Genomic DNA, 115343 nt, shown 5'->3' on the forward strand with positions numbered 1-115343 from the left:
GGAGTGCATCATTCGCTCGGTCGTGCGCCGCAGCTGCAGCGAGACGGCGCCGCAGGACCTGAAGAGTCGCATCATGGTGCGCATCGACGAGATCCGCGTTGAGGGCTCAAGCCATCAGGGCAGCTCGCACTAACGCCTGGAGTGCGCGGCGCGGCGCGGTTCGCTCGGCGCACCGAGCCGAGCACGGCGCGGTCGCCGCACACAGCAAGAGGCCGGTCATCTTTCCCTCAGGGGGAAGGATGACCGGCCTCTTGCTGTTTAGCTCAACCAGCAGGATCAGGCGTTGGGACGCTTGCCGTGGTTTGCGCCGCCGTGCTTGCGGCTGCGGCGCTTGCGTGCGCGCTTGCTCATGACTGACTCCTCACTTCTCGACGCGGACACTCACCGACAAAGCGGCGAATTCTTGATCCATTCTCTCACGCCGGGGCGGGAGTCCTGGACGGGTCACGAACGCGCAGGCTCGTGACCGGGTAAAAGACGGACTGCAGGCTAGACGGTGCCCGCGTTGGGATCCGCCACGCCGATCCACGGGTACCAGCCGCGGTGCAGCACCAGCCAGGCCATGAGCCCGTGCCCCTGCTGACCGGGGATGCCGTTGTGGGCCGCCAGGTCGGAGCGCCACTGCTCGTGGGCCTCCAGCGGCGTGAAGGTGTCCACGTAGAAGTGGTTGCGGCGGGTGGTCACGTCGCCAAAGGCGGTGCTGAGCTGGGCCAGGCGGCGGTTGCGATCCGCGTCAAGGGTGGGCGGCGGGCCCACCACAAAGGCGTTCAGGCTCAGCTGCGTGGCCGCATCAAGGATGTTGGCCAGGTTCAGGCGCGAACGGGCCGTGGAGAGGCCTGCGCGTTCGTCTGCGCCGGACAGGGCCACGACCAGGCGGTTGTCCCCCTCCAGGTCAAAGCGGCGCTGTGCCTCGCCGAGCCACCTGTCCGCGAGTACCTCGGTGGTCTCGTGGGGGTTGGCCAGCACATAGGGGGAGAGGTCCAGAGAATCCTGGGGGGTCTTCGAGAGGACGCGGCCAAACCAGCCGAGCGCGCGCGGATCACCGTGACCGGCCAGAAGTTCGTCGCCAATGGCGACCAGACGCAGGGAGCGGGTGTCCACGCGGGAAGTCCTTTCGTGTGGGAACGGCCCCACTGTATTGCATATGTACCGCGGATCTTGGGAGCAATCGCGCGCCGCAGGCAAGGTGGCGGGACGCTACTGACACAGTGCCCGACGCCGTGTGGCTGGGCAAGCGCGGATAACGCCGCGGGGGTGGGGCACGCTGTGCGTGCCCCACCCCCGCGGGATGACCTCTACATCAGGCCGAGAAGGCGCTCTCTACGAGTGCCTTGAGCTCCGCGTCGTGACGCTTGTGGGAGCCCGTGGACGTGGCGGCGAGGGCCCGGCGGGAGTGCACGGTGACCTTGCGCTCCAGCGTGGGCAGCAGGTTCAGGGCCATGAACGGCCACGGTCCCTGGTTCTCCGGCTCGTCCTGCACCCAGCGCACATCGGCGTTGGGGTACTTGGCCAGCTCGGCCGCAATCTCCTCTGCGGGCAGCGGGTAGAGCTGCTCGACGCGGACAATGGCGGTCTTGCCGTCCCCACGGGATTCCTGCTCGGCGAGCAGGTCGTAGTAGAGGCGACCGGACACCAAGAGCACGCGCTCCACGGCGTCGCCACTGGGCACTGCGGCGTCGCCGATGACCGGCTGCCACTTGCCCTGCGTGAACGCCTCCACCGGCTGGGCTGCTGCCTTCAGGCGCAGCAACTGCTTGGGCGTCATGACGATCAGCGGCTTGCGCGGGCGCAGGTAGGCCTGGCGGCGCAGAGCGTGGAAGTAGTTGGCGCCATTGGTCGGGTTAATGACGCGCATGTTCTCTTCTGCACACATCTGCAGGTAGCGCTCCAGGCGGGCGGAGGAGTGATCCGGGCCCTGGCCCTCGTAGCCGTGCGGCAGCAGCAGAACCAGCGAGGAACGCTGACCCCACTTCTGCTCACCGGAGGAGATGAACTCGTCGATGATGGTCTGCGCGCCGTCGGCAAAGTCGCCGAACTGGGCCTCCCAGAGCACCAACGCGTCCGTGCGCTCCACGGAGTAGCCGTACTCGAAGCCCATGACCGCGAACTCAGAGAGCGGGGAATCATAGATCAGGAACTTGGCCTGGTCGTCGCTGATCTGGCGGATCGGGGTCCACTCGTCGCCGTTGAGGCGGTCGTGGAACACGGCGTGGCGCTGCACAAAGGTGCCGCGACGCGCGTCCTGTCCGGTGATGCGCACGGGCACGCCCTCGTGAGAGAGCGAGGCGTAGGCGGCCAACTCGGCAAAGCCCCAGTCGATGCCACCCTCGGTGGACATCTTGGCGCGCTTCTCCAAGAGCGCCTTGAGCTTGGGGTGCACCGTGAAGCCCTGCGGAACGTCCGCGTGGGCCTGGCCAACGGCGGCGAGCAGCTCCGCCGAGATGGCGGTCTCTACGCCGCGCGCATCGGTATCAGCGCCGTCCTCGGCCTGGGCGCGGGGCTTGTCAAGTGCGTTGACGGACTGGCCGTCCTCCACCGTGGGGATGGGGGAGGTCTGCGCGGCGTGCGTCTGCACAAACACGCTCTCCAGGCGGGCCTGGTAGTCCTTGACGACCTGGTCAGCCTCTTCCTGCGTGATGTCGCCGCGGCCCACGAGGGCCTCGGTGTACAGCTTGCGGGTGGAGCGCTTGGCCTCGATGAGGTTGTACATCATGGGCTGGGTCATCGAGGGATCGTCTCCCTCGTTGTGACCGCGGCGGCGGTAGCAGATCAGGTCAATGACCACGTCGCCGTTGAAGGCCTGGCGGTACTCGAACGCCAAGGTGGCGGCCTGCACCACTGCCTCGGGGTCATCCCCGTTGACGTGGAAGACCGGCGCCTGAATGAACTTGGACACGTCGGTGGAGTACACCGAGGAGCGTCCGGCGGAGGGCGGGGTGGTGAAGCCGACCTGGTTGTTGACCACCACGTGGATGGTGCCACCGGTCTTGTACCCGCGCAGCTGGGACAGGTTCAGCGTCTCGGGGACCACACCCTGGCCCGCGAACGCGGCGTCGCCGTGGACCAGGATCGGCAGCACCGAGTAGCCCTCGTCGCCACGATCAATCAAGTCCTGCTTGGCGCGCACAATTCCCTCAAGGACCGGGTCAACGGCCTCGAGGTGGGAGGGGTTGGCTGCCAGGTACACCTTGGTGGTGTTCCCTGCCTCTGAGGTGAAGGACCCCTCTGTGCCCAGGTGGTACTTCACGTCGCCGGAGCCTTGGACGCCTGCCGGGTCCTGGATGCCCTCAAACTCGCGGAAGACCTGAGCATAGGTCTTGCCGGCAATGTTGGTCAGGACGTTGAGGCGCCCGCGGTGGCTCATGCCAATCGCGGCCTCGTCCATGCCCGCGTCTGCGGCACCGGAGATGATGGTGTCCAGCAGCGGCAGCAGCGACTCGCCGCCCTCAAGGGAGAAGCGCTTCTGGCCAATGAACTTGGTCTGCAGGAACGTCTCAAAGGCCTCGGCCTGGTTGAGCTTGCCGAGGATGCGCAGCTGCTCTTCGCGGCTGGGCTTGGTGTAGCCGTGTTCCAGGCGCTCCTGGAACCAGAGGCGCTGCTCCGGGTCCTGGATGTGCATGTACTCAATGCCGGTGGTGCGGCAGTAGGCGTTGCGCAGCACCCCAAGAATGTCACGCAGGGGCAGGCGATCCTTGCCGCCAAAGCCGCCGGTGACCCAGGAACGGTCCAGGTCCCAGAGCGTGAGCCCGTAGGTCTGCACGTCAAGGTCGGGGTGGCGACGCTGCACGTAAACCAGCGGGTTCGTGTCCGCCATGAGGTGGCCACGCTCGCGGTAGGCGTGGATGAGCTGCTGGATGCGCGCAACCTTGTTGATCTGCAGATCGGTATCAACCTGGTTGTCCTTGGCCCAGCGAACGGGCTCGTAAGGAATGCGCAGGGCCTCAAAGATCTCGTCCCAGAACTCTTCGCCGAGCAGCAGCGACTCCACGGTCTTCAGGAACTCGCCGGAGCCGGCGCCCTGGATCACGCGGTGATCGTAGGTGGAGGTCAGGGTGATGATCTTGCCGATGCCGTTGTTGGCGATCACCTTGTCTGAGGAGCCGCGGTACTCGGCGGGCACATCCAGTGCGCCGACGCCGATGATGGCGGCCTGGCCCTTGGACAGGCGCGGCACGGAGTGCACGGTGCCGATGCCGCCGGGGTTGGTCAGGGAGACGGTGGTGCCTGCGTAGTCATCCGCGGTGAGCTTGTTGTTGCGACCGCGACCAATCAGCGCCTCGTAGGTGTGCCAGTAGGTCGCGAAGTCCATCTGCTCCGCGGCCTTCAGGTTCGGCACCACCAGGGAGCGTGTGCCGTCCGGCTTGGGGATGTCGATGGCAATGCCAAAGTTCACGTGCGGGTGCTGGACGGCGACGGGCTTGCCGTCGCGGACGTCGTAGCTCACGTTCATGGACGGGAAGAGCTTGATGGCACGGATCACGGCAAAGCCGATCAGGTGCGTGAACGAGATCTTGCCGCCGCGGGCGCGGCGCAGGTGGTTGTTGATGACAATGCGGTTGTCAATGAGCAGCTTGGCCGGGACGGCGCGCACGGTGGTTGCCGTGGGGACCTCAAGCGACATCTCCATGTTCTTGGCGATGGCCTTGGCCGGGCCCTTGAGCACCTGCACGGCCTCCACGTCGGAGGCGGCGGCTGCTGCGGCCTTCTGCGGATCCGCGGGGACCGGCTTGGCCTTCACGTCCGAGGGGCGCACGGACGGCGACTGCGCTGCGCGGGCGGGCTGTGCTGCGCCGGCTGCCGGGGTTGCGGCCTCGGCGGGCGTTGCCTGTGAGCTGGGGCGGCTGGCCGCTGCTACCGGCTGGGCCGGGGCCTTGGGTGCGGCGGGCGAGCTAGCCGTGGTGTTCGACGCCGCGGGGGCGGGTGCCGCTGCCGGTGCCGGGGGAGCTGCGGGGGCGGGCTGCGTAGGGGTTTCCTTTGCGGCGGGTGCGGGGGTGCTGGCGCCCTGCGCCAGGTCCTCAAACACGCTCCACCACTTGGGATCCACCGAGTTCTTATCCGCGAGGTACTGCTGGTACAGCTCCTCGACGAGCCACTCGTTCCCTCCGAACTCCTCTTTTAAGCGGTCGTTCGACAGTTCTGGCACGGTGAATACGCCTCGTTTCACAGGGTGGCTATGCGTCATGAACGTGTCAGCGAACCTCACCAGATCCGGCCACATTCGCGTCCCACTCTAGCCACGATTACGCTTCCGCGCCCAATCTCTGCGGCGATTCTCACCTACCGCTCACTTCGACCGCCTGTAGAAGTTTTGCGCCGCGGGCTGCAAGGGCCGCTCAGCCGGCCTGTCACAGGTGCAAGGGGTGTTGTAAACGCCACTCTGCGCTGGTCTCTGGGGCGTCAAGCCGTAGACTTAACTCACTATGCACTCTCACTCTCAGTGCCGGCCCGCCGCCTTTACGCGACGTGCCGGCGCCCAGCGAATCTGCCAACCCGATCCCCAGCGATCGGAGCCTTCCAGTCCGGGCTTGTGGACTGACCCGCTAGGGTCCTCGAGCACCCTCCGCCGCGAGGTGGTGCTCTGATGGAATGGCTTCTCCTGCTCGTAGGACTGGTCCTGATCCTCGGAACGGCCTTCTTTGTTGCCGTCGAGTTTTCACTTGTAGCCCTGGACGTGCCCAGCGTGAAACGCGCTGTGGACAACGGGGACCGCAAGGCCGAGCCGCTGCTGCGGTGCCTGCGCACCCTGTCAACACAACTCTCCGCCGTGCAACTGGGCATTACGCTCACCACCTTGCTCACCGGCTACGTCATCGAGCCGAGCCTCGGCGCCCTGCTGCGCGCGCCGCTGGAGAGCCTGGGGCTCGGGCCTGTCAGCCAGCCCATCTCCTTGGTCGTGGCGATGGTCCTTGCCACGCTGCTCTCCATGGTGCTGGGTGAGCTCATCCCCAAGAACCTGGCCATCGCGGACCCGTTCCGCCTTGGCCGCATCCTGGCGCGCCCGCAGCTCATGTTCTCTGCGGTGTTCAAGCCCGCCGTCGTGGTGCTCAACGGCTTTGCCAACTGGATCTTGCACCGCTTCGGTTTGGAGGCCAAGGAGGAGATCTCCGGTGCGCGCACCCCGGAAGAGCTCACCAGCCTCATCAATCGCTCCGCCCTGCTCGGCACGGTGGATCAGGGCACCGCACGCTTCCTCTCGCGCACCCTGCACTTCTCTGAGCGCACGGCCTCTGACGTCATGACGCCGCGCATCCGCATGCAGGCAGTGCACGTGAATGACCCGCTTCCGCTGGTCATCGAGACGGCACGTCGCACCGGATACTCGCGCTTTCCCGTCATCGGGGACTCCTCGGACGACGTTCTGGGAGTCGCGCACGTCAAGAAGGCCGTCTCCGTCCCGCGCGATCGCCGCAGCGAACTGGTCGCGGCCAACATCATGAGCGAGATTTCCCAGGTCCCGGAGACGGTGCACCTGGATGACCTCATCGGTGAGCTTCGCGAGGCCAACTTGCAACTCGCCGTCGTGCTGGATGAATACGGCGGCACCGCCGGCATCGTCACGCTCGAGGACCTGGTGGAAGAGATCGTGGGAGACGTGACGGATGAGCACGATCGCACCCAGCCCGGCGCGCTGCAGACCGCGGATGGCCGCTGGTACCTGCCGGGGCTGCTGCGTCCGGATGAGGTGACGGATCAGATTCCGGGCCTCAAGGTGGATGATGAGTCCTCATACGAGACGCTGGGTGGGTATGTGATGGCCTCGCTTGGCCGGGTTCCCGTCCTGGGGGATGAGGTGCCAGCCCACGGCGGCACGCTGAAGGTCTCCAGGATGGACGGAAAGCGCGTGGACCGGCTGCAGTTCACGCCCACCGCGCAGGCCCAGGCAGAGCCGGGACGCAATGAGAAGGGAGCCTCCGCATGAACGACTGGTGGGGAATCTTCTGGCTTGTGGTGCTCCTGTTCGCCAACGCCTTCTTTGTTGCGGCGGAGTTCGCCGTCATGTCCGCCCGGCGCTCGCAGATTGAGCCCAAGGTCCTGGCCGGCAATAAGCGCGCCAAGACCGCGCTGCTGGCGATGGAGCACGTCTCCGTCATGCTTGCCGTGTGTCAGCTGGGCATCACGGTCTGCTCGCTGCTGATCCTGAACGTGGCGGAGCCCGCCATTCACCACCTGTTTGCGGCTCCGTTGGAGGCGTTGCACGTGCCGACAGCGGTGGCGGATCCGGTGGCGTTCATCGTGGCTCTGCTGATCGTCACCTTCCTCCACGTGACGCTGGGCGAGATGGTTCCCAAGAACATCTCCGTCTCCATCGCGGACAAGGCGGTCATGGCCTTGGCCACGCCGCTCGTGTGGATTGCCCGCTTCGTGAAGCCGATTGTTTTTGTCCTGAACTGGATTGCCAACCACGCCGTGCGTGCCCTGGGGCTCGAGCCCAAGGATGAGGTGACCTCCACGTACACCATCGACGAGGTCCAATCCATCGTCGAGGAATCCCGCAGGGAGGGCCTGCTGGAGGACGATGCGGGGCTGCTGACCAGCGCGTTCGAGTTCACCGAGCGCACGGTGGGTGACATCGCAGTGCCGATGGGTCAGGTGGTCACGCTGGATGTGGACACCACGCCTGATGAGTTTGAGCGTGCCGTGGGGCGCACGGGCTTTTCCCGCTTCGTCATGACGGAGCCGGACGGCGAGTTGGCCGGCTACCTGCACCTCAAGGACGTCATGACCATCCCGGAGGAGCGGGCGGAGGCGCCCATTCCCGTCATTCGCCTGCGTTCGCTGGCGAACCTCGACGCGGACGTTGAGGTGGAGGACGCCCTGGCCACCATGCAGCGCACGGGCTCCCATGTGGCGCGAGTGCTGGACCAGGCCGGCGCCACCACGGGCATCCTCTTCTTTGAGGACGTGGTGGAGCAGTTGGTCGGGGAGATCCGGGACGCAACGCAGCAGACCGGTGAGCGCCGATACAACATGTCGGTCGACGACGCGGAGTCGCCTTCCGCATGAGCCTGACGGGCTCGCGGTGGCTGGCTTGGTGTACCCGGGCCCCGCGCCGGCCGCCATGCTTCAGCAGCGAGGGCCGTCCCAGGTGGGGCGGCCCTCGCTGCGCGCGGGGGCACTGAGGACACTGGGTGGCACTGGGTGGCACTGGGGGGCACTGGGGGCACTGGGTGAGTTGTGGGGAGGCGCGGCAACGCAGGGCCGTGGAGGGGGCCCAGGTCGTGGACGGTTCAAAAGTGGTCTACGATGAGAACCGTTCTCATTAAGGACCCGGCGAGAAGCATCCCACCGCCGCGGTCCGGGGAACCCCAGACGTGAAGTACACCCCCCGCACTGCCCCCGCACTGCACCCCCCCGAATCCTTGGAGGATCACCATGATGAGCACCGCACGGCCAGCCCGCCGTTTCGCCAGCCGCACCGCCGCGAAGGCGTCCGCCGCGCTGGTAGTCCTCCTCGCGGCGTCGGGCATCACCTCTTGTTCCGCGCCCGCCCAGGGCTCTGAAGGCGCGCAGGGCGACGCGCTGAAGGTGACCGCCTCCACCAGCGTCTACGGCTCATTGGCCCAAGCCGTGGGCGGGGAGGACGTGGCGGTGGAATCCATCATCTCCTCGCCGTCGCAGGACCCCCACTCCTACGAGGCCACGGCCCGCGACAAACTCACCCTGAGCCACGCCAAGCTGGTGGTCCTCAACGGCGGCGGCTATGACGACTTTGCTGTCCAGATTGTGGATTCACTCTCCTCCAAGCCGGCCGTCATCAAGGCCATGGAGGGGGAGGGGCACTCGCATGAGGGCGAGCATGCGGAGGAGTCCTCAGGGGAAGCCGCGAAGGAATCCGCCCAGGACGACCATGCTCACGAGCACGCCGAGGGCAACGAGCACGTCTGGTATGACCTGCACCAGATGCAGCACCTGGCGACCAAGCTCAAGGACGGCCTCTCTGAGGCGGACCCGGACAATGCCGCCGGGTACTCCGAGCGTGCGGAGCAGCTGACCCAGAAACTCAAGGGCCTGGAGGAGCGCGCCCACGGGCTGGAAACCAAGGCCAAGGGGGCAAGCTACGTGATGACGGAGCCCGTGCCCCAGGCGCTCTTGGACACCGCTGGCCTGAAGAACGTGACCCCGAAGGGCCTAGCGGAGTCCATCGAGGAGGGCAACGAAATTGCGCCGCTGGCCATGAAGTCCGCAACGGAATCGCTGGAGGCAGGCAAGGTGAGTGTCTTCGCGTTCAATTCGCAGACCGCGGATGATCAGACCAATGCCCTCAAGGCCGCCGCCCAGAAGGGCGGGGTTCCGGTCCTGGATGTGACCGAAACCCTGCCGGAGGGGCAGGATTACCTGAGCTGGATGGGCAAGAACATTGACGCACTCGAGGAGGCGCTGGATGCGGCCAAGTAAGGCGGCAGGCACGGTATCGGGTTCCGCCGCGGCGCAGAGCCAGCAGCAGGTGCCCGCCGTGCAATTGCACAACGCGGGAGTGGACTTTGGCGACCGCACCCTCTGGAATGGGCTGGACCTGGACGTGCGTCCGGGGGAGTTCATTGCGGTGCTTGGACCCAACGGTTCTGGCAAGACCACGCTGCTGAAGGTGCTGCTTGGCATGCAGAGGCTGACCTCCGGCACCGCCCAGATCGCGGGCAAGCCCGTGGGTCACGGCAGCCCGGACGTGGGAGTGATTCCGCAGCAGCGCCCGTTGCCTGAGGGAACCCCGCTGCGCGCAAGGGACCTGGTGGCCCAAGGAATCGATGGGCGCCGCTGGGGCCCGCGCTGGCTTGACCCGCAGCGCAGGCAGACCCAGGAACGGGTGGATGCCCTCCTGGAGAAAGTGGGCGCGAGTGATTACGCCGAGCGCCCGGTCTGGATGCTCTCCGGCGGCGAGCAGCAACGCCTGCGAGCCGCCCAAGCCCTGGCCACGGACCCCGCGCTGCTGCTGTGCGATGAGCCGCTGCTCTCGCTGGACGTGGCCCACCAGGAGGACATCACCAACCTGATTGCCTCCCAGGCCAAGCAGGAAAACACCGCCGTGCTCTTTGTGACCCATGAGATCAACCCGGTGCTGCCCCACGTGGACCGGGTGTTGTACCTGGCCGGCGGTCGCTTCCGCATTGGCACCCCGGAGGAGGTCATCACGACCGAATCGCTGAGCGACCTCTTTGGCCGCCCGGTGGATGTGGTCAGGGTGGGTGACCGGGTCGCCATTCTTGGCGGCGAGGATCACGTGCATCACGACCACGACCACGGCCATTCGCACGGAGAGGCGGCCCGATGAACGCGGTGAATGCTGTGATCGGCACGGACCTGTGGGGTCGCGTGTTCTCCTTCCAGGACTACGGAGAGTTGCTTGGCCTGCTGTGGCCCTCCCTCGGGGCCGGAGCCGTGCTTGGTGTGGTGGGCGGCGTGATCGGCGTGGTGGTCATGGCCCGGGATATGGGCTTTGCCGTCCACGGCATCTCCGAGCTCAGCTTCGCCGGTGCCTCCGCGGCGCTCCTGCTGGGGTTCGATGTGGTGACGGGCTCAGTGGTGGGTTCCATCCTGGCTGCCTTGGTGCTGGGGCTACTTGGCAGCGGTGCGCGCGAGCGCAATGCCATCACCGGCGTGCTGATGCCCTTTGGCTTGGGGCTCGGAATCCTGTTCCTCTCACTCTATGAGGGGCGCAGTGCCAACAAGTTTGGGTTGCTCACCGGCCAGATTGTGGCGGTGGATGGCGACAAGGTCGTGACGATGGTGGCCGGCGCCATCGTGGTGCTCACCGGGCTGGCTATCATCTGGCGTCCGCTCATGTTCTCCTCCACGGACCCGTGGGTCGCGGTGGCGCGTGGCGTGCCGCAGCGGACCCTCTCGGTGGTCTTTGTGGTGCTGCTTGGCCTGGCCGTGGCCATGGCCATCCAGATCGTGGGCGCGCTGCTGGTGCTCTCCCTGCTCATTACCCCTGCCGCGGCGGCGCTGCACCTGACCTCGCGCCCGGGCAAAGCGGTGCTGCTCTCCGTGGTCTTTGCCGTGGTGAGCGTGGTGGGCGGCATCATGCTTGCCCTGGCCGGGTCACTCCCCGTGAGCCCGTACGTCACCACGCTGTCCTTCGCCATCTGGTTGGTGGCCCGGGCAGTGGGTGGTCGGCGCGAGCGTCGCGGAAGTGGTGGCGGGCGTGTGAGCGGTGGGCGCGGTGCAGGTTCCACGGCGCCTGGCGCCGTTTCCGCGGGACTGAGCCAGGCGGCGTCGGGCTAGGGCTGTGGCCCTGGGTGGTTTGCGGCTCCGGATCGAGGTGTGCGGCTTCAGTTTGAGCCGCACACTTCGATGGTGGGCCGCAAACTGTGGTGCGCCAGCCGCACACCTTAGTGGCGGGAGTCCTCCGGGGACCCGGTGGGCGCCTTGCCCAGCCCGTGGCCGCGGAACTCGCGCACGGTCACGTACAGCATGCCGGCGGTGACGACCGCGAGGATCAGCCCAAGAATCGCGTGGCCGTCAACGAAGGACAGCACGGTCCACACCAGCAGGGCCAGGCAACCAAGGGCCTCAACCCACTGGGAAAAACGGGCGACGGCGCGGCCGGGGACTCGGGGGGTGCGGGGACTCATGCCTCTAGTCTCCCAGGCCCGCCTGCTTCGCGGAGCACGCGGCGCACAGGCCAGAGAGCTCCACGGTGTGGCCCACCTGTGTGAAGCCGAAGCGTTCCGCGACGCGGGAGGCCCACGCCTCTACCTCCGGGGCCTCCACTTCCTCCGTTGCACCGCAGGAGCGGCAGACGAGGTGGTGGTGGTGTTGCTCAACGGCGCAGCGGCGGAAGACGCCCTCGCCGTCGTCCAGGCGCACTGCATCGATTTCTGAGTCGTCCGCCATCTGCTGCAGCAGGCGATACACGGTCGCTAGGGACACGGAATCGCCGTGATCGCTGAGGCAGGCGTGAATTTGCTGCGCAGTGCGGAAGTCGTCGTGACGGGCCAGCTCGGCCTCGAGCGCCAGCCGTTGCTTGGTCACCCGGCGGGCGGGGGCGGGCTGGACGCTCATCGTGACTCCTCTGCTACCTTTCCCCGAGGTCCGGGGCGGTGCGCGCGGCGGCCACAGGGGCGTGAAAACGCGCGCATTCGAGCCTCCAGTCTAGTCGCTTTGGCGCCGGCACGCGGTGGCGCCGCCCACAGCACGGCGTGCCCCCGCGACCTCATGGGCCCGCACCTTCGCGACCACACAAGCCCCCACAAAGCGGCGCCCCGGGACTAGGCTGGCAGTTATGGAGCTCACCAAGTTTGGACATTCCTGCGTACGCATCGACACCGAGATGGAGACGGAGACCGGCGGGCGCGCAGTGCGCCTCACGATTGACCCGGGCACCCTCTCGGATGCCCGCGCCGCGTTGGAGCACACCGACGCCATCCTGGTCACGCACGGCCACCCGGATCACCTGGACGAGGCGCTGGTGGTGGAGGTGCTGCAGGCCCGCCCGGAGCTGCGACTCTATGGCCCGGCGGATGTGATCAGTGGCCTCACGCAGCGCCACCCGGAGCCCACCCTGACCAAGCGCCTGGTGGCGCTGGAGCCGGATCAGGAGCTGGAGATTGAGGGCGTGAAGGTGCGCGCTGTGGGCGGGCAGCACGCCCTGATTCACCCACTCATCCGCACCATCGACAACCTGGGCTACATCCTGGATGGCGCGGTGTACCACCCCGGAGATGCGCTGATTGTTCCCGCAGGGAGTGCGTCGCTTGCCGTCCTGCTGGTCCCGGCGTGGGCGCCCTGGTCCAAGACGTCTGAGGTGGTGGATTTTGTGGCCGCCGTTCGCGCCGCCAAGGCCTATGGCATTCACGATGCCCCGCTCGCCGCCTCTGGTCAGCAGCTGATTTCCGCGCAGCTCTCCGGCCTGGGTGGGCGCACCGGAACGGTGTACGAGCAGTGGGAAACCGGCGCCACCCTGACCGTCTAAGGAGCCATACAGATGAGCACCACCCCGCTGATCGGCGCGCAGGAGTTGCTGGCCGCCGTCAATTCGGAGCACCCGCCGCTGCTGCTGGACGTGCGCTGGCAGCTCATTGCGTCCCGCCCGGAGGATCCGGCGCATCCGGTTGGCTACGCGGACTACCTGGAGGCGCACCTGCCCGGCGCGGTCTTTGTTGACCTCAGCACGGAGCTGGCCGGGCCCGCGTCCCGCGAGGCGGGGCGGCACCCGCTGCCGGGGGCCGCGGACTTTGCCAGCGCCGTCGAGCGCTGGGGCTTGGCAGAGGGGCAACTAGCGATCTTCTACGACGACCAAGGTGGCCTTTCCGCGGCGCGCGGTTGGTGGCTGGCGCGGCACGCTGGCCTGGATGCCAGGGTGCTCGACGGCGGCCTGCAGGCGTGGATTGCGGCCGGCGGTGAGTGCGTGGCCGGGCCGGGCGCCCCGCCCGTTCCTGAGCGGCCGGCCACCGCAGGCTGGGGGTACATGCCGGTCGTGGACGCGGACGGAATCGCCGCCTTGGCTGCCGCGTCTGCGCGCGGCGTCGAGGATGCTGTGGTGCTGGATGCCCGCGCCGGGGAGCGCTACCGCGGGGAGACCGAGCCCATCGACCCGCGCGCCGGGCACGTCCCGGGCGCGCGCTCGCTGCCCACCGCGGGGAACCTGGCGCCGGGGCGGCGGCTACTCCCGCCCGGGGCGCTGCAGGAACGTTTTGCTGCGCAGGGAGCCGTTCCGGGAGCTCGTGTGGGCGTGTATTGCGGCTCCGGGGTCACGGCCAGCCACCAGATCCTGGCGCTGGCGACGGTGGGGGTGGGCGCTGCCCTGTACCCAGGGTCCTGGTCGCAATGGTCCTGCGATGACGCCCGGCCGGTCGCAACCGGCGCATGACAGCGGTAGATTCGAGACCATGAGTGTTGTTCGCCCGCCGTCCCTGACCGCCCTGACTGCCCTGCGCGAGAAGCTCTCCGCGCGGCTTCCCATCCGGGGTACCGGCAAGCCTGGTGGCGGGGACCCGCGTTCGGCGTCCACCAACCCAGAGGGCCCTGAGCAGTCGCCCGTTGAAGCCGCCTCCCTGGCCGGCCGGGGCCAGGCACACACCGCGCAGGCACGCGGCGTGCGGACCTTGGGCGGGAACCTGGAGACCGTGCTGCTGCCGCGACGCGCCGCCGATGCGCATGACGTGGTGATCGCGGTGGAGTTCTGCGGGCTCTGCCACTCGGACGTGCACGCCGCGCGAGGGGAGTGGGGCGGCCGTGCGCTGCCGCTGGTTCCCGGGCACGAGATCGTGGGCCGCGTGGTCGCAGTGGGATCAGAGGTCAGCCTGCATGCCGTGGGAGATCGAGTGGGGGTGGGCTGCCTGGTGGCCTCCTGCCGGGAATGCGACGAGTGCCGCGCCGGGCGTGAAATGTTCTGCGAGGTGGGCTCCGTGGGCACCTACGGCGCCTGGGATCGCTTCCACGACGAGCGCACGCAGGGCGGCTACTCCACGTCCGTGGTGGTGGCAGAGGACTTTGTGCTGCGCATCCCCGAGGCACTTGATCCCGCGGCCGCGGCCCCGCTGCTGTGTGCGGGCATCACGACGTACTCCCCGCTGCGATCCGCGGGGGTGGGCCCCGGCAGCCGGGTGGCCGTGGCTGGGCTGGGCGGCCTGGGGCACCTCGCCGTCAAGATCGCCGTCGCCATGGGCGCGGAGGTGAGCGTCTTCACCACTAGCCCCTCCAAGGTGGATGCCGCGCTGGCGCTGGGTGCCAGCGACGTGGTGCTCTCCAGGGATCCCGAGGCCATGAAGGCCCAGACCCGCCACTTCGACGTCATCATCGACGCGATCGCCGCCGCACACGACCTCAACGCCCTGCTGCGTTGCCTGCGACCCACGGGCCGGCTGGTCCAGGTCGGTTTGCCGCCCGCAGAGGACGGCGCGGCACAGGGCGGCGCCGGCGACACCGTCGCTCCCGTCGACTCCACGCTCTTGGTGCGCAACGGCCTCTCCCTGCATGGCTCCAAGATTGGCGGCATTCCTGAGACGCAGGAGATGCTGGACTTCTGTGCGGAGCACGGCGTGGCCACGGACATCGAAATGGTCACGGCCCACGAGCTGGACGCCGCGTGGGAGCGCATGGTGGCCGGAGACGTGAAGTATCGCTTTGTGCTGGACGCCGCTACCCTCACCGATTGAGCCGAACCCTCTACCCAAGGAGTCAGCATGCCTACCCTCTTCACGCACATCATCAATGGCGATGTCCCGGGCCGTTTTGTGTGGAAGGACGAGCACTGCGTCGCCTTCTTGTCTATCGGCCCCCTGGCCGCGGGGCACACCCTGGTGGTGCCCCGTCAGGAAGTGGACCGCTGGACGGACGCCCCGACGGATCTGTTGGTTCACCTGACGGAGGTGGCGCAGGTGATCGGCAAGGCGCAGGTCGCCGCGTTTGGCTCGGCGCGGGCCGGGCTGGAGATCGCCGGATTTGAGGTCCCGCACCTGCACCTGCACGTCTGGCCCACCAACTCGATGGCGGACTTTGACCTGAGCAAGGCCCGCACGGACGTTCCGGCGGAGGAGTTCGACGCCGCTTTGCACACTCTGCGCGCGGCGCTCGTGGCGCAGGGGCACGGCGCGTACGTTCCCGAGGCCTGACGCTGAGGCCGGCCTTGCGCTGCTGGGATTCGGCGGGAAGCTTGCGCTGAGCCGCTGAGCCGCTTGGTTCCCGGTGCCTGGTGCCTGGGAATCGACCCAGATCATCCCGTGGTCTCTACCGGGGCCGCGGCGCCGCGGGCTAGCGTGGAGGAATGTCCCTCACTCTTGCCCTCGTGACCATTGATGCCTCCGACGCCGTGCGCTTGGGAACCTTTTGGGCGGACGTGGTGGGTGCCAAGATCCACCTGACGGAGTCCGGCGCGTACGTGATGCTGGGCGGCGGCCAGCCCGGTCTGGCCTTTCAACAGGTGGACACACCCACGCCCGGCAAGAACAAGTTCCACCTGGACTTCGCCACCAACAACATTGCCGTTGAGGAGGCCCGGTTACTGGAACTTGGCGCCACCAAGATGGGCGATTTTGGTGACTCGAGTTTCCGCTGGGTGCAGTTCGCGGACCTTGAGGGCAACCTCTTTGATGTGGCGATCGAGGGCTAGGTCTCTTACCCCGCCAGATGAGGTACGGGTTCGGCGGCCGCGCGGTAGTGACGGCCGGATGCGCCGGGCGACGCCGCATGAGCGGCATCGCGGGGTCCGCCGCCGCTCTGGGGGCGCTCAACATTTCCGGGGGGGCAAGTCCATCTCCCCAGGGCGCCCCCGGCCCCGCGCCTGCCACCTGATACGACATTTGCCGCGGTGCACAGCGTCATTTGTCGTATGAAGTGTCACTGCGCCGCAGCGACGTCGTACGAGGTGGCATTTGTGGCACGGGGTGGCAACCGGCCCCCGCAGACCCGCGCCCGTCCGAACCCGAGGCAGGAACCCCGCCAACCGCGGACCTCACCTGGCGGGGTAAGACAGCTAGGCCGTCAGCGCCTCTCGGATAGCGGCCCTGATGCGCTTAGGGGAGACCGAATAGGCGGTCCCCAGTTCCTGAGCAAACAGGGACACGCGCTGCTCCTCCAGCATCCACTTGACCGGTAGCAAAGCCGCGGGCGTGGTGGCGCCGGCCGGCGTGCGCTCCAGCGCGGCGTCGTACTCGTCCTCTAGCTCCTGGATCACGTCCACGCCCTGCAGATCCTTGGTTACTGCCCCGGCCTGGACCTTCGCCAGTCGCCGTTCCACCGCGGTGAGGTATCTCGGCACGTGCGCCAGTTGCGCGTAGCCGGTGCTGGCCACGAAACCCGGGTAGACCAGCCCCCGCATCTGCGACTTCACGTCCTCCACGGTCTCCTTCAAAGCGCCGGAGCTCATGCGCGCCAAGAGATTGGTCACGCGCACCGAGGCGGCCAGGATCTTCTCCACGGTGGAGGAGACGGTGAAGACGGTATCGATCAGGTCCGCTCGCACCAGGTGGAACAGCGAGGTGAACTCGCTCTTCATCATGGGCAGGGTGGGCGGGACCAGCTTGTCGATTCCCGCCCAGGTGCAATCGCGAATCAGCGAGTCCACGGTGCCGTGCGGCGATTGGCTAAAGGCCAGTTTTTCTTTGTTATTGAGGTGATCAAGCACGTAGCGCTGCGGCGACGGCACGGTCAGCTGCAGCAGCCGAATCACCCCGCGGCGGTGCCCCGCCTCGCGCTCGGACGCATTCCGGTAGACGGTCAGGTCCACATGCTCACCGCGGTCCACCAGCCCGGGGAAGCCCGTGATCTGCTGCCCCTTCACGGTCGTGGCGACCTTGTCAGGCAGCTTGCCGTGCTCGCCCAAGTCATCCGGCCAGGACGTGAGCCCGGTGCGCTGCCACGGGCTCGGTGCGGCCGGCGGAGTGGTCTTGGCGGCGCCGCGCGCCCCGCGTGAGGAGCGCGCAGTGCCCGACGACGCGGCGTCGGGCAGGTCAGAAGGCCCGGCACCGGGGCGGCCGGGCTTACCCCGCCCGGCTGCGGCCTCCAGCTTCTCCGCGCTGGTGCCAAGCGAGGCGGCGATGGCGCGGCGATTCTCGCCGGCCAACTGCGCCTGCAGCGTGGGCAGATCGCGGGAGGTGCCCAGGATCTTGCCGCGATCACCGATCACCTCAAAGGCGGGGCGCAGGTGATCCGGGATGCGGGAGAGATCCCAGGAGCCGGGCGGAATCACCACGCCCTTGAGCCGGCGCAGCGCCAACTCCAGCGCGGCGAGCAGGTCATCCTGGGCCGGGTCGGCGTCCTGCGCCAGTGCTGCGACTGCCGCCCTGGCCACGTCCGGGGCGGGCACAAAGTTCTTGCGCACGGCCTTGGGAAGGGACTTAATCAGCGAGGTGATCAGCTCCTCCCGCAGCCCGGGCACGCCCCAACGGAAACGAACCGGGTCCAACTGGTTCAGGAAGAGCACGGGAACGCGCACAAAGACGCCGTCGGAGCTGGCGCCGGTCGGGTCAAACTCGTAGCGAAGCTCCAGCTGCAGCGAACCCATGGGCCAGGTGCGTGGGTAGGCGTCCTGGTCCAGCTCGTCCTCGCCGGCCTGCAGCAGCGCCTCCGGATCAAAGTCAAGCAGGCGCCCGTTGGTGGCCTTCTCTTCCTTCCACCAGGCGTCAAAGGCACGCTCGTCCGTGATGGTGGCGGGCAGGCGCTGGTCGTAGAACTCAAACAGGTCCTCGTCGGAGACACGCAGGTCCCGCCGGCGCAGCCGGGCCTCCAGCTCCTCAATCTCCTGCAGACGCTGGTGATTGCGCTGGAAGAAGGCGTGGCGCGTGGCCCAGTCGCCCTCCACCAGGGCGTGGCGAATGAAGAGCTCGCGGGCCAGACGCGGGTTGACCCGGCCCAGGAGCACGGTGCGCTGGGCCACGACGGGCACACCAAAGACGGTGACCTTCTCATAGGCAAGCGAGGAACCCTGGCGCCGGGACCAGTGCGGCTCGGAGAAGGACTTCTTGACCAGGTGCGGCGCCACCAGCTCCACCCAGTCGGGATCAAAGACGGCGACCGTGCGGGCCCACAGCCTGCTGGTCTCCACCAGCTCCGCCGCCATGGCCCAGGTGGGCTTCTTCTTGAACAGGGCGGAGCCCGGGAAGATCGCAAAGCGGGTGCCGCGGGCGCCGGCATACTCGCGCTTGCGCTCATCCCACAGGCCAATGTGGCTGACTAGGCCGGCGAGCAGCGACTGGTGCACGGCGTCATGCTGACCCACCGGGTCCACCTCGCGCCCGCGCACATTCAGGCGCAGCGGCTTGGAGAGTTGCTTGAGCTGGCCAAAGAGGTCCTGCCACTCGCGCACGCGCAGGTAGTTGATGAACTCGTTCTTGCACAGGCGGCGGAAGGCGGAAGAGGAGAGCTCCTCCTGCTTTTCCTGCAGGTAGCGCCACAGGTTCAGATAGCCCGTGAAATCCGAGTTCTCATCCACGAAGCGCGCGTGCAGCTCCGCCGCGCGCTGGCGCTTGCCGGACTCCTCGGTGGGGCGCTCGCGCGGATCCTGCAGCGAGAGCCCGGCGGCCAGCACCAGAACCTCGGTGGCGCAGCCGCGCTTGCCCGCCTCCAGGATCATGCGGCCAAGGCGCACGTCCACGGGGAGCTGGGCCAGGTCGCGACCGGTGCGGGTGATGGCGCCGAGCTTGCCCTCGCCCACCGCGCCCAGCTCTCGCAGCAGGGTGACGCCGTCGTTGACCGCGCGGGATTCCGGCGGCTCAACAAAGGGGAAATTCACCACGTCCGCGGGATGATCAACTACGCGCATGGAGGACATCTGTAAGATGACGGAGGCCAGGTTGGTGCGCAGGATTTCCGGGTCGGTGAACTTGGGGCGCGCCTCATAGTCCTCTTCGGAGTACAGGCGAATGGCAATGCCGTCTGAGACGCGGCCGCAACGCCCGGAGCGCTGGTTGGCGCTGGCCTGGCTCACGCGCTCAATCGGCAGACGTTGGACCTTGGTGCGGTGCGAGTAACGCGAAATGCGCGCCACGCCCGTGTCCACCACGTACTTGATGCCGGGGACCGTCAGGGAGGTCTCTGCGACGTTGGTGGCCAGGATGATGCGGCGCTTGGAGCCCGGGCGGAAGACGGCGTGCTGCTCCGCCAGGGAGAGGCGGGCAAAGAGCGGCAGCACCTCGGCGTCACGCAGGCGGGCGTGGCGGGGCACCATGCTGCGCAGCGCCTCCGCCGCGTCGCGAATCTCGCGCTCGCCTGAGAAAAAGATCAGCACGTCCCCGTCCGGTTCACGGGAGAGTTCAACGACCGCGTCGCAGACCGCGTCCACCATGTCGCGATCGGTGCCACCGGCACTGACCTCTAGCTCATCCCCGCCGTCCTCGTCATCGGGGGAGAGGGGGCGGTAGCGGATCTCCACGGGGAAGGTGCGCCCGGAGACCTCGATGACCGGGGCGGGCCGGACATGGGTGATGCTCCTTCCGCCCTCCACGACGCGCACCTCAGAGGAAGGGAGTTCGACGGCGCCGTCATCGGCGGGTGCCGCGGCCGCACCGAAGTGCCTGGCGAAGCGGTCCGGATCAATCGTGGCGGAGGTAATGATGACCTTGAGGTCGGGGCGCTGGGACAGGACGCGCTTCAGGTGGCCCAGGAGTACGTCGATGTTGAGGCTGCGCTCGTGGGCCTCGTCGATGATGATGGCGCTGTAGCGAGAGAGCAGTGAGTCATGCTGGATCTCCGCCAGCAAGATGCCGTCCGTCATGAGCTTGAGGCGCGTGGATTCCGAGGTTTCGCCGGTAAAGCGGACCTGGAAGCCCACCTCCTCGCCGATCTTGACCTGGAGCTCCTCGGCGATGCGCTCTGCCACGGTCCGCGCGGCCAGACGCCGCGGTTGGGTGTGACCGATCAGGCGGTGGCGGGGCTTTGTGTCCTTGCCCTCCACCGCATCCGCCAGGCCGAGTTCCAGGAGCATCTTGGGCAGCTGCGTGGTTTTGCCGGATCCCGTTTCTCCCGCGACAACCACCACTTGGTTCTCGCGGATGGCCTTCATGATGTCCTCGCGGCGGGCGGAGACGGGCAGGGACTCGGGGTAGGAGATTGTCAGGGCCATAGCGGGATTCAGTCTAGTGCCGCCCGGGGTGACCAAGGTGACTGTTCATGACCGGCTTGATGAGTACACTCATTATTGAGTATGCTCGGTAATAAGAGAGTCTCAGGAGCCGATCAGGGAGCGCAGCATCATGAAAGCCTTTGCCATCAACAGTTACGGCGCCCCGCTCGCTGCGGTGGACGTCGATGAGCCCACAGTGCGTGAGGACGAGGTCCTGGTCCAGGTGCGGGCGGCGGGCCTGAACCAGCTGGATGAGAAGATCCGGATCGGTGAATTCAAGCAGATCCTTCCCTACGAGTTCCCCGTGGTTCTTGGTCACGATCTGGCCGGCGTGGTGATGGCGGTGGGCTCGGCCGTGCGCAACTTCACGCCCGGGGATGAGGTCTATGGGAGGCCGCGCAAGGACAGCATCGGGACCCTGGCGGAGCTGGTCTCGGTGCCTGCTGCGGATCTCGCCCTGAAGCCTGCCTCCGTCAACTTCGACGAGGCCGGGTCCCTGCCGCTGGTGGCACTCACCGCGTGGCAGGCGCTGGTGGAGCGCGGAGACGTTCGGCCGGGTCAGAGGGTCTTGATTCACGCCGGTGCCGGCGGCGTGGGATCGGTGGCCATCCAGTTGGCCAAGCACCTGGGGGCCATTGTCACCACCACGGCCAGCGCGGCGAATGAGGATTTTGTGCGCGAGCTGGGAGCAGACGAAGTCATTGACTACCGCACCCAGGACTTTGAGAACGCCGAGGCCCGCTACGACCTGGTGCTGGAGAGCCTGGGGGGAGAGAATCTCGTCAAGTCGCTGCGCGTACTCAAGCCGGGCGGTGTGGTGGTGGGCATCTCCGGCCCGCCGGACCCCGCGTTTGCCCGCGAAGCCGGCCTGAATCCCGTCATGCGCCTGGCCATCGCCGGGATGAGCGCGAGCGTGAGGCGCCAGGCAAAGAAACTGGGTGTGCGTTACGAGTTTTTGTTCATGCATGCCAGCGGCGAACAGCTGGGCCACATCGCGACCCTCGTTGACCAGGGAAGTCTGCAACCCGTCGTCGGGCACGTGTATCCCTTCGCCGAGTCGGTGCGGGCCTTGGAGCATCTGGCCAAGGGTGGCGGCCGCGGCAAGATCGTCGTCAGCCTCCCCTGAACGGCGCCTCGGCGGATAGTGAATACACTCACGACTGAGCGAGTTCACTTTTCCCAGGAAAGGACCCCATGGCATCACCACCTCCGGCCCCAGGCCGCCGCGAGCGCAACAAGCAGGCCAAACTCGAGCGCATCGTGGCGGCCGCGGCGCAGCTCTTCTCCGAGCGCGGCGTAGCCGACGCCACGACCCAGCAGATCGCCGACGCGGCGGACATCGGAGCGGGAACACTTTTCCTGTATGCCAAGTCCAAGAGCGAGCTGCTGTTGCTGGTGCAGAACTCCGCCTACGCGGAGGCGTTGAGCCAGGGGAAGGCGGCTGCGCTCGCCGAGACGGTGCCGCTGGATGCCGTGATGGCGATAGTTCGGCCGGTGGTGGAGTGCAATCGAGTGCAGGTGGAGAACGGCAGAACCTACCTGCGCGAAATGGTGTTTGGTGATGCCACCGAGCCCCATCACCGCGAGGCGCTCACGCTCTCCGCCCAGACCGAGGAGGCCATCGCGGATGCCCTGGGCCGCACCGCGGACGTGCGCGGGGAGCGGGCCAGCGCGCTGGCGCACATCGTTTCTGCCGTCATGCTCCTGGCCATGTCCGCTCCAGCTAACACGCGCCTGAGCGCACCGGAACTGGTGCTGGACCTTCGCCAGCAGCTCGGGGTCTTGTTAGCGCGGTGAGCTAGCCGTTCAAGAGCGCTACCTGGTCAAGAGCGCTGCCAGCTCGCGTGCCTGCTCAAGGTCCCGCGTGATCACGGTGTAGCGGCGATCCGTGCCCACGCTCAGGGCAACGTGGGCGCTGCCGCCCACGTTCAGTCGCGTCCCCGCCTGAGACGTGGCCCTGCCGAGCACCGGCCAGTTGATCAGGCCCGGGTTCTGGCCGGAGTCCTCCGCCACGTCAACGTCTGTCACCTCCAGCAGCGGGAACCCGGCGCGGAAGAACGGGGCCGAGACGCTCACCATGGCGGGGCAACCGGCGCGCGTCACCGAGATTTTCATGGCGCGGCTCGCCCACCAGCTCAGCGCCACCACCACCGCGGTGCCCAGGCCCCCGAAGAGATACAGGGCCGGACCACCGTCGGCGCCTGCGCTCGCGAAGGTCGGCACAAGAAGGAGGGCGCACAGGACCACAGCCGCCAGGGCCAGCTGGCGCGCGACGCCGTGAGGCTGAACGGTGACGGTGCTTGCGTCCGGCTTGGCTGGGTGGTCCATCTCTGCTCCTCGGTGTGCGCCAAGAGCGCCGTTGTGTGCTGGTCCACCCAGACTAGGGAGTCAGGAGCAGATCCCGTAGCGCGCCCCGCGTCGTCTGTCCCAGCTTCAGCAGCGCGAACATCTCCTCGTGATCCGCTACAAAGGCCTGAACCTCTGGTGTGACCCGCTGCAGCCACGCGCTGACCTGGGTAGGCGACCACCCCGCCTGGCGATCGTGAGTGGGGCCCCCGTGGGCCGCCGTGCCAGCCATCTCCTCCACGGATTGCGCGTAGTCCGCCACGATGGAGGCGGAGGGGACGCCGGCATTGGCCAGGAGCAGCGCCGTGATCAGGCCGGTGCGGTCCCGCCCGGCCGCGCAGTGCACCAGGATGCCGGGCTCGGAGCGGGCTATGGCCTGGAGCGCCGCCCGGATCATGCCGGGCAGGAGGCGCACGTGGTGGCGCCAATACGCCGGTGAATCAAGAATCGGCAGGCACACGGCCTGGAAGCCGGGGTCGCTGTGGTCCTCGATGGGTGCGAGAACCAGCGCTAGATGCTCCGGAGGGGACGTATCCGGGTCACCCTTTTGGCGCCCCACTTCCTCGGGGCAACGCAGGTCGACGACGGTGCGAAGCCCCCACGCGCCCGCAGCGTTCCAGCCCCGCTGTGTCAGCCGTTCCTGCCGGGGACCGCGCGCCAGGCGACCCCACGCCGTCGAGCCGTTGGAGGAAAGGGGGGTGGGCAGGCCGCCCAGGTCCCGCACATTGCGCAGCCCGTCCCAGTTCAGAGCGCGGGCCGGGGCCGCGGCCCCGACCCGCGCCTGTTCCTGCCCGGCGCTCAGGCGCCCTTCCCCTCGGAGAACAGCGATGCGAACTGTCCGTACCCCGCGCTCTCCAGCTCTGCGAGCGGCACAAAGCGCAGTGCGGCGGAGTTGATGCAGTAGCGCAGGCCGCCCTCGTCGATGGGGCCGTCCTCAAAGACGTGGCCTAGGTGGCTATCGCCACCTGCCGAGCGGACCTCCGTGCGGCGCATCCCCAGCGAAACGTCGGAGTTCTCGATGATGTTCTCCGCCGAGAGCGGCTTGGTGAAGCTGGGCCAGCCACAGCCGCTGTCGTACTGCGTGGTGGAGGCAAACAGGGGCTCTCCGGAGACGATGTCCACGTAGAGGCCGGCCTCTTTGTTGTCCCAGAACTCGTTCTGGAAGGGACGCTCGGTGGCGGACTGCTGTGTCACGGCAAACTGCTCGGGCGTGAGTCGGGAGATGGCTTCGGCGTCCTTCTTGTACTCACTCATGTGGGTTCCTCTTCGTCCTGGGAGCACGGGACACGCGCTCCTGCACCGACGATTTAAGCACAGGCGCAGGCGCACAGATAGGGCTGATCCACCGGTTCACCTCAGCGCTCAATTCCGCCCAAAGTTCCGCCCAAAGTGGCCCGTTGCAGAGCCCTTCCGTAATGCTGGGCCGCGTGTCAGACTCAGCGTGACGGCACTGGCCGTCACCCAGGATTTAAGGAGAATCAGTTGTCCTACTTCACTACCTCAGATGGCGCCGAGATCTATTACACGGACCAGGGAAGTGGGCAGCCGATAGTGCTGAGCCACGGCTGGCCACTGTCTTCCGACGCCTGGCAGGTCGAGATCAAGCGCTTCACCGACGCCGGCTATCGCGTGATTGCTCACGACCGCCGCGGCCACGGCCGCTCATCCAAGGTGATTGATGGTCATGACATGACCACGTTCGCCAAGAACCTCTCGGAACTCATTGAGCACCTTGACCTGCACAACATCGTGGTGATTGGCCACTCCACCGGCGGCGGCGAGGTGGTCCGCTACGCGGCGCAGTTTGGCAAGGGGCGTGTGGCCAAGGTCGTGACGGCCGGAGCCGTTCCGCCGATCATGCTGAAGTCCGAGTCCAACCCCGAGGGCACCCCCATCGAAGCCCTGGATGACATCCGGGCCAATGTGCTCAAGGACCGCTCGCAGTTCTGGAACGAGCTTTCGGTCCCGTTCTACGGCGCCAACCGGCCCGGTCAGGACGTGAGCGAGGGGCTCAAGCAGGACTTCTGGCGTCAGGGCATGCTGGTTGGCCTGGCCGCCGCGTATGACTGTGTGAAGGCCTTCTCCGAGACGGATCAGACCGAGGACCTGAAGGCGATTGACGTGCCGATGTTCATAGCCCACGGTGACGCGGACCAGATTGTTCCGATCGCGGCCGCGGCCCAGAAGTCCATCAAGCTGGTCAAGGACGCCACGCTCAAGGTGTACCCGGGAGCCTCCCACGGCATCTGGGGTGCCTACCAGGACGAGTTGGATCAGGACATCCTGGACTTCATCAAGAAGTAAGCCCGGCCTCCCGCGCCTCCAGCGGCGTCAGGATTCCCGCCAGCCCGGCAGCGCCGGGGGCCCCATCCCAGGGGCCCCCGGCCTCGATCTGCGCTGAGTCGGCAAGGGACCCCACCCGCACCGGCACCCAACCGGTGGCACGCAGCAGCGCCAACAACGCGTCGTCGGGCGCCTGCGCACTGACGTACGGCAGCGCGGCGCCCAGCCGTGCGCCGTCCAGCAGGAAATCCGCCCGCGTATGCGTGAAGGCGTGAACATGCGCGGTGCCAGCGGGCAGCAGCGCCGCGGTCTGCGCCCCGGCGGACCCGCCCCGAATGACCATGGCGAGCTTGGGGCCAAGCGCGGTCATCTCAAACGGATTGCTGACATCAAGCACGGTGCGCCCGGGCAGCCACTGCGCAGCGAGCGCGAGCACCTGCGCCAAGGGATGGCCCCAGGGCACAGCAGGCACGACGACGCTGGCGTCGGTGAGTGCCTCTTGGGCGGTGAGTGCTGCGCTCACCGTCCCTGGTCCGTTGGGATGGGCCTCCGCCGCGTCCTCCACCACCCACTCGGCGTGGCTGGCGTCCCGGCCCCAGACCTGCACGTGGGCCCCGGCGCCCACAAAGAGGGTGGTCAGGGCGGTGGCGACGGCGCCCGTGCCAAGCACGGCCACGTTTGGCATGGCGACGATCGGCGCGGCAACGGGCGAAACGGCGGGGCCCGGCAGGGCGGGGGAGGTCACTCCCGCACCCTACCGGGCGTGCTCAGCCGACGGTGGCGGGGATGCCCTCCGGGTTGATGGTGGAGCGTTTGAGTGCCTCGGCCCCCAGCCCCCAGCGCGTGAGCAGCTTGCCGTAGCTGCCCTGCTTGATGGCCGCGTTGACCACGGTGTTGACGGGCTTGATCAGACCATTGCCTTTGGCGGTCCCGATGGCGATGGGCGCCGTGGCTGGCCAGCCGCCCTGGATGGTGCCAACGACCTTGAATTGACCGGTGCTTTGCACCTGGTACTGGGCCGTGGGATTGGGGCTGAGGAAGCCGTCGATCCGCCCGGAGGAGATGGCGAGACTGGCCGCGGCGAAGTCGTCGTAATACACCAGCTCCGCAGGCTCCTTGCCCGCGGCCTTGAGCTCCTTGTTCCACTGCAGCAGCACCTTTTCTTGGTTGGTGCCGGAGCTGACGGAGAGCTTGAGGCCAGAGACGTCCGTTGCCTCCTTGATGGACTCCAGCTTGGAATCCTTGGCCACCAGGAAACCGAGCAGGTCCTCGCGGGTGGAGGCAAAATCAAAGAGCTTTTTACGCTCATCCGTGACAGTGACATTGGAACTGACAATGTCGTATTTTCCGGACTGCAGCCCCAGCGGCCAGTCTGCCCAGGAGACGGTGACGAGGTTGAGCTCCAGGCCAAGACCGTCCGCGACCAGTTGGGCCTGGTCCGCCTCGACACCCAGGACAGTGGTGTTGTCGTCCGCGGCCAGGAACGTCAAGGGCGGCGCGGCGACGGCGGTGGCGACCGTGAGTTTGCCTGGGACCGCAGGTGTGAAGCCGGACGCCTTGAGCTGCGCCACGGCCTCCGGGACCTGTTCCAGCCGGGGGCGGGAGGCGGCATTTGAGGCGTTGAGGTCAAACGGCTGGGCTGCGGCGGCCTGCTGGGTTTCCAAGGCGGGTGAGCGGTTCACGTTGAGAGCTAGCGCGGTGCCGCCGCCGGCGAGCGCGAGGACCAGGACGCCGGCTCCGGTGAGGAGCAGGGCCTGCTTGCGGGAGAGTTTCTTGGCCATGATGGTGGGTTCTTTCTGTTCTCGCCGCGCCGGTGAGGGCGGCGGGTGCAAGGGTGAGGGAGGGGTCAGAGCACGCGGGAGATGAAGTCGCGGGTGCGCTCGTGCTCGGGGTGGTTCAGGAGCTGATCCGGTGTCCCGGTCTCCACGACGTGGCCCTGGTCAAGGAAGATGATGCGGTCGGAGACCTCGCGGGCAAAGCCGATCTCGTGGGTCACGATGATGAGGGTGGTCCCCAGGTTTGCCACCTGGCGGATCACGTCAAGGACCTCTCCCACCAGCTCGGGGTCCAGCGCGGACGTGGGCTCGTCAAAGAGCAACACCTCCGGTTCCAGGGCTAGAGCCCGGGCAATGGCGACGCGTTGTTGTTGCCCGCCGGAGAGTTGGCGGGGGAAGTGGTGGGTGTGCTCCGCCAAGCCCACGCGTTCCAAAAGCGCTGTGGCACGTGTGGCGGCCTGGTCCTTGCTGAGCAGGCCAAGCGCGGTGGGGGCCATGGTGATGTTCTGCAGTGCGGTGAGGTGGGGGAAGAGGTTGAAGTGCTGGAACACCAGGCCAACGCGGGTCCGGCGGCGCAGCACCTCGCGTTCGGGGAGCTCCACGAGCTTGTCCCCGCGGCGGGTGTAGCCCAGGTGCTCCCCGCCCACGGTGACGGAGCCGGCGTCTACGGTCTCCAGGTGATTGATGGTGCGCAGCAGGGTGGACTTGCCGGAGCCGGAGGGGCCAATCAAGGTCACGACCTCACCGGGGGCCACGTCCAGGTGGATACCGCGCAGCACGGGGGTGGCCCCGTAGGACTTGCTCACCCCGCGCAGGGACACGGCGGCGCCGCGCTTGGCGAGTGGCTCCGCGGCCTGGTGTGGCTTGGCCGCTGGCGTGGCAGCATCCGAGGCGGCGGGGGTGCTCTTGTTCAGCGTGATCGTGCTCATCGGGTCACTCCTGAGGTCTCGGTGGCCACCTGGTAGGCGGCCGTGCGTGCTGCGTGGTTGGTGCTGGGTGAGGCGGCGCTGCCTGGGATGCCCCGCGCGGGCGGGGCGTCCTGCGAGGGGCCCTGCGGGTCGTCCCCGAGCCTGGCCCAGGCGCGCGCAATTCCTGCGCGCAGCTTCTGCAGCGGTGTGGGCGGCAGGGTGCGATGGGCTCCGCGGGCAAAGCGGCGCTCCACGTAGTACTGGGCAATGGAGAGCAGGGTGGTGATGAGGGCGTACCAGACGCAGGCCACCAGTAGCAGGGGGATCACCTTGCCGTTGCGGTTGTAGATGACCTGGACCGTGTAGAAGATCTCCGGAAGGGCCACGATGAAGACCACAGAGGTGCCCTTCACCAGGCCGATCACCAGGTTGAAGGCGTTGGGAAGGATGGCCCTGGCGGCCTGGGGAAGCACGATGCGGAAGAAGCGCACGCGGGCCGGGAGCCCAAGGGCGGCGGAGGCCTCTAGCTGCCCGGCGTCCACGGAGAGGATGCCAGCGCGGATGATTTCCGAGGCGTAGGCGGCCTCATGCAGCGTGATGCCGATCAGGGCCGCGGCAAAGGAGGTGATGGTCAGGGTGGTGTGGAACTCTACCAGCCAGTAATCGGTGGTGAACGGCGTGCCAAGCCCCAGCGTGGGGTACAGGTAGCCCAGGTTGTAGAACACCAGGATCAGCACCACCAGCGGCACGGAGCGGAAGAACCACACAAAGGCCCAGGCGGGTCCGGCCAGCAGTGGGGAGGGGGAGAGGCGCAGGAGCGCAATCACCGTGCCGAAGGCGAAGCCAAGTACCGTGCCAAGCAGCGTCAGCAGCAGCGCCAGCCCCAGCCCCTGCACCACGGCGGGGGAGAAGAAGTACTCGGAGAAGACGCCCCACTCGTAGCGGGGGTTCGTGATGAGGGACCACATGAACTGAGCCACAACGAAGAGGATCAGGGCAGCGGCGATCCAGCGGCCCACGTGCGGGCGGCGCACGACGGTGAGGTGCGCGGCGTCCGGCTCTGTGCCTGCCGGCGTGGCCCCCTGAGGTGTAGTCCCTGCGTGGTCTGCGCCCTCGGTTTGGGAGGCAGCGGCGTGATGCGCGGACCCGGGTCCCTTGCCCGGCGCGCTCTGGCCGGTGCCAGGCTGGTTGTCTCTGGTGAGTGTGCTCATGAGAGCTCCTTCGTGAAGGGGTGAGCCCCGTTGGTGGCGGGGTAGTGGGTGGGGTCAAAATCGGGGGTGTACCCGGTCCTGAGGTAGAGGGCCACGGCCTCCGGCTGGGCCGGGCCGGTGGTGAGGTACAGGTGGGTGTAACCCAGTTCGACGGCGCGTGCCTCCAGTTGCGCCATGGTGGCGGCGGCCAGGCCGCGCCCGCGCTGATCTGAGCGGGTCCAGACCCGTTTGACCTCCGCGGTGCGCCTGGGCGGCTGGGTGGGCGTCGCCGCCGCCTGGTATCCCGCCGGGCCGGGCATGATGGCCCCACCCGTGAGCGGCACGCCGTCCTCCTCGTACACCACAAAGGCGCCCAGGGGAGCGGCAAAGCGCTCCGGAGGATAGCGATTGATCTCCACGCGGGCGCTGTGCGGTTGCCCGTCAAAGGAGTTCCCGTAGCGAGCGGTGTACTCGCGCACCAGGTCCTCCAAGAGTTCGACGACGCTTGGGTCACCGACCGGCGCCACGCGCCAGGTGCCGGGGAGCGTGCCGTCCCGGACGGGCGCCGCGCTGCCGCTGCCGCGGGTGGCGCCGCGGGTGGCGCCGCGGGTGGCGCCGTGGGTCGCGATGCTCATGCCGGCGCCCCCGCAAAGTCCTCGGTCCGTGCCCCGGCCAACCCCGGGCGTCGGGCAGAGCCGTCCGCCTCCTGCGGCAGTCCCAGCGTCTGGCGCAAGGTGGCGCCGGGCTGGTATTCGGTCCGGAACGCGCCCAGGTCCTGCAGCTCCGGGATCACCGTGTCCACAAACTCGTCCAGGCCGGTGGGGATCAGGTGCGGGACCACCACGAATCCATCCGAGGCCCGGTCCCTCACCGACTCCGCCAGTTGCAGCGCCACCTGGTGGGGTGTGCCAATGAAGCTGGCGCGCTGGGTGGTGGAGATGACCAGCTCGCGGGCGGAGAGACCCTCCCTCTGGGCCTTGGAGCGCCACGCGTCCGCGACGGCTTGGGGGTCCTTGTGGTGGCGGACCTGCCCAAAGCGCACCGTGCCCTCCACCGGATCACAGCTGGGCAGCGGCCCATCCGGGTCCAGCCCGTCCAGGGGCGTTCCCCAGAGCTGTTCCAGGATGGACACCGCGGTGGCGCCGCTGACCTGGGCGCGAGCCACGGCGTCGGCCTGCTCCTGCGCCTGGGCCTGCGTGGCACCCAGGGCAAAGGTCACGCCGGGCAGGATCAGCAACGAATCCTCGCTGCGGCCCACCCCAGCAAGACGGCCCTTCACGTCCGCGTAGAACGCCCGCGCCGCCTCGTCCTTGCCGTGACGGGTGAAGATCACCTCCGCATGCTGGGAGGCAAAGTCACGCCCGGCGGGGGAATCGCCCGCCTGCACTATCACCGGGTGGCCCTGCGGGGAGAGCGGCAGATTGGGCGTGGCGCGCAGCTGGAAGTGCTTGCCATCCACACTCACGCGCTCGCCGTCCGCCGCGGAGGCCCACACGCGCTTGGCCGTCTCCACAAACTCGGCGGCGCGCTCGTAGCGTTCCTCATAGGGGAGGAAGCCGCCGCGGCGGAAGTTCCCGCCGTGGAAGGCATCCGGACTGGTCACCACATTCCACCCCGCCCGCCCGCCGGAGAGGGCGTCAAGGGTGGCCAGCTGGCGGGCCAGGTCTACGGGCTCGTTAAAGGTGGCGGTCAGCGTGCCCACCAGGCCGATGTGCTCGGTGACGCCGGCCAGTGCCGCCAGAATCGCTACGGTATGGGGCCGGCCCGCCACGTCCAGGTCATGCAGGGCCCCCTTCTGCTCCCGTAGGCGCAGCCCCTCCGCCAGGAAGAGGTAGTCAAAGAGCCCACGCTCCGCGGTCTTGGCGAAGTGCTCAAAGGAGCTGAAATCGATCTGGCTGCCCGCGGAGGGGTCTTGCCACACGGTCGTGTTGTTCACGCCCGGGAAGTGCGCCACCAGGTGCACGGGGCGGAAGGGCTGGGTCTCAGACAAGGGAATCCTCCTTGGTGTCGGCGTGGATGTGGCTGGCGGGTGAGTGGCGGGCGGCGGTGTGGGGGTTGGTCGCGGGGGCCAGGCCTAGCGCGGAGCGCAAGGTGCCCGACGCCGCGTGGCTGGCCCCCGCTGTCAGCGCAGCGACCGCGCGGCGCAGGGTTCCGGGGCGCTGTTCCTGCGCCGTGGGAAGGAGTTGAACGCCTGAGAACCCGAGGCTGGCCAGCTCCGCGAGCCGCTCCGGCGTGGCCTGGGCCAGCGGGAGTTCGGCCCACAGCAGCGGCGTGGGTTGATGCTGTTCACGGCCTGCCACGAGGGGGTCGCGCAGGGAGGCGTCGTCGGCAGGGATGATCACCACGTCCGCCCTGCTCCGTGCCAGCGGAAGCAACTCCGGGCCGTCCACGCGCAGGACCACGGGAGGCCGGCCCTGCGGCGAGCGCGGTGTGATGGAGGCGCCCTGGATGCTGAAGCGTTCCCCGGTGAAGTCCGCGTCGTGAATGCGCTCGCGGTCCAGGAAGCGACCGCTCGCCACATCGCGGATCACCGCGTCCGCCTCCCAGCTGTCCCAGAGCCGGGTGATGGCCTCCAGGGTGTCGTCCGCGTCGCGCAGGACGGCGGCCACGGCGTCAGGCGCGTCCCCAGTACCTTGAGCACCGTCCGCGACGGGTCCGCCCGGTGCTGCGGCCTGGTTCGCGACAGCTGGGGCAGGCCGCGGACGCTCGTGCAGCGGCCACCGCCCCACGGCGTCGTGCTCGGCACCATCCAGGCCCGGGCGCAGCAACAACGCCGCTCGACCCAACGAGGCGTGGTCCACGGTCTGCAGGGCGGTGGCCACGTGGAAGGGCTCCGAGACGGCGCTGGGCACCTCCGCGATCAGCCCGATTCCCCGGGTCAGTGGGCCCAGGGCTGCGGCCGCGATGGAGGCGTCCAACCCGTGCGTGGCCCGGTCCGGCTCGGCGGCCACTAACCGATCCCGCAGGGTGATCGCCACCGCCCCGGCGTCCTCTGCGGCGCGGACCAGCTCGGTCAGCTCCCGCAGCGGGGTCTGCCCGCTTGCGGTGCCCAGAGGGCCGGCAGATGCGGTGCCCAGCAGGGTGGTGTCCAAGGAGACGGCGACGGTGAAGCGCGGGCTTTCATCGAAAGAGGGGGAGTCGAAAGCGTCGGAGGCAGTGGGCAGGGAGGAGGCAGTCATGAGATCTCCGTAGAAAGGGAGGGAACCAGGTGGGGTGTGGGGCGGGACGCCGCAGTGAGCCAGGAGAAGATGGCCCCGGCCGCGCGGTCGGTACTGCGGAAGGGCAGGGCGTTGACGCCAGGGCGGGAGAAGGCGCCGGCGTCCGGCGTGGAGGTTGCCGCCCCCAACGCCCAACGGGCATCCAGCGGGGTCCCTTCCGGCCGCAGCACCCGGCCGGTGCGCGCCTCCACCACGATGCGGCGGCCCACCACGCCCGCGGCCTGAGCAAGATCCGCCAGAGCGGGGTTGGTGGTGGTGAGGGGGTTCGTGGCGGGCAACCAGGCATCCACCAAGGCGCTCGCCGTGACGGGCTCGGCGACCGCGGGGCTGTGGGCCCGGAACGCGGGCCGGCCCTTCGCGTCCCGGGTCAGCTCCACGCTGAGGTCCGGCCCAACAAAGCCCACGGTCCCGGCCTCCACGAGCGCTAGGAGCTGTCGAAGGCGCACCGGGGGAGGGCCGGAGGCCAGGTAGCTGAAGAAGGACTGCCACACCACCGGAATCGAGTGCTCCAGGCTGCGCTGCGTCCACAGTGCCCGCGGAGACTCCGCTAGCAGCACGTGGATCTGCAGCAGGGCGTGCCACACGGCCAGGGTGGGGGTGTGGGCCTGGTCCACGTGCTGGCGCAGGTCCGTGCGCAGGTGTGCGCTCAGCAGCGAGTCCACCTCGGCGCGCGTGGCCGTGGCCAGGCCCGTGAGGGGCCGGTCCCAGTGGGCCACGTGAAAGCGGTCCACATCGAGCGGCACGGCGGCGAGCAGATGCCCGCGCAGCGCCGCCGAATCCCAGGGCGTGCCCACAATGACATCGCGGGTGGCCTCCCACCCGCCGCGGGTGCGCTCGGCGTGGTGCGCAAAGAGTTCGCGGTAGTGGGTCAGGTGCAGCTCGGTGGCGATGAGCGGCCAGGCGTCCCGCTCAAAGTCCCACGGATCGACGCTGTTGGAACCGGAATCGGAACCGTCGGCCCCAGTGCCAGAGGCCACAGTGCCGGAGGCCACAGCGTCCGCCGCCGCGAGCACGCGTTCCCGGGTGAACACCTCCAGCGGCGCCGGAGCGTGGCCCAGGGTCTGCATGGACTTGCTGCGGTACGGAACGCCGCGGCGGGATCCGAAGAGCAGGCGGGGCTCCCGGCCGGAGGGCACATAACGCAGCCCCTGGTGTTCCTCCGGCAGATTCTCCTGGCCCGGAAGCGCCTCAAAGCGCCCCCCTCGACCCTCGGTCAGCAGCACCATGAGGTCGATCGATGCCAGGCCCAGCCCGCGCACCAGCACGTCCTGGCCTGGGGCCAACGCGGAGTGGTCCACGTCCGCGGTGTAGGCCGGAGGGAAGTAGAGCAGCCCCAGCTCCCGGGAGGCCTGGGCCAATTGGGCGGATTCCTCTGAGGGCGCTGCGTCCGTGTGGCCCACCAGGTACACCACCGCGTCGGCCGTCAGCACCCCGCCCGAGGCCAGGTGCACAACCTCCGGGCCACGGTCACCGGCGGTCACCACCCGCTCCACCGTGTCCTGGTGGGTGCGGATCGCGATGCCAAAGTCGGCGGCGCGCTTGAGCACGCGCTCAAAGGCCCAACTCAGGTAGAGGCTGTGCAACCGCCGGCTGGGGAAGTCTGTGGGCTGCAGGCGGTCCACCTCGCGGGCGGTGGTGGCATCCGGCGCCACGGCGAGGGTGATCCAGCCGTTGCGTACATCCTTGGCCCACTGCGCCAGGGACGGGCCGGTGAAGGCCGGGGCGCCCAGCTCGCAGCTGGCATCGGGGAACACGGTGACGTCTGCGGCGGTGGAGTTGAGGCGCAAGAGCGGTGATTGCTCCGAGCGCCAGATGCGCCCGGCCCCGGCGGGGTGAGGGTCTATGAGGTGCAACTCAAGCGGCGCACGGCGGGACGGACGTCCGTGCGCTGCGCCAGCGTGGTGGGCCGTCAGGCGCTCGATCAGCATGAGGGCCCGTGGGCCGGCGCCGATCAGCGCGATGGTGTGCGGATGCCGCCCGGACGGGGAGGAGGCCTGCGGTGCGGTGACCGACCAAGCGTCCTCCCGACCCCCGAGCGGCTGCTGGGTGGGGGTGGGATTGACCATGGCTTGATCGTGCTCGGGGGCCGGTGGGTGGCGCATGGTTGCGGCGAAGGTGGTCCTCGCATGACGGCGCGTGACGTGTTCCCGGCTCGGTTCGTGACGCGTCGCGACGTTCGTGACAGTGCACGACGGCGCGTAGCCAGCGGGTGCCCCGCCGCCCCTAATGTGTGGGTTTCCAACGCGTTGACCCCGGGGCTTCCGGGGATCCACGCGGCACAAGCTCTAGCCGGAGGTGCCTCCCATGTCACACACACCCCATGACCCAAACGCCCCATCCAACGAGACTGGTTCGTCCAACGCGGCGGAGCAGCACGCGCCAGGAGGCAAGCCGCGCCGCAGGCTTTCTCGCAAGCAGGCCATCGCGGCCGGCATCGCCGCGCTCATCGTCGTGGGCGGCGGAGCCGGCGTGGCTGTGGCTGCCACGCGCGGCGGTGAGGCCAGCACCCAGCCCGACGCCGCGGCGTCGAGCACCGTGAGTGGCGGACTGGATACCTCCGGTGAGCAAAAGGGCCGGGTGCGCCTCTCCGAGGTGCCGGCCGCGGTGGAGGCGCTCAAGGAGTCCGGGTTCAAACCGGTGCACGCCGGGGAGCTCACCGTCGCGACGACCGGGGCTTCCGCGCCCATAAGTTTTCATTCGGACGACGGCTCCACGCTGATCGGTTCTGACGTGGATGTGGCGCAGATCGTGGCGGACGGTTTGGGGTTGAAGCTGCGGGTGGAGGCCACCAGTTGGGCTGACTGGCCGCTGGGCGTGCAGTCCGGAAAATATGACGTGGTGCTGTCAAATGTCGGGGTGACTGAGGAACGCAAGGACCTCTTCGACTTCGCCACCTACCGGCACGGGCTGCACTCCTTCCTCGTCACCGAGGAATCGCCCGTTACGAAGCTGGAGGAGCCGGCGGACATTGCGGGGCTCAAGATCACGGTGGGGTCCGGGACCAATCAGGAGAAGATCCTGCAGGCCTGGAACGCCAAGAATGAGACGGCCGGACTCAAGCCGGCGGAGCTGGTCTATTACGACGACGCTGCTGCGTCACTGCTGGCCCTGCGTGCGGGCAGGGTGGACGCGGCCTTTGGTCCCAACCCCGCCCAGCAGTATCAGGTGAAGGTGAGCCCGGGCCTGCGCACGGTCGGCGAGGTCAACGCCGGGTGGCCGGATAACTCCGACGTGGGCATCGTGACCGGCAAGGGCAATGGGCTGGTCAAGCCGTTGTCTTTGGTGCTGGGTGCGGCCCAGAAGTCAGGGGATCTCACCGAGGCGTTGAAGCGTTGGGGTCTGGAGGGGGAGGAAGTGGAGAAGGTCCAGGTGAACCCCAAGGGGCTGCCGCGGGCGGCCAAGTAGCCGGCCCCGAGGATCAGACTCCGAGTAGCGGGCGGCTAGGAGCGGGTCGGGATCGTCAGGGTCAGCTCCGCGTGGTCCTGGGCGTGGCACTCGTCTATTGCCTCTGATTGCCAGGTGAGCGGCACGGTCTTCTCCAGGAGCACCGCCTGCTTGGCATCCAAAAGTGTGATGCGCACCGGTGAGGGCCGGCCGATCACGGTCAGTTTCCATGTGCCTGGCATTTGGCTGGCTCCCGTCTGCGGGGCCAGGGTGCTGGTGCCTGTCAGGACCGGGTTCGCTTTGCAATCCTCCGCCGAGAGATCAGCGGTGCAGGCTCGCACCTTCGCCACCTTGCCAGCGTCCCCCTTGACCTGGAGTTGGAGGAGCGGTGGGAACCCGGCGGTATCGCACGGCGCTGGTGATGTGCAGCCTGTATGCGTCAGGATGAGGCCAACTGCTGCGACGGCGCCCATCCCGGCCGTCCAGCGCTGGCGGCGGTGGCGTGGGGCAGATCCGGTGGGGTTCATGGCGTCACGCTATCCCCGAAACAGGGGTGCGGCCACGGTTCGTAGAGAACCGTGGCCGCACCGTTGTGAGCGCCTACGTTCGGTCACGCTTCCGGGACCGGGGGCCTGCTGCTGTTCAGTTGCTAGGCCTGAACCGCGGATCGTTGCCGAGGTGGTCATTGAGCTTTTGCCTGGCGTCAAAGCGGAGGGCAAAGCCGAAGACGGCGCACACGGCGCCCATGAGGAACAAGGTGGGACCGATCGAGGAGAGGACTCCCACTGACATCACCAGGGCGAGCCCAACGGCCGCAAGTCCCAACACGCCGGCCAAGGTGGCGACAGCATGGATGTGGATTTGCCGAGCCTGTTTCTGTGGGGCTTCCATGACCAGACACTACGCCTGAAGGCGACGGACAACCAGGGTGTGGGCGCGACTGTCATGGGCGCGGCAGTGACAGTCAACTGCCAGGAGTGAGGTGTGGTGCCCCCGAAAGGATTCGAACCTTCGACCTTCCGCTCCGGAGGCGGACGCTCTATCCACTGAGCTACAAGGGCGCGTTCCGCAACCGGTCTCAGCGGAACGGTGTCGACTCTAGCACCCGGCGCGGGCTCGCCTGAACTCGGCGCCTCCCGGACACTCGGACTGCCCCGCGCGGAAAACTACCCCTCACTGGAAATGGACCCGCGGTCCATTTCCGCTGGGGTGGGGGTGCCGGGATATGGACCCGCGGTCCATTTCCGGTGGGGTGGGGGTGTCGGGATATGGACCCGAGGTCCATATCCGGGGTGGGGGTGTTTCTGGCGCGGGAGCCGCGGCCAGCCGGGCGGCAACGGGGGACCCTCTATCCCCGGTAGAATCGCGCCTGTGACTCCTGAAGAACTCTCCGCAGCCCTCGTCCGCATCCTGAACAACCTCACCTCGGACGGTCGCGTCCAGGTGGAGGTGCCGGAGACGGTGCGAGTGGAGCGACCCAAGAACAGGGATCACGGGGACTGGGCCACCAACATCGCCCTGCAGCTGGGCAAGAAGGCCGGCATGAACCCCCGTGAGTTCGCCGAACTCGTGGCCAAGGAACTGGCCAAGGAGCCCGGCATCACCGCCGTGGACATCGCCGGGCCCGGCTTCATCAACATCACCGTTGACGCCGCAGCAGCCGGAGAACTGGCCAAGAACATCGTTGAGGCCGGCGCCGAATACGGCAAGAACCAGACCCTGGCCGGGCACACCATCAACATGGAGTTCGTCTCCGCCAACCCCACCGGCCCGCTGCACATTGGACACACCCGCTGGGCCGCCCTGGGGGATGCGATCGTCCGCGTCCTGCGCGCCTCCGGTGCCGATGTCACCGCCGAGTACTACATCAACGACGCCGGCAACCAGATGAACGTCTTTGCCCTGTCCATCTACAACCGCCTGCACGGCAACCCCGTCCAGGACGGCGGCTACCCGGGCCAGTACATCCAAGACCTGGCGGACGCCATCGCCATCGACCACCCGGAGGTGCGCTCTCTGACGGAGGCCGCCGCCATTCCGGTGCTGCGCCAGTACGGCTACGAGCTGCAGATGAAGGACATCAAGACCACGCTGGCGGACTTCGGCGTGAGCTTTGACGTCTTCTTCCCCGAGTCCCAGCTGCACAGCACGGGTGCCATCCAGGCCGCGGTTGAGCGCCTGCGCGAGCAGGGCCACGTGGAGGACCGCGACGGCGCCGTTTGGCTCAAGACCACCGAGTTTGGCGACGACAAGGACCGCGTCCTGATCCGCGCCAACGGCGAGCCCACGTACTTCGCCGCTGACGCCGCCTACTACCTCTCCAAGAAGGACCGCGGCTTCCCGGAGAAGATGTACCTGCTCGGCGCGGACCACCACGGCTACATCGGCCGCCTCAAGGCCATCGCAGACGCGGCCGGGGATGATGCGAACAAGAACATCGAAATCCTCATCGGTCAGCTCATGAGCGTCAACGGCGCCCGCTTCTCCAAGCGCGCAGGCAACATCATTGAGCTCCGCGACCTGATCGACTGGTTGGGCTCGGACGCCCTGCGCTACTCACTGGAGCGCGTCCCCGCGGACTCGCCCATCGCTGTAGACCCGGAGCTGCTGAAGAAGGCCTCCAACGACAACCCGGTCTTCTACATCCAGTACGCCCACGCCCGCTCACGCCAGGCCGCCCACCAGGCCCAGGCACGCGGCGTCGACCGCTCAGCGTTTGACGCCTCCCTGCTCACGCACCCCACGGAGAATGATCTGCTGGCCGCGCTGGGCCAGTTCCCCTCCATCGTGGCCGGCGCCGGCGCCTCCCGCGAGCCGCACCGCATTGCCCGCCACATCGAGGCCGTGGCCTCCGCCTATCACTCCTGGTACGCGGCCTGCCGCATCACCCCGATCGGTGACGCCCCCGTGGAGTCCGTGCACCAGTCGCGCCTCTGGCTCAACGACGCCGCGACCACCGTGATCGCCAACGGCTTGGGGCTGCTGGGCGTCACCGCCCCGGAGAAGATGTAATGTCCAACGCCCGACGGCGCCCTTGTGCACCTGAGTGCGGAAGGGCGCCGTCGCGCTGTGCCCCTGTGGGAATGCGTGCCTACGAGCGGATCTTGCGCAGCATTCCCGAGGGCTGTGTGGGGACCGGACCGGGCCAGGGGCCCAGGCGGCGCAGATTAGACGGGGACATGCGATTGTCCATGTCGGGATCTACCCAAGCCCCGGAGTGACTGTAGCCATCCTCTGTGACCTCGATGCCGTTTTTCTCCGCAGGCACCCACTTGCCAGCCTTCAACGCCTTGAAGACATCGAAGGGCTTGGGGGATGAGAGATCCACGAAGCTGAAATCAATGGTCGAGTTGGGCATGTGGCGATCGCGGACGGACCACACCGTGCGCAGGAGATACTCCACGAGCGCGGGCCCGTCAGCTACCTCGTAACCTGCAGTGATGGTGAGATGGACGGAGTAGCCAGTGTTGCGCTTGATGTTGGGCGGGGCCGTGGAGAACCTGGTGAGCTCCAGCCCAGGGATGCTTTTGACCGCCTCTGCTGCCGAGTCAAAGCTCTGCCCGTTCCCGGGTGGGGGATCGCTGGTGATCCGAGGGTCGTTCACTGGCTCCGACTGACCCGCCCAGCAGCCCGCCAGCCCGGCGCTCAACAGCGCCGCAGCGCCGGTGCCCAGTCCAAGCTGGATGGCCCGGCGTCGGTTCAGTGGTGGCATGGTTTTCCCCCGTGATGGTCGTGACTGTGGCCCCAAAATATCACCGCGAGATCAACTCCAGATGCGGCCCGCGGTGCACCGCCAGGTAGACCCGATCCCGCAGCGCGTTGGCCTCCGCATCCGTCATGGTGCGGGTCAGCGGCCGGATGACGATGCGCAGTAGCGCATTCACCTGTCCCGCCACCAGGCCAAGGCGTCGCACGGCACCCTCTGGGAGTTCGTCCGGGCCTGTGCGGGCCAGCACCGACACCGACTCGAGCTCGCCGGCCTGCACTCCCAGCGTCTCGCGTACTTGATCTCCCAAGGTCTCCTCGTCCGCGTCAGCGGGCACCACCACGGAGAGGTCCCGGGTGATGCTGGGCAGCGCAGACACCACGCGATACGGGCTCAGGTCCTGCATCTGGCCGGCCACGCGCGGATCAGCCGAGCGCAGCAAACGGATGTCCTGGATGCCCTTGCGCAGCATCAGCGCGCGGTCCAAGCCCATGCCAAGGGCCACACCGCTCCACGCATTGGGGGAGAGGCCGGCCTGTGCCAGGATGCCTGGCGCCACCAGCCCCGCCTCCGCCAGCTCCAGCCACTCGTGGCCCACCCGCACATCCAGTTGCACACCCAGGGTGGTGTACGGATGGGGCGAGCGCACCGTGCGCCATTGCGCCCCGGGAAGCACCGCATGCACGACCAGCTCCAGCAGGCCGTGCAGGTCCGCCAGACCCATCCGCGCCGCGCAGCCCACCCGCCACAGATCAAGCTGGTGCGGCTCTCCCACGTGGGTCCTGTCGATGGCGTCTCGCCGATAGCTGAGCCCGGGAATCACGTGCAACGCGTCGGCATCCGTGTCCGAGTTCAGCGCGCGCAGCACGGGCGGCATGGCGGCGGAGGTGTGGCTGCGCAGCATCACCGTGGGGCTCAGATAACGCGAATAGCGCACGTCACGAGTCACATCACCCGTGCTGAATCCGAGCCGGTCGTAGTTGTCCTCCACGGTCACTACCGGCCCGGGGCGGTGGATGCGCGCGGGAACCTTCCACGCGCGGGACACTGCCTGCACGACGTCGCTGAGGAGGGTCTGCATGGCGTGTTGGCCCTGCGCGGGATCGGTGAGATCCCGCAGGGACAGAGCGGCCCGGAGGGCATCCGGGCTGAGGCGCTGGACGGGGGCAGGGGAGGAGGCAAGAAGTGAAGCGGAAGACATGGTGTGGTCCTTGGGGCCGTGTCCCCGTGCCGCGCAGGCCTCTTCGCTCGTGAGGAACGAAAGCTAGTGGTGGCGGCGATCTGGTGGGGACGGAAAGTGAGGGGAAAAGACTCCCTCGGCCGCCCCGGTGCCCCGTGGCTACGCGCGAACGTGGAGCCCTGGGCGGCCGTGGACCGGCCGAGGGCTCATAAATCGCTGCGTGGTGCTCATGCGGGTGAGCCTAGCACTTGGGCTAGTCTCCGTTGGAGCTCCTGCGGGCAAAGACGCGCACCAGCACCCGCAGGGCCAACACCACCGCGACCAGTCCCAGGACGGCCGCCGCGATCTGATTCAGCCCCAACTCCGGGGTCAGGCTTCCACCGCCAGGGGTCATGGCCAGGATCACCGCAATGACCGCGAGGACGGCCGCAAAGAACCCGGACACGGCATCATCCAGCACCGAACGCAGCCAGCGCCGCTCGCCCAGATCCGCCAGCGGATGGGTGCGCAGGCTGAACTCGCCCCGCGCCAGAGCATTGCTGATCACCTCGCCGCGCTCCGGGAGGCGGCGGGCCACGCTGAGGGCCACGAGGGACTCAGCGCCCAGCTTGCGGCCCAACTGCTCCGGCTCGGTGAGGCGCTTGATCAGGGCGGGCATGACGGCGCGCGCGCCCTTCAGGAGCGACGTTTCAGGGTCAAGGACTTTCAGCGTCTCCTCCACGCTGGCGAGGGTCCGGAAGGCTCCGGCCACATCCCCTGGAACGGCGATGTGGTGCGCCCGGAGCAGGCCAAAGAGCTCGGTGAAGAGGGTGGCGCCCACCTCGCCGGAGGTGTGCACCAGGGTCATGATCCGCCCCAGCTCGCGCCGCAGCACGCGCCGGTCCACGTCTGCCGGCAGGTCAAAGGCCATGCCAAGGGCGGTGGCCGCGGCCACGTTGTCATCGTCCACAATCGCGGCTAACAGGGCGGCCAGGAGGGTGCGGGTCTCCTGGTCAATGACGCCCACGGCGCCAAAATCCAGCAAACCCAACCGATCGTCGTCGAGCAGGAGAAGATTGCCGGGATGCAGATCCGCGTGGAAAAAGCCGTCCACCAGCACGCCGCTCAGCGTCGCCTGCAGCAGGGTGCGCGCCAGCTCGGTGCGGCGCTCCGGGCTCAGCCGCTCGGCACCGCGCTCCACCGGGACCCCGCTCAAGCGGGACATCACCAGGACGCGCCGCGAGGAGAGCTCCGGGTAGACCTGAGGCACCACCAAGTCCGGGGAGGGGGCCAGCAGGCGCGCGGCGGTGCGGGTGTATCCGGCCTCCACCACGTAATCCAGCTCCTCCTTCATCACCTTGACCAGCCCGCCGGCCAGCGCGGCAAGGCCCAACTCGCGGGCCCACCCGAAGCGCCGCTCTGAGGTGCGGGCGAACCGCATGATGATGTCCCCGTCCACGCGCACGCTGGCCTGGGCCACGGGTCGTTGCACCTTCAGGACCACCTCCAGCCCGCTCTGCAGTTGGGCACCGTGCACCTGCGCTATGGACGCCGCGCCAAGCGGCTGCGCGTCAAAGCGCGCCAAAACCGTGTCCGGGTCCTTGCCCCAGTCCTGCGCGAGCACCCCCAGGATGTCCGCAGTGGGCGCCGGCTCCGCCTCTGATTGCAGGCGGGAGAGCGCCCGCGCGGTGCTGGGCGGGACCACGTCCTGGCGCGTGGAGAGCAGCTGCCCCAGCTTCACAAAACTCACGCCCGCACGCTCAAACATGCGCACCAATGCCTCGTCAAAGCGCTCCGAGCGCGGCCCCTGCCTCAGCACGCCGGAGAGTCCGCTGCTGGCCACAATCCAACTCAGGTGCGCGTAGCGGGCGCCGCGCCGCGCGGCATCACGGATGGCACGCGGCCACTGCAGGGGGGAGGAGAAGGTCCCTGTCGGCACCAGTGCCTCCAGGATCACCAACACGGCCGTGCAAGCCACCAGCGCCCAGCAGAAGCCCAGCAGGAAGAGTCCAAGGACTTCGGCGGTGCCCACGGTGATGGTTTCGCCGCGGACCAGACCCGTCTGGCGGGCCACCCACAAGCCCACCGGGCCAAAGGCAAAGAGCGCCACCCCGGAGACGATGATGGCCCGTGGCCAGCCCACCCGGGCACCAAGCAGCCTCCGTGTCACGGCCGCGATGATGACGGCGGAGACCACGGAGGCAATGACGCCGTAAATGAGGGTGTAGTCGATGTCCACCCCACTAGTGTGCGCCAACAACAGCGGCGGCGAGTCAGCCCCGAGGGGGACTGGCTCGCCGCCGCTGTAGTGCTGACTGCGCTACTGCCGAACTGGCTGAGTGATCAGCGGTGTGCGCCTGCCGGCACCGTCTGCGGATTCGTCAGCGGGGCGTCCTGGTGGTTGGCGCTGTTGCCACCGAACAGGTCATCCAGGCCGGACCCAATATCGCCGGTGGAGCCATCCGTGCCGGTGGAGCCATCGGTTCCGGTGGAGCCATCGGTTCCGGTGGACCCGTCCGTACCGGTGGACCCGTCGGTTCCGGTGGACCCGTCGGTTCCGGTGGAGCCATCCGTGCCCTCCGAGCTGTACGGATTGGTTCCGTAGGGATCGGTGGTGCCGTTGGAGCCGTAGTTGGTGGTCGGCTTGTTGGCCTGGGCAAACTCCTGGAAGCCCGTGACGAAGGAGGCAATGACCCCGAACACGTTCTTGTTCAGGGCGGCCTGCTCGTCCCAGCTGCCCAGCGAATCGGTGCTGGAGGCGCCGGCGCGTGAACCAGCGGACTTGGAGAACTGCTCAAACAGCTCCTTGCCCTTGTTGACACCCTCATCGGTGGCTCGCATGGTCGCGAGGTTGCTGATGGTGTCCACGGTGGAGACGCGCCACGTGCCGTTTTCCTTGACAGCGGCCACGCCCAAGCGGTCCGGGTTGGTGAGCATCTTGCCCAGGTCAAGGGTCTTGCTTCCGTCGCTGCCCATGGAGACCTTGGCACCGTCAAAGCGGATCTCGTTGTTGCTGGTGCTGGAAGAGGTGCTGGAGGAGGAACCGGCCGTGATCTTGGTGCTACCCGGGGAGACAATCACCAGGTCATCGTTGATCTTGTGCTCCTTCAGGGCCCATTCGGCCTTGAAGTTGGGCTGGGCCGGGTCCGGGCGGGACTCGGTGGAGGTGCCCTTGTTCATCAGGGGCGCGTACACCATGGCCAGTCGGCGCTCCGGGAGGGCAAGCTTGCCCACCAGGGCGGGATCAACCAGATCCTGGGGGTCATTCATGAGGGCCAGGCGGTCCGCGATGCCGGAGACGGCCTCGGAGGGGGAGGATGCCCCGGCAGCGCTGGCGTAGTCGGCGTTCCAGTTGGGCTCGCCCATGTTCGAGCTAGAGGACTTGCTGGCGCTGGAGGCGCGGACCATCTCTGCGACGGTCATCATCGGGGAAATGAACCAGCGGTCCTCTTCCTTCACGAGCACCAGGCTCAGCGGGCTGCCGGCCTTCTCGATGACGTCGCCATTGAAGGAATTGTCCTTCTCCGCAGACTTCTTGATCTCATCGATCATCTTCTGGGGAGCGTCCTTGCCGGTGGAGCGCTTCTGGGCCTTGGCCACCGCGTCGCCCAGCTTGTTCACGTCCACGGAGGCGTCCAGCTGCCACTTGGTCACGTCAACGGTGGCGAAGTTAGGTGAGCGCTCGGTGACCTTGAACTCCATGTTGGAGGAGCGAATGTCGATGGCGCCCAGCAGGTCCTGCATGGAATCCATGGCGCCCTTGGAGCTGATGTCGCCACCGTCGGCCTTGACGAGCTCATCCAGGCCGGAGTCCTTCGCGAGGGCCTCGTTGTTCTTCAAGTAGGAATCGATCTCGGCGGGGGAGAAGAGCTTGGCAATCTCCATCCCGTCCTTCTTGGCGATCGCGGTGTTGATGCGCTCTGCTGCGGACTGCGTGGAGTCGGCGCCTCGCTGTGCGGCGTTGGCTGCCAGGGGGAAGCCCACCGCGGCGGCAATCACACCGACGGCGGCCACGCCACCCACCCAGGGGATCCACCGGCGGCGTCGACGCGGGGGCTGGCCACCTGTGCCGCCGTACTGCGGAGCGTTGGGATCAATGGGCGGCGCGGACTGCGCCGCGCCGGGCTGTGTGGGGTACTGAGCAGAGGAGCCGTACGGAGACGGCTGCTGTGGCTGCTGGGGCATCGGTGTGGTCATCGTGTCCTCCAAGAAACGCGTTGACAGAGCGGAGTGTCCTGCCGAGTCTATCGAACACCGTGATAAATACCGAGCGCCCCGGCCTGGGAACTTCGTGAATGCGTCACGTTGGCCGCCCGCCTAGGGGTGCGCCGGTAGCCTGGAATCAACAACGTGCCCCCGGCCCCGAAGGTGTCATGACTGCCTCTCCGCTTGCCCCCGGCTGGCTCACCGTGCCCGCTGACCTCAATGAGCTGCGCCCGCAGGGCAAACCGGAGCTGTTCCCGGCCTCCGCCGCGCGAACCGACCAGGGTGAGCTGAGCATCGGCGGCGTGGGAGTTGCGGCGCTGGCCGCTCAGTTTGGGACGCCCCTCTACGTGGTGGATGAGGCGGATCTGCGCGCGCGTGCCCGCTCCTTTAAGTCCGCCTACGACGCGGCTTTTGCCCCGCTGTGCGGCGGCGCGGATGTTTACTACGCCGGCAAGGTGTTCCTCAATACCTCCGTGGCCCGCTGGGTCAGCGAGGAGGGGTTGCGCCTTGACACGGCATCCGGGGGAGAGCTCGCGGTGGCCCTCGCCGCCGGCGTCGAGCCTGCAAACATCGGGTTGCACGGCAATAACAAATCCGATCAGGAGATTGAACGCGCGCTGAGCCTTGGCCTGGGGCGCATCATTGCCGACAGCCTGGATGAGGTGGACCGCCTCGCAGCGGCCGCCGGCCGCCTTGGCCTCACTGCCAACGTCATGTTGCGCCTGACCCCTGGCGTGCACGCCTCCACCCACGAGTTCATCGCCACGGCCCATGAAGACCAGAAGTTTGGGCTCTCCATGGTTGCGCTCCCCGGCGCAGAGCGCTCCGACGCCGCGGAGGCGGTGCGCCGCTGCCTGGACGCCGAGTCGGTCAACCTCTTGGGCCTGCACTGCCACATCGGTTCGCAGATTTTTGAAGCGGAGGGCTTCGGCGAGGCCGCTAGGCGCCTCATTACCTTCCTTGGGCAGGTGCGCAACGAGCACGGCGTCCAACTGCCGGAGCTGGACCTTGGCGGCGGCTACGGGATCGCCTACACCGAGCAGGACCGCCCCAGCACCCCGGAGCGCCTGGCCGCCGGCCTCGCGGACGTGGTGTCGGCCGCCTGCCAATCCGTGGGCATCGACGTTCCCCGCATCAGCATTGAGCCGGGCCGCGCCATCGCGGGCCCGGCTGGAATCACCCTCTACGGGGTGGGCGTCCAGAAGGACGTTCAGGTGTCCGACGACGCTGGGCAGGGTCTGCGCCGCTACGTCGCGGTGGACGGCGGGATGAGTGATAACGCGCGCCCGGTGCTGTACGACGCGGACTATTCGGCCATCCTGGCCTCGCGTTCCTCCGGCGCGGACGCCATGCTCTCCCGCGTGGTGGGCAAGCACTGCGAGTCCGGGGACATTGTGGTGCGGGACGTGTACCTGCCGGCGGATCTGCGCCGGGGAGACCTGCTGGCGGTGCCTGCCACCGGCGCCTACTGCTGGTCCCTTGGCAGCAACTACAACTACCTGCCCAGACCGGCCGTTGTCGCGGTCCTGGACGGTCAGGTCAAGGTGATGGTGCGCGGGGAGACTGAGACGGACTTGCTCTCCAGGGATACCGGCGTGGGCGCCTGAGCGCGCCGATGCTTCCGCTACTCACCGGGCACCCGAACAACAAGCCGTTTTCCACGAAGATGTACGCAGAGAAGAGGAACGCATGAGCACCACCCTCAAGGTCGCCCTGCTTGGCGCAGGCACTGTCGGCACCGAGGTGGCGCGCATCCTGGATCAGGACGCAGCCGCCCTGACCCAGCGGGCCGGGGCGCGCCTGCGCCTCAGCGCCGTGGTGGTCCGCGACACCGCGGCGGATCGCGGCCCGCACGTGCCGCGTGAGCTCATCACCGACCAGGCGGAGGACGCGATTGACGGCGCCGACCTGGTGATTGAGCTGATGGGCGGCATTGAGCCAGCACGCACGTACATCACGCGCGCCCTCTCCAACGGCGCCAGCGTGGTCACCGGAAACAAGGCGCTCCTCGCGGCCCACGGGGCCGAGCTCTTTGCCCTGGCCAAGGACAACGACGCGCAACTGAGCTTTGAGGCGGCCGTGGCAGGCGCCATCCCGATCCTGCGCCCGCTGGCGGAGTCGCTGGCGGGGGACACCATCACCAAGGTGATGGGCATCGTGAACGGCTCCACCAATTACATCCTGGACAAGATGGACCGCGAGGGCGCGGACCTGGCGGACGTGATGGCAGAGGCAGCGGCGCTTGGCTTCCTGGAGGCAGACCCGTCCGCTGACGTTGAGGGGCACGACGCCGCAGCGAAGGCCGCGCTGTTGGCGACCCTGGCGTTTGGGGCCGGCTTCTCCATTGATCAGGTGCACACCGAGGGCATCACCGGCGTCAGCGCCACGGACGTGGAGGCAGCGCGCGCAGAGGATCAGGTGATCAAGCTCTTGGCGATCGTTGAGCGCAGCGAGGGCGGAGTGCAGATGCGCGTGCACCCCACGCTGATCTCCCGCGAGCACCCGCTGGCCGCGGTGCACGGCGCCTTCAATGCGGTGTTTGTGGAGGCGGAGAATGCGGGTCAGCTGATGTTCTACGGCGCGGGTGCCGGCGGCGCCCCCACGGCAAGCGCCGTGATGGGTGACCTGGTCACCGCGGCCCGCCGCAGCCTGGCCGGGGCGCCGGATCACACGGTGCTCTCCGCGACTGCGGTGCCCGCGCTGCCCATCGAGGACGCCATCACGCGCTACGCGCTGGCCATCGATGTCACGGACGCCCCTGGCGTCCTGGCGCGGATTGCCCAGGTCTTTGCCGATCAGGGGGTCTCCATCGAGGCCATGCGACAGACCGGCTACCCCAGCGCTGGGAGCGACGCCGCGGCGTCGGCCAGCCTGCGTATCATCACGCACGCCGGGACGCAGCGGGCGCTGGACGCCACCGTCGCCGCCGTCACCGAACTCGACGTGGTCACCGGGATCACGTCTGTCCTGCGAGTCGAAGGGAACTGAGCGCACCATGGCTCATCAGTGGCGCGGAGTGATCCGCGAATACATCGATCGTCTTCCGGTGGAGGACAGCGACACCATCGTCACGCTGGGCGAGGGCGGCACCCCGTTGGTTTTTGCCCCCGCGCTGTCAGCCGAGACCGGCAACCAGGTCTACCTCAAGGTAGAGGGGATGAACCCGACCGGATCCTTCAAGGATCGCGGCATGACCATGGCCATGACCGCCGCGGTGAACTCCGGCGCCAAGGCCGTGGTCTGCGCCTCCACCGGCAACACGTCCGCGTCCGCGGCGGCCTACGCCAAGCAGGCCGGGCTGACCTGCGCCGTGCTGGTCCCGGACGGCAAGATCTCCATGGGCAAGCTCTCCCAGGCCGTGGCCCACGGCGCCAAGATCATCCAGGTGGACGGCAACTTCGATAACTGCCTTGACGTGGCGCGCAAGCTCTCGGAGAACTACCCGGTGTTCCTGGTGAACTCGGTGAACCCCGCGCGCATCGAGGGGCAGAAGACCGGCTCCTTTGAGGTCGTGGACTTCTTGGGGGATGCCCCGGATTATCACCTGCTTCCCGTCGGCAATGCCGGCAACATCACGGCGTACTGGCGCGGGTATAAGGAGTACTCCACCGAGTTCGTGAACCAGCAGGGCCAGACGCTGGCCCCCGTGGCCACCAAGACCCCCATCATGTGGGGCTTCCAGGCGGCGGGCGCCGCACCCATCGTCGCTGGCCACCCCGTGCTGGAGCCGGAGACCATCGCCACCGCCATCCGGATCGGCAACCCCGCGTCCTGGCAGCAGGCGGAGGCGGCCAGGGACGAGTCCGGCGGCCTGATCGAGGCCGTGAGCGACGACGAGATCCTGGAGGCGCACCGCTGGCTCTCCTCCCGCGAGGGCGTCTTTGTTGAGCCGGCCTCCGCAGCAGGGGCGGCCGGGCTGCTCAAGCATCACCGCGCCGGCACCGCGCCCACGGGCAAGACCATCGTCATCACGGTGACCGGTCACGGCTTGAAGGACCCGGAGTGGGCCATCAAGGGGGCAGGGGAGGGCGCCACGCCGGTTCAGGTGGGGTTCGACGTCGTTTCCGTCGCGGATGCGCTCGGCCTCAAGTGAGCGCTGTGTCACCCGCACACCCCGCGTCTCCTTCCGCGCCCGTGGCCCCTGTGCTTGGCGCAAGCGTGGACGTGCACGTGCCCGCCACCTCCGCCAACCTTGGCCCAGGCTTTGACGCCTTTGGCCTGGCGCTGGCGTACGGCGATGATCTCAGCGCCCGCGTGGTGCCGGCAGGCACTCACGCGAGTGGCGCGCGGGTCACGGTCAGCGGCGAAGGGGCGGAGAGCCTCCCCTCTGACGGGACCCACCTGGCAGCCGTGACCATCCGCGGCGCCTGGGATCGCTGGGGTGTTGATCACTCCGGCGTGGACCTGGAACTGGAGGCCACCAACCGCATTCCCCATGGGCGCGGGCAGGGTTCCTCCGCCGCCGTGGTGGTCGCCGCGCTGTGGGCGGCGGCCTCGCTGCTGCCCGCCCACGCGCGCCCGGGCCGCGACGCCGTCTTCCAGCTGGCCGCGGCCACGGAGGGTCACCCGGATAACGTGGCCCCTGCTGTCTTTGGTGGCTTCACCATCTCCTGGTCGGAGCCTGGCCAGAGCGCGGGGGAGGCCCAGGCACGGCCCGCTGGCCTTGACGCAGCGGTGCCGGGTGACGCCGACGGGCAATCGGCCGGCTTTGGTACGGCGGTGCTCGAAGTGCATCCGGAGCTGGTGGCGTTGGTGGCCATCCCGGACGTGAAACTGGCCACCGCACTGGCCAGGGGGCTGCTGCCAGCGCAGGTGCCCCACGCGGACGCGGCGGCCAACTCCGGCAATGCTGCGCTCCTGGTGCACGCGATGACGTCCCGGCCCTCCCTGCTCTTCCAGGCCACGCGTGACCTGCTCCATGAGGGCTACCGCGCCCCGGCCATGCCGCACTCCGCCGCACTGATCGCGGCCCTGCGAGAGCGCGGCTTTGCTGCCACCGTTTCCGGCGCGGGCCCCACGGTGTTGGTGCTGGCCAGGACGGGGCAGGGCGGCGATGCGGAGGCCGCGCGGGCCGCTTTGGACCAGCTCACTCAGGACGGCTCTGTACGCTGGCGTGTCCTGGAACCGGGGATCGATACGGTGGGTGCTACAGTGAGAGTGCATCAACCGTTGGACTGAGCGTCTTTCGCACGTCGGAAACGCTGACCAACACGCGCTATGCCCGCCCCGGGACCCCGTTCTTTTGACGATGGTGATCCTGCGCGGCCGGGTCCTCGGGGCCAGCCGGCCCCGTCGCGGATGCAGATCCACTTGAAGGCGCCGGAATTCGGCGTGCTTGACCTGTGATCACAGGCCCCCGTCGCCCCGAGCGGCCGGGACAGTACGCCCGGAGCGGTTCTCACTACACCGTCCGGTCGCCACACCAGCAGCGGGATCCGCTCATGCGGACCCGCCTAACGAGGGGAAGGAACCTTCGTGACCGTCACCACCGATGTGGACACCACCGCAGATTCGCCTAAGCAGGGCGGACTTTCTGCACTCAAGCTTGCTCAGCTTCAGGAGCTCGCCGCACAGCTCGGCATCCCGGGCGCCAAGCGCCTGCGCAAGGCGGAGCTCGTCTCCTCCATCTCTGATCACCAGCGCGGCGGCTCAGTCGCCGATCGCGATGCGGCAGAGGCCAAGAAGAAGTCAGAGGCGGCCTCGTCCGCCAAGCAGCCGGCCCGTGCCGCGGCTCAGGAGGCCCCCGCGGCCCCCGCAGCAGCAGCGCCCGCCGCAGAGGAGAAGCCGGCCGGCCGCACGCGTCGCCGTCGCTCCGCCAGCGTTGAGGCGGGCTCCCCGTCCGCGGGTGCCGAGGCTCCCGCGGCGCAGGAATCCTCCCACCAGGCGTCCGCGAACCAGAACTCCGCGAACCAGGAGTCCTCGGCTCAGGCCCCGGCCGCCGAGCAGGCTCCCGCCCGCCGCACCCGCTCTTCCCGCAGCTCCTCGCGGAACGCGGATCAGCAGTCCGGCTCCGCTCGCAATGCCGACCAGCAGGCAGCCCCCGCGGACACGCAGTCCGCTCCGGCCGCCGCGGACCAGGACGGCGCCGAGGCGCCCAAGCAGCTCTCCGTCAAGGAGCGCGCCGCCGCCCAGGCCGGCCTGCGTGCCGAGCGTGAGCAGGCCATCGCCGCCGCGGAAGAGGCCGGTAACCCGCGCCGCCGCCGCGGAAACAACCGTCGCAACGACGCCCCGGCGCAGGAGCGCACGGAGCGTGCCGATCGCCAGGATCGCACTGAGCGCAACGAGCGCACTGAGCGCAACAACGACGCAGCAGCCGCCCCGGCAGAGGCAGAGTCCTCTGAGCAGGGCAACGGGCGCGGTCGTGGCCGTAACCGCAACGATTCCAACGCCGAGCAGGGCGAGGGCCGCAACCAGCGCGGCCGCGGCCGCAACCGCCGTGAAGAGGATGCCGAGACCCAGTCCGGCACCCAGAACGGCGGCCAGGACAAGGACAAGCAGGAGAAGCAGGCCGAGCCCGGCCAGCGCGCTCCCCGCGATCGCCAGGAGCGCGGCTCCAACCGCGATCGCAACGGCAGCCAGCAGGAGGATCGTTCCTCCCGCCGCGAGCGCAATCGTGACCGCCAGGAGCGCGGCAACGATCGCAACTCGCGCAACAACCGCCGCGGTCGCAACGGCCGTACGCAGTTTGAGGTGGATGACACCGAGCTCACCGAGGACGATGTGTTGGTCCCCGTGGCAGGCATCCTGGACGTCCAGGAGCAGCACGCCTTCCTGCGCACCTCCGGCTACCTGCCCGGCGCCAATGACGTGTACGTCACGCTGGCCCAGGTCCGTCGCAACAACCTGCGCAAGGGCGATGCAGTGGTTGGCGCCATCCGTGCGCCCCGCGAAGGTGAGGAGAACGGCAACGGCCAGAACGGCCGCACCGCCAAGTACACCCCGCTCGTGAAGATCGCCACTGTAAATGGCGTTCCCGCGGAGGAGAACAAGGATCGCGTCGAGTTCAACAAGCTTGTCCCGCTCTACCCCTCCGAGCGTCTGCGCCTGGAGACCGACCCCAAGAAGGTCGGCCCCCGTGTGATTGACCTGATCTCCCCGATCGGTAAGGGCCAGCGCGGCCTGATCGTGTCCCCGCCCAAGGCGGGTAAGACCATGGTGCTGCAGTCCATCGCCGCGGCCATCACGGAGAACAACCCCGAGGTGCACCTCATGATGGTGCTCGTTGACGAGCGCCCCGAGGAAGTCACCGACATGCAGCGTTCGGTGCGCGGCGAGGTCATTGCCTCCACCTTTGATCGTCCCGCGGATGATCACACCATGCTGGCGGAGCTGGCCATCGAGCGCGCCAAGCGCCTGGTGGAACAGGGCAAGGACGTGGTGGTCTTGCTTGACTCCATGACCCGCCTTGGCCGCGCGTACAACCAGTCCGCGCCTGCCTCCGGTCGCGTGCTGTCCGGTGGCGTTGACGCCGCCGCGCTGTACCCGCCCAAGCGCTTCTTTGGTGCCGCCCGCAACATCGAGAACGGTGGTTCGTTGACCATCCTCGCGACCGCGCTGGTGGAGACCGGGTCCAAGATGGACGAGGTCATCTTCGAGGAGTTCAAGGGCACCGGCAACATGGAGCTGCGCCTGTCCCGCCACCTGGCGGATAAGCGCATCTTCCCGGCCGTGGACGTCAACGCGTCCTCCACGCGCCGCGAGGAGAACCTGCTCTCGCCGGAAGAGGTGCGCATCATGTGGCGCCTGCGCCGCGTGCTCTCCAGCCTGGAGCAGCAGCAGGCACTGGAGCTGCTGACCACCAAGATCCGCGACACGGCGTCCAACGCCGAGTTCCTGATGGTGGTCAACCGCACCACCCTCGGCGACAAGAAGTAGCTGTACCCACCGCGCCCGGAGGCCGGTGTCGTTTCCCTACGGGAGGCGGCGCCGGCGCCGGGCGCGTCGTCGTTCGGGACGTCATCCCACCCGTCCACCTTTGCCTTCGGAAGCAGGAAACACCCCATGTTTGAGTCAGTCCAGACCCTCGTGGACGAGTACGCCCAGATCCAGGGGCGCCTTGCCGACCCAGCGGTGTACCAGGATCAGGGCCTGGCCAGGAAGCTGGGCCGGCGCGGTGCCGAGCTCAGCTCCATCGTGGAGACCTACCGGCGGTGGCAGCAGGCGCAGGAGGACCTCGAGGCCTCTAGCGAGATGGCGGAGCTTGACCCGGAGTTTGCCGCTGAGGCGGAGGAATTGAAGGTGGCGATCCCGGTCATTGCCGAGAAGCTGCGCCGCCTGCTGATCCCGCGTGATCCCAACGACGGCCGCGACGCCATCCTTGAGGTCAAGGGCGGCGAGGGCGGCGCGGAGGCGGCCCTCTTTGCCGGGGACCTGCTGCGCATGTATATCCGCTACGCCGAGTCCCGCGGCTGGAAGACGGAGCTCATCTCCGCCAACGAGTCGGATCTGGGCGGCTACAAGGACGCGCAGATCGCCATCAAGGGCAAGGGCAATGACCCGGCTCAAGGTGTTTACGCCGCGCTGAAGTATGAGGGCGGCGTGCACCGCGTTCAGCGCGTCCCCGTGACCGAGTCGCAGGGGCGCATCCACACCTCCGCTGCCGCGGTCTTGGTCTTCCCCGAGGTGGATGAGCCGGAGGAGATTGAGATTCAGCAGAATGATCTCAAGATCGATGTGTACCGTTCCTCCGGCCCCGGTGGCCAGAGCGTGAACACCACGGACTCCGCCGTGCGCATCACGCACCTTCCCACCGGGATTGTGGTGGCCATGCAGAACGAGAAGAGCCAGCTGCAAAACCGCGACGCCGCCATGCGCGTGCTTCGCTCGCGCCTGCTGGCCTATCAGCAGGAGCAGATCGACGCCGAGAACTCGGACGCGCGCCACTCGCAGGTGCGCTCCATGGACCGCTCCGAGCGCATCCGCACCTACAACTTCCCGGAAAACCGCATCGCGGATCACCGCACGGGCTACAAGGCCTACAACCTGGACGCGGTGATCAATGGGGACATCCAGCCCCTGATTGACTCCTGCATCTCGGTGGATGAGGAAAGCCGCCTGGCCGCGCTGGGTGAGGGCGAGGACTGATCGGTGGGCCAGTTTGTTGGCTTGCCAGCGGTGGGTGCCGAGCCGCCTGAGGCGCCGCCGGTTCCCGGACTTGGCGCGGCCCAGCCGCCCGTTCCTTCCGCGGTGTCCCAGGTGCACGACGCCGTTCGGTCGGGTTCCAGCGACGCCGTGGCTCCGGCGGTGGACGGCTCCGCGGATCTACGGGCCGCCCTGCGGGTGGCCGCCGCCGCGCTCAACGCGGCGGGGATCGAGTCCCCGCGTGCGGACGCGGAGTTGTTGGCCGGGCATGTGCTCGGCGAGAACCGCGGGCGCGTGGCGGTGCTGGCGCTCATGGGCGCCCCGGTGCCCCCTGGCTACGGTGAGTTGGTGGCCCGCCGGGCCCAGCGCACCCCGCTGCAGCATCTGACCGGGTCCGCTCCGTTTAGGTCCCTGACCCTCGCCGTGGGCCCTGGCGTGTTTGTGCCCCGCCCGGAGACGGAGCTGGTGGCGCAGGCCGCGATCGACGCCGCAGTGGCGATGCGAAGCGCCGGCCGTGAACACCCCCTGGTGGTGGACCTGTGCACCGGATCCGGCGCCATTGCCGCCGCCGTAGCAAGCGAGGTGCCGGGCGTGCGGGTCGCGGCGGTGGAGCTCTCCCCGTTGGCGTTTGAGTACGCACAGCGAAACCTGGCGCAGGCCAAGGACCGCTTCCCGAACGCGCACGGCCTCAGCCTGGTCTTGGCCGATGCCCGTGTGGCGTTGCAGGAGCTGGTCGGCACGGTGGACGTGGTGGTGACGAACCCCCCGTACATCCCGGACACACGCCTGCATGCCGACCCCGAGGTGCAACAGCACGACCCGGACGCGGCCCTCTACGGTGGGGGAGCGGATGGCATGTCCCTGCCCACAGAGCTGGTGCAGCGGGCGGCGCAGCTGCTGCGCGCCGGCGGGGAACTGGTCATGGAACACGACGAAACGCAGGAGCGAGCCATGCTCGCGCTGCTGCGATCCTCAGGGGAGTGGGAGCGCGAGCAGGTGCACCGCGACCTGACCGGACGCATCCGTTACTCGAGCGCCAGACGCACGTCCGCGGCGTCGAGCACTACCAACCGTCCTCTCGTGGGAGAATAACGACCGTGAGTCAGAGCTTTGATTGTCAGGATGAGGCCAACCGCGCGGAGGGCATCGCCGCCGCGCAGGTGGCGCTGGCCGATCGGCAGTGTGTGGTGATCCCCACCGACACGGTCTACGGGATCGGCGCGGATGCCTTCTCGCCGCAGGCCGTCGCCACGCTGCTGGCGGCCAAGGGGCGCGGCAGGCAGATGCCGCCGCCGGTGCTGATTCCCCGGCCCGGTACCCTGGACGGCCTTGCCGCGGACGTGCCAGACGGCGCGCGGGCGCTGGCCGAGCGCTTCTGGCCCGGCCCGCTCACGCTGATCCTCCTGGCCCAGCCGTCCCTGACCTGGGACCTGGGCGAGACCCGCGGCACCGTGGCGCTGCGCATGCCAGATGACCCGGTGGCGCTGGAACTGCTCAACGCCACTGGTCCCCTCGCCGTCTCCAGCGCCAACCGCACCGGGGTTCCCACGGGACCCACCGCCGCGGACGCACGCGAACAACTGGCAGACTCCGTGGCCGTCTACCTGGAGGACGGGCAGCGCCCCGCCGGCGGGGGAGACGCGCTGCCAAGCACCATCGTTGACTACACCGCGCAGCCCCCGCGCGTGGTCCGGCTGGGTGCCCTCTCCCTGGAGGAACTGCAGGCCGTGGACCCCGACGTGAGCCTGCCGGCTCCGGACGAGGCCTGAGGTCCGCCAGTGAGGGTCTACCTTCTCATCGTCGCGGTGGCCTTTGTGGTCTCGGCGTCGCTGACGCCACTGGTGCGCAGCATCGGCGCGCGCACCATGGCGGACATACCCCTGCGTGCGCGGGACATGCACGCCGAACACATCCCCAAGTTGGGGGGAGTGGCGATGATCGCCGGGTTGCTCGCAGCCCTCGGTGTGGCCAGTCAATCCCCCTTCCTAGCCGGGGTCTTCACCCGGCCGGATCTGCTCATGGGGCTGGTGCTGGCGTGCCTGCTGATCCTGGTCCTTGGGGTGGCGGATGACCTCTTTGACTTGCGCTGGTACTTCAAGCTGGCCGGGCAGGTGGGGGCCGCGCTGATCATGGCCGTCTCCGGCGTGAGGCTGGAGGTGTTGCCGGTCGGGTGGTGGCACGTGGCCGAGCCCGGCTGGCAGATCGCGCTCTCCGTTTTCCTCATGGTGCTGACCATGAACGCCATCAACTTCGTGGATGGGCTGGACGGGCTGGCGGCAGGCATCGCTGCCATCGGATCCGGGGCCTTCTTCGTGTACTGCTACGCCCTGGCCCGGGATGTGAATCAGTACGACCACTCCAATCTGGGCGCGCTGCTCATGGCCATGCTCTTTGGAGCGTCGCTGGGGTTCCTGGTGCACAACTTCAATCCGGCCAAGATCTTTATGGGCGAGACAGGCGCCATGGTCATTGGCCTGATCATGGCCGTGGCCGCGATCGCCGTCACCACCGATGTGCAGGCGCTGGATCGCTTCCGCTTCCGCAATGTGCCCGCCTACATGCCGATCCTGCTGCCCATCGCCGTCATCATCCTTCCGCTGCTTGACCTGGTGCTCTCCATCGTGCGGCGCACAGCGCGCGGCAAGTCTCCTTTCAGCGCGGACCGTGGGCACCTGCATCACAAGCTGGTGGATGGCGGGTACACCCACCGCGGGGCCGTGTTGCTGCTGTACTTATGGAGTTCGTTGATCGCCTTTGGCACCGTGGCGCTGAGCTGGGTGGATCTGGCCATCCTGTTGCCCATCTGGGGCGCGCTGCTGCTCGGGGCTGCCCTGCTCACGCTGAGTCCGTGGATCCGCCGCCGGCTCTCGCAGCGTTCCCTGGCCAAGGCGCGCAGACTGGACATTGAGCGGGACGGGCGGCTGTAGGTGGCTCAGGCCCCCGTGGTTCCGCCGGTTTCGTCCTGAGTTCGACGGCAGGTAGAATAAGGATCGCGCGGCATTGTGTCGTGCACATCACCTCCCGGAGGACTCATGAGCAAGCCCACGCCCACGCCGTATGGCGTCGCCGTGGCTTCCGATGAGGACAAGACCCCGTGGATGAGCATCTTGCTCTGGTGCATGGGACTCACGGGCGCAGCCATCGTCGTGACGGCCCTGCTTGGCCTCCTCGTGGCTCAGCGCCCCGGGCTACTTTCTGTCCTGGCCGTTGGCGTGGTGGTCGTCGTTTTCTTTGGCCTCTCGCTGCTGGTGGGACACCTGGTGGGCCAGCGTGCACCCAACGCGCAACTCGCCGCCTTCATGCTGATGTACATCGTCAAGGTCATCGGCTTTGGCGCCTTCCTCCTGGTTCCGCATGATCCGTTCTGGTTCAACGGCACCTGGGTCACGATCGGGGCGGTTGTCTCGGTCCTGGTCTGGCAGGGCGTGGAGATGTACCGCTTCAGCCGCGTGCGCATGCGCATCTTCTCCGAGACGGAGGCAGGCAAATGAACCAGCAGCCAGCGTCGCGGGCAGAGGAAGCGGCCGCGCGACCAGTTCGTGAGTACATCACCTACGTCATCGCCGGTGCCATCACCTTCGGTTTGGTAGGCTTAATTCTGGGTCTGGTATTGCGCCAGAACTGGATCGTTTTCGTGGGCCTGGCCCTCGGCGCCGTCAGCGGGTTGTACCTGGCCTGGCGGCACCAAGTGGACCTCAACGGTCCCGGCAAGAACAGCAATCAATCATGACCCTTCGTATGGTCACCGCGCGGGTGCGGACTTTCCTCCCGTGTGCGTCGGCACCTGACAGCAGAGAGGAAACGCGTTGATCGCGCTTGCGCTCCCTACCGCCGCCGAAGGCGGCACTTTTACGCCGCCTGGCCTAGAGGATCTTCACCTCCCAGACATCCTGCCGTGGGGTGCCGAGTACGGCACCGGCTTCGGCAAGCAGATGCTTCTGGTCATCCTCACCGTGGTGCTCGTTTCCTGGTTCCTTGTGGCCGCCTCGCGTCGCCGCGCCATGGTCCCGGGCAAGTTCCAGTTCCTGGGGGAGTGGACGTACACCTTCGTCCGCAACTCCATCGGCCGGGACATGCTCGGTGAGCGTGAGTTCAAGAAGTACACGCCCCTGCTGGTGTCGCTCTTCCTGTTCGTGCTGCTGAGCAACATGATGGGATCCATTCCGTTCCTGCAGATTCCGACCACCTCGCATGTGGGCACCGCCTACGCGCTGGCCGGCATCGTGTACGTGTACTGGATCTACCTGGGCTTCAAGACCCACGGCGTCAAGTACTTCAAGGTCTCGGTGGTCCCCTCCGGCGTGCCGAAGGCCTTCCTGATTCCGGTCGTCCTGATCGAGATCGTCTCCACGTTCTTGGTCCGCCCCATGACGCACTCCTTGCGACTCTTCGCAACGATGCTCTCCGGCCACATGATCATCGCCCTGACCGGCGCAGCCATGGCCTACATGTTCACCAGTCTTGGCCAGTGGTGGGGTTACCCGCTCGGCTCGCTGATCTTCATTGGCGGCCTGGCCATGTTCTTGTTTGAGATCTTCATTCAGGTGCTGCAGGCCTACGTCTTCACGCTTCTGACCGCGGTCTACATCCAGACCTCCATCTCGGACGCCCACTGATTTAATACTCGTCCCCTGGGGGCCTCCCTAGGGTGCAACCATCTCCCTGTTGCCGGCGCAGACGCCGGTGACATCGTGAAAGGAAAACAATGGAAATCTCCGGTTCCCTCAATGCCATCGGCTACGGCCTCTCCGCCATCGGTGGCGGCATCGGCGTGGGTCTCGTCTTCGCGGCCTTCATCCAGGGCGTTGCCCGCCAGCCCGAGGCGCAGCGCGTCCTTCAGCCGCTGGCCTTCATGGGTCTGGCCTTCACCGAAGCCCTGGCGATCCTCGGCCTCGTGTTCGCCTTCGTCTGGAAGCTCTAATTTCTTCTCGAGCCCAGTAGTCCCTACGCATAGAAGAAAGACGGGTGAAACATGGACAACGCAGTCATTAAGGCAGCCGCAGAGGGCGCAAACCCTCTGATGCCGAACTGGTGGGAGGTGCTCGTCACCCTTGCCGGGTTCCTGATCCTGCTGTTCATCGTCGCTAAGTTCGTCGTGCCGATGTTCGAGAAGACCTTCGAGGAGCGCACCGCCGCTATCGAAGGTGGGATCGAGAAGGCCGAGGCCGCTCAGGCCGAGGCCAACGCGGCACTCGAGGAGTACAAGCAGCAGCTCACCGACGCTCGCACCGAGGCAAATCGCATCCGCGAAGAGGCTCGTTCCGAGGGCGCAGAGATTCTTGCCGAGCTCAAGGCCAAGGCCGCTTCCGAGTCAGCTCGTATCACCGAGCAGGCTCAGGTGCAGATCGATGCGGAGCGCTCAGCCGCTCAGGCCTCGCTGCGCACCGAGGTGGGCTCCCTGGCCACGCAGCTGGCCGGCAAGATCGTGGGCGAAGCACTTGATGATGACGCACGCTCTGCGCGCGTTGTTGATCGCTTCCTCACCGACCTCGAGTCACAGCGGGCAGGTGCGTCAAAGTAATGGCAGCAACAACGAGTGAGTCACGTGATCGTGCACTCGCAGAGCTAGAGCCGATGCTCAGGGGTGCGGGCTTGTCCCTCTCCCAGGAGCTCTTCGGTGTGCTCTCGGTGCTTGATTCCAACGCCGCCCTCCGCCGCGCCTTGACCGATCCTTCGAGTTCGGATGAGGCCAAGCGGGGCCTGGTCAAGGAGCTGCTCAGCAACAAGGTGTCCGCACAGACGGTCTCGATCGTCTCGTCGTTGGTCACCTCACGCTGGAGCTCCGAGCGAGACCTGGGCGACACCCTTGAAGAGCTGGGATCTACCGCCGCCATCGCGGTTGCGGAGAACTCCGGCGCTCAGGGCCTCGACGAACTGCAGGCCGAGTTGCTCGGCTTCAACGATGCCGTGGCAGCTAGCCACGACCTGCAGTGGGCCTTCGAAGACCAGTCCGCACCGGTTGCCGCCAAGGTGGCCCTCGCGGAGAAGCTGGTCCCGAATGCCTCAGACGTGGCTCGCTCGCTGATCGCCCAGGCGGTCTCGGAACCGCGCGGATTCCGCACCACCGCCTTGGTGGAGCGCTTCGTGCAGAACGTGGCACGTCGCCAGCGCCGGTGGATTGCCACCGTGAGCGTTACCCGTCCGTTGACGGATCAGCAGCGCCGCCGGCTCGTGGAGGGCCTCAACTCCCTCTACGGCCGCGACCTTCGCCTGAACGAGGTGGTGGACCGCTCCCTCGTGGGTGGCCTCCGCGTCGAGGTGGGTGATGAGGTCGTGGATGCATCCGCAGCCACGCGCCTGGCCGAGCTTCGCCGTCGTCTGGCCAGCTAGCGCATCGCGTTAGCTGAGCACACGACTAGACCACACAGACTGAATACCTTAGCCGGGGGCGGAACCTCTCGGCTGATGAACCAAGAGAGCAGGGACTGCAGATGGCCGATCTGACCATCAATGCCGACGATGTCCGCAACGCCCTCAACGACTTCGCCAAGTCCTTCGAACCGGACGCAGCGGAGCGCGTGGAGGTGGGGCACGTCGTTTCGGCTGGTGACGGTATTGCCCATGTCGAGGGTCTTCCCTCGGTCATGGCCAACGAATTGGTGCGCTTCGAGGATGGCACCCTGGGCCTGGCCCAGAACCTTGACCGCCGTGAGATCGGCGTCGTCATCCTCGGTGACTACTACGACATCGAACAGGGCCAGGAGGTCCACCGTACGGGCGAGATCCTTTCCGTCCCCGTCGGAGACAACTTCCTGGGTCGCGTCGTCGACCCGCTGGGAAACCCGATTGACGACCAGGGCGAGATCGTGCCCGAGGGCCGCCGCGCCCTCGAGCTTCAGGCCCCGGGCGTCACCGAGCGTCAGTCTGTCAGCGAGCCGCTGCAGACCGGCCTCAAGGCGATCGACGCCATGATCCCGATCGGCCGTGGTCAGCGTCAGCTGATCATCGGTGACCGCCAGACCGGCAAGACCGCCATCGCGATCGACGCCATTCTGAACCAGAAGGCCAACTGGGCCTCCGGTGACGTCACTAAGCAGGTCCGCTGCGTGTACGTGGCAGTCGGCCAGAAGGCGTCGACCATCGCGGCCGTGCGCCAGACCCTGGAGGATCAGGGCGCCATGGAGTACACCACGATCGTGGCCTCCCCGGCCTCTGACGCGGCTGGCTTCAAGTACCTGGCTCCCTACGCCGGTTCTGCCATTGGGCAGCACTGGATGTACGGCGGCAAGCACGTTCTGATCATCTTTGATGATCTCTCCAAGCAGGCCGAGGCCTACCGCTCCGTGTCGCTGCTGCTGCGCCGCCCGCCGGGACGCGAGGCCTACCCGGGCGACGTGTTCTACCTGCACTCTCGTCTGCTGGAGCGTTGTGCCAAGCTCTCCGACGAGATGGGCGCTGGCTCCATGACCGGTCTGCCGATCATTGAGACCAAGGCCAACGACGTGTCGGCGTTCATCCCGACCAACGTCATCTCCATCACCGACGGCCAGATCTTCCTGCAGTCGGACCTCTTCAACGCTAACCAGCGTCCGGCCGTGGATGTGGGTGTGTCCGTCTCCCGCGTGGGTGGCGCCGCTCAGATCAAGGCCATGAAGAAGGTCTCCGGCACGCTGAAGCTGTCCTTGGCTCAGTACCGCGACATGGCCGCATTCGCCATGTTTGCCTCGGATCTGGATGCCGCTTCTAAGCAGCAGCTGACCCGTGGTGCGCGTCTGATGGAGCTGCTGAAGCAGGGCCAGTACCAGCCGTACGCGGTGGAGGATCAGGTCGTTTCGATCTGGGCCGGCACCAACGGTTACCTGGATGATGTCCCCGTGGAGGACGTGCTCCGTTTTGAGCGCGACTTCCTGGACTCCCTGCGTCGTCGCACCTCTGTGCTGACCACCATCGCGCAGACCGGCAAGCTTGAGGACGAGACGGTGGATGCCATGAAGGCAGCCATCGATGAGTTCAAGGCCGGCTTCTTCGGCGATGGCGACAACCACCTGGTTGCCGCTGGCCACGAAGAGCACGATGCCCTGGGCGCCGACGAGGTGGCCCAGGAACAGATCGTCACTCAGAAGCGCTGACCGCTTCCCGTGAGGGTGGGTGGGGGAAACCCCACCCACCCGGCCGGGAGAGGAAAGGACACCCATGGGAGCCCAGATCAGGGTTTACCGCCAGAAGATCAGCTCGACTACGTCGATGCAGAAGATCTTCAAGGCGATGGAGCTGATCGCTACTTCCCGTATCGGCAAGGCCCGCGCTCGTGTGAGCGCGTCACTGCCCTACGCGAAGGCGATCACCCGCGCCGTCTCTGCAGTCGCTTCTCAGTCCGAGGTTGACCACCCGCTCACGCGTGAGCCTGAGACCAGCACCCGTTCGGCCGTATTGATTTGCGCGTCCGATCGTGGCCTGGCCGGCTCGTACTCCTCGAGCGTGCTCAAGGAGGCCGAGCAGCTTCTCACGAAGCTCAAGGCCGAGGGTAAGGAAGTTGATGTGTACCTCTACGGCCGCAAGGCCGAGGCGTACTTCGACTTCCGTAACCGCACCACCAAGCGTGTGTGGACGGGCAACACGGATGAGCCGCTGTTTGAGACCGCCAAGGAGATCGGCGCTGCCGTTCTCGAGGCGTTCAATCAGGACACTGCTTCGGGCGGCGTGGACGAGATTCATCTCGTGTTCACGCAGTTCAAGTCGATGGTGACGCAGGAGCCCAACGTGGTCCGCCTGCTTCCCCTTGAGGTGGTGGAGGAAAAGGTCAGCGAGAAGACGACCGACCTCCTGCCGCTGTACGAGTACGAGCCGGAGCCGGAGCAGGTGCTTGATGGCCTGCTTCCCCGTTACATCGATTCGCGCGTGTTCGCTGCTCTGCTGCAGGCTGCCGCGTCTGAGTTGGCAGCTCGTCAACGTGCCATGAAGACCGCTGGCGACAACGCCAGCGAGCTCATCAAGAAGTACACGCGACTGCGTAACAACGCCCGCCAGGCGGAAATTACGCAGGAGCTGACCGAGATCGTGGCCGGCGCTGATTCGCTCAGTGCTTGAGTTACGCCCTATTCAGACACGCAGCCAAGACCAAGTGAAGTGAGAGAGATGACTGCTCAAGTTACCGAAGCGGGGACGACCGCTGTGCCGGGTGCCACCGGCCGCATCGCCCGCGTCATCGGCCCGGTCGTGGACGTCGAGTTCCCGGCGGACGCGATCCCGGCCATTTACAACGCGCTGACCGCTCAGGTCACGCTCGCGGGCCAGTCCCGCACCATCACGTTTGAGACCAGCCAGCACTTGGGTGACAACCTGGTGCGCGCCATCTCCTTGCAGACCACCGACGGACTCGTCCGCGGTGCCTCTGTCCAGGACACCGGCGCCTCGATCTCGGTGCCCGTGGGCCCCGAGGTCAAGGGTCACATCTTCAACGTGCTGGGTGAGTCCCTTGACGTCCCGATCGAGGAGATCGGCGTTAAGGAGCGGTGGCCCATCCACCGCAAGCCCCCGCACTTCGCGGACCTTGAGGGTTCCACGGAGATGCTGGAGACCGGCATCAAGGTCATTGACCTGCTGACCCCGTACATCAAGGGCGGCAAGATCGGCCTGTTCGGCGGCGCCGGCGTGGGCAAGACCGTGCTCATCCAGGAGATGATCACCCGTGTTGCTCGCAACTTCGGTGGTACCTCCGTGTTCGCCGGTGTTGGCGAGCGCACCCGTGAGGGCAACGACCTCTGGGTTGAAATGGAAGAGGCCAACGTCCTCAAGGACACCGCCTTGGTGTTCGGCCAGATGGATGAGCCGCCGGGAACGCGCCTTCGCGTGGCCCTGACCGGCCTGACCATGGCCGAGTACTTCCGTGATGTCGAGAACCAGGACGTGCTCCTGTTCATCGACAACATCTTCCGCTTCACGCAGGCCGGTTCCGAGGTTTCCACGCTGCTGGGCCGCATGCCCTCCGCCGTGGGTTACCAGCCCAACCTGGCGGATGAGATGGGTCTCCTTCAGGAGCGCATCACCTCCACCAAGGGTCACTCGATTACGTCGATGCAGGCCATTTACGTGCCTGCTGATGACTACACCGACCCGGCCCCGGCCACCACGTTCGCTCACCTGGATGCCACGACCGAGCTGTCCCGCGAGATTGCCTCGCGTGGTCTGTACCCGGCCGTGGATCCGCTGACGTCCACGTCTCGTATTCTTGACCCGCAGTACGTGGGCCAGGCGCACTACGACACGGCCGTTCGAGTGAAGGTCATCCTGCAGAAGAACAAGGAACTGCAGGACATCATCGCCATCCTTGGTGTCGATGAGCTTTCCGAAGAGGACAAGATCGTCGTGGCTCGCGCCCGTCGTATCCAGCAGTTCCTCTCGCAGAACACCTACACCGCCAAGCAGTTCACCGGCGTTGAGGGCTCCACGGTCTCCATCAAGGAGACCATCGAGGGCTTCACGGCCATCTGCGACGGCGAGTTGGACCACGTGGCTGAGCAGGCGTTCTTCAACGTTGGCGGTCTTGATGACGTCATGCGTCAGTGGGACGACATCCAGAAGAGCACGAAGTAGTCATGGCCGAGCTGGACGTCGAGGTCGTCGCCGCGGATCACTTTGTGTGGTCCGGGGCGGCGCGCCGCGTGAATGCCTTCACGGCGGACGGTGACATCGGCGTGCTGCCGGGTCACACCCCCGTGATCGCGCTGCTGGCCGCCGGTCGTGTGGAAATCGAGCCCACTGAAGGCGCTCGAGTTCACATTTCGGCCGACGGTGGTTTCTTCTCCGTGGAGAACAACCGAGTCACGATCGTGGCCGACGACGCCGTTATCGTCGACGCCGCGTCCTAAGGATTCGGTTCTAGCCGCGTTGGACACCTTCGCTATTGTTCTCATCATTCTGGGGGTCATCCTTGCCCTCCTGGTGGGTTACTTTGCGGCTGTGGGCGTGCGGCGCTCACAATTGCGCCGAACACTGGGCACCTTCGATGCGTCTCTACGCATGGGGGGTGCCCGGTGGGCTCCCGGCATCTGTCGCTACGCCGATCACCGGCTGGAGTTCCTGGCCCTGATCTCCGTCTCGCCCATCCCGATTAGACGGTTCGAGCGCTCGTCGCTTGAGCTCAAGGGATGGACCGATCCGGAGCCGCAGGACCGCTCGCGCATGCCGGCGGATGCCATCGTGGTCTCCCTGAGCAGCGATGGAAAGCCGTTCGACTTAGCGATGAGTTACGCGGCGTACACGGGCTTGAGCTCGTGGCTGGAGGCTGGCCCTGTGGCCGGCGTCGGCAGCTGGCGCCAGGGACTTTGAGCCCTCGGGCTGGCGAACTGAATGACTCGACGAGGCCCCGCCTCTCCCTCACCGGAGCGGCGGGGCCTCGTCGCGTCCGGGGCAAGGGGCCGCAAGCGGGCTTATCGCTGGTGAGCGGGCGTATGGGGTGCTTGGCGTCGATAGGGCCGCTTGTCCGGACTGCTTGGGCGGCGTGCGGATGGGCGACGGCGTCCGGTCGCCTCGCGAGCGGCGGCGTGCCCGGGGCGGCGTGGCGAGGGGAGGGGAAGCGGGCTTATCGCGGAGAAGCGGGCGTGTGGGGTGCTTGGTGTCGATAGGGCCGCTTGGGGCGGCGTGCCGGTGGGCGACGGCGTCTGGTCGCCTCCCGTGCGGCGGCGGCGTGCCCGGGTCGGTGGGGCGAGGGGAGGGGAAGCGGGCTTATCGCGGAGAAGCGGACGTGTGGGGTGCTTGGCTTCGATAGGCCCGCTTGGGGCGGCGTGTTGGTGGGCGACGGCGTTCGGTCGACTCCCGCGTGGCGGCGTGCTCGGGGCGGCGGGGCGAGGGGGTGCACGCGGGCTTATCGCGGAGAAGCGGGCTTGTGGGGTGCTTGGCGTCGAAAGGCCCGCTTGCGGCAGCGTCCGCGAGGCTGTTACGAGCGCGGAGGGAGCGCCTCAAGCGCCGTGAACCACGCCGTGGCCGCCTCCGCCAAGTCCTCGCGGTCCGCCTCCACCTCAAGCACGTCCGGCCAGGCCTCGGGGATGCGCGGCTCATCGTCGGATTGGGGCAGAACGATCGCCAGGCGCACCGCGTCCTGGTCCACCGAGCGCAGACCGAAGGCCAGCAGGGGTTCGTGGAAGTCCAGAAGCGTGAGCGGGGGATCGGGCAATTCGCCCGGGGCGGTCGCGGCAAGGGAGGTCCACCAGGCTCCGAGCGAGGCAGCCTCACGCAGGGTCAGCGCGGCCTCGGCGAAACGGGAATCAAAGCCCGGCGCGGTGAGCCGAACCCCAATGTTGAGCCACTGGGAATCGGGATTCTGGCTGTCGGTGGTGCCAGGGAACTCGTAGCCCTGCACGCTCAGGTAGAGGGTATGCCCCTCATCATCTGCCCAAGCGGTCTGCACATTCAGGGACTCGCCGCCGGTGCCCTCCATCTCAGAAGAGTCGGGAGTCGGCATCGTCCACGCCACGCATCGCGTCGTAATCCAGGACCAGGCACTGGATGCCACGATCCTCGGCCAGGGTGCGGGCCTGCGGCTTGATTTGCTGGGCCGCAAAGATGCCGCGCACCGGGGCAAGCAACGGGTCCCGATTCATGAGCTCCAGGTAACGGGTGAGTTGCTCCACCCCGTCAATGTCGCCGCGGCGCTTGAGCTCCACGGCAATCGAAGAGCCATCCCCGTCCCGGGCAAGGATGTCCACGGGACCGATCGCGGTCATGTACTCCCGCCGCACCAGCGTTGAGCCGGATCCGATCAGGTGAATCTGTTCTGCCAGCAGGCGCTGAAGGTCCGCCTCCACGCCGTCCTTGATGAGCCCGGGATCCACGCCCAAATCATGAGAGGTATCAGAGATTTTCTCGGTAATCCGGATGGTGAGGTGATCGTCGGTCTTGGAGTGTTGCACTCGCCAGACCTCCACCACGCCCTCGGCGCGTTCCTCCTCGGACGGCCCCTTGGCATGCATGGTGGCCGGGGGGCTCATCCAGTTCAGCGGCTTATAGCTGCCGCCGTCCGAGTGGATCAGCACCGATCCATCCGCCTTCACCATCAGCAGGCGCTTGGCCAGCGGCAAATGGGCGCGCAGACGCCCTTCATAGTCAACGGAGCACTTCGCTATTACCAAACGCACGCCATTGATCCTACCGGCGCGGCCGGCCCTGAGCCGCCAGGCGGCACCGGGGGAGGGGCGGGCACATCGGTCACCGCGCGGTGGTGTGTACCAGCGGCCCGACGCCGTCAGGCGGCACCCGACCACGCGGCGTCGGGCACCTCACACGCAGCGGTGCCCCGGCGCCGTGACCACGGTGAGAGAATGGCGCACGTGCCACGCTCCAACCATCCCAAGCCGCGCCGATCCTCGGGGCGCTCGTCGCAGCGCCCCTCCGGTCGGCAGGCAAACCGGCCGGTGACCGGCGGCGGTTGGGACCTGGACGGCCAGGAGGGGTGGCGCCATCACGGGCTGTCCACGCTGCAGCACTTTGCCGACGGATCGTGGCATGTGCGCGCGATCCCCTCCTATGCCGCGGCGAAGGAGTATCGCTGCCCGGGGTGCCAGCAGGTGATCAGGCCGGGGGTCTCGCACGTGGTGACCTGGCGGGCGGACGGGCCGCGATCGGACGCGCAGGTGGAGGCGGACCGCAGGCACTGGCACCAGCGCTGCTGGGAAAATCACTCTCCCCGGCGCTAGCCCGCCGCTAGGCAACCGCTCGCCAGCCGCTAGCCCGCCGCTAGCTCGGCGCTCACACCAGCCGCTCCGGTGCCTAGGATGGTGGGGTGACTCAGACTCCCGCCACCCCCGCGCGCCCCGTCTACCGCTACGAGCGTGAGCCGGTTCAGTTGCGCTCCAACACGATTCTGCCCGCGCTACGCGAGGACATTGAGCTGCACACCGAGGACGGGCTCACGCTGGTCGGCGAGTTGGCGCTCCCGGCAGAGGGGCAGCCACGGGCCACCCTGGTCACCCTGCACCCGCTGCCGACCCACGGCGGCTTCATGGACTCCCACGTGTACCGCAAGGCAGCATGGCGCCTGCCCTCCCTGGCTGGGCTGGCCGTGCTGCGTTTCAACACGCGCGGCACATGCTCGCCACGCGGCTGCTCAGAGGGGCAGTTTGAGGAGGGCGACGGCGAGCGGGCGGACGTGCTGGCCGCGATGGATTTTGTGCGCGAGCGCGGGCTGCCGAACCCCTGGCTGGTGGGCTGGAGCTTTGGCACGGAGCTGACGCTGAAGTACGGGACGCTTCCCGCCGTGGCGGAACAGATCCGCGGCGCGGTGTTGCTGTCCCCGCCCCTGCACCGCGCCGGCGACGCCGACCTGGCGACCTGGGAGGCAAGCGGCCTGCCGCTCACCGCCCTGGTCCCCGAGTTTGACGACTACCTGCGCCCGGCCGAGGCCGCGGAGCGCTTTGGCGCCCACGCGCCGGGTGCCGCGGTGGTGGGCATCGACGGCGCAAAGCACCTTTGGGTGGGGGAGAAGTATGTGCGCCGGGCGCACCAGGAAATCGTGGACGCGGTCCTGGGCGACGACGCGGTGCAGCTTCCGGGGCAGGTCACCGGGCCGGTGGCGACCGCAGCGGCCTAAGCCGCCCGGGGTGAGCAGCCCCGGCGTGAGCCGGACCGCGGCCCCTCGGTCAGCGCCGTTCCTGGCGCTTGACCCAGACTTCCTTGACCAGCAGCATGACCGCGGCGGCAAACGGGATGGCCATCAACGCTCCGGCCACGCCGAGCAGGGTGCCGCCGGCGATCACCGCGATGACGGCAACGGCCCCGGGCACCTTGACGGCGCGGGCCATGATCTTGGGAGAGACGAAGTACGCCTCCACCTGCAGGTAGGCGAAGTAGCAGATGGCGTACACCAGCGCTGGCTGCCAGCCGCTGCTAAAGAGCGTCACGAGCACCACCAGAACGCCGGCCACCACGCCACCGACCAACGGGATGAACGCCAGGATGGCCACGCATAGGGCCAGCAGGGAGGGGTAGGGCACGTTCAGGATGCTCATGAGGATGAACGCCAGGAGCGCGTTGCACAGGGCCACGGTGGCCTGGCCCATGACGTAGTTGCCGACGCTGCGGGTGATCTCGTCACCCAGTTCGCGGGTGCGCTTGCGGCGCGAGCGCGGCACCAGGGAGTACACAAAGGCCTTGAGTCCGGGAAGGGAGACCAGGAAGTACACGGCAAGCACCAGCACAATGAGCGTGCCGAACGCCGCCTGACCCACGAAGTTACCCGCGCCGATCACGCCGTTGAAGACCCCGCCCATGGCGGAGGAGTCCCGAAGGACCTTCTCCACCTGCTCCTGTGCCTGATCCACCAGATGGAACTGCTGATCCCATTGTTGGATGGTCGGGTTGGTAGTGACGGCGTCAATGATCTCTGGCGCGCGCTGCGCCAGCTGACTGATCTGCGTGACCAGTGCGGGAATCAGGGTCGCGAGGAACGCCCCTGCCAGGGCCAGGAGCAGGACGATGACCACTCCGACGCCCACTGCCCGGGGCCACTTGCGCTTCTCAAAGAAGCGGACGATGGGATCCAGGCCAAGCGCGATGAACAGCGCGACGGCAATCCACATCAGCAGCTGAGTCAGGCTGGAGAGAACCAGCCACAACATCAGCGCGATCGCGACGCCGATGGCGAGCCCAAACCCGGTGCGCACCGGGCGCAGCGTGAAGAGATCCCGCACGGACTCCGGCAGCTCATCCGTGTCCTCGTCCTCTTCCTGCTGCTTGGTGCGCAACAACTTGGACAACCACTTGGGCGCCAGGCCACCTCCGGCGCCGTGTGCGGCGTCCTGGGTGGCGGTGTCCGCGTCAGGGTGAGCGGTCGACGACGCTGGCGTCGAGTCAGCGGGCGCAGCGGCGGTTCCGTGCTCCGGGTCCTCGGAAGAGGGCGCGGGAGAGGGATCGGAGACGTTCATAGACCCCAGATTAGCGGTGCCGGGAGGGCGCAAGGTTCTTTGGTGGCCGAGCGCGTCTTTCAGGCACGGCACAGACTGCTTGTTTAAGATAGACAAGTTCCGTGCGCCGATGTCCTTCGGTGCCGTGTCGACACCCCAGAGGAACCCCTAGTGCGCCGTATTCTCTCCCTTCTGCTTCTCCTGATGGGTGCCGTTGGCATCGTCTGGGGGATTGGTCAGGTGACCTTCCTTGCGCCTGCGGCGACGCTGACCGCTGCCGTTCCAAGCGGCGTCGGGCAGGCTCCGGTGACCTTGATCACTCAGGCCGTCCGCGATACCACCGGAAACGGCGCCAAACTCAGCATCCGTGCGGAGGGCGAATTCCTCTCCGTCGTGGGGCGTCAGGACGATGTTGACGCGTGGATTGGTGACTCCGCCGCGAACGTCATCAGCGGTGTTGATACCGACAGCCACGTGCTCAAGGTGGAGCAGCGCCCCGGGCAGGAATCCTCGCCCAATCCGGCCGGCTCCGATCTGTGGGTCAGCGAGGAGAAGCACCAGGGCGCCTGGGACGGCGCCACGTGGACGGCGCCGGCGGACGGCGACTGGACCCTGATGCTCGCCACGGACGGCACCAGCGCCGCTCCCATGGACATTTCCATGACCTGGGACAACCCCCAGGCAACCACGGCATCGAAGTGGAGCCGCGCCATCCTCCCGCTGGTCGCGGGCATCTTCCTGATCGCGCTGGCGGTGGCAATCTACTTTGGCGGCAAGAAGAACAAGCGCCGGGGCGGCTCCGACCGCGACCCTGCGGCCCCCCGCACGGGGCAGCTGCGCCAGGTCACCGTGGCAGATCCCGCCGCGGCCGCGCCGAGCATGATCGACGCACGCAACCGCGAACTGGGCCAAGACCCGGCCTGGGACGAGACGCAGATTGGCGGCTTCACTGCCGTGCCGCCTTCCGAGGCAGGCGCCTCGGACGAACCGGCCGCGCCGCTGACGCGTCGCCAGATGCGTGACATGGAGCGCCGCGGGATCCACACGGGCCAGCTGGCACAGGTTCCCTCGGCTGACGAGCCGGGCGACGGCGGCGGACCGGGCCTTGGTGCTGGCGTTGGCGCCGGCGCGAACCTGGGCACCGCTGCCTCCGAGGACCGGACCGCGACGCATCCCGTGGTCGCTGATGGCGATGACGCTACGAGCGCTGAGAAGGAGGAGTCCGTGCAGACCGACTCCAAGGACGATTCCGACACCCCCGATGATGATCAGCCCGGCGGCTCCTCCGGACCCAAGCCGTGGCAGCGCCCCGGGAGCCCCGTGGAGGGCACGTCCGGCAACCAGTCCGCGCCCAAGCCGTGGCAGCGCCCCGGGAACCCCGCTGGCACGGACCCCGCAGAGAACACCGCCGCGCCGCAGGGCAAGCCGAACCCGCTGCAGCGTCGCCTTCGGGTGGTGGGTGGCGCCGTGCTGGCCACCGTGGCGCTGACGCTGCCCGGCACCCCCGCCTGGGCGGAAACCGCCAGCCCCAGCCCCAGCGAGTCTGTGACGGCGCCGGCCAGTTCCGGTGCGGCCAGCTCGTCCCCAGCAGGATCCGCGTCCCCCAGTGGGAGCGCGTCTGAGTCGGCTGCCCCGACCGGTGAGCCGGTGGTGGTGGACGCCCAGCTGCAGCGCATCCTGACCTCCGTCTCCGCCGCCGCTAAGGAGGGCGACGAGGCCAAGGACGCCAAGCTGTTGGAGTCCCGCTTTACCGGCAAGGCGCTTGAACTGCGCAAGGGCTACTACGACGCGCTGAAGAAGAAGGCCAAGTTCGCGGACAACGCGGTGCCTCCCATCTCCGCGAGCCCCATTCGCGCGGCCGCTGTCACCACGACCAAGGACTGGCCGCGCCTCATGATGGTGCTCACGCAGGGAGAGGGACAGACCTACCCGGTGGCCATCACCCTGGAGCAGGAAAACGCCCGCAGCAATTACAAGGTGCTAGAGGCCGTCCCGATGGTGCCCGAGGCCACGTTCCCCGGCGCGGCAGTGGGATCCTCCGGCGTGACTACGGAGACGGCCACCGCAGGCCGCCTGGTGGCCACCCCCGCCGAGACGCTGGACGGCTTTGCCGATTGGCTCAAGGACGAGAAGAGCAGCTGGGCCGGCAAGTTTGAGAACAACGTCTTTGTGACGCAGTGGCGTGCCAAGACCGCGGAGTCCCGCAAGGAGCTCGAATCGGACAAGCAAAAGGGCAGCTTCGACATGGACTTCTCCGTGGACTCTGACGCCACCCGCGTGCTCACCACGCCCAAGGGCGGCAGCCTGGTCTCCGGCTACATCACGCAGACCACCACGGCGTCCGCGCAGAAGGACGGCAAGATCACGCTGCCCAGCCCCGCCAAGGAGTTCGCGGGCACCGGATCCACGGACAAGAAGGTCGTCACGACCTACCGCATGCCGGTCTTCTTCCACATCCCGGCCGCCGGCTCGGGGGAGAAGATCTCGCTTGTGGGCAATTCCTACATGATCGAGTCCGTGGAACTGCGCTAACCCGCGCCCCCTGAACTTCACCTCACCCGCCCAGCCTCAGACTTTCTCAGGAGCATCACGCATGAGCATTCCGTCCGGCGCGCCCGCCAGCCAGCAGCCCGCTTCCTCCCACGGAGCGGTAGACCTCTCTGGCCGGGGTGGCCCCGGTCAGCCGGGGCAGGCCAAGGGAACGCTCGACGGCGTGGGGGCGGGTGCTCAGGGCGGCGGCCCGGTGGTGGGTCGCTGGAGCATTGAACTCGACGAGGCCGGTTTCCAGGACCTGGTGCAGGCCTCTAGTCGCGTGCCGGTCCTGCTCGCCGTCATGAGCGAGCGGGTGCCAGAGGCGGCGCAGATGCGCAAGGACCTCATCGAGGCAGTGGACGCGGAGCAGGGACGCATGGTCCTTGGCTTTGCGGATGCGGAGGCCCAGCCCCGGATCGCGCAGGCGCTGCAGGTGCAGCAGATCCCCGCCGTCTACGCCGTGTTGGGCGGGCGCCCCATGCCGCTCTTCGTTGGTCCAGTGGATGCGACGCAGATCGCCGCCATGTTGCAGGAGCTGCAGGGAGTGGCGATTCAGCAGGGCATGTCCGGCTCGGTTCCGCCCCTCAACGAGGGCGCTGCGGAAGAAGCGGCACCGTCGCGCTTTGCCGAGGCTGAGGCGCTCACCTCCGCGGCCGACTTTGACGGGGCTGCCGGTATCTACGAGGCCGCCATCACGCAGAACCCGGGCGATGACGAGGCGGTGGTGGGCCTGCACCGCGTGCGCCTGCTGGAGCGCGTGAACGCCATGGAGGCCACCGCAGTCCGTGCGGCCGCCGCTTCCCAGCCGGATGAGCTGCAGGCGCAGCTTGATGTGGCGGACCTGGATGTGGTGGGGGGCCATGTGGAGGACGCGTTCAAGCGACTCATCTCCTTCATTGCCCGTCACCATGACGAGTCCCGGGAGCCGGCACGCGCCCACCTGGTGGAGCTCTTTGGCGTGGTGGGCCAGCAGGATCCCCGCGTCATGTCCGCGCGCGGCAAGCTGGCGGGCACGCTCTTCTAAGCCTGCCCTGACAACGTGGGGGGGCACTGCACAGTCAGAGTCCTTGATGCCCGGCCCGCTCACCGAGGGCCGGGCATGTGCGTTCATCCGGTCGGATGATCTTTCTCCGCCGCAGGAGTGAACCGGGCAGCCTCAGCCCCACGGGCGGCGCGGTGCATGCTTGAATCGTTGCCATGAGCACTCCTTCGCAGCCCACCCCAGGTCCAGCGTTTGGCGCGCCGTCGCCCTACGAAAAGCAACCACAGCAACAGGCCATGCCGCCGCTGGATCCGCAAGCCGCGGTCAGCCTGCGCGGTCTCGTCAAGATGTTTGGCCAGCACCGGGCCGTCTCACCGTTCCCGCTTGATGTTCCCAGCGGCTCCTTCTACGGCCTGGTGGGGCCCAACGGCGCGGGTAAGACCACCACGCTGTCCATGTTCACCGGGCTGCTGCGCCCGGACGCCGGCCAGGCATCGGTGCACGGCGTGGACGTCTGGGCAGACCCCATGGAGGCCAAGCGCCGCCTGGGCGTGCTTGCGGACGGCGTGCGCCTCTTTGACCGGCTGTCCGGGCGCCAACTGGTGACGTACACGGGCCGGCTGCGCGGCATGCCAGCGGATGAGGTGGATCAGCGCACCAACGACCTGCTGCGCGTCATGGACCTGGAAGACGCCGGGGACAAGCTGGTGGTGGACTACTCGGCAGGCATGACCAAGAAGGTCGCGCTGGCCTGTGCCATGATTCACGCCCCCCGCGTGTTGGTGCTTGATGAGCCCTTTGAAGCCGTGGATCCGGTGTCCGCGGCCAACATTCGCGACATCTTGAACCAGTACGTGGCCAACGGAGGGACAGTGCTGGTCTCCAGCCACGTCATGGACCTGGTCCAGCGCATGTGTACCCACGTCGCGGTGATCGCGGACGGGCAGCTGCGCGCCTCCGGAACCGTGGATGAGGTGCGCGGCGGCCTCAGCCTTGAGGAGCGCTTTGTTGACCTGGTCGGCGGGCGTGGCACGGGGGAGGGGCTGTCATGGTTGCGCAGCTAATCTCCCTGCGCTGGGCGCTCTTTACCAACGGGTTCAAGCGCAGTCCCTGGCAGCTGGTGGGCGCCATCATTGGCGCCTTGTACGCGCTCGGCGTCATTGTGATGGCCGGAGTGGGCTTGGCATTTCTTGGCGCCAACTCGCCGCAGCTGGCGGGCTCCATTGCCGTCCTTGCCTCTGCCGCCGTGGTGCTTGGCTGGGCCATCATTCCCGTGTTCTTTACGGGGATGGATGGCTCCATGGATCCCCAGCGCTTTGCGCTCTTCCCGATTCCCAGCCGGACCCTGGCACTGGGGCTGCTCCTGGCCGGCTTCATCGGCGTGCCGGGACTCGCCACGCTGCTGTTCCTGATGCTGACTTCCTTGGCATATCTCAGCGCACCTGTGGCGCTGGTTCTCTCCGTGTTAGGGGCCATCGTCGGGGCCTTCTTCGCGCAACTGGTGGCGCGGCTAGGCATCTCCATCGCCGGCACCATGGCCACGCGCCGCGGTGTCCGAGAGGTGGCCTCCCTGCTTCTCTTCATCCCCATTGCCTTTGCGGGGCCTGCGATTGCGCAGGTGGGCCGCAATGGCGAGGCCGTGGGCAGCATCCTGCCCGCCGTGGCGGACTGGGTGCGCTACACGCCCTTTGGTGCCTTTGGAGGCCTGGCGTACTCGCTTGAGCGTGGCGACTACCTTGCCTTGGGACTTGGCCTGATCGTGGGAGTGGCCTCCCTGATTCTGGCGGGGTGGGGGTACACCCACTACCTGCGCCGGGCCATCGTGACCCCGCCGCGGATCAAGTCTGCGGCCGCTGTGAAGGGCCTGGGCTGGGTGGGGCGCTTCCCCGCCACCCCCTGGGGCGCCGTGGCAGGACGCGCCACGACTTACTGGCTCAAGGATCCCCGCTACGCCGCCTCGCTGGCGATCGTTCCCATGCTCGTGATTCTCTACGTCTTTGTGATCCCCAGCCTGAACAGCGATTCGGCTGACGGCGGTTTTAGTTTCGCGTTGGTGCTTGGACCGCTGATCGGTGCGGTCTTGGGCTTCTCCATCTCCGCGGATATCTCCTACGATTCCACCGCGTTCTCCTCCCACGTGCTCGCGGGAGTCTCCGGGGCGGCGGACCGGCTTGGACGTGTGGTGGCTTTGATGGTGATTGGCATCCCGCTGACGCTGTTGGCCATCCTGGTGCCGCTGGGCGTGAGCGGGGACTGGAACCAGCTTCCGGGCGGCCTGGGCGCCGGTTTGGGTGCCCTGCTGACCTCCGCCGGGTTGGCTTCCGTGGCCTCCGCCCGCTGGACCTATTCGGTGCCGCTGCCGGGCGACTCTCCCTTCAAGACGCCTCCGGGGACCGGCATGCGCATGGCGCTGACTCAGTCCGCGCTGTTCCTGGCCATCCTGGTCTTCTGCGCACCCACACTGGGTTTCTATGTGGCCTCGCTCGTCACAGGGGATCCGCTGTGGTCGTGGGTGACCCTGGCCGTTGGCCTGGTGCTGGGAATCGTCCTGGCGGCGCTTGGGGTGCGCATCGGTGGCCGATGGATGGAGCGGCGCATGCCGGAGTTGATGCAGGCCGTGATGGTGAACCGCTAGCGCGCGCCGCCTCAGCACTCCGTCAGACTGGCGGTCTAGAATGGATCGCATGAGTCTTCCTCCTGATCCGTTCCTGGATGATCCCAGCACGCCCGGCCGCGGTGGTTCCACCGTGATCGAGCGGGAGCGCGTGCTCCAGGACGCCGAGCCGGGTGATCATGAGCGCTTCTCGCACTACGTGCGTAAAGAGAAGATCATGGAATCGGCCATGACCGGTGACCCCGTCATTGCCCTGTGCGGCAAGGTCTGGGTCCCCGGGCGTGACCCTGAGAAGTTCCCCGTGTGCCCCGATTGCAAGGCCATCTACCAGGGCTTGCGCGGTAGCAAGGACGACAAGAAAAAGTGACCGCGCGCGCGTGGTGACCCGTCCTGGCGAGGTCACCACGCGCCGTCGTGCCCCGTGTATCCCCGGGGAAGCAGTACCGCCGGCCTTGACGCGCGTCACGCCGCCACGCAGAGATCTACCCCTGAAGGAGCCGCCTCATGTCCGATGCCCTGTTCTCTGTGGGCGAGGACATGCCTCCCGCGTACCCGGCCAAGGCCGCGTGGGGTACCGCACCAAAGCTGCGCCAATGGCAGGCAGAGGCGCTGGAACGCTACTTTGAATCACCCGAGAAAGACTTTCTTGCCGTCGCGACGCCGGGCGCGGGTAAGACCACCTTCGCCCTCCGTGTGGCAGCCATGATGGTGGAGGCCGGGCGGATCAACCGCATCACCGTAGTGGCCCCGACGGATCACCTGAAGACGCAGTGGGCAGACGCGGCCGCGCGCATTGGCATCTCCTTGGATCCCAACTTTAAGAATGCGGATGGCCGCCACGGCAAGGGATTCATCGGCGTGGCCGTGACCTACGCGCAGGTGGCCAACAAGCCGCTACTGCACCGTGCCAAGACGGAGGCAGCCAAAACCCTGGTGATCCTGGATGAGGTGCACCACGCGGGGGATGCGCTCTCCTGGGGAGACGGCATCCGTGAGGCCTTTGAGCCGGCGGTCAAACGCCTCTCACTGACGGGCACCCCCTTCCGCTCAGACACCGCGCAGATCCCGTTTGTGGACTATCAGGAGGACCCGGACGGCATCCGCCGCTCTAAGGCTGACTACACCTACGGCTATGGCGACGCGCTCAAGGACCATGTGGTGCGCCCGGTGCTGTTCATGGCCTACTCCGGCAACATGCGCTGGCGCACCTCCTCCGGGGAGGAGATGGAGGCGCAGCTGGGCGGCGGCTCCACCAAGGACATCACCGCGCACGCCTGGCGCACGGCGCTGAACCCAGAGGGCGAATGGATCCCCTCGGTCCTGGCCGCGGCGGATCGCCGCCTCACCGAGGTGCGCCGCTCCATTCCGGACGCTGCCGGCCTGGTCATCGCCACGGACCACGAAGACGCCAAGGCGTACGCCAAGTTGTTGCAGGCCATCACGGGCGAGAAGACCACGGTGGTGCTCTCAGATGACGCCAAGGCCTCCAAGAAGATCGACGCGTTCTCAGCCGGGGATCAGCGCTGGATGGTGGCCGTGCGCATGGTGTCAGAGGGGGTAGACGTGCCACGCCTGGCCGTGGGTGTCTATGCCACCAGCACCTCCACGCCGCTCTTCTTTGCCCAGGCAGTTGGCCGCTTTGTGCGCTCGCGCAAGCGCGGCGAGGTGGCCTCCGTCTTCCTGCCGTCCGTGCCCATCCTCACCACGCTCGCCAATGAGATGGAGGTGGAGCGCGATCACGCCCTTGACCGGCCCACCAACGGCGTCACGGAGGAGTTTGGTGCGTCCCAGGAAGAGGCAGAACTGGCTGCGGCCAATCGCGAGGACAAGGCCTCTGATGATCTGAACCAGGGCAAGTTTGAGGCGCTGCAATCCGACGCCAGCTTTGACCGCGTGCTCTTTGACGGCGCGGAGTTTGGCATGGGTGGCTCCATGGGCTCCGAGGACGAGCAGGACTACCTCGGCATCCCCGGGCTCCTGGACGCAGACCAGGTGGGCCTGCTGCTGCGCCAACGCCAGGCGGAGCAAGTCTCGCGGCGCAAGAAGGTGCCAGGCTCCGGCCCCGTGGAGCCGCCGGAGGCAGTGGATCACCGCCAGCTGATGGAGCTGCGCGGCCAGCTCTCCAAGTCCGTGGCGGCCTGGGCCGCGCGCACGGGGACCCCGCACGGGCAGGTGCATACCAAGCTGCGCAGCGTGTGTGGCGGGCCGGCCGTGGCGCAGGCCTCCGCGGAGCAGTTGCAGGCGCGGCTGGAGAAACTGCAGGGATGGTTCGTGGGGCGTCGGTAGGGTGGGCGCATGCGAGGCGAACTCCCTCATGTGAGGACCCCTTTCGAGAGCGATGTGGGTCACGGCGCCCTGATGGCGCAGGACGCGGCTCTGGGCGCCGAGCCTCGGATGCGCCTGCACCCCACCAGCCTGCGCGTTGGCGCGGGAGAGTCGCTGGCCATCACGGGCCACAATGGCGCTGGCAAGACCTCCCTCTTGCGCGTCTTGGCGGGTGAGGAACAGCCCGACGCCGGGACGGTGGCCTGGTTTGGTCCGGAACCTCCCTCCCTCTCCGTCCATCTGGGAGGGGACCTTCTCTTCCCCGAGCTCACCGTGGGTGAGCACTTCCAGATGCTGGAGGCTGCCTGGCCCAGCTTGGATGCCGGACAGGCGGCCGAGGAGCTGGAACGGTGGGGGATGGGTGGCCTGCTGAGCCACTACTCGGATGAGATTTCCTCCGGCCAGAAGCAGGCCGTGGAGCTGCTGTGCACGGCCCTGCGCCCGGTGGACGTGCTCATCATCGACGAGCCGGAGCGCCGGCTGGATTCCCATGCGAGGAGTCGCATGGTGGCGCTACTGGAGCGGGCCAGGGACGCCGGGACGGCCGTGGTGGTGGCAACCCACGAACCGCTGGTGGCTGAGAGGCTAGGTGCCCTGCGGTTGGGTGGGGCGGGCGGTACCGGGGAATCCGGGGATCACCCGACCAGCCTGCAGGGCGAGTGAGGCGTGGCGACCAAGCGCCCAGCCAGCCCGCGCACCCGCCACCTCATCCGCGAACTGGACTGAACGCCGTCGGGCCTCAGCATGCGGCACCATAGAGGCATGCCCTCCGCCCCAGAGCTCCCCACCTGTTGGATCTTCGACATGGACGGCACGCTCGCGCTGATGGGTGGGCGGTCCCCGTATGACATGGGGCGCGTCTCGGAGGATCAGCCCCATTCGCCGGTGGTCCAACTGGCGCAGGCGCTGGCCGCGCACCCAGGGGTGGATCGGATGGTGATCGCCTCCGGCCGCAATGAGCGCGCGCGTCGCGGCACCGAGACCTGGCTGGTCTTTCACGGGATCCCCTTTGATGCGCTCTACATGCGCCCGGATGATGATCAGCGCAGGGACGACGTGGTCAAGGAGGAGATCCTGGATCGCGAGATTCTCACGCGTTACCGGGTCCTGGGAGTGGTGGATGACAGGCAGCAGGTGGTGGACATGTGGCGGCGCCGCGGTCTCACCTGTCTGCAGGCCGCCCCTGGTGATTTCTAGCGAGGTACTGCCCCGGCGTCCGTGATGCAATGGATGCCTGTTTGCCCACCGAGAAAGGCGCGCCATGCCCACACCCGTCCAGCCTCCCTCCACTGACCCGTTGGAGTCCGGACACTGGCGCACCTGCCTCATGCCGGAGGGCCAGCAGATGGTGGAGGACCCAGAGGCCGCCGCCTTCTTTGTGCGCGTCTACGCCAAGGACTTGATCTATACGGGGCACCTGAACCAGGCGCAGGCGCGGCGGGTGGTGCGCCACTACGCGGAGCAGGTCGGTTGCGCTCAGGAGGCAGCGGATCAGGTGCTCGACGACGCGTGGGCAGACCGCGCGCCCCTCGCCACGGGTGGCGGAGACGAGGCCAAGGTGGACGCGGCCCTGCGCGCCCTGGCCACTCAAGGTGTGGTGAGCCGCATTGGCGTTGACTGCTGCCGGGACGTGGCGCTGGAGGCCGTGGAGCACGAGCACGGCCCGGAGGATCGCTTCTACGGCATGAGTTCCCTCGCTGACCTGATGCGGGTGGACCGCGCGCATCGCCTTGACCTGGCCTTTTCTTATCTGGACGGCCAGCTGCCGCAGTGGTTCACACCGGAGCTCCTGGAGCGGGCCACGGGCGGGGACAAGGACGCCCAGGTGCAGTGGCTGGCCACGATCGACAGGGCGGAGATCACGGCGGGCGGCGCGCTCGCCGCGGCCCTGCGCGCCACCGGCCTGGACGTGGAATGGGGCGGGAGCAACCAAGAGGTGGTCTCCGTGCACACCAGTGCGTGGCTTCGCCCGTTGCCGCTGGGCCAGTAGTCAAGCTTCGCAGTGTCTGGGCGCTGGGACGGTGCCCGACGCCGCGTGCGAACCTACCGCGAAATGCTCACCCCGGCGGCCCGCAGCTGAGCGAAGACCTCCTCGGTGGCGTCGGGATGCACCGCGGCGACCAGGCTGGGCCGCACCGTGACGTCCAGACCCAGCCCAACGGCGTCGAGCGCTGTGGCCTTGACGCAAAAGTCCGTCGCAAGGCCCACCACCGTGACCTGCGAGACCCCGCGGGAGCCCAGCCAGGCCGCCAGCGGCTCACCCGGAACCGGGTCGCTGGGGCCGGGCTCGGCCGCCTCGGATGCGGAGGGCGTCAGGGCGCGCCCCTCAAAACCGGAGTAGGCATCCTCGTAGCGGCCCTTGCGGACCCAGGCCTCCACCGCGCCGGCCACGGGCGCCAGCGCGGGATGCCAGGCGGAGCCGTGCGTGCCCGCCACGCAGTGCACCGGCCAGGAGCGCACAAAGTCGGGGTTCGCGGAGAAGTGCGCCCCTGGATCGATGTGCCAATCCTGCGTGGCGACCACGTGGTCAAAACCCGCGGCCTCCGCGCCGCGCCCCAACAGCTCGGCGATGCGACCCGCGACCGCCGTGCCGCCGTCCACCGCCAACGCGCCGCCCTCGCAAAAGTCGTTTTGGACGTCCACGATGATCAGCGCGTTGGTCATGGCCTTACCTCAGTGCTCGTCCACAAAGACGGTCGGGATGACCGGCTCGCCACGCAGCATCTGGCGCGCGGCGCCGGGGAGTTCCTCGATGGAGGCCTTGCGGCGCTCAATGGCGCGCTTCACGCCGTCCGCCCCCGTGAAGCCGGGCTGCAGCTCACCGTCAACTACCAGGGGGACAATCAGATCGCGATCGCGCTCGGTGCGTTCCGGGGTCTCGTCGATCCCCACCACCTCCGCCGTGGCGCGCCCGCGCTCGTTCAGGCGGCGGTAGGCACTCTTGCGCCCGCCCACGCTGGCCTTGCCAATAGCGGCCTTGGCCACGTCCTTCCACTGCCCGTCGTTGCCCTCGCGGGAGACCAGCTTGTAGACCATGCCGGCCGTGGGGTGCCCGGAGCCGGTCACCAGCTGCGTGCCCACGCCGTACGCGTCCACCGGGGCGGAGCGCAGCGAGGCAATCGCGTACTCGTCCAGATCAGAGGTCACCACGATGCGCGTGTTGGTATTGCCCAGCTCATCCAGGAGCGAGCGCACCCAGCGCGCCTGCTCCACCAGATCGCCGGAATCCAGGCGCACGCCGCCCAACTCCGGCCCGGCCACCTCCACGGCGGTGCGCACGCCTTGCTCCACGTCGTAGGTGTCCACGAGCAGCGTGGTGCCCTGACCGAGCGTCGCGACCTGGGCCTGGAAGGCCTCCCGCTCAGAGTCATGAAGCAGGGTGAAGGAGTGCGCGGCGGTGCCGGTGGTGGGCAGGCCGTAGCTGCGACCTGCCTCCAGGTTGGAGGTGGCGCCAAACCCGGCGATGATGGCGGCGCGGGCGGCTGCCACGGCGGAGTGCTCGTGGGTGCGCCGTGATCCCATTTCGATGCAGGGCCGATCATCCGCCACCGCGATCATGCGGGACGCGGCGGAGGCCACGGCCGTGTCGAAGTTGAGCACGGAGAGCAGGTAGGTCTCCAGGATGCAGGCCTCGGCAAAGGTGGATTCCACCTGCAGTAGCGGCGATCCGGGGAAGTAGATCTCGCCCTCCGCGTAGCCGGTGATGGTGCCCTTAAAGCTGAAGTCAGCCAGCCAGTTCAGGGTCCGTTCGTTGACGACCTTGCGATCGGCCAAAAAATCCAGCTCCGCCGTACCAAAGCGGAAGTCCGCCAGGCCCTCCAGGACGCGGCCGGTGCCGGCCAGTAGGCCGTAGCGGCGGCCCTCCGGGAGGCGGCGGGCAAAGACCTCAAAGACGGAGCGGCGGCTGGCGGTACCTGCGGCAAGGGCCGCCTCCACCATCGTCAGTTCGTAGTGGTCGGTGAGCAGGGACGTGGCGGGCGCCATGAGGCCTCCTGAGAAGACGAGCCGTGGGGCCCGCGGGATACGTTCGCTGCCTCACACTACCCAAGCGTGGGTGTCGCTGGTCACCGCCCGGACGCAGAGTTGGTCAGGCGACTTAGACTGAACGTTATGACTGTTGCGACTTCGGCACCGGTCGCCGCACCGATTGAGGCGACAGAGCTGCTCCACGAGCTGGAGCGCCCGTATCTGCTGATCGTGTGGGACGACCCGGTCAACCTCATGTCTTATGTGGCCTTTGTGTTCCGCAGCTACTTTGGCTTCTCCGATGAACACGCCAACGCCCTGATGCTCCAGGTCCACGAGGACGGCCAGGCCATGGTCTCCTCCGGGACCAAGGAGCGCATCGAGGCGGACGTCGTGGCGATGCACGGCTTTGGCCTGCAGGCCACGCTGCGCCGGGCGGACGCCTAGTGGCGCGCGGTTTTAAGCGGCAGGGCGCCGAGTACGTCGCCACGCTGGACAAGGCCGAGGCGCGTTTGGTGGCCAACCTGGCCGCGGACGTGCTGGAGATGCTTGACTCGCGCGTCCAAGAGCAGGAACTGCCCGACGACGCGTCGGTCGGGTTAGCGGGCCACGCCGGCTCAGCGCACGCCGAGATTGACACCGGCGCGGCGGCGCCGGCTGACGAGGACGCTGCGGATTCGAGCGCGGCGGAGCCGGCGGGCGAGGATCGCTGGTGGGAGGCTCTGGGCCTGAGCAACGCGGATCTGATGCCGGGCGCCTCAGGAGGCGAACGCCGTCGGGCACGTCCCGAGGACCCCGCGCTGGCGCGGCTGCTCCCTGACCTGATTGCCGCCTCAGACGCCACGGAGGGGGAGGCGGAGCGCCTGCGCGCCCTGACGGAGCCCGTGGTGGTGGAGGGTAAGCGCGAGGCGCTCGCGGAGGCGGTGCGGCTGTTGACCGCGCACCCGCTGAAGGTCCCTGCGGACTCTGCGCCGCGTTTTGCCTCAGCGCTCAATGACATTCGGCTGGTGCTTGCCGAGCGTCTAGGTATTGAGACGGCTGAGGATGCGGAGCGGATTCATGGCGCCGAGGATTCCGAGGATGAAATGGATCGGTATCTAGCATTGCTCTATGGCTTTGTTTCCTGGCTTCAGGAGTCTTTGATGACCGCGCTGCTGAAACGGCGCTGAGGCTCTTCGCCGCTCAGACCGCTCCTCCGGCAACCGACCGGGCAAGCGGCCCGACCAAGCGATCCGACCAACCGCCCGCACCCACCGACCCGCACCCACCGACCCGCCAGCAGATCAAGGACCATGAGCGCTACTCATCCCGCGCATCGCGCGCAGAACCCGGCTCCGGAGCCGCGCCCGCAGGCCGGCTCGCCCATCGGCGTGTTTGATTCCGGCGTGGGAGGGCTCACGGTGGCCCGTTCCATCATTGATCAGCTGCCGCACGAGTCCACGCAGTACGTGGGGGACACGGGGCGCGGCCCGTACGGCCCGCTGCCGCTGGCGACCGTGCGCGCCAACGCGCTTGGCATCATGGATGAGCTGGTGGACGCCGGGGTCAAGCTGTTGGTGATCGCCTGCAATACCGCCTCCGCCGCGGTGCTGCACGACGCCAGGGAGCGCTACACCACCCGCTACGGCATCCCGGTGGTTGAGGTCATCCAGCCCGCTGTGCGCCGCGCAGTGGCAGCGACGCGCAACGGCAAGATCGGCGTGATCGGGACCCAGACCACCATCGGGTCAAGGGCGTACAACGACGCCTTTGCCGCCGCTCCGCAGTTGGAAATTTACTCCGCGGCCTGCCCGCGTTTTGTGGAGTTTGTGGAGCGCGGCATCACTTCCGGACCTGAGCTGATCGCGACCGCGGAGGAGTACTTGGCCCCGCTCAAGGCGGCCGGCGTGGACACCCTGGTCCTTGGCTGCACCCATTACCCCCTGCTGACCGGCGTGCTGTCGTTGGTCATGGGAGAGAACGTCACCCTGGTGTCCTCCGCGGAGGAGACCGCCAAGGACGTCTACAGATCGCTGGCCCTGCTGGGGCTGGAAACCCCGGAATTGGGCGCCGGGGACCATCACTTCATGGCCACGGGTGACGCCGCGGCCTTTGAGGAACTGGCCCGGCGTTTCCTTGGCCCGGAGGTGCGCGGCGTTGAGCACGTGGACCGCGTGGCCCAGTACTATCCAACGGGCGCCATGGCCCGCATCACCCCAGAGATGCTCGCCGCGGCGCGCGCCCAGGAGGCACCCAGGTGAAACTGACCATCATCGGCTCTACCGGATCCTTCCCGGGCCCGGGCTCGCCCGCGTCCTGCTACCTGCTCACGGGCCACGACGGCACCCGCCCCTGGCGCGTGCTCATGGACCTTGGCTCGGGTTCGCTTGGCGTGCTGCAGCGCTACATGGACCTGAAGGACATCGACGCCATCTTCATCTCCCACCTGCACCCGGATCACTGCATGGATCTGTGCGGGCTGCACGTCGCCGTGCACTGGGACCCCGCGGGCTGGGGCCGTGACCGCGTGCTGGTGTATGGGCCGTCCATGACGGGGGACCGCATGGCGGATGCGTACGGGCTGCCCCGGGACCCTGGCATGACGGAGGACTTTGACTTCCGCGCGTTCAAGAACGGCGAGACGGTCAAGGTGGGGCCGTTTAAAGTCACGCCGTACGACGTGCGCCATCCGGTGGAAGAGGCCTTCGCCCTGCGCGTTGAGGCCACGGAGAAGCTCTACGGGGAAACCAAAACCAGCGTGCTCACCTATTCAGGCGACACGGATTCCTGCGACGGACTGGTGGAGGCCGCGCGGGACGCGGACCTGTTCCTGTGCGAGGCGGCCTTCCAGGAGGGGCGCGATGACGGGCTGGACGGCGTACACCTGACCGGCAAGCGCGCCGGCGAGGCCGCGCGAGAGGCCGGCGTCCACCGCATGCTCCTGACCCACATTCCGGTGTGGACGGACTCCTCGGTGGTGCTGCAGGAGGCGCGGGATGAGTACGAGGGCGAACTGGCCGTGGCCGTCGCCGGCGTCACCTACGGCGTGCGCTCGGGGGACAGGCTCTCCGAGCCGAAGACCAATTCCATGTCCCGCATCCCGGTTTCGCTGACGGAGGCCATCCGCAAGGCCGGCGGGCAGCGCCACGAGGTGCCGGGGCAGGGCTGAGGCCCGGTGTCCGTCAAGGAGTTCTCTAGGCGGATAATCAATATTGATTCTATGAAATGAATGCCGCGATCAAACGAAACAAACAGTGTTTGGTTACTGGCTATTAACCTTCGAGGGTAAGATCTTTTTTGGATCGGCGGTTGGTGCTGGTCTGCAGGATCAACACCGATAACTCGTGGGGGAAATAATGGCGGTCAATACTGTTCAGCGAAGGCGCGGCACCGTGGCTGCATTCTCGATCGCTGCCATGGTCCTTCTGGCCGGATGTTCAGGGGGATCCGCGCCAGCATCGACAACGCAGGCGGTTGCCCCATCTTCTGCCGGTGCGGTTGAGAGCACTTCCGCATCTGCAGTCGCGAGTAGCTCACCGAGTTCGACGATCACCACGACGGCTCCGACTTCGACGGCGCCGATTGCGTCCTCCACGACGGCAAGTCCGACGGAAAGTCAAGAGCCCGTCAAGACGAAGGCCGCTCCAGCAGGTGATGATGGGCTCGCGGATGTCAGCACGAAGTCTCGTAAGGAACGCATCAAGTCTGCCAAGACGGTGTCATCCAGAAACCTGAACAAGCTCGTGAAGAGGCCAGACGGGAGCAAGGGAAAGTCTTTCGTGCTCTATGCACAGGTGACTCAATTTGACGCTGCCACAGGGGAATGCACTTTCCGTGCAAGTGTTTCGCAGCGTCGGATGTCGAGCTCGTACGACTACGAGCACAACGCAATGTTCGTGGCCGGAGACGCCGATACCGAGTGCAAGTACTTGGACGACGTGGTAACCGACGACATCGTCAAGATCTACGTGACGTCCATGGGGTCGTACTCATACGATACGCAGGTCGGTGGAAACACCACGGTGCCCCTGTTCTACGTGGATAAGATCTCTGTCCTGTAACGAGCTGATTGGGGGCCGCTTGGCGAACGCCGTTCGGGAGTCGTCCTGAGGGCTGAGGCCCGGTGTCCCCATTACGATGGAAGGCATGAGCACTCCCATCTTGCGCGCCGACGGGCGCACCCCTGAACAGCTGCGTCCCATCACCATCACCCGTGGGTGGACCACGCAGGCCGAGGGCTCGGCCCTGATCGAGTTCGGCAACACCCGCGTGCTGTGCACGGCCTCCTTCACCGAGGGCGTGCCGCGCTGGCTTAAGGGAGAGGGCAAGGGCTGGGTCACCGCCGAGTACGCCATGCTTCCGCGCGCCACCAACACCCGCAATCAGCGCGAGGCCGTGAAGGGCAAGATCGGCGGCCGCACGCACGAGATCTCCCGGCTGATCGGTCGCAGCCTGCGCTCCATCATCGACACCAAGGCTTTGGGCGAGAACACGATTGTGTTGGACTGCGACGTGCTCCAGGCGGACGGCGGCACCCGCACAGCGGCCATCACCGGCGCGTTTGTGGCGCTGGCGGATGCCGTGACGTGGGCTCGCGGCGAGAAGCTGGTGCGCAAGGATGCCAAGGTCCTGACGGACACGGTCTCCGCGATCTCCGTCGGCATCATTGACGGCGTCCCCATGCTGGATCTTCCCTACGTGGAAGACGTGCGTGCGGAGACCGATATGAACGTGGTCGTCACCGGGGCCGGCGCCTTTGTTGAGGTGCAGGGAACCGCCGAGGGAGCACCGTTTGTGCGCTCCGAGCTGGATCAGCTTCTGGACCTGGCGCTGGCGGGCAACCTGGAACTGGCCACCATCCAGCGCTCTGCCTTGGGCTGGGACGCGTGAGTCAGCCGCTACTGGTCCTGGCCACGCACAATCAGGGCAAGCTCTCGGAACTGCGGGCGCTGCTGGACGGCGCTGTGCCGGGTTTGGACGTGAACACGCAGGTCGTGGACGCGGGGGCCGTTGGCGCCCCCGATGTGCGCGAGACCGGCGTGACGTTCCAGGAGAACGCGCTGCTCAAGGCTCGCGAGGTCGCCGAGCACACCGGGCTCATCGCGGTGGCGGACGATTCGGGTTTGGCCGTTGATGTGTTGGGCGGTGCCCCGGGATTCCTCTCAGCACGTTGGGCAGGCAAGCACGGCGACGATCAGGCCAATCTGGACCTGCTCCTGGCGCAACTGGGGGATATCGAAGACCCCGAGCACCGCCGCGCCGGATTCGTCTGCGCCGCCGCCGTGGCTGTGCCCGGCGGCGAGGACCGCGTGCACATGGGCGAGCTGAGCGGTACGTTGCTGCGCGAGCCCCGCGGTGCCGGCGGCTTTGGCTACGACCCGATCCTGCTGCCGGAGGGGGAGACGCGGTCCTGCGCGGAACTCACCGCCGCGGAGAAGAACGCGATCAGCCACCGCGGCAAGGCCTTCCGAGCGTTGATCCCGGACCTGGTTCGCCTGCTCGCGGAGCGCGTCTAGCTTTTCATGGGGGCGGCCCTGTGCGAAGCGGGCTTATCGACGCGGAGCGGCCTTGTGGCCTGCTTGGGAGCGATAGGCCCGCTTGGTCCGGCCGCCTGCTCGACGGCGCCCGGTCGCCTTGGCCTCGCTGGCCGCCCGTCGCTCGACTGTGGGCGTGGGGACGCCTCGGTCACCGTGGAGGTGACCGAGGCGTCGTCGTGCGTAGGGTTCCCGATCGAAGCGGGCTTATCGACGTGAAGCGGCCTTGAACCCTGCTTGGGAGCAATAAGCCTGCTTGGTTTTTGGCGGGTCCGGGGCGGGAGCGGGCTTATCGACGTGAAGCGGCCTTGAAGCCTGCTTGGGAGCGATAGGCCTGCTTGACCCGGCGGTGTGCCCGACGACGCCCGGTCGCCTTGGCCGCGCGACGTCGCCCGTCGCTCGACTGTGGGCGTGGGGACGCCTCGGTCACCGTGGAGGTGACCGAGGCGTCGTCGTGCGTGGGTTCTCGATCGAAGCGGGCTTATCGACGTGGAGCGGCCTTGTGGCCTGCTTGGGAGCGATAGGCCTGCCGGGCCGACCCACGCGAGAGCCGGAGCTTAGCCCTGGGCCAGCTTCTTGTTCTTCTTGGACTCCGAACGGGCCTTGATGACCTCGATGATGATCGGCAGCACGGAGACAAGGACGATGGCCAGGAAGATGATGTCGATGTTCTTGCCGACCCATTCGAACTGGCCCAACCACACGCCGAGCAGCGTCACGCCGCCGCCCCAGAGCACGGCGCCGATGACGTTGTAAAGGAAGTACTTGGCCTTGTTCATGCCGGCCACGCCGATGATCACGGGGACAAAGGTGCGCACGATCGGCACAAAACGCGCCAGGATCAGGGCCTTGCCGCCGTGGCGCTCAAAGAAGACGTGCGCCTTCTCCACATGTTCGCGCTTGAAGATCTTGGAATCGGGCTTGTTGAAGATGGCAGGCCCGGCCTTGGAACCGATCAGATAGCCGCACTGATTGCCAATGATTGCCGCGACAACAATAATCAGGATTGCCGCCCACAGGTTGAAGTGAATCACCCCGGTGGCCATCAGCATTCCGGCCGTGAACAGCATGGAATCGCCCGGCAGGAAAAAGCCCACCAGCAACCCGGTTTCGGCGAAGATGATGCCCGCGATCAGCAGGATCACCCACGGGCCAAGCGCGGGATTATCGAGAAAGACAGCAGGGTTGAGCCAATCCGGGAGGAATGCAGCACCCACAGGAAGGGCAGTGACCCAGGAGGAAAAGGCTTCGATCGAGCCGGCGAACGTGGTCGTCAGAGAGGGAAGCATGAGGCCATTCTACTGGTGTCAGACCGGCGTTGTAGGATCGGACTCGTGGCGGTTGACTTTACGGCGATAGATTTTGAGACCGCCAATGGCTTCAGGGGATCACCGTGTTCCGTGGGTCTCATTAAAGTTCGCGATGGTTCCGTGGTAGACCGCGATTATTGGCTCATGCGGCCCCCGGAGGGCTTTGACCACTTCGATGCTCGCAATGTGCAAATTCATGGGATACACCCAGACGAGGTCAGCGGCGAGCCGCGTTTTGCGCAGAGCTATCCGCGCCTGCGTGACTTTGTTGGCAACGACGTCCTGGTGGCCCACAACGCGGCCTTTGACCTGGGCGTGATCCGCGCGGGATTGCAGGCCTCCGGTGTGGGCGGCGGCGGGATTGACTACGCGTGCACGGTGAAGATGGCCCGGCGCACCTACGACCTGGCCTCCTACTCTCTGCCCTTTGCCGCGGCGGCCGCCGGCTTTGAGCTCACCACACACCACAACGCCCTCGCCGATGCGGAGGCGTGCGCCCACATCGCGATCGACGCCGCGCGACGGGCGGAGAAGGCCTCCGTCCCGGAACTGGTCTCTCACCTCGGGCTTGGCCTGGGGCACCTGCCCGCCTTTGCGCCCGGGGACCCGGAGTGCAAGGAGCTCGTGGACGCGCGCGGCTGGCGGGCGGCCGGGCACGTTCTTCCGCAGCAGCCGGGCGCACCGTGGCCCTCAGAGGGAGTGAATCTGGACCCCAATCCGGCGGCGGACCCGGCCAATCCATTGCACGGCGAGGTCATCGTCTTCACCGGCGACCTGGGCATTCCGCGTCCCGAGGCCAAGCAGCGTGCCGCCTCGGTGGGTGGCCGCACAGCGGACAGGGTCACCCGCGCCACCAGCGTGTTGGTGGTCGGGGACGGCTTTGTGCCAGAGGACCTGACCAGCGGCCGGCTCACACGCAAGGCGCGCCACGTCATGGCCCTGCGCGAACAGGGACGCCGCGTGGAAATCGTCTCAGAGGCGGAGTTCCTCCAGATGGTGGGCGGCAGCTGGCCAGCAGGCCGCTGACGGGCAGTTGCGCTGCGACAGCTCTAGCGCACCGCGTCCAGGTAGCGCTGGGCCATCTCCGTGACGGCCTGGTCCTCCCGCAACGAGTGAGCGGGCAGATGCGCCGCGCCGATGAGCGCGCCAACCAGGGCGCCGGCGTAGATGGCCGCACCCTCGTCCGCGTTGGCGGTCAGCCGGGTGACAGCCTCCCAAGCCCGCTCCGGGTGGAGTTCGCTTCCTCCGTCCAGGTCTCCCAGGACGGTGCCCACGGATTCCAGCGCGCGGCGCAATGCTGTGCGTGAACCGGATTCCGGCTCGCAGTCGCGGCCAAGAATGGCAGAGAGCGCGCCGCGAACGGCCCAGACGCCCTGGTGCACGGAGTACATGACGGAGGCGGCGTCCGCAGCCGCGTCATGTGCTGAGGGGGAGCCGTGTGAGAAGGCCGCCGCGGAGCTGGCGAGGCGGCGCACATCGGCCTCTTCGGCATACTCCAACAGGCCAAGCGCGGCGGCGCGGGCCAGGACGCCGGGGCCGTCGGTGGAGGCCAGCTCGGGAACGGTGGCCGCCCGCCGATTCCACGGGCGCCGCGGCTGGCTCATTTCCGGGGACTGCAGCCCGGCCAGGTTCTGGGGGTCCCCACCCGTTGCGCCGTCCAAGGAACCGATCGCGGCACTGATCCAGCGTGTGGGAGGCTCCGGGGCGCCGTCGGGCACCTGGCCCTGCGCGGCCTTGACCCACCGCAGGGCGCCGAGCCACAGGCACGCGGTGTCGTCCGCGCCCACCCCGGCGCGCGCCCATTCGATGGCGTCCATGAGGCCGTCCAAGATGAAGAGCTGCAGCGCCGATTCGGAGCCGGGTCCTTGCGGGTCCTGCCCGGAGGCCGCCCGCGCCAGCGAGGACGCGATGGCCGTGCCGCGCAGGGCGCCAAGCACGCGCTCGCTCTGCGCCAGCTCGTTCTGATCCACCTGATGCTGCGCCAGTTCAGTCGGGGACGAGGGGGTGGCCTTGGCCTGAGGGTCATTCACGCCCGCCAGCTTAGTCCGGTGTGGCCCGCCGCGCCGCCCCCCGCCGCCCCCGCGTCGACGCCGCACCCATGCCGCCGCGCAGACTGTCGGGGGCTATCACTACGCTGTCCTCATGCGTTTCTTGCACACCTCCGATTGGCACCTTGGCCGCACCTTCCATGGCTCCTCGCTGTTGGCGGAACAGGCTCAGGCCATGGACCGGATCGTTGACGCCGTCGTGGAGCACGGGGTGGACGCGGTCCTGCTGGCCGGGGACGTGTACGACCGCGCGCTGCCCGCCGTGGATGTGGTTCAACTCTTTGACCGCACGCTTGCGCGGATCGTCGCGGCGGGTGCGGCGGTCATCATCACCAGCGGCAATCACGATTCGGCCGTTCGGCTGGGATTCGGCGGGGCGCTGATGGAGGGCGCCGGGGTGCACCTGCGTACGGCGGTCTCCGAGGTGGAGCGGCCCGTGGTGTTCCCCGGGGACGCGGAGGATGTGCTCGTGTACGGCATTCCCTATCTTGAGCCGCGCTTGGTGGCGGAGCAGTTGGGCTTGCAGCCCGGCGCGGGCCACGAGCCCGTGATCAGGGCCGCGGTGGGTGCACTCTCCAAGGACGCGCAACGCCGCGAGAGTGAGCGTGGGCGGCCGCAGAGAACCGTGGTGCTTGCGCACCTGTTTGCGGCGGGCGGCGAGGAGAGTGAGAGCGAGCGTCCGTTGGCCGTTGGCGAGCTGGATCGGGTGCCGGCCACGGTGTTTGGCGGGGTTGATTACGCCGCGCTTGGGCACCTGCATGGGGCCCAGGCTCCGCTGCCCACGGTCCGCTATTCCGGCTCACCGCTGCCGTATTCCTTTTCCGAGGCGGAACAGCAGAAGGTGGGCCTGCTGGTGGACGTGGAACCCGGGGAGCCAGTGGTGATCACGGAGCTGGCTTGGGATCCGCCCCGCGCCCTGCGCCGCCTTCGCGGCAGACTGGAGGAACTCCTGGAGGACCCGAGCCTGGAGGACGCAACCCAGGCCTGGTGCCAGTTCACGCTGACTGATGCAGAACGGCCCGCCCGCCCCATGGAACGTTTGCGCGAGCGTTTCCCCCATGCGCTGGTGCTGCTCTTTGACCCACAGGGCGCCCCACCCAAGGAGCGGCTTGGTTACCGGGACCGGCTGCGCCAGGCGCAGGATCCCACCGAGGTGGCCCTTGGCTTTGTTGATCACGTGCGCGGGCGCGGCGCGGACACGGAGGAAACGGCGTTGCTCACGGAGTTGGTGCACGGCGCCGGCGTGGGCCAGACGGAGGGGCAACGATGAGACTGCATCGGCTTGATTTGACGGCGTTTGGGCCCTTCCCAGGCCGCGAGTCCATCGATTTTGACGCACTCAGCGGAGCCGGTTTGTTTCTGCTGCGCGGCGAGACGGGGTCTGGCAAGACCAGCCTGCTCGACGCCGTGTGCTTTGGTTTGTACGGCAGGTTGCCTGGGGTGCGGGCAGGGTCGGAGAAGCGGATCCGCAGCGACTACGCGCAGCCGGAGGTGGCCCCCGAGGTGGAGGTGGAGTTCTCCGTGCGCGGGCGCCGGCTGCGCGTGACCCGCAGCCCGGAATGGGAACGCCCCAAGAAACGCGGCACCGGTTCCACGCGGGCCATGGCCAAGGCCTTGGTGGCCGAATGGGATGGGCAGGCGTGGAATGCGCTCAGCTCCCGCCTGGATGAGGTGGGCCAGCTGGTGGGTGCGGTCCTCGGTATGGACGTGCACCAGTTCACGCGTGTGGCCATGCTGCCCCAAGGCGAGTTCGCCGCGTTCCTTCGCTCCACCGATGCGGACAGGGAGAAGCTGCTCAAGCGCCTCTTTGACACCGCACTCTTTGACACCACGGTGGAGCAGGCGCAAGCCAGGAAGAAGGAGTTGGCGGAGCAGGTGGGCGCGCGCGGCCAGGCCCGCCAGGCCATGGTGGCGCAGCTGGCCGGGAATGTGGCGGCGCACTTCGGGGAGCACATCCTGGAGGTCGGGCGGGAACCGCTGCGTGAGCAAGCGGGCGCCCAGAGCGAGCCGACGCAGCGGGAAGTACCGGCCGCCCCAGGAGACTCGGCGGGCTCGGTAGATGCTGCAGACGCGGCGGAACGGCCCGGCGATCCGGACTGGTTTGAGCGGCTGGGCCGTCATGCGCAGCATGGTGTTGATCAGGCGGAGGCGCTGCTCCGGGAGCGCAGGGAGCTCTCGACCACCGCGCGGGTCGCCTCGGATGAGGGCGCGCAACGCGTGTCCGACGCCGCGCAGTTGGCTCAATGGCTCAGGCGTCACGAGGCGCTGGAGGCGGGTCGCACGGCCGCTGACGCGGACGAGGCGCGCCTTTCCCTGCACCAGCGCGGCGTGGCCGTGCGTTCGGAACTGGACGCCGCGGCGTCGGGCAAGAAGACCCTGGAACGCGCGGTGGACGGCGGCCACGAACGGCTCGCCAGCCTGAGGGCCGTGCCACTGAACACCCTCACGGCGGAGGGGATCAGCGCGGAGGACTGGAACGCGTATCTGGACCAGTCCGCCGAGGAGGCCGCCGAGCGCGATGCGCCAAGGGTCGGCGCGACCCTGGAATGGATCGCGACCGCTGAGGCGGCCGCTGAGTCCGCCGCGCAGGCCCTCAAGGCCGAGCACCTGGCCGCCAGCGCGCGCAAGCACGCGCAGCAGCGTGCCGCCGCCGCGGACAAGGCTCGGATCGCGGCCCAAGCGGCGCGTGACGCCGTGGCGAAGGCGGAGCAGGGCCTGGCAACTGCGGTGGACGCAGCGGCCAAGGCCCCGGCCCCGCTGCAGGCCCCCGAGTCCTGGGACGCAGAACACGAACGAGCTGTGGCACTGCACGGGGCGGCGGAACGAGCCCAGAAGGCGCAGCACGCCGTGGGGAAGGCCGAGGAGGCAGCCGCCGGTGCCGCCGCGGCGCTGGGTGAGGCCGAGCGTGAGCTGGATCGGGTCCGCGAGGCTCGTTCCGGCGCGCTCGTGGCGGTGCTTGCCGCGGAACTCGTGGACGCTCAGCCGTGTCCTGTCTGTGGTTCGCCGGATCACCCGGAGCCCGCCACCACGCAGGAGAGCCTGCCGGTGCAGTTGGCGGAGCAGACGCTCAAGGCAGCCGAGGTCGCACTGGCCGGGGCGAGGGAGCAGCGGGAGGCGCGCCTCACCGCGGTCTCGGCCGCCCAAGCCGCCCACGCGGAGGCCAGCGCCGCCGCGCAGGGTTTCACCCCAGAGACCGCGCAGGCGCAGAGTCAGGCCGTGGCCGCACGCCGCGCGGAGTCCGCGGCGCAGCAACAGGCGCATCGGGCCGCCACCCTCCACGCGGAGGAGGCCCAGAAACTGCACGCGGCCGCAACCGCGGCGGCGCAGGCCAAGGATGAGGCCCTCCTCGGCCTCGAAGCGGAGCTGGAGCAAGCTCAAGCGGCCGTGTCTGAGGCCGAGCAGCTGGCGCAAGAGGCCGCTGCCGGGCATCAGGACCTCCCGAGTAGGCGCGCCGCCATCGGCACCTGGCTCACGGCGTTGGGTGCTGCCCGCGAGGCATGGAGCCTTGTTGCCTCCGCCCGGGTCCAAGCCGCCACGGCCGCTCAGCGCGCGCAGGAGGCACTGGAGCGGGCGGGGATGAGTGCGGAGGCCGCGGCCCAGGCGGTGCTGCCGCAGCAGCAGGCGGACGTGGTGGCCGCTCGGGTCCGCGCCGTGGCCGGGGAACGGGCCAAGTTGCAGGAACTGGAGGCCACGGAGCCCCTGAAGCGCGCCAGGCTGGCGGATCAGGGCGGGGTGGTGGTGCCACATGACGAAGCGCTGGCCGACCTCGCCGCCGCCGCCGTGCAGGCGGCCAAGGCCAGCGATGAAGCCGCGACCGCACTGGGGCTGGTGCGCGCGGTGCACCAAGACATTGAGCGTCAAGCCCAGCAGGTGGCGCGCCTTGACCTGGAGGTGGGGCCGCTGCTGCGCAAGAGTCAGACCGCCGCTGCCATCGCGGATGTGCTGGCGGGGAACGGCGAGAATCAGCTGAACATGTCATTGCCCACGTACGTTCTGGCCGCGCGGCTGGAATCCGTTGCCGAGGCCGCGACGCACCGCCTGGACGCCATGAGTGATGGCCGCTACCGACTGGTACACGTGGACGCCAAGAGCGGAAACCGCAAGTCCGGGCTGGGGCTGGCTGTGGAGGACTCCTGGACCGGCGTGCAGCGCGCCCCCCAGACGCTGTCCGGCGGGGAGAGCTTCATGGCCTCCCTTGCGCTGGCGCTTGGCCTGGCGGATGTGGTGCAAGAGGAGTCTGGGGGAGTGGACGTGGAGACTCTCTTTGTTGACGAGGGCTTTGGCACGCTGGACCCGGAAACGTTGGAGCTGGTGCTGGATGGCCTGGATCAGCTGCGCCGTGGAGGGCGCCTGGTGGGGGTGGTCTCCCACGTCGCCGAGCTGGGCTCTCGCATCCCAGCGCAGGTGCGTGTGAGCAAGACCCGGCAGGGATCCACAGCGCAGGTGGTGGGTGTGGGAGAGAGCGACTAGACTGGTTTGGTCTACCAAGGGTTCGGCACGACGGGAGGCAGGGACGTCGTGCGCAGGCTTCGCCGTACCTTCACGGACAAGCCAGTCCCGGAGGTCATCCGTGAACCCCAAGACTTCGTCTTCTAGTAACGCCCAAAAGCAGGACACCAGCCCGGCGCCCACCGGCCTCAAGGCCATGGCGGCCGTGGTCGGCCCCGCGTACTTCCCGGTCTCCGCACTCGCCCGCCTGCCGCTGTCCATGCTGGTCATCGGCGCGCTCACCTACATCGTCTCCTCCGCGGCTGACTTCACCACCGCGGGCGCCGTCGCGGCGCTGGCCGGCATTGGCGTGGCCGTTGGCGCGCCGCTCTCCGGAGCCGCCTCTGATCGCTGGGGGCAGCGCGTCACCCTACTCACCTCCACGGTGCTGTACTCCGCGGGACTGCTCTGGCTTCTTGTGGCCGGCGCGCCGCGTGAGGGCGGCTTGACCCTGGACTTCCAGCTCATGGCTGCGGCCCTGGTGGCCGGTGTGGTGGTCCCGCAGGCCGGGCCCATGACCCGCGTGCGTTGGATCATTCGGCTTGCCGGTCCCGGCGGAGACCTGAAGACGCTGGACGCCGCTCAGGGCTACGAGTCCACGGTGGATGAGATGAGCTTTGTGCTGGGTCCAGCGGCGGTGGGCATCATCGCCGCGGCCTTTGGGCCCGCCGTGCCACTGTGGGTGGCGCTGGCCCTCACGATCGTGTTTGTGCCATGGTTTGCCCTGCATTCGCGCTCCGCGCTTGCCGCTCCAGTGCGCCGCGCCAAGGCCGGTCCTGCAGCAGAGGCCGGTCCTGCCGCAGAGGCCGGGGCGGACTCCGCGCCGTCAGATCACGCCAAGCAGGCCGCCGCCGCCCGCGCTGCCGGGGTGCCGTGGGCTCTCATCGGCGTGCTCTTGCTTGGCATGCTCAGCATCGGCTCCATCTTTGGCTCGCTGGCCACCGTGGCCACCGTGTTCGCGGACGAGACCGGCCACCCCGGCAGCGGCGGCCTCATCTACGCGACGCTCGGGCTCACCTCAGGCGCCGCGGCACTGAGCGTCTCCCGTTGGCCCCAACGCTGGAGCCCGGCGCGTCGCTGGGTGGCGTGTGCCATCGTTTTGGTGCCCATGCTCTGCCTGCTCTGGCTGGCGGCCGTGCCGTGGCACTTTGCCGTGGTGCTGCTGCTGGTTGGTGCCCCGATTGGCCCGGTGCTGGTGACCATCTTCAGCGCCGCCGGCGCGCGCACACCCTCCCACCGTTTGGGCTTTGTCATGACGCTCCTGAGCGCCGGCATCACCCTGGGCACCTCGATCGGCAACTGGGCTGGCGGAATGGTGGCCGACGCCGGTGGGCACCGTGACGCGCTCTGGGTTACCTTTGCGTCCGGTATCGCCCTGCTGCTCTTCGGCATCCTTTATGCCATTGCGAGCATGAAGAAAGCGTCACGACAGGGTAACTAAGCCGCTCATTGCTAAGCTGGGATGCATGAAAATTGATGCGCCTCGCGGCTCTGCCATGCTGGGGCTTGGACACTTCCAGCCGGAAAAGGTCCTGACCAATCGCGACATTGAAGAACTCGTAGACACCAACGATGAGTGGATCCAGTCCCGCACTGGAATCCGCGAGCGTCACATCGCTGGGGAGGGCGAGGACACCACGACGATGGCCGTGGCCGCCGCCCGCATGGCCCTAGCGGATGCGGGCCTCAGTGACGTGGACCTGGTGATCGTGGCCAGCACCACCTCGGAGGCCCGCAGCCCCAACGGCGCGGCCCGCGTGAGCAGCGAGCTGGGCTTCACCGGCCCCGCCGTGATTGACATCAATACCGCATGCTCCGGCTTCGAGTACGCGTTGGCGCTCGCTGATCAGTCCATCAGCGCAGGTGTCGCGGAGACGGCCCTGGTGATCGGCTCCGAGACCCTCTCTCGGATCACGGACTGGACGGATAGGGCCACCTGCGTGCTGACCGCGGACGGCGCCGGCGCGGTGGTGCTAGGAGCCAGCGCGGTGAAGCACGTCTCCCCGGTGGTGTGGGGCTCCGTCCCCGAACTGGCTGATGCAGTGGTGGTCAAGGGCGAGCCGCCCATTTTCTCGCAGAATGGCCGCAGCGTGATGCGGTGGGCGCTGACCAGCTCGGTGAAGGACGCGGAACGCGTCCTGGAGCGGGCCGGCGTGAGCATGGACCAGATTGACGTGCTGGCCTTCCACCAGGCCAATCTGCGCATCATCGAGCCGCTGGCCAAGGGCCTGGGAGCCACAGATCGCCACATCGTGCTCACGGACGTGGAGGTCTCCGGAAACACCTCCGCGGCCTCCGTTCCCATGGCCCTGTCCAAGGCCTGGCACGCCGGGGAGCTGCCGCGCGGCGCCAAGGCCCTGCTCTTTGGCTTTGGCGGCGGCTTCACCTACGCCGGCCAGGTGGTGGATCTGCCCGCCTAGGCTGGGCGGGCTAGAGGGACTCGCCGCGTAGCGGCATCGCGGTGGAGGCCACGGTGTACCAAGAGGTCAGCACGGGGTGCCCATCAATGTCCGCCGGGTCTGGGCCATGATGTGGCGGGTCCCCTGACTCCAGCCGGGAAATGGAGCGTTTGCGCTCGCGCAATTCCTGCATGGCCGCATAGGCGTTGGGCTGAAAGACCTGCATCAGCATGTCAAACATGAAGCGCTCCTGCCCTCGTTCGCCGCGCACTGGCCCGTCTCAGACGGTGAGAGCAGACTACGCGCCCCGCCCCTGCCTAGACTGTGAGCGTGACTCAGCCACTCGACGTCGAGCAGCTCTCCGAGCGTGCCGCCCGCATCCTCTCCGCCCTGGTCCGCATTCCCACCGTGTCCCGCCCGGAGGGCAGGCAGCAGGATGATCAGGCCTTTGGTCAACACGTGCGCGCCATCGAGGAGAACTTCCCGCTGCTGACCGCCGCCTGCGAGCGTCTCACCGTGGGCTCCCACGGGCAGCTGTGGCGCTGGCCGGGCGCGGACTCGGCACGGGCCATGGTTCTCATGGCACATCAGGACGTGGTGCCGGCGGTGGAATCTGACGGTTGGAGCGCGGACCCCTTCTCCGGGCGGATCGCGGACGGGCGGGTGCACGGGCGCGGCACCTTGGATGACAAGGGCGACCTGGTGTGCACGCTCTTGGGCGCAGAGACGCTGCTGGAGCAGGGCTGGGAGCCCGCCACCGATGTGTGGTTCATGCTCGGGGATAACGAGGAGACGGCCGGCGGCAGCGCTCAGCAGGCGGTGGACGTGTTGCGCCAGCGCGGTGTGCGCCCGGAGGTGGTGTTGGATGAGGGCGGCGCCGTCGCTACGGACGTTTTCCCTGGCGTCACGGATGCGCTCGCGCTCGTGGGACTGGGGGAGAAGGGGCTGCTCTCTGTGCGTTTGGTGGCTTCCTCCGGCGGCGGGCACGCCTCCGCCCCGCCGCGGATGGGGGCGGTGGAGCGCATTGCGCGGGCCGTGGAGCGCCTGCGCAAGCACCCGTTCCCCGCCAACTTTCACCCTGTGACCCAGCAACTGCTGCGCACGCTGAGCCAGAAGGCCAGCGGCGCGGTCTCGCCCGCGTTGCGTGCCGCCGCTGCCGCAGGGCCCGCGGGGGCCGCGCTCTTGGCCCAGATGGGTGGGGAGGCCGCCGCGCTGGTGCGCACCACCGTCGCGGCGACCGAGCTCAGCGGCGCGGACGGGCACAACGTGCTGGCCGCTAGGGCCTCCGTGGTGCTCAACCTGCGCCTGTCCCCGGGCACCTCTGTGGGGGCGGCCCTCGCCCGGCTGCGTCGCGTGGTCCGGGACCGGCAGATTGAGTGGGAAACGTTGGAGGCCAACGAACCCAGCCCGGTCTCGCCGGCTGATGGGGCTCCGTTGGAGGCGCTGCGCGCCGCCTTGGCCCAATCTCATCCCGGGGTGGAGGTGGCGCCGTACGTGGTGTTGGCCGCGACCGATGCGCGCCGCTTCCATGCCATCGCCGAGCATGTGTACCGCTTTGCCCCGTTGCGCATGGGCGGCCGGGAGCGGGGCAGCATCCACGGCACCGATGAGTCCGTGGCCGTGGCGGACTTGGGCCCGGGCGTCGTCTTTTACCGGTCGTTTTTGGGTTCGCATGGGTCATAGCGGCCCCAGCGGCTAGATTTCCGCTATGACCCGCACCACCTTGCCCCCCGCCGTGCCCTGGAAGCTGGTCTCCGGCGTGGTCGGCGCCCTGGTCCTCGTGGAGCTCACCTCCGGTGTCCTTCAGGGGTTTTACACTCCGCTCCTGACGGAGATTGCCCGCGCGCTTGGCATCAACGACGCGGACGTCACGTGGCTGGAAGCGGTGCAGCTTGGCGTCTCTGCGTTGGCCGTCCCCCTGTTGGCCGGCGCCGGGGATCGCTGGGGGCATCGCAAGGTCCTGATCCTCTCCACCGCCATCACTGCGGCGGCGAGCTGGGGGCTGCTGTTTACCGATCATGTGGGCGTGTTTTTTGTGGCGTGGGCGCTGCAGGGCCTCTATGCCGTCTGGCTTCCGGTGGAGATTGCGTTGGTCCACGCCCGCGCCCGTCGCGTGGGGCAGCCGGGCCTGGTGACGCGGCGCGCCGCCGGCATCTTGGTGGGGGCGCTGGAAATTGGTGTGATTGGCGGGGCGCTGGCGGGCGGTGCACTGGGGGACGCGCTCCCGCTTCCGGTGGCGCTCGCGATCCCGGCGGTCGTGACCACGTTGTGCCTCTTTGCCGTCATCTTTTTGATCAAGGCGCCGGTGGCGCAGGTGGGGGACAAAGCGCTCGACGCCGCTGGGCCGGCTCCCCGACGCGATCTCGCCGGGGCGGGGCTGCTGGCTGTGTCCCTTGCGGCGATCATGGGTGGGCTCTCGGTGTTGCGCGTGTTGGGCATGGGTGCCTGGCAGCCGTGGGCCTTCGTGGCGCTGGGCCTGGTACTGATGATCGCCTTCGTTCGGGTGGAGTTGCGTGCGCAGGACCCGGTGATGGATATGCGGATCATGGCGGATCGGCGCCAGTGGCCCATCCAGGCCACGGCGTTTTTCTTTGGCATGTCCGTGCTGGGCGCGCAGGCGCCCCTGTCCACCTTCAGCCGGACGGACCCGTCGGTGGCCGGGCATGGGTTGGGGCTCAGTTCCGCTCAGGCCTCTTATGTGATTGGTGCGTATGTGCTGAGCCTGGCCATCGGCGCTCTGTGCCTCTCACCCCTGACCAAGCGCCTCCCGTTGAGGGACGCCCTGATCCTTGGCTGCGCGCTCAACGCGGTGGGGTATGCCCTCTTCCTGCCCAACCACGACGCGCTTGCGGCGGTGATAGCGAACATGGTGATCGCGGGTCTTGGCTCCGGGCTCCTGGTCGCTGCGCTCCCGCCGGCCGCAGCTGCCGCGGCCCCGGAGCACCGCACCGGGATGGCAACCGGTGCCACCAATGCGGTGAAGACGTTGGGTGGCGCCGTGGCCAGCGCGGCGTTTGGCGTGATGCTGGCGCATGGCGGGGCGCTGGCTGGGGGCGCCGCGCCGTTGAGTGGCTACCTCATGGTCTGGGGTTTCTGTGCGGGCACGGCCCTCCTGGGGGTGCTGCTGCTCAGCGCCGTCCCACGCCACTCGCTGCAGGACTAGCTCCAGGCGTGGGGGCGCGGAGGGCTTGACTGTGATGTCACATACATCCACCTGTGACTGGCGTCACGGGAACAATGCGTATACGATCTGCTCCATTGCAGTTCTTTACCGATCGTTCAGTAAATCGAAATGACCGGACGTTGGGGCCCTTCGGGCTCGATTCATCACTCCGCACGTCCAGAGCATCTGACCCGAGGGGCACCCTGATGACCACTTCAGCCACACCCGCCTTGACGCCGCAACGGCGTGCCGAGCAACGGAAGGTGCTTGCGGGCACCCTCGTGGGCACGTCCATCGAGTGGTACGACTTCTTCATCTACGCCCAAGCCGCCGGGCTCGTGCTTGCCCCACTCTTCCTGGCTCCGCTGAGCACCCAGAATCCTGGCCTGGCCCAGATTCTGTCTTTCGCGACCATCGGCATCTCCTTCCTCTTCCGCCCGCTTGGCGCCATCGTCGCGGGCCACCTGGGTGACAAGTTGGGCCGCAAGAAGATGCTGGTCCTCACGCTCATCCTGATGGGCGCCTCCACGGCGCTGATCGGCCTGTTGCCCACTTACGCGCAGATCGGCGTTGGCGCGCCCATCCTGCTGATCCTGCTGCGCATCCTGCAGGGCTTCTCCGCCGGTGGCGAGTGGGGCGGTGCCGCGCTCATGGCCGTGGAGCACGCGCCCAAGGGCAAGCGTGGCCTCTTTGGCGCGTACCCGCAGATCGGCGTGCCGATCGGCATGATCCTGGCCACCCTGGTGCTGTGGGTCCTGCGCACCACGCTTGGCGCCCAGGCCTTCCTTGAGTGGGGCTGGCGCCTGCCGTTCCTCTTCTCCATCGTGTTGGTCTTTGTTGGCTGGATCATCCGCCGCGCTGTGGAGGAGTCCCCGGTCTTCGCCGAGCTGCAGGATCGCAAGCGCGAGTCCTCCGCCCCGCTGAAGCAGCTGTTCAAGAACCACACCAAGGAGGTCATCCTTGCTGCGCTGATCTTCATCTCCAACAACGCCGCGGGCTACCTGCTGATTGCCTTCTTCATCAGCTACGTCAGCAAGACGCTGAAGCAGCCGCTTGACTCGGTGCTCCTCGTGACGGCGCTGGCGTCCACGGGCTGGCTGATCTTCACGCTGGTGGGCGGCTGGCTCTCGGACAAGATCGGTCGCGTCCGCACCTTCCAGATCGGCTACGTGCTGGTGCTGCTGTGGGTCATCCCCATGTGGTTCCTGATCGATACCGGCTCGCTGCCCCTCTACTTCGTGGCCGCGTTTGTGCTCACGATCGGCCTTGGCCTCTCCTATGGCCCGCAGGCTGCGCTCTACTCCGAGATGTTCCCGGCCCACGTGCGCTACTCCGGCGTCTCGATTGGTTACGCCCTCGGTGCCATCCTTGGCGGCGCGTTTGCCCCCATGATCTCCGAGGCCATCCTGAACGCCACCGGCAAGTCCTGGTACATCGGCATCTACATGGCCGGCATCACGGTGATCTCCCTGATCGCCGTCTCGCTGGTCAAGGACCGCCCCGATCGCCCCCTGGGCGTCGCGGCGGAGGACAGGCTCACCAAGGCCTGATCAAAAACACTGCTCGACGGCGGCCGTCCCGGACCATGGTCTGGGGCGGCCGCCGCTGTGTGTCAGTGGGTGATGCGCCATCGACTTCCTCCGCAAGAGGACGCCTCCCCATTTCAGGCAGCCTTGCAGGAGATGAAGGTGTAGCAGGCGGCACAGCAGGAACGCGAGTTCCACGCTCAGGCGTATCAGGTGGGGGTCAACGCCTTGTTGGGGCTGAGCTGTGAGCCCCTGACCTTTGCCCCAGAAGGAGGGTTCCCAAAGGTCAACAGCGGCGGCCGCCCCGGAACAGTGTCCGGGACGGCCGCCGCTTGTGTGCGCGGGCAAGCGCCGCTAGGCGGGGGAGCCCTCCGCCGGCGGGTTGGCCGCGTGGCGCCCGCGGGAGGCCCGGGGCTCGCCAGTGACCACATCAATGGTCCCCGTCCACGGCTCACTCACGAGCTGCGCACCTGCACCATTGCCGCCGTCTTGAGTGGCCTGACCGGTCTGAGTTGCGGCGTCAGAGCCGCGCGCGCCCACTGAATCGGCGGGCACCAAACCCAGCGAGACGTCGTCGAGCCCATCCGGCTCAGGGCCGGTACCGTTCACGCGCTTCTTCTCCCGGCGGCCCTCCACCAAGTGGTACAGCACCGGCACCAGGATCAGGGTCAGCAAGGTGGAGGAGATCAAGCCACCCACCACCACGACAGCCAGCGGCTGAGAGATGAAGCCGCCGGACCCGGTGAGACCCAGCGCCATGGGGACCATCGCGAAGATGGTGGCCAGCGCCGTCATCAGGATGGGTCGCAGACGGCGACGCGCGCCCATCATGATGGCGTCATCCAGGCTCATAGCCGGGCGCTGAGCCGTGGGGCGCCGGTACTGGTTGATCAGGTCAATGAGCACAATCGCGTTCGTGACCACGATGCCCACGAGCATGAGCATGCCGATGAGCGAGGCCAGGCCAAGTGGCACGCCGGTCACGATAAGCAGGCCGATGGACCCGGTCGCCGCAAACGGGATGGAGACCAGAAGAATCAGCGGCTGCACCAGCGACTTAAACGTGGCCACCATGATGACGTACACAATGGCGATGGCCGCGAGGAGCGCCAGACCCAGCTGCTGGAACGAGTCCGCCTGCTGCGTGGCCGCGCCGCCCAAGGTGGCCGTCGCGCCGTCGGGCAGGTCAAGATCTGCCAGGCGCTGCGTCACCACAGCCGACACGGCGCCGAGCCCCGTCTCCGTCGGAGTGATGGTCACCGTGGAGATGCGATCGGTGTCCTGGGTGGTGATGCTTGACTCGGAGTCCACGCGGCTGATCTTCGCGAAGTCCTCCAGCGGCACCGGACCGGTCGCCGTGGTAATCTCCAGGTCCTTCAGGTCATCGAGGCCGCTCAGGCTCTTGCCCTCGCCCACCTTGACGTCCAGCGTGGAGAAGCCGAAGGTCACCTTCCCCGCTGGCAGCGGGTTCAGCGTCGCGTTGACCAGGCCGGCAATCTGCGCCTGGCTCAGGCCGGCCTTGGCCGCCTTCTCGCGATCCACGGTGACCTGGACCTGGGGCTGCGTTGAGCTCAAGTCAGACTCCACCGCGGTGGCATCCGGGATGCCCTCCATGGTGTCCCTGACCTGCTTGTCCGCCTTGGCCAGAGTGTCGGGATTGGAGGCCTTCACGTTGATGGTGATGTCGCTGCTGAAGCCGCCGCCCTGCGTGGCAGAGACCTCCACCTCGCCGCCGGTATTGACCTTCTTCACCTCCGCGCGGGAGGCGTCAACGATCGCGGTGACGTCCTCTCCCTTCGCCGTGGTGACGGTGAAGGTGGCCTTGTCTGCTCCGCTGGCACCGGTCAGCGCGGCGAATCCGGTATAGCCGGAGCCGATGGTGACCTGAATGTCCTGGACGCCGTTGATGTCCTTGAGCGCCTTCTCCACCTTCTCCGCTGCCGTGTCCGTGCGATCAAGCGAGGTGCCCGCGGGCATCTGCAGCGTGGCAGAGAAGGAGGTCTGACCGGTGCTGCCCAGCAGGTTGAACTTGAGCATGAAGCTCATGCCAAACGTTGCCACCAGGATGAGCACGGAGGCCACCAGGGTGATGACGGGGTGGTGCTGGGTGCCGCGCAGCACGGGCACGTACATGCGCTGGAGCCAGGACTTTTCCTCCGCCTGCTCCGCTTCTGCGCGGGCAGCCGCGGAGGCGGAGACCGGGCCGGCGGAGCTCACGGGGGCGGGGGAGCCCGCCGCAAGGGCGGCGTTCTCCGCAGAAGCACCGGCGGTGCCGGCAGCTGTTGCCGTGGCGGAACCGCCCCGCTTGGCTGCCTGCTTGGCGGCCTTCTTCGCTGCCTTCCTGGCCTGGCGAGCGGCCGTGCCGCCCAAGAACCAGTAAGCCAGGACGGGAACAATCGTCAGCGACACAAACAGGGACGCGATCAGCGCCACGGTCACGGTGAGGGAGAAGGGCCGGAAGAGCTCCCCGGCCAGGCCGCCAACAAAGGCCACAGGCAAGAAGACGGCCACGGTGGTCAGGGTGGATGCCGTGATGGCCCCGGAGACCTCCTTGACCGCGTCAAGAATGGCGGTGCCGCGCGGCCCGGCGTAGGCCAGGTGCCGCTTGATGTTCTCAATGACCACGATGGAGTCATCCACCACGCGGCCAATGGAGATGGTCAGCGCGCCAAGCGTGAGCATGTTGAGGGAGAAGCCAAAGGCCCACACCCCAATGAACGTGACGAGCAGGGAGAGCGGAATGGAGATCGCCGTGACCAGGGTGGATCGCAGCGACATGAGGAAGATCAGGATCACGATGATGGCAAAGAGCAGGCCAAGCAGGCCCTCCACCGTCAGGTCGTGAATCGAATCGGTGATGGACGGGGCCTGGTCAAAGACCAAGGTGAACGTGGCACCGCTCTGATCCTGGAGTGCGGGCAGGGCCTTGTGCACCTCTTCGGAGACGCGCACCGTGTCCGCATCCAGCTTCTTGGTGATGGAGAGCGCCAGCGTCTCGTCGCCGTTGGTGCGGGTGATGGAGGTGCTTTCCTCATCCGCGAGTTTGACGGAGGCAACGTCCTTGAGCAGCTCAGTGGACCCGGTCTTCTTTGACACCAAAGGCAACGCCTCGATGTCCTTCACGTTGCCAAGGGCACCATTGGTCTGGATCGGTAGCGTCAGGCCGCCGTCCTCCAACTGGCCCAGCGGCATGGCACCGCCGGCGTTCTGGATAGCGCTCTGAACATCCGCGGGGGAGAGGCCCGCCTTGGTGAGCTTGTCCTCATCCGGGAGCACCCGCACGTACTGCGACGCCGCGCCGGTGACCTCCACCTGGCGCACACCCTCCAGCTTCTGCAGCACCGGGACCACGTCAGCTTCCAGGGTGTCTGCGGTCGCTGCCAGGGAATCCTTGCCGGACACTGCGTAGAACACCACCGGGAAGTCCGCGATGGAACCGGCAAAGGACGTGGGCTGAACGCCGTCGGGCAGGGAAGGCTGCACCGTGGAGATGGCGCGGTCCACCTGGCCGCGCGCCCGGTCAAGGTCGGTGCCGTAGGCAAAGGTGAGGTTCACCGTGGTGGAGCCGGTGGTGGAGGTCGCGGTGCTTGAATCCAGCCCCTCAACTCCCTGCATGGCCGTCTCCAGTGGCTGACCCACCTGCTTGTCCATGACCTCGGGAGAGGCGCCGGCATTGCTCGCGGAGACCGTGATCTGCGGGAACTCAACGCTGGGGATGAGCTCCTGCTTCAGTTGCGTCATGGAGATGGCTCCAAAGGCGCAGACAAAAACACAGACGAGCACAATCAGTGCGCGGTTACGTAGCGAAAGACGTGCGAGTAAGTGCACGACGGTGCTCCTTGGGTCTGAGGCGAAGCGGAGGTCACCAGGTGGTGGGGTACATCAACGGGCCGGCTGAGTGGCCGGCCCGTGAGACACCGCGACCGCAAGCGGCTTGAATGCCGTTTGCGGTCGCGGTGAAGGAGAATCAGGCCAGGTGAAGCACCCGATCGGTGCTTTCCTTGGTCTGTTGATACAGCGCAGAATCCTGATTCAGGGTGTGACCCAAAGTCGGGACCATTTCCTTCAGCTTGTCCTCCCAGCCAGCGAACTGGTTCGGGAAGCACCGCTTGAGCAGCCCAAGCATAATCGGGGTGGCCGTGGACGCTCCAGGGGAGGCACCAAGCAGGCCGGAGATGGACCCGTCAGCGGAGGCAATCACCTCGGTGCCAAACTGCAGCACGCCGCCCTTCTTGGGATCCTTCTTGATGACCTGCACGCGCTGGCCGGCGGTGATGAGCTCCCAGTCCTGCAGGTTGGCGGCCGGGTAGTACTCCCGCATGGCCTCCATCTGCTGGTTGCGCGTCTTCATCAACTCGGTGACCAGGTACTTCACCAGATCAAGGTTGTCCTTGGCCACGGCCAGCATCGGCACCAGGTTGCTCGTGCGCACGGAGCCCGGGAGGTCCCAGAGCTTGCCGGTCTTGAGGAACTTGGGTGAGAAGCCGCCGTAGGGGCCAAACATGAGGGCCTTCTTGCCGTCCACGTAGCGCGTGTCCAGGTGGGGCACGGACATGGGCGGGGCGCCGACGGAGGCCTGGCCGTAGACCTTGGCCTCGTGGCGATTGATGACCTCTTCGTTGGTGCACCGCAGGAACTCGCCGGAGACGGGGAAGCCGCCAAAGCCCTTGATCTCATCGATCCCGGACTTCTGCAGCAGCGGCAAAGCGCCGCCGCCTGCGCCAACAAAGACGAACTTGGCGTCCACGAAGAAGGTCTGTGCGCTGACCTTGTTCTTCACCGTGAGGCGCCAGCCACTGCCGGAACGGGCAATGTTGGTGACGCGGTGCTCAAAGCGGACGTCCGCGCCCTTGGCGGCAAGGGAGTCCACGAGCTGCGAGGAGAGCGCACCGAAGTCAACATCGGTGCCGCCCACCACGCGGGAGGCCGCTACATTCTTGTGCGTGCGGCCCTCCGAGACCAGCGGGGCCCACTCGCGGATCTGGTCCAGATCCTCGGTGTACTCCATGGTGTCAAAGAGCGTGTTGGCGCTGAGGGAGTCGTGGCGCGTCTTCAGGTAGCGGCGGTTGTCCTCGCCGATCACAAAGCTCATGTGCGGCAGCGGGTGGATGAAGCTCTGCGGCTCCTTCACCACTGACTGGCTCACGGCCCACGAGTAGAACTGGCGGGTGAGCTGGAACTGCTCGTTGATGCCCAGGGCCTTCTTCGGGTCAACGGACCCGTCGGGGCCTGCCGGCGAGTAGTTCAGCTCGCACAGGGCCGAGTGGCCCGTTCCGGCGTTGTTCCACGGGTCAGAAGACTCGAGGCCGGCACGCTTGAGGTTCTCGAATAGGCCAATGCTCCAGCCCGGTTCGATCTGCTGCAAAAACGTACCCAGGGTGGCGCTCATGATGCCCCCGCCCACCAGGGCGACGTCGAGCGTGAGCGTAGGGGTTGCTGCGGACACAGTGACTCCATCTCGAAAGCGGATGTTGATCACTGACAGGCTACCGCCGCACTGGCACCCTCTTGAAATCGGGGCCGGGTGTGCGGTATCGGGAGCGGGGAAGCGGTGGTGCAGGGATCAGGCCAGGCGCACGCGAGCCAGCGGCTCATCCAGGACCGGGGACACCGGGTATTCAAGGATGCGGGGGCCAAGAGCCAGCGATGAAATGGGATAGACCAAGGGAATCAGCGGCAAATCCACCGTGAGCAACTCCACGATGTCGGCGTAGGCCTGCTGCCTGCTCTCACCCTCTGGAAGGGCGCGGGCCACGCGGAGGCGGCGGCGCACCTCCGGGGAGTCGTAGTCCAATTGCTCCGTTGTGCGGGAGAAGAGCGGGCCAAGAAAGTTCTCCGGGTCCCGGTAAGTGCCTTGGATTCCCAGCAGGTGCAGGCCCGCGTGGCGGCCGGTGCGCACGGCCGTGAAGTAGCCGTCATCCCACTTCACAGCGACTGGCTCCACGGTGATGCCCACGGTGGAGAGCATGCCGGAGAGCTTGGAGAAGAGCCGCTCGGGAAGGGGCAGGTACGGGCGGGCCACGTCGGTGGGGAAGAGGAAGGGAATCTTCTGCCCCGTGTACTTGGCATCCGCCAGCAGCCGCCGGGCCTTCTCGGGATCAAAGGGGTAGCTGGTGCCCGGATCCTCGATCCCCAGGCTGGGGGCCAGAGGAGAGGACGCTGCCTTGGAGCTGGACAGGAACAGATCCAGCAGGGCATTGCGATCAATGGCGTGAGCCAGGGCGCGGCGCACCCGATCATCCGCGAGCCACTTGTTGGAGCGGTTCAGGCCAAGGTAGGTCACGGAGAACGGGTCACGCGGGGGTACCTGGACGGCGGAGAGCACCAGCTCTTTGAGAACGTCAACGGTGACCAGGTCAAAGCCGTCGCTCTTCTGCGCCTCCAGGTCCCACACGCGCCGGGACACGCGGGGGGTGGGCGTCAGACGGATCTGGTCCACGGCGATCTCGCCGGAGAAGTGGCCGTGGCGGGCGGTCAGCACCACCGTCTCACCGTCCGTGGCGGCGGTGAAGGGCCCGGTTCCGACGGCCCCACGGCGCAGGGTGTCCTTCTTGGCTAGGCCGCGCAGCGCATCCGCCTCCTTGAGCGCCTGGGGGGAGACGATGCTAAAGGCCGGGTGGGTGAGGGCCCGCAGGAGAGGGGTGATGGGACGGCGCAGCGTGAGGCGCACGGTGCGCTCGTCCGGGGCGGCCGCGGAGATCAGGGCCGTCTCCACGTCGGAGAGCTGGTTATCCAACGGGTCGCCGCCCTTGACCTGGGGCAGACCTGCCGCGTCTTCGGGGCGGCTGGTGGTGGCGTCGTCTTGGGTGGTGGGCTCCTGGGAGGGCCCACTGGACTGCGGCGTTTGGCTGGGGCTGGGGGAGGGCGACTGCTTGGTGGGCGTCGGGGTGGATTCCTTGCTGTCCTCCACGGCGTCCAACAACGTGGAGATCGCCGCGGCGTCGTATTCCTTGACGCTCCCCAGCGCCTTCCAGCGGTTCACGTTGGCCACCACCGCGTCCGCGTTGAAGGGGGTGTCATCGCTAAAGGTGATGCCCTGGCGCAGCACAAACTCGTAGCTGAGCCCGTCTTCAGAGACGGTCCAGGATTCTGCGAGGGAGGGGGCGGGGTTGCCGGTCTGCGCGTCAATGCCCACGAGCCGGTCATAGACCTGGCGGGTGATGCGCTGGGACTCCAGGTCGGAACCGATCACCGGGTCCCAGCTGCCGGAGGAGGCCGGGGTCTGCAGGCTCAGCAGCCTGCCAGAGCCGCCGTTGCCGCCGGTGTTGTTCGGATCCGGTTGAGCCGGTGTGCAGCCGGCAAGGAGTACGCCTAGCGCGCCGAGGGAACCGCCGAGCACGGCCCTGCGAGACAGGTTCGTGCCTGGGAGCTGCATCCTGGTCTTCCTCCTGCTCACCGCGTGCATCCGGTGTTGTTGTGTTTGGTGCGGGCGGGGGGACTTGAACCCCCACGTCCGTGGACACTGGAACCTAAATCCAGCGCGTCTGCCAATTCCGCCACGCCCGCAAGTGCCCCTTCGCTGAAAGGGGCAGGACAGAGTCTATCCGGCCCAGCAGCCGGATTCTCGTTAGTCCGCCGTGTTCCCGGCAGACCCAGAGCGGCTCGTCAGCTTAGGACAGGCCAAGGTCGCGGCGCAGCTTGGCCACGTGGCCGGTCGCGCGCACGTTGTACTGGGCCAGGGACAGGTTCCCGTCCGGGTCCACCACGAAGGTGGAGCGGATCAGGCCCTCGTAGACCTTGCCGTAGTTCTTCTTCTCTCCCCAGGCCGCATAGGCCTGGGCCACCGCGTGATCCTCATCGGAGAGCAGGGGGAAGGAGAGGGACTCTGCCTGGGCAAACTTGGCGAGCTTGGCCACGGGATCCGGGGAAATGCCCACCACCACAAAGCCCTCCGCGCGCAGCGAGCCAAGCGAGTCTCGGAAGTCGCAGGCCTCCTTGGTGCATCCAGGGGTGGAGGCGGCGGGGTAGAAGTAGACGATGACGCGGCCCTGCTTGCGCAGTTCAGCCAGGGCCACGGTGGAGCCATCTGCTGCGGTCAGGGTGAAGTCAGGGGCGGGCTGCCCCGTGATCAGGCGCTGCGAAGTCAACGTGTCCTCCGGTCTAGCTTGGCAAGGGCCGTGCGTTGGCGCGGCCTGACTCGATCCTATCCAGACCGGCTCCAACCCCGCGGTTGGAACGCAGAAGGCCCCGTCCGTGATGGACGGGGCCTTGCGTGGTTGGTGCACCCCTCGGGACTTGAACCCGAAACCCATTGATTAAGAGTCAATTGCTCTGCCAATTGAGCTAGAGGTGCTTAACCGTCTCCGAATCAATGTCTTTCAACACGAGCCGGCGACGACGTTCAGCATACATCCCGGCGGCGACGGAACGAAATTGCGGGCGGCGCTTTGCGCGCCTCGCGGGGGAGCTTCTGGCCAGGCGTCAGCGCCCGGGCAAAGCACAAGGCCCCGTCCGTGATGGACGAGGCCTTGTGTGGTTGGTGCACCCCTCGGGACTTGAACCCGAAACCCATTGATTAAGAGTCAATTGCTCTGCCAATTGAGCTAGAGGTGCTAAACCGTGCCGCGCTGTCCGGTTGCCCGGATGCGTTGGCGACTCGGAAGACAATACCGGCCTGCCGCAGGGAATCCAAATCGGGTGGTACTCCTGTGCGCAAGCTCACCGCGGCGCGGCGGCGTCACTGTGCGGCGGCAGCCTCGATGGAGTCCAGGTGATCCATGAAGGCCTCAAGGAAGGCGTGGAATTCGCGGCAGTCGTCCTCCTGAAGGAGCTCAACGCTGCGCCTGCCCTGCTCGTCCTCCAAGAAGAGGACCGGGGACGGGGAGACGTCAAAGCGGAAGACACGGCCGGTGCTGATGCCAAACTCGTAGCCGGCCTCTCGCAGCTGGGCCATGTGAGAGACGTTGGTGAGATCGATGCTGATGGCCGGCTCAAGCGCCTCGTAGCTTCGCGCGTCCACCGGAGCCACGACCAGTTCCAGTGGCTGGGAGCGGAATCCGATCACAAAGCTTCCGCCTGCGCCGGCGTCTCCGGAGGCGTACACCAGGTTGTAACCGCCAAAGTTGGGGATCTGCGCATCAAAGGCTTGATGCAAGCGATCCTTTAATAACTCATCATCATCTGGCGTCTGTGTGTAAGGCTCCATGTGCTTCAGCGTACGCGGCCGCCCTGACAATCTGCCGGGCTGTGGATAAAGCGGTACCGAGAAGTGACCAACCCCGTCACACCGCAGCCCCCACGCGACAAACGTTGCGTGGGGGCTGCGGTGGACTCTCGCCGTCGGTGGGAACAGCAGCTGAGGGGCGGTGGGACGTGTCCTCAGACGGTCTGCGGGGCCGCCTGGGGAGAGGCCTGCGGAGAGGTCCTGCGATACAGCGCGTCGACGTCGCGCACGGCACCCTTGTCCGCGCTGGTCGCCATGGCGGCGTAGGCGCGCAGGGCGGCAGACACCGGGCGCACGCGGTCCACGGGGAAGTACCCCGTGGTGGCCTCGAGGCGGGCACGGCGGGCGTCCAGCTCCTCCTGGTCAACGGCAAGCTCAAGCGAGCGTTGCGGGATGTTGATCCGGATCAAGTCGCCGTCCTGCACCAGGGCGATGGCCCCACCGGAGGCGGCCTCCGGGGAGACGTGCCCGATGGAGAGGCCTGAGGTGCCGCCGGAGAAGCGGCCATCAGTGATGAGGGCGCATTTCTTGCCCAGTCCCCGTCCCTTGAGGAAGGAGGTGGGGTACAGCATCTCTTGCATGCCGGGTCCGCCGCGGGGGCCCTCGTAGCGGATCACCACCACGTCCCCCTCCTTGATGGTCTTGTTCAGGATCTTCTCCACTGCCTCATCCTGGGACTCGCACACCACGGCGGGCCCCTCAAAGATCCAGATGGACTCATCCACGCCCGCGGTCTTGACCACGGCGCCGTCCACGGCCACGTTTCCGTGCAGTACCGCCAGGCCGCCGTCCTTGGAGTAGGCGTGCTCGCCGGAGCGGATGCAGCCGCCCTCCGAGTCCGTGTCCAGCGAGGTCCACTCGTTGGACTGGGAGAACGCGGTGGAGGAGCGCTGCCCGCCGGGGGCGGCGTGCCACAGGGCCTGGGCCTGGTCCGTGGCCTTGCCGCCACGGATGTCCCAGTCATCCAACCAACCCTGCAGGTCGGTGGAGTGCACGGAGCGCACGTTCTGGTGCAGCATGCCGGCCCGGTTCAGTTCCCCCAGCAGGGCGGGGATGCCGCCGGCGCGGTGCACATCCTCCATGTAATAGGTCTTGGATCCGGCCACATTGGGGGCCACCTTGGCCAGGCACGGCACGGTGCGGGACTTGGCGTCCATGTCCGCCAGCCCGTAATCCACGCCGGCCTCCTGGGCCGCGGCGAGCAGGTGCAGGATCGTATTGGTGGAGCCGCCCATGGAGATATCCAGCGCCATGGCGTTATCAAAGGCCTCGTGGGTGGCGATGGCGCGGGGCAGGACCGACTCGTCGTCGTCCTCGTAGTAGGCCTTGGCCAGCGCCACCGCGGTTGCTCCGGCGCGCTCGTAGAGGGCGCGGCGCGCGGTGTGGGTGGCCAGCACGGAGCCGTTGCCGGGCAGCGAGAGCCCGATGGCCTCGGTGAGGCAGTTCATGGAGTTGGCGGTGAACATGCCGGAGCAGGAGCCGCAGGTGGGGCAGGCGTTCTCCTCGATGAGGTTGATGTCCTCATCGGAGATGGACTCATCCACCGCGTCGGAGATGGCGTTGACCAGGTCAAGGGAGCGCACGGAGCCGTCGGTGAGCGTGACCCGGCCGGCCTCCATGGGGCCGCCGGAGACGAACACGGTGGGGATGTTCAGGCGCATGGCGGCCATGAGCATGCCCGGGGTGATCTTGTCGCAGTTGGAGATGCAGACCAGGGCGTCCGCGCAGTGGGCGTTGACCATGTACTCCACGGAGTCCGCGATCAGGTCGCGGGAGGGGAGGGAGTACAGCATGCCGCCGTGGCCCATCGCGATGCCGTCATCCACGGCGATCGTGTTGAACTCGCGCGCAATGGCCCCGGCCTCGTGGATGGCCTCGGAGACGATGCGTCCCACGGGGGCAAGGTGGGTGTGGCCAGGCACAAACTCGGTGAAGGAGTTCGCAACGGCGATGATCGGCTTGCCGATGTCGGAGTTGGCGACGCCGGAGGCGCGCATCAGGGCGCGGGCTCCGGCCATGTTGCGGCCATGGGTGACTGTGCGGGATTTGAGCATCGGCATGTCCTCATGTCACCACGCTGGCGCAAGCCGCACCAAGACGGCGCTACTACTAGTACTGAGACTGCTAGTTTTGTGACATGACTCTGGGGGACGCTGGCAGCGGGCGCAACGGCGCAAGGCACGACGGCGTGCGGGAGGGTGAGGTGCCGGGCGGCGACGCCCAGCAGCGCGCCCGCAAGGAGCTGGGGGCCTTTCTGCGCGGCAAGCGCACGGCGGCGGATCGAGCGGAGTACGGCCTTCCGCCGGTGGGGCGGGGCAAGACCACCGGGATGCGGCGGGAGGAGATTGCCTTCCTCTCCGGAGTCTCGGTGACCTGGTACACCTGGCTGGAACAGGGCAGGGACATCCACCCCTCGCGGCAGGTCGTGGACGCTGTGGCGGTGAATCTGCGGCTCAATCAGGCCGAACACGACTATGTGCTTGGCCTCTCTGGCTTCACGCCTAGCCCTCGCCCGGTTCCGCTGGCGCCTGGCCCGGTGCCAGCACACGTGCAGCAGCTCCTGGACACCCTGGATCCCGCCCCTGCCTTTGCCGTGTCCCCCCATTGGGACATCGCCGCCTGGAATCAGTCCTATGAGGGCTTGTTCCCTGGCATCGCCACCGCGCCTCCTGAGGAGCGAAACCTGTTGGCACTCGTGTTCACGGACGAGTACGTGCGGGCCATGCTTCCGGAGTGGGAACTGACCAGCCGGCAGTTCCTGGGGGAGTACCGCTCGGAGGCAGGGGCTCGCATGGGTGGCCCGGCTCATGTGCGCCTGGTGGCTCACCTGCGCCACGCGAGCCCGGACTTTGCCGCCGCATGGGACGAGCACGCTGTGCTGCGGTTCGAGTCACGCCAGCGCAGGTTCATTCACCCGGTGGCGGGGGAGTTGCTCTTTGACCAGCTCAAGCTGGTGCCGCAGGACGCCCCGGAGTTGCACGTAGTGGCGTATCTTCCGGATGCGGACTCCGGAACGGCGGGCAGGTTACCGCTGCTGCTGCCGGGCAGCCCCACTTCCTGAGGCCGGCCGCACCCCCGGCCAAAGTGGCGCGGCTCACAACTTTTGGGCATGCTGTAGTTGACGAGTCTTGCTAAGACTGCGCTGGGGTGCGCAAGTGCGTTGACTGATGACGTGCTCAGTGGAGTTCGGCCTGTGTTCACCTGAAACCGGGCTGTTCATCACCTGCCCCCGGTTCAGTGGCATATTGTCACGCGCTTGCGTATCTGGCTTGCGTCATCCACTTGCACCTTGCTCTCGCACCGAAAGAGGGACCATCACCATGGGCCACCCCCCATACCGCACCCTGAAGGCGGCGCTCGCCGTCGCTCTGGGAGCCGGCCTCCTGGCCACACCGCTGGCGGCCACGCCGGCCTTCGCAAGCCCGGACGGCACGGGGCTGATCATCAACGAGGCGTACCTGAAGGGCGGCAGTACCAAGGCCCCCTTCAAGAGCAAGTTTGTTGAGCTCTACAACCCCACCGGCACCGCCGTGGACCTGAAGCAGTACTCGCTGCAGTACCGCCCGGCAGGCAACGAAGGCGAGCCGAGTAGCTCGCAACCGCTCTCCGGGTCCGTCCCGGCCAAGAGCACCTTCCTGATTTCCCTCAAGGGCAACTCTTCCAACGTCGGGGCCGAGCTGCCGACCCCGGATCTTGACCTCACTTCGTCGTCGCTGGCGCCGGCC

The 115343-nt window shown here is 67.6% G+C and carries 101 protein-coding genes and 4 tRNA genes (2 of these 105 cut by a window edge); 64 read left to right on the forward strand and 41 right to left on the reverse strand.

Features of this window, described 5'->3' with window-relative positions:
- Window positions 1–133: the end of a mycothiol system anti-sigma-R factor gene (gene rsrA / locus DWQ67_RS02975; protein WP_121484072.1), read on the forward strand. The gene continues 152 nt to the left of window position 1, outside the view; only the last 133 of its 285 coding nucleotides appear in the window; the start codon falls outside the window, past its left edge; it ends in the stop codon at window positions 131–133.
- Between the two features lie 143 nt (window positions 134–276).
- Here the strand turns inward: rsrA and DWQ67_RS14310 are convergent, their stop codons facing one another.
- From DWQ67_RS14310 to DWQ67_RS02990, 3 genes are all read right to left on the reverse strand, one after another.
- Complete coding sequence (locus tag DWQ67_RS14310; protein ID WP_121484249.1) at window positions 277–351, reverse strand: 50S ribosomal protein bL37; 75 nt, start codon at window positions 349–351, stop codon at window positions 277–279.
- A gap of 138 nt (window positions 352–489) precedes the next feature.
- Complete coding sequence (locus tag DWQ67_RS02985) at window positions 490–1101, reverse strand: GDSL-type esterase/lipase family protein (RefSeq protein WP_121484073.1); 612 nt, start codon at window positions 1099–1101, stop codon at window positions 490–492.
- Between the two features lie 199 nt (window positions 1102–1300).
- Complete coding sequence (locus DWQ67_RS02990; RefSeq protein ID WP_121484074.1) at window positions 1301–5143, reverse strand: multifunctional oxoglutarate decarboxylase/oxoglutarate dehydrogenase thiamine pyrophosphate-binding subunit/dihydrolipoyllysine-residue succinyltransferase subunit; 3843 nt, start codon at window positions 5141–5143, stop codon at window positions 1301–1303.
- 438 nt (window positions 5144–5581) lie between these two features.
- Here DWQ67_RS02990 and DWQ67_RS02995 point away from each other — a divergent pair, with 438 nt between their 5' ends.
- The 5 genes from DWQ67_RS02995 to DWQ67_RS03015 all read left to right on the forward strand — a co-directional run bounded on the left by DWQ67_RS02995 (window position 5582) and on the right by DWQ67_RS03015 (window position 11220).
- Window positions 5582–6919, forward strand: coding sequence for a hemolysin family protein (locus DWQ67_RS02995; protein WP_121484075.1), 1338 nt, complete (start codon window positions 5582–5584; stop codon window positions 6917–6919).
- Window positions 6916–8004, forward strand: a complete 1089-nt coding sequence (locus tag DWQ67_RS03000; protein WP_121484076.1) for a hemolysin family protein — start codon at window positions 6916–6918, stop codon at window positions 8002–8004. Before DWQ67_RS02995 ends, DWQ67_RS03000 begins: the two co-directional genes overlap by 4 nt.
- Window positions 8005–8373: 369 nt before the next feature.
- Window positions 8374–9396: a metal ABC transporter solute-binding protein, Zn/Mn family gene (locus tag DWQ67_RS03005; protein ID WP_121484077.1), complete on the forward strand. Its 1023-nt coding sequence runs from the start codon at window positions 8374–8376 to the stop codon at window positions 9394–9396.
- Window positions 9383–10267: a metal ABC transporter ATP-binding protein gene (locus DWQ67_RS03010; RefSeq protein ID WP_121484078.1), complete on the forward strand. Its 885-nt coding sequence runs from the start codon at window positions 9383–9385 to the stop codon at window positions 10265–10267. The genes DWQ67_RS03005 and DWQ67_RS03010 overlap by 14 nt, the downstream gene beginning before the upstream one ends.
- Window positions 10264–11220: a metal ABC transporter permease gene (locus tag DWQ67_RS03015; protein ID WP_121484079.1), complete on the forward strand. Its 957-nt coding sequence runs from the start codon at window positions 10264–10266 to the stop codon at window positions 11218–11220. Before DWQ67_RS03010 ends, DWQ67_RS03015 begins: the two co-directional genes overlap by 4 nt.
- A 107-nt stretch (window positions 11221–11327) precedes the next feature.
- On the opposite strand, the gene DWQ67_RS03020 is transcribed toward DWQ67_RS03015, so the two are convergent.
- Both DWQ67_RS03020 and DWQ67_RS03025 read right to left on the reverse strand, forming a co-directional pair.
- The gene (locus tag DWQ67_RS03020; RefSeq protein WP_121484080.1) at window positions 11328–11570 is read right to left on the reverse strand and encodes a hypothetical protein; all 243 of its coding nucleotides are present in this window, start codon (window positions 11568–11570) and stop codon (window positions 11328–11330) included.
- Window positions 11571–11574: 4 nt separating this feature from the next.
- Complete coding sequence (locus tag DWQ67_RS03025; RefSeq protein WP_121484081.1) at window positions 11575–12000, reverse strand: Fur family transcriptional regulator; 426 nt, start codon at window positions 11998–12000, stop codon at window positions 11575–11577.
- A 220-nt stretch (window positions 12001–12220) separates the two neighbouring features.
- Here DWQ67_RS03025 and DWQ67_RS03030 point away from each other — a divergent pair, with 220 nt between their 5' ends.
- From DWQ67_RS03030 to DWQ67_RS03050, 5 genes are all read left to right on the forward strand, one after another.
- Complete coding sequence (locus DWQ67_RS03030) at window positions 12221–12910, forward strand: MBL fold metallo-hydrolase (protein ID WP_121484082.1); 690 nt, start codon at window positions 12221–12223, stop codon at window positions 12908–12910.
- A gap of 12 nt (window positions 12911–12922) precedes the next feature.
- A complete protein-coding gene (locus tag DWQ67_RS03035) occupies window positions 12923–13807 on the forward strand; it encodes a sulfurtransferase (protein ID WP_199712579.1) in 885 nt (294 codons plus the stop codon).
- A 19-nt stretch (window positions 13808–13826) separates the two neighbouring features.
- On the forward strand, window positions 13827–15095 hold the full coding sequence (locus DWQ67_RS03040; protein WP_121484083.1) for an NAD(P)-dependent alcohol dehydrogenase: 1269 nt from the start codon (window positions 13827–13829) through the stop codon (window positions 15093–15095).
- A gap of 27 nt (window positions 15096–15122) precedes the next feature.
- Window positions 15123–15551: an HIT family protein gene (locus DWQ67_RS03045; protein ID WP_121484084.1), complete on the forward strand. Its 429-nt coding sequence runs from the start codon at window positions 15123–15125 to the stop codon at window positions 15549–15551.
- 152 nt (window positions 15552–15703) lie between these two features.
- Window positions 15704–16048, forward strand: a complete 345-nt coding sequence (locus DWQ67_RS03050; protein WP_121484085.1) for a VOC family protein — start codon at window positions 15704–15706, stop codon at window positions 16046–16048.
- A 363-nt stretch (window positions 16049–16411) separates the two neighbouring features.
- Here the strand turns inward: DWQ67_RS03050 and hrpA are convergent, their stop codons facing one another.
- Complete coding sequence (gene hrpA / locus DWQ67_RS03055) at window positions 16412–20497, reverse strand: ATP-dependent RNA helicase HrpA (RefSeq protein WP_121484086.1); 4086 nt, start codon at window positions 20495–20497, stop codon at window positions 16412–16414.
- Between the two features lie 130 nt (window positions 20498–20627).
- On the opposite strand from hrpA, the gene DWQ67_RS03060 reads away from it, so the two are divergent.
- Both DWQ67_RS03060 and DWQ67_RS03065 read left to right on the forward strand, forming a co-directional pair.
- Window positions 20628–21623 carry an NADP-dependent oxidoreductase gene (locus DWQ67_RS03060; protein WP_121484087.1) on the forward strand — a complete coding sequence of 332 codons (996 nt, stop codon included), beginning with the start codon at window positions 20628–20630 and terminating at the stop codon, window positions 21621–21623.
- 68 nt (window positions 21624–21691) lie between these two features.
- The gene (locus DWQ67_RS03065; protein WP_121484088.1) at window positions 21692–22294 is read left to right on the forward strand and encodes a TetR/AcrR family transcriptional regulator; all 603 of its coding nucleotides are present in this window, start codon (window positions 21692–21694) and stop codon (window positions 22292–22294) included.
- Window positions 22295–22312: 18 nt separating this feature from the next.
- On the opposite strand, the gene DWQ67_RS03070 is transcribed toward DWQ67_RS03065, so the two are convergent.
- Genes DWQ67_RS03070 through msrB form a run of 3 tightly spaced genes read right to left on the reverse strand, consistent with a single transcriptional unit; the run spans window position 22313 to window position 24097 of the window.
- Window positions 22313–22825, reverse strand: a complete 513-nt coding sequence (locus tag DWQ67_RS03070) for a hypothetical protein (protein ID WP_121484089.1) — start codon at window positions 22823–22825, stop codon at window positions 22313–22315.
- Between the two features lie 52 nt (window positions 22826–22877).
- Window positions 22878–23744: a tyrosine-protein phosphatase gene (locus tag DWQ67_RS03075; protein WP_325049605.1), complete on the reverse strand. Its 867-nt coding sequence runs from the start codon at window positions 23742–23744 to the stop codon at window positions 22878–22880.
- On the reverse strand, window positions 23642–24097 hold the full coding sequence (gene msrB / locus DWQ67_RS03080) for a peptide-methionine (R)-S-oxide reductase MsrB (protein ID WP_121484091.1): 456 nt from the start codon (window positions 24095–24097) through the stop codon (window positions 23642–23644). The genes DWQ67_RS03075 and msrB overlap by 103 nt, the downstream gene beginning before the upstream one ends.
- A 228-nt stretch (window positions 24098–24325) precedes the next feature.
- Between msrB and DWQ67_RS03085 the strand changes: the two genes are divergently transcribed.
- Window positions 24326–25147, forward strand: coding sequence for an alpha/beta fold hydrolase (locus DWQ67_RS03085; RefSeq protein ID WP_121484092.1), 822 nt, complete (start codon window positions 24326–24328; stop codon window positions 25145–25147).
- On the opposite strand, the gene DWQ67_RS03090 is transcribed toward DWQ67_RS03085, so the two are convergent.
- From DWQ67_RS03090 to DWQ67_RS03125, 8 genes are all read right to left on the reverse strand, one after another.
- Window positions 25137–25871 (reverse strand): NADPH-dependent F420 reductase, encoded by a 735-nt coding sequence (locus tag DWQ67_RS03090; protein ID WP_121484093.1) that lies wholly within the window; start codon window positions 25869–25871, stop codon window positions 25137–25139. The two genes, DWQ67_RS03085 and DWQ67_RS03090, sit on opposite strands and share 11 nt — an antisense overlap.
- A gap of 22 nt (window positions 25872–25893) precedes the next feature.
- Entirely contained in the window at window positions 25894–26907 is a 1014-nt protein-coding gene (locus DWQ67_RS03095) for an ABC transporter substrate-binding protein (RefSeq protein ID WP_121484094.1), read from the reverse strand.
- Window positions 26908–26972: 65 nt separating this feature from the next.
- Window positions 26973–27830, reverse strand: a complete 858-nt coding sequence (locus DWQ67_RS03100; RefSeq protein WP_121484095.1) for an amino acid ABC transporter ATP-binding protein — start codon at window positions 27828–27830, stop codon at window positions 26973–26975.
- A complete protein-coding gene (locus DWQ67_RS03105) occupies window positions 27827–29020 on the reverse strand; it encodes an amino acid ABC transporter permease (RefSeq protein WP_233555877.1) in 1194 nt (397 codons plus the stop codon). Before DWQ67_RS03105 ends, DWQ67_RS03100 begins: the two co-directional genes overlap by 4 nt.
- On the reverse strand, window positions 29017–29634 hold the full coding sequence (locus DWQ67_RS03110; protein WP_121484096.1) for a GNAT family N-acetyltransferase: 618 nt from the start codon (window positions 29632–29634) through the stop codon (window positions 29017–29019). Before DWQ67_RS03110 ends, DWQ67_RS03105 begins: the two co-directional genes overlap by 4 nt.
- The gene (locus tag DWQ67_RS03115; RefSeq protein ID WP_121484097.1) at window positions 29631–30989 is read right to left on the reverse strand and encodes an LLM class flavin-dependent oxidoreductase; all 1359 of its coding nucleotides are present in this window, start codon (window positions 30987–30989) and stop codon (window positions 29631–29633) included. Before DWQ67_RS03115 ends, DWQ67_RS03110 begins: the two co-directional genes overlap by 4 nt.
- Window positions 30982–32178 carry an LLM class flavin-dependent oxidoreductase gene (locus tag DWQ67_RS03120; RefSeq protein ID WP_121484098.1) on the reverse strand — a complete coding sequence of 399 codons (1197 nt, stop codon included), beginning with the start codon at window positions 32176–32178 and terminating at the stop codon, window positions 30982–30984. The genes DWQ67_RS03115 and DWQ67_RS03120 overlap by 8 nt, the downstream gene beginning before the upstream one ends.
- Window positions 32175–34283 (reverse strand): FAD/NAD(P)-binding protein, encoded by a 2109-nt coding sequence (locus tag DWQ67_RS03125; protein WP_158595349.1) that lies wholly within the window; start codon window positions 34281–34283, stop codon window positions 32175–32177. Before DWQ67_RS03125 ends, DWQ67_RS03120 begins: the two co-directional genes overlap by 4 nt.
- A gap of 238 nt (window positions 34284–34521) precedes the next feature.
- Here DWQ67_RS03125 and DWQ67_RS03130 point away from each other — a divergent pair, with 238 nt between their 5' ends.
- The gene (locus DWQ67_RS03130) at window positions 34522–35622 is read left to right on the forward strand and encodes an ABC transporter substrate-binding protein (RefSeq protein ID WP_121484100.1); all 1101 of its coding nucleotides are present in this window, start codon (window positions 34522–34524) and stop codon (window positions 35620–35622) included.
- A gap of 35 nt (window positions 35623–35657) precedes the next feature.
- Here the strand turns inward: DWQ67_RS03130 and DWQ67_RS13585 are convergent, their stop codons facing one another.
- The 3 genes from DWQ67_RS13585 to DWQ67_RS03140 all read right to left on the reverse strand — a co-directional run bounded on the left by DWQ67_RS13585 (window position 35658) and on the right by DWQ67_RS03140 (window position 36662).
- Window positions 35658–36128: a hypothetical protein gene (locus DWQ67_RS13585; protein WP_147433599.1), complete on the reverse strand. Its 471-nt coding sequence runs from the start codon at window positions 36126–36128 to the stop codon at window positions 35658–35660.
- A 115-nt stretch (window positions 36129–36243) separates the two neighbouring features.
- Complete coding sequence (locus DWQ67_RS03135; RefSeq protein ID WP_121484101.1) at window positions 36244–36492, reverse strand: hypothetical protein; 249 nt, start codon at window positions 36490–36492, stop codon at window positions 36244–36246.
- A 94-nt stretch (window positions 36493–36586) separates the two neighbouring features.
- A tRNA-Arg gene (locus DWQ67_RS03140) sits at window positions 36587–36662 on the reverse strand.
- A 310-nt stretch (window positions 36663–36972) separates the two neighbouring features.
- Between DWQ67_RS03140 and argS the strand changes: the two genes are divergently transcribed.
- Complete coding sequence (gene argS / locus DWQ67_RS03145) at window positions 36973–38613, forward strand: arginine--tRNA ligase (protein ID WP_121484102.1); 1641 nt, start codon at window positions 36973–36975, stop codon at window positions 38611–38613.
- 79 nt (window positions 38614–38692) lie between these two features.
- On the opposite strand, the gene DWQ67_RS03150 is transcribed toward argS, so the two are convergent.
- The 4 genes from DWQ67_RS03150 to DWQ67_RS13850 form a co-directional block, all read right to left on the reverse strand.
- Entirely contained in the window at window positions 38693–39313 is a 621-nt protein-coding gene (locus tag DWQ67_RS03150) for a hypothetical protein (protein WP_121484103.1), read from the reverse strand.
- A gap of 40 nt (window positions 39314–39353) precedes the next feature.
- Complete coding sequence (gene srmL / locus DWQ67_RS03155) at window positions 39354–40508, reverse strand: PheS-related mystery ligase SrmL (RefSeq protein WP_121484104.1); 1155 nt, start codon at window positions 40506–40508, stop codon at window positions 39354–39356.
- Window positions 40509–40740: 232 nt separating this feature from the next.
- A complete protein-coding gene (locus tag DWQ67_RS03160; protein ID WP_121484105.1) occupies window positions 40741–42705 on the reverse strand; it encodes an ABC1 kinase family protein in 1965 nt (654 codons plus the stop codon).
- Between the two features lie 104 nt (window positions 42706–42809).
- A complete protein-coding gene (locus DWQ67_RS13850) occupies window positions 42810–44663 on the reverse strand; it encodes a hypothetical protein (protein ID WP_121484106.1) in 1854 nt (617 codons plus the stop codon).
- Window positions 44664–44839: 176 nt separating this feature from the next.
- On the opposite strand from DWQ67_RS13850, the gene lysA reads away from it, so the two are divergent.
- The 20 genes from lysA (at window position 44840) to DWQ67_RS03265 (ending at window position 65021) form a co-directional block, all read left to right on the forward strand.
- Window positions 44840–46279: a diaminopimelate decarboxylase gene (lysA, locus tag DWQ67_RS03170; protein WP_121484107.1), complete on the forward strand. Its 1440-nt coding sequence runs from the start codon at window positions 44840–44842 to the stop codon at window positions 46277–46279.
- 82 nt (window positions 46280–46361) lie between these two features.
- Window positions 46362–47660, forward strand: a complete 1299-nt coding sequence (locus tag DWQ67_RS03175; protein WP_121484108.1) for a homoserine dehydrogenase — start codon at window positions 46362–46364, stop codon at window positions 47658–47660.
- 7 nt (window positions 47661–47667) lie between these two features.
- A complete protein-coding gene (thrC, locus tag DWQ67_RS03180; protein ID WP_121484109.1) occupies window positions 47668–48765 on the forward strand; it encodes a threonine synthase in 1098 nt (365 codons plus the stop codon).
- 41 nt (window positions 48766–48806) lie between these two features.
- Entirely contained in the window at window positions 48807–49850 is a 1044-nt protein-coding gene (gene thrB / locus DWQ67_RS03185; protein WP_233555878.1) for a homoserine kinase, read from the forward strand.
- A gap of 297 nt (window positions 49851–50147) precedes the next feature.
- The gene (rho, locus tag DWQ67_RS03190) at window positions 50148–52547 is read left to right on the forward strand and encodes a transcription termination factor Rho (protein WP_121484110.1); all 2400 of its coding nucleotides are present in this window, start codon (window positions 50148–50150) and stop codon (window positions 52545–52547) included.
- 126 nt (window positions 52548–52673) lie between these two features.
- Window positions 52674–53756, forward strand: coding sequence for a peptide chain release factor 1 (gene prfA, locus DWQ67_RS03195; RefSeq protein ID WP_121484111.1), 1083 nt, complete (start codon window positions 52674–52676; stop codon window positions 53754–53756).
- Window positions 53757–53759: 3 nt separating this feature from the next.
- Window positions 53760–54845: a peptide chain release factor N(5)-glutamine methyltransferase gene (gene prmC, locus DWQ67_RS03200; RefSeq protein WP_233555879.1), complete on the forward strand. Its 1086-nt coding sequence runs from the start codon at window positions 53760–53762 to the stop codon at window positions 54843–54845.
- Between the two features lie 5 nt (window positions 54846–54850).
- Window positions 54851–55522, forward strand: coding sequence for an L-threonylcarbamoyladenylate synthase (locus tag DWQ67_RS03205; RefSeq protein ID WP_121484112.1), 672 nt, complete (start codon window positions 54851–54853; stop codon window positions 55520–55522).
- 9 nt (window positions 55523–55531) lie between these two features.
- On the forward strand, window positions 55532–56680 hold the full coding sequence (locus DWQ67_RS03210) for an MraY family glycosyltransferase (protein ID WP_121484113.1): 1149 nt from the start codon (window positions 55532–55534) through the stop codon (window positions 56678–56680).
- Window positions 56681–56785: 105 nt separating this feature from the next.
- On the forward strand, window positions 56786–57244 hold the full coding sequence (locus DWQ67_RS03215; RefSeq protein WP_121484114.1) for a hypothetical protein: 459 nt from the start codon (window positions 56786–56788) through the stop codon (window positions 57242–57244).
- Entirely contained in the window at window positions 57241–57483 is a 243-nt protein-coding gene (locus tag DWQ67_RS03220) for a hypothetical protein (protein WP_121484115.1), read from the forward strand. The genes DWQ67_RS03215 and DWQ67_RS03220 overlap by 4 nt, the downstream gene beginning before the upstream one ends.
- Before the next feature lie 76 nt (window positions 57484–57559).
- The gene (gene atpB, locus DWQ67_RS03225; RefSeq protein WP_121484116.1) at window positions 57560–58369 is read left to right on the forward strand and encodes a F0F1 ATP synthase subunit A; all 810 of its coding nucleotides are present in this window, start codon (window positions 57560–57562) and stop codon (window positions 58367–58369) included.
- Window positions 58370–58458: 89 nt separating this feature from the next.
- Complete coding sequence (locus tag DWQ67_RS03230; RefSeq protein ID WP_119424218.1) at window positions 58459–58674, forward strand: ATP synthase subunit c family protein; 216 nt, start codon at window positions 58459–58461, stop codon at window positions 58672–58674.
- 51 nt (window positions 58675–58725) lie between these two features.
- Window positions 58726–59274: a F0F1 ATP synthase subunit B gene (locus DWQ67_RS03235; RefSeq protein WP_121484117.1), complete on the forward strand. Its 549-nt coding sequence runs from the start codon at window positions 58726–58728 to the stop codon at window positions 59272–59274.
- Entirely contained in the window at window positions 59274–60083 is an 810-nt protein-coding gene (locus tag DWQ67_RS03240) for a F0F1 ATP synthase subunit delta (RefSeq protein WP_121484118.1), read from the forward strand. The genes DWQ67_RS03235 and DWQ67_RS03240 overlap by 1 nt, the downstream gene beginning before the upstream one ends.
- 101 nt (window positions 60084–60184) lie before the next feature.
- Entirely contained in the window at window positions 60185–61822 is a 1638-nt protein-coding gene (gene atpA, locus DWQ67_RS03245) for a F0F1 ATP synthase subunit alpha (RefSeq protein WP_121484119.1), read from the forward strand.
- Window positions 61823–61886: 64 nt separating this feature from the next.
- Complete coding sequence (locus DWQ67_RS03250) at window positions 61887–62780, forward strand: F0F1 ATP synthase subunit gamma (protein ID WP_121484120.1); 894 nt, start codon at window positions 61887–61889, stop codon at window positions 62778–62780.
- A 48-nt stretch (window positions 62781–62828) separates the two neighbouring features.
- Window positions 62829–64286, forward strand: a complete 1458-nt coding sequence (gene atpD, locus DWQ67_RS03255) for a F0F1 ATP synthase subunit beta (protein ID WP_121484121.1) — start codon at window positions 62829–62831, stop codon at window positions 64284–64286.
- Between the two features lie 2 nt (window positions 64287–64288).
- On the forward strand, window positions 64289–64561 hold the full coding sequence (locus DWQ67_RS03260) for a F0F1 ATP synthase subunit epsilon (RefSeq protein WP_121484122.1): 273 nt from the start codon (window positions 64289–64291) through the stop codon (window positions 64559–64561).
- 19 nt (window positions 64562–64580) lie between these two features.
- The gene (locus DWQ67_RS03265) at window positions 64581–65021 is read left to right on the forward strand and encodes a DUF2550 domain-containing protein (RefSeq protein WP_121484123.1); all 441 of its coding nucleotides are present in this window, start codon (window positions 64581–64583) and stop codon (window positions 65019–65021) included.
- A 607-nt stretch (window positions 65022–65628) separates the two neighbouring features.
- Here DWQ67_RS03265 and DWQ67_RS03270 read toward each other — a convergent pair.
- Window positions 65629–66153 (reverse strand): WapI family immunity protein, encoded by a 525-nt coding sequence (locus tag DWQ67_RS03270; RefSeq protein ID WP_147433600.1) that lies wholly within the window; start codon window positions 66151–66153, stop codon window positions 65629–65631.
- Window positions 66131–66826, reverse strand: a complete 696-nt coding sequence (gene nucS / locus DWQ67_RS03275; RefSeq protein ID WP_121484125.1) for an endonuclease NucS — start codon at window positions 66824–66826, stop codon at window positions 66131–66133. The genes DWQ67_RS03270 and nucS overlap by 23 nt, the downstream gene beginning before the upstream one ends.
- A 192-nt stretch (window positions 66827–67018) precedes the next feature.
- On the opposite strand from nucS, the gene DWQ67_RS03280 reads away from it, so the two are divergent.
- Complete coding sequence (locus DWQ67_RS03280) at window positions 67019–67384, forward strand: hypothetical protein (protein WP_199712580.1); 366 nt, start codon at window positions 67019–67021, stop codon at window positions 67382–67384.
- Between the two features lie 86 nt (window positions 67385–67470).
- Complete coding sequence (locus DWQ67_RS03285) at window positions 67471–68277, forward strand: alpha/beta hydrolase (RefSeq protein WP_121484127.1); 807 nt, start codon at window positions 67471–67473, stop codon at window positions 68275–68277.
- A gap of 49 nt (window positions 68278–68326) precedes the next feature.
- Here DWQ67_RS03285 and DWQ67_RS03290 read toward each other — a convergent pair whose 3' ends face one another.
- Window positions 68327–69610, reverse strand: coding sequence for an AI-2E family transporter (locus DWQ67_RS03290; RefSeq protein ID WP_121484128.1), 1284 nt, complete (start codon window positions 69608–69610; stop codon window positions 68327–68329).
- Window positions 69611–69760: 150 nt separating this feature from the next.
- Between DWQ67_RS03290 and DWQ67_RS03295 the strand changes: the two genes are divergently transcribed.
- The 9 genes from DWQ67_RS03295 (at window position 69761) to DWQ67_RS03335 (ending at window position 80032) form a co-directional block, all read left to right on the forward strand.
- Entirely contained in the window at window positions 69761–72121 is a 2361-nt protein-coding gene (locus tag DWQ67_RS03295; RefSeq protein WP_121484129.1) for a hypothetical protein, read from the forward strand.
- A 61-nt stretch (window positions 72122–72182) separates the two neighbouring features.
- A complete protein-coding gene (locus tag DWQ67_RS03300; RefSeq protein ID WP_121484130.1) occupies window positions 72183–73145 on the forward strand; it encodes a co-chaperone YbbN in 963 nt (320 codons plus the stop codon).
- Window positions 73146–73318: 173 nt separating this feature from the next.
- Window positions 73319–74167, forward strand: coding sequence for an ABC transporter ATP-binding protein (locus DWQ67_RS03305; protein WP_121484131.1), 849 nt, complete (start codon window positions 73319–73321; stop codon window positions 74165–74167).
- Window positions 74152–75738: a transporter gene (locus tag DWQ67_RS03310; protein WP_121484132.1), complete on the forward strand. Its 1587-nt coding sequence runs from the start codon at window positions 74152–74154 to the stop codon at window positions 75736–75738. The genes DWQ67_RS03305 and DWQ67_RS03310 overlap by 16 nt, the downstream gene beginning before the upstream one ends.
- Window positions 75739–75787: 49 nt before the next feature.
- Window positions 75788–76084, forward strand: coding sequence for a DUF3039 domain-containing protein (locus DWQ67_RS03315; RefSeq protein ID WP_121484133.1), 297 nt, complete (start codon window positions 75788–75790; stop codon window positions 76082–76084).
- A gap of 137 nt (window positions 76085–76221) precedes the next feature.
- The gene (locus DWQ67_RS03320; RefSeq protein ID WP_121484134.1) at window positions 76222–78003 is read left to right on the forward strand and encodes a DEAD/DEAH box helicase; all 1782 of its coding nucleotides are present in this window, start codon (window positions 76222–76224) and stop codon (window positions 78001–78003) included.
- A 30-nt stretch (window positions 78004–78033) separates the two neighbouring features.
- Window positions 78034–78705: an ABC transporter ATP-binding protein gene (locus DWQ67_RS03325; protein WP_158595350.1), complete on the forward strand. Its 672-nt coding sequence runs from the start codon at window positions 78034–78036 to the stop codon at window positions 78703–78705.
- Between the two features lie 99 nt (window positions 78706–78804).
- Complete coding sequence (locus DWQ67_RS03330; RefSeq protein WP_121484136.1) at window positions 78805–79239, forward strand: phosphatase domain-containing protein; 435 nt, start codon at window positions 78805–78807, stop codon at window positions 79237–79239.
- Window positions 79240–79303: 64 nt separating this feature from the next.
- Window positions 79304–80032: a DUF6891 domain-containing protein gene (locus DWQ67_RS03335; protein ID WP_121484137.1), complete on the forward strand. Its 729-nt coding sequence runs from the start codon at window positions 79304–79306 to the stop codon at window positions 80030–80032.
- Window positions 80033–80085: 53 nt separating this feature from the next.
- Here the strand turns inward: DWQ67_RS03335 and DWQ67_RS03340 are convergent, their stop codons facing one another.
- Both DWQ67_RS03340 and DWQ67_RS03345 read right to left on the reverse strand, forming a co-directional pair.
- Complete coding sequence (locus DWQ67_RS03340; protein WP_121484138.1) at window positions 80086–80706, reverse strand: isochorismatase family protein; 621 nt, start codon at window positions 80704–80706, stop codon at window positions 80086–80088.
- 9 nt (window positions 80707–80715) lie between these two features.
- A complete protein-coding gene (locus DWQ67_RS03345) occupies window positions 80716–82026 on the reverse strand; it encodes a nicotinate phosphoribosyltransferase (protein WP_121484139.1) in 1311 nt (436 codons plus the stop codon).
- 126 nt (window positions 82027–82152) lie between these two features.
- On the opposite strand from DWQ67_RS03345, the gene clpS reads away from it, so the two are divergent.
- From clpS to rdgB, 7 genes are all read left to right on the forward strand, one after another.
- On the forward strand, window positions 82153–82455 hold the full coding sequence (gene clpS, locus DWQ67_RS03350; RefSeq protein WP_121484140.1) for an ATP-dependent Clp protease adapter ClpS: 303 nt from the start codon (window positions 82153–82155) through the stop codon (window positions 82453–82455).
- Window positions 82455–83177: a DUF2017 family protein gene (locus DWQ67_RS03355; protein WP_121484141.1), complete on the forward strand. Its 723-nt coding sequence runs from the start codon at window positions 82455–82457 to the stop codon at window positions 83175–83177. Before clpS ends, DWQ67_RS03355 begins: the two co-directional genes overlap by 1 nt.
- Window positions 83178–83300: 123 nt before the next feature.
- A complete protein-coding gene (gene murI / locus DWQ67_RS03360) occupies window positions 83301–84248 on the forward strand; it encodes a glutamate racemase (protein WP_121484142.1) in 948 nt (315 codons plus the stop codon).
- Complete coding sequence (locus DWQ67_RS03365) at window positions 84245–85156, forward strand: MBL fold metallo-hydrolase (protein WP_121484143.1); 912 nt, start codon at window positions 84245–84247, stop codon at window positions 85154–85156. The genes murI and DWQ67_RS03365 overlap by 4 nt, the downstream gene beginning before the upstream one ends.
- Window positions 85157–85379: 223 nt before the next feature.
- Window positions 85380–86048 (forward strand): hypothetical protein, encoded by a 669-nt coding sequence (locus tag DWQ67_RS13590; RefSeq protein ID WP_147433601.1) that lies wholly within the window; start codon window positions 85380–85382, stop codon window positions 86046–86048.
- Window positions 86049–86133: 85 nt separating this feature from the next.
- On the forward strand, window positions 86134–86877 hold the full coding sequence (rph, locus tag DWQ67_RS03375) for a ribonuclease PH (protein ID WP_407645780.1): 744 nt from the start codon (window positions 86134–86136) through the stop codon (window positions 86875–86877).
- On the forward strand, window positions 86874–87503 hold the full coding sequence (gene rdgB, locus DWQ67_RS03380; RefSeq protein WP_233555880.1) for an RdgB/HAM1 family non-canonical purine NTP pyrophosphatase: 630 nt from the start codon (window positions 86874–86876) through the stop codon (window positions 87501–87503). The genes rph and rdgB overlap by 4 nt, the downstream gene beginning before the upstream one ends.
- Window positions 87504–88078: 575 nt before the next feature.
- Here rdgB and DWQ67_RS03385 read toward each other — a convergent pair.
- Window positions 88079–88810, reverse strand: coding sequence for a VTT domain-containing protein (locus DWQ67_RS03385; protein ID WP_121484147.1), 732 nt, complete (start codon window positions 88808–88810; stop codon window positions 88079–88081).
- A 45-nt stretch (window positions 88811–88855) separates the two neighbouring features.
- Between DWQ67_RS03385 and DWQ67_RS03390 the strand changes: the two genes are divergently transcribed.
- Window positions 88856–89857 carry an exonuclease domain-containing protein gene (locus DWQ67_RS03390; RefSeq protein ID WP_121484148.1) on the forward strand — a complete coding sequence of 334 codons (1002 nt, stop codon included), beginning with the start codon at window positions 88856–88858 and terminating at the stop codon, window positions 89855–89857.
- A 23-nt stretch (window positions 89858–89880) separates the two neighbouring features.
- On the opposite strand, the gene DWQ67_RS03395 is transcribed toward DWQ67_RS03390, so the two are convergent.
- Window positions 89881–90861, reverse strand: a complete 981-nt coding sequence (locus DWQ67_RS03395; protein ID WP_121484149.1) for a hypothetical protein — start codon at window positions 90859–90861, stop codon at window positions 89881–89883.
- A gap of 112 nt (window positions 90862–90973) precedes the next feature.
- On the opposite strand from DWQ67_RS03395, the gene DWQ67_RS03400 reads away from it, so the two are divergent.
- The 4 genes from DWQ67_RS03400 to DWQ67_RS03415 all read left to right on the forward strand — a co-directional run bounded on the left by DWQ67_RS03400 (window position 90974) and on the right by DWQ67_RS03415 (window position 97787).
- A complete protein-coding gene (locus DWQ67_RS03400; protein ID WP_121484150.1) occupies window positions 90974–92149 on the forward strand; it encodes a metallophosphoesterase family protein in 1176 nt (391 codons plus the stop codon).
- The gene (locus tag DWQ67_RS03405; protein ID WP_121484151.1) at window positions 92146–95349 is read left to right on the forward strand and encodes an AAA family ATPase; all 3204 of its coding nucleotides are present in this window, start codon (window positions 92146–92148) and stop codon (window positions 95347–95349) included. Before DWQ67_RS03400 ends, DWQ67_RS03405 begins: the two co-directional genes overlap by 4 nt.
- A 100-nt stretch (window positions 95350–95449) precedes the next feature.
- Window positions 95450–96808 carry an MFS transporter gene (locus DWQ67_RS03410; protein ID WP_147433602.1) on the forward strand — a complete coding sequence of 453 codons (1359 nt, stop codon included), beginning with the start codon at window positions 95450–95452 and terminating at the stop codon, window positions 96806–96808.
- Window positions 96809–96833: 25 nt separating this feature from the next.
- Window positions 96834–97787: a beta-ketoacyl-ACP synthase III gene (locus tag DWQ67_RS03415; RefSeq protein WP_121484153.1), complete on the forward strand. Its 954-nt coding sequence runs from the start codon at window positions 96834–96836 to the stop codon at window positions 97785–97787.
- Window positions 97788–97797: 10 nt separating this feature from the next.
- On the opposite strand, the gene DWQ67_RS03420 is transcribed toward DWQ67_RS03415, so the two are convergent.
- Complete coding sequence (locus DWQ67_RS03420) at window positions 97798–98007, reverse strand: hypothetical protein (RefSeq protein ID WP_121484154.1); 210 nt, start codon at window positions 98005–98007, stop codon at window positions 97798–97800.
- An 89-nt stretch (window positions 98008–98096) separates the two neighbouring features.
- Between DWQ67_RS03420 and DWQ67_RS03425 the strand changes: the two genes are divergently transcribed.
- From DWQ67_RS03425 to DWQ67_RS03435, 3 genes are all read left to right on the forward strand, one after another.
- Window positions 98097–99449, forward strand: coding sequence for a M20/M25/M40 family metallo-hydrolase (locus DWQ67_RS03425; RefSeq protein WP_121484155.1), 1353 nt, complete (start codon window positions 98097–98099; stop codon window positions 99447–99449).
- A 25-nt stretch (window positions 99450–99474) separates the two neighbouring features.
- Window positions 99475–100929: an MFS transporter gene (locus DWQ67_RS03430; protein ID WP_121484156.1), complete on the forward strand. Its 1455-nt coding sequence runs from the start codon at window positions 99475–99477 to the stop codon at window positions 100927–100929.
- A gap of 206 nt (window positions 100930–101135) precedes the next feature.
- On the forward strand, window positions 101136–102479 hold the full coding sequence (locus DWQ67_RS03435; RefSeq protein ID WP_121484157.1) for an MFS transporter: 1344 nt from the start codon (window positions 101136–101138) through the stop codon (window positions 102477–102479).
- A gap of 330 nt (window positions 102480–102809) precedes the next feature.
- On the opposite strand, the gene DWQ67_RS03440 is transcribed toward DWQ67_RS03435, so the two are convergent.
- The 9 genes from DWQ67_RS03440 to ilvD form a co-directional block, all read right to left on the reverse strand.
- On the reverse strand, window positions 102810–106283 hold the full coding sequence (locus DWQ67_RS03440) for an efflux RND transporter permease subunit (protein ID WP_121484158.1): 3474 nt from the start codon (window positions 106281–106283) through the stop codon (window positions 102810–102812).
- Window positions 106284–106422: 139 nt separating this feature from the next.
- Complete coding sequence (locus DWQ67_RS03445; RefSeq protein WP_267899640.1) at window positions 106423–107901, reverse strand: malate:quinone oxidoreductase; 1479 nt, start codon at window positions 107899–107901, stop codon at window positions 106423–106425.
- Window positions 107902–108018: 117 nt separating this feature from the next.
- The gene (locus DWQ67_RS03450) at window positions 108019–109830 is read right to left on the reverse strand and encodes an ABC transporter substrate-binding protein (RefSeq protein ID WP_158595351.1); all 1812 of its coding nucleotides are present in this window, start codon (window positions 109828–109830) and stop codon (window positions 108019–108021) included.
- Between the two features lie 46 nt (window positions 109831–109876).
- A tRNA-Leu gene (locus DWQ67_RS03455) sits at window positions 109877–109961 on the reverse strand.
- A gap of 104 nt (window positions 109962–110065) precedes the next feature.
- Window positions 110066–110542 (reverse strand): thioredoxin-dependent thiol peroxidase, encoded by a 477-nt coding sequence (bcp, locus tag DWQ67_RS03460; protein WP_233555881.1) that lies wholly within the window; start codon window positions 110540–110542, stop codon window positions 110066–110068.
- A 130-nt stretch (window positions 110543–110672) separates the two neighbouring features.
- Window positions 110673–110748, reverse strand: a tRNA-Lys gene (locus tag DWQ67_RS03465).
- Window positions 110749–110932: 184 nt separating this feature from the next.
- Window positions 110933–111008, reverse strand: a tRNA-Lys gene (locus tag DWQ67_RS03470).
- 124 nt (window positions 111009–111132) lie between these two features.
- On the reverse strand, window positions 111133–111600 hold the full coding sequence (locus tag DWQ67_RS03475) for a hypothetical protein (protein ID WP_147433603.1): 468 nt from the start codon (window positions 111598–111600) through the stop codon (window positions 111133–111135).
- Window positions 111601–111773: 173 nt separating this feature from the next.
- Window positions 111774–113678: a dihydroxy-acid dehydratase gene (gene ilvD, locus DWQ67_RS03480; RefSeq protein WP_121484162.1), complete on the reverse strand. Its 1905-nt coding sequence runs from the start codon at window positions 113676–113678 to the stop codon at window positions 111774–111776.
- A gap of 77 nt (window positions 113679–113755) precedes the next feature.
- On the opposite strand from ilvD, the gene DWQ67_RS03485 reads away from it, so the two are divergent.
- Both DWQ67_RS03485 and DWQ67_RS03490 read left to right on the forward strand, forming a co-directional pair.
- On the forward strand, window positions 113756–114679 hold the full coding sequence (locus DWQ67_RS03485) for a helix-turn-helix transcriptional regulator (protein ID WP_121484163.1): 924 nt from the start codon (window positions 113756–113758) through the stop codon (window positions 114677–114679).
- Window positions 114680–114938: 259 nt separating this feature from the next.
- Window positions 114939–115343 carry the 5' end (the start) of an ExeM/NucH family extracellular endonuclease gene (locus DWQ67_RS03490; RefSeq protein ID WP_121484164.1) on the forward strand. Its footprint extends 4416 nt past the window's final position, so only the first 405 of its 4821 coding nucleotides appear in the window; it begins with the start codon at window positions 114939–114941; its stop codon lies beyond the right edge, outside the window.

The organism is Galactobacter caseinivorans (assembly GCF_003640665.1).
Taxonomy (GTDB): Bacteria; Actinomycetota; Actinomycetes; order Actinomycetales; family Micrococcaceae; genus Galactobacter; species Galactobacter caseinivorans.

Coding starts and splice junctions, on each gene's coding strand:
- DWQ67_RS02995 (WP_121484075.1), top strand. CDS start 5,582: ATGGAATGGCTTCTCCTGCTCGTAGGACTGGTCCTGATCCTCGGAACG.
- DWQ67_RS03000 (WP_121484076.1), top strand. CDS start 6,916: ATGAACGACTGGTGGGGAATCTTCTGGCTTGTGGTGCTCCTGTTCGCC.
- DWQ67_RS03005 (WP_121484077.1), top strand. CDS start 8,374: ATGATGAGCACCGCACGGCCAGCCCGCCGTTTCGCCAGCCGCACCGCC.
- DWQ67_RS03010 (WP_121484078.1), top strand. CDS start 9,383: ATGCGGCCAAGTAAGGCGGCAGGCACGGTATCGGGTTCCGCCGCGGCG.
- DWQ67_RS03015 (WP_121484079.1), top strand. CDS start 10,264: ATGAACGCGGTGAATGCTGTGATCGGCACGGACCTGTGGGGTCGCGTG.
- DWQ67_RS03020 (WP_121484080.1), bottom strand. CDS start 11,570: ATGAGTCCCCGCACCCCCCGAGTCCCCGGCCGCGCCGTCGCCCGTTTT.
- DWQ67_RS03025 (WP_121484081.1), bottom strand. CDS start 12,000: ATGAGCGTCCAGCCCGCCCCCGCCCGCCGGGTGACCAAGCAACGGCTG.
- DWQ67_RS03030 (WP_121484082.1), top strand. CDS start 12,221: ATGGAGCTCACCAAGTTTGGACATTCCTGCGTACGCATCGACACCGAG.
- DWQ67_RS03035 (WP_199712579.1), top strand. CDS start 12,923: ATGAGCACCACCCCGCTGATCGGCGCGCAGGAGTTGCTGGCCGCCGTC.
- DWQ67_RS03040 (WP_121484083.1), top strand. CDS start 13,827: ATGAGTGTTGTTCGCCCGCCGTCCCTGACCGCCCTGACTGCCCTGCGC.
- DWQ67_RS03045 (WP_121484084.1), top strand. CDS start 15,123: ATGCCTACCCTCTTCACGCACATCATCAATGGCGATGTCCCGGGCCGT.
- DWQ67_RS03050 (WP_121484085.1), top strand. CDS start 15,704: ATGTCCCTCACTCTTGCCCTCGTGACCATTGATGCCTCCGACGCCGTG.
- hrpA (WP_121484086.1), bottom strand. CDS start 20,497: ATGGCCCTGACAATCTCCTACCCCGAGTCCCTGCCCGTCTCCGCCCGC.
- DWQ67_RS03060 (WP_121484087.1), top strand. CDS start 20,628: ATGAAAGCCTTTGCCATCAACAGTTACGGCGCCCCGCTCGCTGCGGTG.
- DWQ67_RS03065 (WP_121484088.1), top strand. CDS start 21,692: ATGGCATCACCACCTCCGGCCCCAGGCCGCCGCGAGCGCAACAAGCAG.
- DWQ67_RS03070 (WP_121484089.1), bottom strand. CDS start 22,825: ATGGACCACCCAGCCAAGCCGGACGCAAGCACCGTCACCGTTCAGCCT.
- msrB (WP_121484091.1), bottom strand. CDS start 24,097: ATGAGTGAGTACAAGAAGGACGCCGAAGCCATCTCCCGACTCACGCCC.
- DWQ67_RS03095 (WP_121484094.1), bottom strand. CDS start 26,907: ATGGCCAAGAAACTCTCCCGCAAGCAGGCCCTGCTCCTCACCGGAGCC.
- DWQ67_RS03100 (WP_121484095.1), bottom strand. CDS start 27,830: ATGAGCACGATCACGCTGAACAAGAGCACCCCCGCCGCCTCGGATGCT.
- DWQ67_RS03105 (WP_233555877.1), bottom strand. CDS start 29,020: ATGAGCACACTCACCAGAGACAACCAGCCTGGCACCGGCCAGAGCGCG.
- DWQ67_RS03110 (WP_121484096.1), bottom strand. CDS start 29,634: ATGAGCATCGCGACCCACGGCGCCACCCGCGGCGCCACCCGCGGCGCC.
- DWQ67_RS03120 (WP_121484098.1), bottom strand. CDS start 32,178: ATGACTGCCTCCTCCCTGCCCACTGCCTCCGACGCTTTCGACTCCCCC.
- DWQ67_RS03125 (WP_158595349.1), bottom strand. CDS start 34,283: ATGGTCAATCCCACCCCCACCCAGCAGCCGCTCGGGGGTCGGGAGGAC.
- DWQ67_RS03130 (WP_121484100.1), top strand. CDS start 34,522: ATGTCACACACACCCCATGACCCAAACGCCCCATCCAACGAGACTGGT.
- DWQ67_RS13585 (WP_147433599.1), bottom strand. CDS start 36,128: ATGAACCCCACCGGATCTGCCCCACGCCACCGCCGCCAGCGCTGGACG.
- DWQ67_RS03135 (WP_121484101.1), bottom strand. CDS start 36,492: ATGGAAGCCCCACAGAAACAGGCTCGGCAAATCCACATCCATGCTGTC.
- DWQ67_RS03150 (WP_121484103.1), bottom strand. CDS start 39,313: ATGCCACCACTGAACCGACGCCGGGCCATCCAGCTTGGACTGGGCACC.
- srmL (WP_121484104.1), bottom strand. CDS start 40,508: ATGTCTTCCGCTTCACTTCTTGCCTCCTCCCCTGCCCCCGTCCAGCGC.
- DWQ67_RS13850 (WP_121484106.1), bottom strand. CDS start 44,663: ATGACCACACCGATGCCCCAGCAGCCACAGCAGCCGTCTCCGTACGGC.
- lysA (WP_121484107.1), top strand. CDS start 44,840: ATGACTGCCTCTCCGCTTGCCCCCGGCTGGCTCACCGTGCCCGCTGAC.
- DWQ67_RS03175 (WP_121484108.1), top strand. CDS start 46,362: ATGAGCACCACCCTCAAGGTCGCCCTGCTTGGCGCAGGCACTGTCGGC.
- thrC (WP_121484109.1), top strand. CDS start 47,668: ATGGCTCATCAGTGGCGCGGAGTGATCCGCGAATACATCGATCGTCTT.
- prfA (WP_121484111.1), top strand. CDS start 52,674: ATGTTTGAGTCAGTCCAGACCCTCGTGGACGAGTACGCCCAGATCCAG.
- DWQ67_RS03215 (WP_121484114.1), top strand. CDS start 56,786: ATGAGCAAGCCCACGCCCACGCCGTATGGCGTCGCCGTGGCTTCCGAT.
- DWQ67_RS03220 (WP_121484115.1), top strand. CDS start 57,241: ATGAACCAGCAGCCAGCGTCGCGGGCAGAGGAAGCGGCCGCGCGACCA.
- DWQ67_RS03230 (WP_119424218.1), top strand. CDS start 58,459: ATGGAAATCTCCGGTTCCCTCAATGCCATCGGCTACGGCCTCTCCGCC.
- DWQ67_RS03235 (WP_121484117.1), top strand. CDS start 58,726: ATGGACAACGCAGTCATTAAGGCAGCCGCAGAGGGCGCAAACCCTCTG.
- DWQ67_RS03240 (WP_121484118.1), top strand. CDS start 59,274: ATGGCAGCAACAACGAGTGAGTCACGTGATCGTGCACTCGCAGAGCTA.
- atpA (WP_121484119.1), top strand. CDS start 60,185: ATGGCCGATCTGACCATCAATGCCGACGATGTCCGCAACGCCCTCAAC.
- DWQ67_RS03250 (WP_121484120.1), top strand. CDS start 61,887: ATGGGAGCCCAGATCAGGGTTTACCGCCAGAAGATCAGCTCGACTACG.
- atpD (WP_121484121.1), top strand. CDS start 62,829: ATGACTGCTCAAGTTACCGAAGCGGGGACGACCGCTGTGCCGGGTGCC.
- DWQ67_RS03260 (WP_121484122.1), top strand. CDS start 64,289: ATGGCCGAGCTGGACGTCGAGGTCGTCGCCGCGGATCACTTTGTGTGG.
- DWQ67_RS03270 (WP_147433600.1), bottom strand. CDS start 66,153: ATGCCGACTCCCGACTCTTCTGAGATGGAGGGCACCGGCGGCGAGTCC.
- DWQ67_RS03290 (WP_121484128.1), bottom strand. CDS start 69,610: ATGAACGTCTCCGATCCCTCTCCCGCGCCCTCTTCCGAGGACCCGGAG.
- DWQ67_RS03300 (WP_121484130.1), top strand. CDS start 72,183: ATGAGCATTCCGTCCGGCGCGCCCGCCAGCCAGCAGCCCGCTTCCTCC.
- DWQ67_RS03305 (WP_121484131.1), top strand. CDS start 73,319: ATGAGCACTCCTTCGCAGCCCACCCCAGGTCCAGCGTTTGGCGCGCCG.
- DWQ67_RS03310 (WP_121484132.1), top strand. CDS start 74,152: ATGGTTGCGCAGCTAATCTCCCTGCGCTGGGCGCTCTTTACCAACGGG.
- DWQ67_RS03315 (WP_121484133.1), top strand. CDS start 75,788: ATGAGTCTTCCTCCTGATCCGTTCCTGGATGATCCCAGCACGCCCGGC.
- DWQ67_RS03320 (WP_121484134.1), top strand. CDS start 76,222: ATGTCCGATGCCCTGTTCTCTGTGGGCGAGGACATGCCTCCCGCGTAC.
- DWQ67_RS03330 (WP_121484136.1), top strand. CDS start 78,805: ATGCCCTCCGCCCCAGAGCTCCCCACCTGTTGGATCTTCGACATGGAC.
- DWQ67_RS03335 (WP_121484137.1), top strand. CDS start 79,304: ATGCCCACACCCGTCCAGCCTCCCTCCACTGACCCGTTGGAGTCCGGA.
- DWQ67_RS03340 (WP_121484138.1), bottom strand. CDS start 80,706: ATGACCAACGCGCTGATCATCGTGGACGTCCAAAACGACTTTTGCGAG.
- DWQ67_RS03345 (WP_121484139.1), bottom strand. CDS start 82,026: ATGGCGCCCGCCACGTCCCTGCTCACCGACCACTACGAACTGACGATG.
- clpS (WP_121484140.1), top strand. CDS start 82,153: ATGACTGTTGCGACTTCGGCACCGGTCGCCGCACCGATTGAGGCGACA.
- murI (WP_121484142.1), top strand. CDS start 83,301: ATGAGCGCTACTCATCCCGCGCATCGCGCGCAGAACCCGGCTCCGGAG.
- rph (WP_407645780.1), top strand. CDS start 86,134: ATGAGCACTCCCATCTTGCGCGCCGACGGGCGCACCCCTGAACAGCTG.
- DWQ67_RS03385 (WP_121484147.1), bottom strand. CDS start 88,810: ATGCTTCCCTCTCTGACGACCACGTTCGCCGGCTCGATCGAAGCCTTT.
- DWQ67_RS03400 (WP_121484150.1), top strand. CDS start 90,974: ATGCGTTTCTTGCACACCTCCGATTGGCACCTTGGCCGCACCTTCCAT.
- DWQ67_RS03405 (WP_121484151.1), top strand. CDS start 92,146: ATGAGACTGCATCGGCTTGATTTGACGGCGTTTGGGCCCTTCCCAGGC.
- DWQ67_RS03415 (WP_121484153.1), top strand. CDS start 96,834: ATGAAAATTGATGCGCCTCGCGGCTCTGCCATGCTGGGGCTTGGACAC.
- DWQ67_RS03420 (WP_121484154.1), bottom strand. CDS start 98,007: ATGTTTGACATGCTGATGCAGGTCTTTCAGCCCAACGCCTATGCGGCC.
- DWQ67_RS03430 (WP_121484156.1), top strand. CDS start 99,475: ATGACCCGCACCACCTTGCCCCCCGCCGTGCCCTGGAAGCTGGTCTCC.
- DWQ67_RS03435 (WP_121484157.1), top strand. CDS start 101,136: ATGACCACTTCAGCCACACCCGCCTTGACGCCGCAACGGCGTGCCGAG.
- DWQ67_RS03450 (WP_158595351.1), bottom strand. CDS start 109,830: ATGCAGCTCCCAGGCACGAACCTGTCTCGCAGGGCCGTGCTCGGCGGT.
- DWQ67_RS03475 (WP_147433603.1), bottom strand. CDS start 111,600: ATGGAGCCTTACACACAGACGCCAGATGATGATGAGTTATTAAAGGAT.
- ilvD (WP_121484162.1), bottom strand. CDS start 113,678: ATGCCGATGCTCAAATCCCGCACAGTCACCCATGGCCGCAACATGGCC.
- DWQ67_RS03485 (WP_121484163.1), top strand. CDS start 113,756: ATGACTCTGGGGGACGCTGGCAGCGGGCGCAACGGCGCAAGGCACGAC.